The organism is Rhizobium sp. LC145, from assembly GCF_001005825.1.
Classification (GTDB): domain Bacteria; phylum Pseudomonadota; class Alphaproteobacteria; order Rhizobiales; family Rhizobiaceae; genus Neorhizobium.
The window spans coordinates 113,609-228,951 of record NZ_LBHV01000002.1 but is presented as its reverse complement, the minus strand read 5'-3'; the positions used below and the strand labels follow the sequence as shown (position 1 = coordinate 228,951).

General features: G+C 59.5%; 100 protein-coding genes (2 of these 100 running past the window's edge). 45 read left to right on the top strand and 55 right to left on the bottom strand.

The window, feature by feature from the left end; translation table 11 throughout:
- Nucleotides 1-520, bottom strand: the 5' portion of a protein-coding gene (locus YH62_RS05810; RefSeq protein ID WP_046793237.1) for an ABC transporter permease. The gene continues 395 nt to the left of window position 1, outside the view; 520 of the gene's 915 nt are visible here — the first part of the coding sequence; the start codon lies at nt 518-520; its stop codon lies beyond the left edge, outside the window.
- Nucleotides 521-577: 57 nt separating this feature from the next.
- Nucleotides 578-2,092 carry an ABC transporter substrate-binding protein gene (locus tag YH62_RS05805; RefSeq protein WP_046793236.1) on the bottom strand — a complete coding sequence of 505 codons (1,515 nt, stop codon included), beginning with the start codon at nt 2,090-2,092 and terminating at the stop codon, nt 578-580.
- Between the two features lie 474 nt (nt 2,093-2,566).
- Here YH62_RS05805 and YH62_RS05800 point away from each other — a divergent pair, with 474 nt between their 5' ends.
- The gene (locus YH62_RS05800) at nt 2,567-3,730 is read left to right on the top strand and encodes an exo-alpha-sialidase (protein WP_046793235.1); all 1,164 of its coding nucleotides are present in this window, start codon (nt 2,567-2,569) and stop codon (nt 3,728-3,730) included.
- A gap of 85 nt (nt 3,731-3,815) precedes the next feature.
- Here YH62_RS05800 and YH62_RS05795 read toward each other — a convergent pair whose 3' ends face one another.
- Entirely contained in the window at nt 3,816-6,212 is a 2,397-nt protein-coding gene (locus tag YH62_RS05795) for a DNA translocase FtsK (protein ID WP_082118258.1), read from the bottom strand.
- Between the two features lie 524 nt (nt 6,213-6,736).
- Between YH62_RS05795 and YH62_RS05790 the strand changes: the two genes are divergently transcribed.
- From YH62_RS05790 to YH62_RS05765, 6 genes are read left to right on the top strand one after another with little or no spacing between them, the layout of a single operon-like run.
- Nucleotides 6,737-7,573: an ABC transporter permease subunit gene (locus YH62_RS05790; RefSeq protein ID WP_046793233.1), complete on the top strand. Its 837-nt coding sequence runs from the start codon at nt 6,737-6,739 to the stop codon at nt 7,571-7,573.
- Complete coding sequence (locus YH62_RS05785) at nt 7,573-8,319, top strand: ABC transporter ATP-binding protein (RefSeq protein ID WP_082118257.1); 747 nt, start codon at nt 7,573-7,575, stop codon at nt 8,317-8,319. Before YH62_RS05790 ends, YH62_RS05785 begins: the two co-directional genes overlap by 1 nt.
- Nucleotides 8,320-8,356: 37 nt before the next feature.
- Nucleotides 8,357-9,361, top strand: a complete 1,005-nt coding sequence (locus YH62_RS05780; RefSeq protein WP_046793232.1) for an NrtA/SsuA/CpmA family ABC transporter substrate-binding protein — start codon at nt 8,357-8,359, stop codon at nt 9,359-9,361.
- A gap of 13 nt (nt 9,362-9,374) precedes the next feature.
- Nucleotides 9,375-10,727 carry an NtaA/DmoA family FMN-dependent monooxygenase gene (locus YH62_RS05775; protein WP_046793231.1) on the top strand — a complete coding sequence of 451 codons (1,353 nt, stop codon included), beginning with the start codon at nt 9,375-9,377 and terminating at the stop codon, nt 10,725-10,727.
- Between the two features lie 21 nt (nt 10,728-10,748).
- Complete coding sequence (locus tag YH62_RS05770; RefSeq protein WP_046793230.1) at nt 10,749-11,990, top strand: acyl-CoA dehydrogenase family protein; 1,242 nt, start codon at nt 10,749-10,751, stop codon at nt 11,988-11,990.
- Nucleotides 11,991-12,027: 37 nt separating this feature from the next.
- Nucleotides 12,028-13,647, top strand: a complete 1,620-nt coding sequence (locus YH62_RS05765; protein ID WP_046793229.1) for a rhodanese homology domain-containing protein — start codon at nt 12,028-12,030, stop codon at nt 13,645-13,647.
- A 38-nt stretch (nt 13,648-13,685) separates the two neighbouring features.
- Here the strand turns inward: YH62_RS05765 and YH62_RS05760 are convergent, their stop codons facing one another.
- The 6 genes from YH62_RS05760 to YH62_RS05735 all read right to left on the bottom strand — a co-directional run bounded on the left by YH62_RS05760 (nt 13,686) and on the right by YH62_RS05735 (nt 19,441).
- Nucleotides 13,686-14,726 (bottom strand): ABC transporter ATP-binding protein, encoded by a 1,041-nt coding sequence (locus tag YH62_RS05760; RefSeq protein ID WP_046793228.1) that lies wholly within the window; start codon nt 14,724-14,726, stop codon nt 13,686-13,688.
- A 13-nt stretch (nt 14,727-14,739) separates the two neighbouring features.
- On the bottom strand, nt 14,740-15,582 hold the full coding sequence (locus YH62_RS05755) for a carbohydrate ABC transporter permease (RefSeq protein ID WP_046793227.1): 843 nt from the start codon (nt 15,580-15,582) through the stop codon (nt 14,740-14,742).
- On the bottom strand, nt 15,579-16,502 hold the full coding sequence (locus YH62_RS05750; RefSeq protein WP_046793226.1) for a sugar ABC transporter permease: 924 nt from the start codon (nt 16,500-16,502) through the stop codon (nt 15,579-15,581). The genes YH62_RS05755 and YH62_RS05750 overlap by 4 nt, the downstream gene beginning before the upstream one ends.
- Before the next feature lie 11 nt (nt 16,503-16,513).
- Entirely contained in the window at nt 16,514-17,761 is a 1,248-nt protein-coding gene (locus YH62_RS05745; protein ID WP_046793225.1) for a sugar ABC transporter substrate-binding protein, read from the bottom strand.
- A 136-nt stretch (nt 17,762-17,897) separates the two neighbouring features.
- Complete coding sequence (locus tag YH62_RS05740; protein ID WP_046793224.1) at nt 17,898-18,689, bottom strand: SDR family oxidoreductase; 792 nt, start codon at nt 18,687-18,689, stop codon at nt 17,898-17,900.
- A complete protein-coding gene (locus YH62_RS05735) occupies nt 18,686-19,441 on the bottom strand; it encodes a FadR/GntR family transcriptional regulator (RefSeq protein ID WP_046793223.1) in 756 nt (251 codons plus the stop codon). Before YH62_RS05735 ends, YH62_RS05740 begins: the two co-directional genes overlap by 4 nt.
- Nucleotides 19,442-19,582: 141 nt before the next feature.
- On the opposite strand from YH62_RS05735, the gene YH62_RS05730 reads away from it, so the two are divergent.
- Genes YH62_RS05730 through YH62_RS05720 form a run of 3 tightly spaced genes read left to right on the top strand, consistent with a single transcriptional unit; the run spans nt 19,583 to nt 21,988 of the window.
- A complete protein-coding gene (locus YH62_RS05730; RefSeq protein WP_046793222.1) occupies nt 19,583-20,728 on the top strand; it encodes a mandelate racemase/muconate lactonizing enzyme family protein in 1,146 nt (381 codons plus the stop codon).
- Between the two features lie 58 nt (nt 20,729-20,786).
- Nucleotides 20,787-21,653, top strand: a complete 867-nt coding sequence (locus YH62_RS05725) for a DUF6772 family protein (protein WP_046793686.1) — start codon at nt 20,787-20,789, stop codon at nt 21,651-21,653.
- Entirely contained in the window at nt 21,653-21,988 is a 336-nt protein-coding gene (locus YH62_RS05720) for a hypothetical protein (RefSeq protein ID WP_046793221.1), read from the top strand. The genes YH62_RS05725 and YH62_RS05720 overlap by 1 nt, the downstream gene beginning before the upstream one ends.
- Nucleotides 21,989-22,067: 79 nt before the next feature.
- Here the strand turns inward: YH62_RS05720 and YH62_RS05715 are convergent, their stop codons facing one another.
- From YH62_RS05715 to YH62_RS05695, 5 genes are all read right to left on the bottom strand, one after another.
- Nucleotides 22,068-22,466, bottom strand: coding sequence for a type II toxin-antitoxin system VapC family toxin (locus YH62_RS05715; RefSeq protein ID WP_046793220.1), 399 nt, complete (start codon nt 22,464-22,466; stop codon nt 22,068-22,070).
- Nucleotides 22,463-22,714 (bottom strand): AbrB/MazE/SpoVT family DNA-binding domain-containing protein, encoded by a 252-nt coding sequence (locus tag YH62_RS05710; RefSeq protein ID WP_046793219.1) that lies wholly within the window; start codon nt 22,712-22,714, stop codon nt 22,463-22,465. Before YH62_RS05710 ends, YH62_RS05715 begins: the two co-directional genes overlap by 4 nt.
- A 95-nt stretch (nt 22,715-22,809) precedes the next feature.
- Nucleotides 22,810-24,204, bottom strand: coding sequence for an FAD-dependent oxidoreductase (locus YH62_RS05705; RefSeq protein WP_046793218.1), 1,395 nt, complete (start codon nt 24,202-24,204; stop codon nt 22,810-22,812).
- A gap of 14 nt (nt 24,205-24,218) precedes the next feature.
- A complete protein-coding gene (locus YH62_RS05700) occupies nt 24,219-25,004 on the bottom strand; it encodes an SDR family oxidoreductase (protein WP_082118256.1) in 786 nt (261 codons plus the stop codon).
- A gap of 251 nt (nt 25,005-25,255) precedes the next feature.
- A complete protein-coding gene (locus tag YH62_RS05695) occupies nt 25,256-25,840 on the bottom strand; it encodes a TetR/AcrR family transcriptional regulator (protein ID WP_046793217.1) in 585 nt (194 codons plus the stop codon).
- A 157-nt stretch (nt 25,841-25,997) separates the two neighbouring features.
- Between YH62_RS05695 and YH62_RS05690 the strand changes: the two genes are divergently transcribed.
- The 5 genes from YH62_RS05690 (at nt 25,998) to YH62_RS05670 (ending at nt 31,242) form a co-directional block, all read left to right on the top strand.
- Nucleotides 25,998-26,753 carry an SDR family oxidoreductase gene (locus tag YH62_RS05690; RefSeq protein WP_046793216.1) on the top strand — a complete coding sequence of 252 codons (756 nt, stop codon included), beginning with the start codon at nt 25,998-26,000 and terminating at the stop codon, nt 26,751-26,753.
- Nucleotides 26,754-26,827: 74 nt separating this feature from the next.
- Nucleotides 26,828-27,460, top strand: a complete 633-nt coding sequence (locus tag YH62_RS05685; RefSeq protein ID WP_046793215.1) for a GntR family transcriptional regulator — start codon at nt 26,828-26,830, stop codon at nt 27,458-27,460.
- The gene (locus YH62_RS05680) at nt 27,457-27,915 is read left to right on the top strand and encodes an OsmC family protein (RefSeq protein WP_046793214.1); all 459 of its coding nucleotides are present in this window, start codon (nt 27,457-27,459) and stop codon (nt 27,913-27,915) included. The genes YH62_RS05685 and YH62_RS05680 overlap by 4 nt, the downstream gene beginning before the upstream one ends.
- A 193-nt stretch (nt 27,916-28,108) precedes the next feature.
- Nucleotides 28,109-30,175, top strand: coding sequence for an ATP-dependent helicase (locus YH62_RS05675; protein ID WP_046793213.1), 2,067 nt, complete (start codon nt 28,109-28,111; stop codon nt 30,173-30,175).
- A gap of 428 nt (nt 30,176-30,603) precedes the next feature.
- Nucleotides 30,604-31,242: a class I SAM-dependent methyltransferase gene (locus tag YH62_RS05670; protein ID WP_046793212.1), complete on the top strand. Its 639-nt coding sequence runs from the start codon at nt 30,604-30,606 to the stop codon at nt 31,240-31,242.
- A gap of 81 nt (nt 31,243-31,323) precedes the next feature.
- Here YH62_RS05670 and YH62_RS05665 read toward each other — a convergent pair whose 3' ends face one another.
- The 5 genes from YH62_RS05665 to YH62_RS05650 form a co-directional block, all read right to left on the bottom strand.
- The gene (locus YH62_RS05665; protein WP_046793211.1) at nt 31,324-31,620 is read right to left on the bottom strand and encodes a hypothetical protein; all 297 of its coding nucleotides are present in this window, start codon (nt 31,618-31,620) and stop codon (nt 31,324-31,326) included.
- A 48-nt stretch (nt 31,621-31,668) separates the two neighbouring features.
- Nucleotides 31,669-31,893 (bottom strand): hypothetical protein, encoded by a 225-nt coding sequence (locus tag YH62_RS05660; RefSeq protein WP_046793210.1) that lies wholly within the window; start codon nt 31,891-31,893, stop codon nt 31,669-31,671.
- Nucleotides 31,894-32,020: 127 nt separating this feature from the next.
- Nucleotides 32,021-32,230 (bottom strand): cold-shock protein, encoded by a 210-nt coding sequence (locus tag YH62_RS05655; RefSeq protein WP_046793684.1) that lies wholly within the window; start codon nt 32,228-32,230, stop codon nt 32,021-32,023.
- Between the two features lie 401 nt (nt 32,231-32,631).
- Complete coding sequence (locus YH62_RS29385) at nt 32,632-33,039, bottom strand: hypothetical protein (protein WP_082118255.1); 408 nt, start codon at nt 33,037-33,039, stop codon at nt 32,632-32,634.
- 459 nt (nt 33,040-33,498) lie between these two features.
- Entirely contained in the window at nt 33,499-34,998 is a 1,500-nt protein-coding gene (locus tag YH62_RS05650; RefSeq protein WP_082118254.1) for a PLP-dependent aminotransferase family protein, read from the bottom strand.
- Between the two features lie 163 nt (nt 34,999-35,161).
- Between YH62_RS05650 and YH62_RS05645 the strand changes: the two genes are divergently transcribed.
- Complete coding sequence (locus YH62_RS05645) at nt 35,162-36,229, top strand: D-alanine--D-alanine ligase family protein (protein WP_046793209.1); 1,068 nt, start codon at nt 35,162-35,164, stop codon at nt 36,227-36,229.
- A gap of 6 nt (nt 36,230-36,235) precedes the next feature.
- Here the strand turns inward: YH62_RS05645 and gcvA are convergent, their stop codons facing one another.
- Nucleotides 36,236-37,138 (bottom strand): transcriptional regulator GcvA, encoded by a 903-nt coding sequence (gene gcvA, locus YH62_RS05640; RefSeq protein WP_046793208.1) that lies wholly within the window; start codon nt 37,136-37,138, stop codon nt 36,236-36,238.
- Between the two features lie 138 nt (nt 37,139-37,276).
- Between gcvA and YH62_RS05635 the strand changes: the two genes are divergently transcribed.
- Both YH62_RS05635 and YH62_RS05630 read left to right on the top strand, forming a co-directional pair.
- Nucleotides 37,277-37,897 carry a glutathione S-transferase family protein gene (locus YH62_RS05635; RefSeq protein ID WP_046793207.1) on the top strand — a complete coding sequence of 207 codons (621 nt, stop codon included), beginning with the start codon at nt 37,277-37,279 and terminating at the stop codon, nt 37,895-37,897.
- 12 nt (nt 37,898-37,909) lie between these two features.
- On the top strand, nt 37,910-38,953 hold the full coding sequence (locus YH62_RS05630; protein WP_046793206.1) for an LLM class oxidoreductase: 1,044 nt from the start codon (nt 37,910-37,912) through the stop codon (nt 38,951-38,953).
- Nucleotides 38,954-38,973: 20 nt separating this feature from the next.
- Here the strand turns inward: YH62_RS05630 and YH62_RS05625 are convergent, their stop codons facing one another.
- Nucleotides 38,974-39,672 carry a pentapeptide repeat-containing protein gene (locus YH62_RS05625; RefSeq protein ID WP_046793205.1) on the bottom strand — a complete coding sequence of 233 codons (699 nt, stop codon included), beginning with the start codon at nt 39,670-39,672 and terminating at the stop codon, nt 38,974-38,976.
- A gap of 178 nt (nt 39,673-39,850) precedes the next feature.
- Here YH62_RS05625 and YH62_RS05620 point away from each other — a divergent pair, with 178 nt between their 5' ends.
- Nucleotides 39,851-40,846 (top strand): substrate-binding domain-containing protein, encoded by a 996-nt coding sequence (locus YH62_RS05620; RefSeq protein ID WP_046793682.1) that lies wholly within the window; start codon nt 39,851-39,853, stop codon nt 40,844-40,846.
- A 60-nt stretch (nt 40,847-40,906) separates the two neighbouring features.
- On the opposite strand, the gene YH62_RS05615 is transcribed toward YH62_RS05620, so the two are convergent.
- From YH62_RS05615 to YH62_RS05565, 11 genes are all read right to left on the bottom strand, one after another.
- Nucleotides 40,907-42,172 (bottom strand): ABC transporter substrate-binding protein, encoded by a 1,266-nt coding sequence (locus YH62_RS05615; RefSeq protein WP_046793204.1) that lies wholly within the window; start codon nt 42,170-42,172, stop codon nt 40,907-40,909.
- 40 nt (nt 42,173-42,212) lie between these two features.
- Nucleotides 42,213-43,049 carry a carbohydrate ABC transporter permease gene (locus tag YH62_RS05610; protein ID WP_046793203.1) on the bottom strand — a complete coding sequence of 279 codons (837 nt, stop codon included), beginning with the start codon at nt 43,047-43,049 and terminating at the stop codon, nt 42,213-42,215.
- Nucleotides 43,046-43,978, bottom strand: coding sequence for a sugar ABC transporter permease (locus YH62_RS05605; protein WP_046793202.1), 933 nt, complete (start codon nt 43,976-43,978; stop codon nt 43,046-43,048). Before YH62_RS05605 ends, YH62_RS05610 begins: the two co-directional genes overlap by 4 nt.
- Nucleotides 43,971-45,125 carry an ABC transporter ATP-binding protein gene (locus tag YH62_RS05600; RefSeq protein WP_046793201.1) on the bottom strand — a complete coding sequence of 385 codons (1,155 nt, stop codon included), beginning with the start codon at nt 45,123-45,125 and terminating at the stop codon, nt 43,971-43,973. The genes YH62_RS05605 and YH62_RS05600 overlap by 8 nt, the downstream gene beginning before the upstream one ends.
- Nucleotides 45,122-45,949 (bottom strand): metallophosphoesterase, encoded by an 828-nt coding sequence (locus YH62_RS05595; RefSeq protein ID WP_046793200.1) that lies wholly within the window; start codon nt 45,947-45,949, stop codon nt 45,122-45,124. The genes YH62_RS05600 and YH62_RS05595 overlap by 4 nt, the downstream gene beginning before the upstream one ends.
- Nucleotides 45,950-46,387: 438 nt before the next feature.
- A complete protein-coding gene (locus tag YH62_RS05590) occupies nt 46,388-47,926 on the bottom strand; it encodes a hypothetical protein (RefSeq protein ID WP_137326736.1) in 1,539 nt (512 codons plus the stop codon).
- A 189-nt stretch (nt 47,927-48,115) separates the two neighbouring features.
- Complete coding sequence (locus YH62_RS05585) at nt 48,116-49,312, bottom strand: HlyD family type I secretion periplasmic adaptor subunit (RefSeq protein WP_046793199.1); 1,197 nt, start codon at nt 49,310-49,312, stop codon at nt 48,116-48,118.
- Nucleotides 49,313-49,322: 10 nt separating this feature from the next.
- Nucleotides 49,323-51,563: a type I secretion system permease/ATPase gene (locus tag YH62_RS05580; RefSeq protein WP_046793198.1), complete on the bottom strand. Its 2,241-nt coding sequence runs from the start codon at nt 51,561-51,563 to the stop codon at nt 49,323-49,325.
- A gap of 85 nt (nt 51,564-51,648) precedes the next feature.
- Nucleotides 51,649-54,210, bottom strand: a complete 2,562-nt coding sequence (locus YH62_RS30735) for an Ig-like domain-containing protein (protein WP_046793197.1) — start codon at nt 54,208-54,210, stop codon at nt 51,649-51,651.
- Between the two features lie 26 nt (nt 54,211-54,236).
- Entirely contained in the window at nt 54,237-55,454 is a 1,218-nt protein-coding gene (locus tag YH62_RS30730) for a hypothetical protein (RefSeq protein ID WP_046793196.1), read from the bottom strand.
- Nucleotides 55,455-56,367: 913 nt separating this feature from the next.
- Entirely contained in the window at nt 56,368-57,756 is a 1,389-nt protein-coding gene (locus YH62_RS05565) for a TolC family outer membrane protein (protein WP_245282048.1), read from the bottom strand.
- Between the two features lie 340 nt (nt 57,757-58,096).
- On the opposite strand from YH62_RS05565, the gene murF reads away from it, so the two are divergent.
- The gene (murF, locus tag YH62_RS29380; protein ID WP_082118253.1) at nt 58,097-59,614 is read left to right on the top strand and encodes a UDP-N-acetylmuramoyl-tripeptide--D-alanyl-D-alanine ligase; all 1,518 of its coding nucleotides are present in this window, start codon (nt 58,097-58,099) and stop codon (nt 59,612-59,614) included.
- Nucleotides 59,614-60,696 carry a prolyl oligopeptidase family serine peptidase gene (locus tag YH62_RS05555; RefSeq protein ID WP_046793195.1) on the top strand — a complete coding sequence of 361 codons (1,083 nt, stop codon included), beginning with the start codon at nt 59,614-59,616 and terminating at the stop codon, nt 60,694-60,696. The genes murF and YH62_RS05555 overlap by 1 nt, the downstream gene beginning before the upstream one ends.
- A gap of 39 nt (nt 60,697-60,735) precedes the next feature.
- Here YH62_RS05555 and YH62_RS05550 read toward each other — a convergent pair whose 3' ends face one another.
- From YH62_RS05550 to YH62_RS05515, 8 genes are all read right to left on the bottom strand, one after another.
- Nucleotides 60,736-61,917, bottom strand: coding sequence for a mandelate racemase/muconate lactonizing enzyme family protein (locus YH62_RS05550; protein WP_046793194.1), 1,182 nt, complete (start codon nt 61,915-61,917; stop codon nt 60,736-60,738).
- A gap of 10 nt (nt 61,918-61,927) precedes the next feature.
- Nucleotides 61,928-62,839: a dihydrodipicolinate synthase family protein gene (locus YH62_RS05545; protein WP_046793193.1), complete on the bottom strand. Its 912-nt coding sequence runs from the start codon at nt 62,837-62,839 to the stop codon at nt 61,928-61,930.
- Entirely contained in the window at nt 62,836-63,672 is an 837-nt protein-coding gene (locus YH62_RS05540; RefSeq protein ID WP_046793192.1) for a carbohydrate ABC transporter permease, read from the bottom strand. Before YH62_RS05540 ends, YH62_RS05545 begins: the two co-directional genes overlap by 4 nt.
- 1 nt (nt 63,673) lies before the next feature.
- Nucleotides 63,674-64,603, bottom strand: a complete 930-nt coding sequence (locus YH62_RS05535; protein WP_082118252.1) for a sugar ABC transporter permease — start codon at nt 64,601-64,603, stop codon at nt 63,674-63,676.
- Nucleotides 64,604-64,680: 77 nt separating this feature from the next.
- Nucleotides 64,681-65,958: an extracellular solute-binding protein gene (locus YH62_RS05530; protein ID WP_046793191.1), complete on the bottom strand. Its 1,278-nt coding sequence runs from the start codon at nt 65,956-65,958 to the stop codon at nt 64,681-64,683.
- 81 nt (nt 65,959-66,039) lie between these two features.
- Entirely contained in the window at nt 66,040-66,846 is an 807-nt protein-coding gene (locus tag YH62_RS05525; RefSeq protein WP_046793190.1) for an SDR family oxidoreductase, read from the bottom strand.
- Nucleotides 66,846-67,940, bottom strand: coding sequence for a sn-glycerol-3-phosphate ABC transporter ATP-binding protein UgpC (gene ugpC, locus YH62_RS05520; protein ID WP_046793189.1), 1,095 nt, complete (start codon nt 67,938-67,940; stop codon nt 66,846-66,848). Before ugpC ends, YH62_RS05525 begins: the two co-directional genes overlap by 1 nt.
- A 21-nt stretch (nt 67,941-67,961) precedes the next feature.
- Nucleotides 67,962-69,686 carry an SMP-30/gluconolactonase/LRE family protein gene (locus tag YH62_RS05515; RefSeq protein WP_046793188.1) on the bottom strand — a complete coding sequence of 575 codons (1,725 nt, stop codon included), beginning with the start codon at nt 69,684-69,686 and terminating at the stop codon, nt 67,962-67,964.
- Between the two features lie 141 nt (nt 69,687-69,827).
- Here YH62_RS05515 and YH62_RS30040 point away from each other — a divergent pair, with 141 nt between their 5' ends.
- Both YH62_RS30040 and YH62_RS05505 read left to right on the top strand, forming a co-directional pair.
- Entirely contained in the window at nt 69,828-70,979 is a 1,152-nt protein-coding gene (locus tag YH62_RS30040; RefSeq protein ID WP_046793187.1) for a mandelate racemase/muconate lactonizing enzyme family protein, read from the top strand.
- A gap of 14 nt (nt 70,980-70,993) precedes the next feature.
- Nucleotides 70,994-71,908 (top strand): 2-dehydro-3-deoxygalactonokinase, encoded by a 915-nt coding sequence (locus YH62_RS05505; protein ID WP_052760345.1) that lies wholly within the window; start codon nt 70,994-70,996, stop codon nt 71,906-71,908.
- Nucleotides 71,909-72,490: 582 nt separating this feature from the next.
- Here YH62_RS05505 and YH62_RS05495 read toward each other — a convergent pair.
- Nucleotides 72,491-73,195 carry an alpha/beta hydrolase gene (locus YH62_RS05495; RefSeq protein ID WP_046793185.1) on the bottom strand — a complete coding sequence of 235 codons (705 nt, stop codon included), beginning with the start codon at nt 73,193-73,195 and terminating at the stop codon, nt 72,491-72,493.
- Nucleotides 73,196-73,392: 197 nt separating this feature from the next.
- On the opposite strand from YH62_RS05495, the gene YH62_RS05490 reads away from it, so the two are divergent.
- The 3 genes from YH62_RS05490 to YH62_RS05480 are packed head-to-tail and all read left to right on the top strand — an operon-like array spanning nt 73,393 to nt 78,325.
- On the top strand, nt 73,393-73,947 hold the full coding sequence (locus YH62_RS05490; protein ID WP_046793184.1) for a TetR/AcrR family transcriptional regulator: 555 nt from the start codon (nt 73,393-73,395) through the stop codon (nt 73,945-73,947).
- 25 nt (nt 73,948-73,972) lie between these two features.
- Nucleotides 73,973-75,166, top strand: a complete 1,194-nt coding sequence (locus YH62_RS05485; RefSeq protein ID WP_046793183.1) for an efflux RND transporter periplasmic adaptor subunit — start codon at nt 73,973-73,975, stop codon at nt 75,164-75,166.
- A gap of 6 nt (nt 75,167-75,172) precedes the next feature.
- A complete protein-coding gene (locus YH62_RS05480; RefSeq protein WP_046793182.1) occupies nt 75,173-78,325 on the top strand; it encodes an efflux RND transporter permease subunit in 3,153 nt (1,050 codons plus the stop codon).
- A 72-nt stretch (nt 78,326-78,397) separates the two neighbouring features.
- On the opposite strand, the gene YH62_RS05475 is transcribed toward YH62_RS05480, so the two are convergent.
- Nucleotides 78,398-79,069 (bottom strand): ankyrin repeat domain-containing protein, encoded by a 672-nt coding sequence (locus YH62_RS05475; protein ID WP_046793181.1) that lies wholly within the window; start codon nt 79,067-79,069, stop codon nt 78,398-78,400.
- Nucleotides 79,070-79,422: 353 nt separating this feature from the next.
- Here YH62_RS05475 and YH62_RS05470 point away from each other — a divergent pair, with 353 nt between their 5' ends.
- Nucleotides 79,423-80,739 (top strand): solute carrier family 23 protein, encoded by a 1,317-nt coding sequence (locus tag YH62_RS05470; protein WP_046793180.1) that lies wholly within the window; start codon nt 79,423-79,425, stop codon nt 80,737-80,739.
- Between the two features lie 76 nt (nt 80,740-80,815).
- On the opposite strand, the gene YH62_RS05465 is transcribed toward YH62_RS05470, so the two are convergent.
- Nucleotides 80,816-81,700: a TylF/MycF/NovP-related O-methyltransferase gene (locus YH62_RS05465; RefSeq protein ID WP_137326735.1), complete on the bottom strand. Its 885-nt coding sequence runs from the start codon at nt 81,698-81,700 to the stop codon at nt 80,816-80,818.
- Between the two features lie 267 nt (nt 81,701-81,967).
- Here YH62_RS05465 and YH62_RS05460 point away from each other — a divergent pair, with 267 nt between their 5' ends.
- Complete coding sequence (locus YH62_RS05460; RefSeq protein WP_052760372.1) at nt 81,968-82,648, top strand: L,D-transpeptidase; 681 nt, start codon at nt 81,968-81,970, stop codon at nt 82,646-82,648.
- 126 nt (nt 82,649-82,774) lie between these two features.
- Nucleotides 82,775-83,098: a DUF6665 family protein gene (locus YH62_RS05455; RefSeq protein ID WP_046793177.1), complete on the top strand. Its 324-nt coding sequence runs from the start codon at nt 82,775-82,777 to the stop codon at nt 83,096-83,098.
- Nucleotides 83,099-83,111: 13 nt separating this feature from the next.
- Here the strand turns inward: YH62_RS05455 and YH62_RS05450 are convergent, their stop codons facing one another.
- Nucleotides 83,112-84,131, bottom strand: a complete 1,020-nt coding sequence (locus YH62_RS05450; protein ID WP_046793676.1) for a LacI family DNA-binding transcriptional regulator — start codon at nt 84,129-84,131, stop codon at nt 83,112-83,114.
- 291 nt (nt 84,132-84,422) lie between these two features.
- On the opposite strand from YH62_RS05450, the gene YH62_RS05445 reads away from it, so the two are divergent.
- The 8 genes from YH62_RS05445 (at nt 84,423) to YH62_RS05415 (ending at nt 93,127) form a co-directional block, all read left to right on the top strand.
- The gene (locus YH62_RS05445) at nt 84,423-85,469 is read left to right on the top strand and encodes a sugar ABC transporter substrate-binding protein (protein ID WP_046793176.1); all 1,047 of its coding nucleotides are present in this window, start codon (nt 84,423-84,425) and stop codon (nt 85,467-85,469) included.
- 63 nt (nt 85,470-85,532) lie between these two features.
- Nucleotides 85,533-86,357, top strand: a complete 825-nt coding sequence (locus YH62_RS05440) for an ATP-binding cassette domain-containing protein (protein ID WP_046793175.1) — start codon at nt 85,533-85,535, stop codon at nt 86,355-86,357.
- Nucleotides 86,350-87,618 carry an ABC transporter permease gene (locus YH62_RS05435; RefSeq protein ID WP_046793174.1) on the top strand — a complete coding sequence of 423 codons (1,269 nt, stop codon included), beginning with the start codon at nt 86,350-86,352 and terminating at the stop codon, nt 87,616-87,618. Before YH62_RS05440 ends, YH62_RS05435 begins: the two co-directional genes overlap by 8 nt.
- Nucleotides 87,619-87,647: 29 nt before the next feature.
- Nucleotides 87,648-88,376: an SDR family oxidoreductase gene (locus YH62_RS05430; RefSeq protein WP_046793173.1), complete on the top strand. Its 729-nt coding sequence runs from the start codon at nt 87,648-87,650 to the stop codon at nt 88,374-88,376.
- A gap of 57 nt (nt 88,377-88,433) precedes the next feature.
- Entirely contained in the window at nt 88,434-90,071 is a 1,638-nt protein-coding gene (locus YH62_RS05425; RefSeq protein ID WP_046793172.1) for an FGGY-family carbohydrate kinase, read from the top strand.
- Nucleotides 90,072-90,205: 134 nt separating this feature from the next.
- A complete protein-coding gene (locus YH62_RS05420) occupies nt 90,206-91,138 on the top strand; it encodes a DUF4422 domain-containing protein (protein ID WP_052760344.1) in 933 nt (310 codons plus the stop codon).
- Nucleotides 91,139-91,362: 224 nt separating this feature from the next.
- Nucleotides 91,363-91,659, top strand: coding sequence for a hypothetical protein (locus YH62_RS30035; protein ID WP_137326733.1), 297 nt, complete (start codon nt 91,363-91,365; stop codon nt 91,657-91,659).
- A gap of 97 nt (nt 91,660-91,756) precedes the next feature.
- Nucleotides 91,757-93,127 (top strand): acyltransferase, encoded by a 1,371-nt coding sequence (locus tag YH62_RS05415; RefSeq protein ID WP_046793171.1) that lies wholly within the window; start codon nt 91,757-91,759, stop codon nt 93,125-93,127.
- 209 nt (nt 93,128-93,336) lie between these two features.
- Here the strand turns inward: YH62_RS05415 and YH62_RS05410 are convergent, their stop codons facing one another.
- The 4 genes from YH62_RS05410 to glf form a co-directional block, all read right to left on the bottom strand.
- Nucleotides 93,337-95,505 (bottom strand): glycosyltransferase, encoded by a 2,169-nt coding sequence (locus YH62_RS05410; RefSeq protein WP_170986329.1) that lies wholly within the window; start codon nt 95,503-95,505, stop codon nt 93,337-93,339.
- Between the two features lie 273 nt (nt 95,506-95,778).
- Nucleotides 95,779-96,753, bottom strand: a complete 975-nt coding sequence (locus YH62_RS29065) for a hypothetical protein (RefSeq protein WP_052760343.1) — start codon at nt 96,751-96,753, stop codon at nt 95,779-95,781.
- 4 nt (nt 96,754-96,757) lie between these two features.
- Nucleotides 96,758-97,513 (bottom strand): glycosyltransferase family 25 protein, encoded by a 756-nt coding sequence (locus YH62_RS05400; RefSeq protein WP_046793169.1) that lies wholly within the window; start codon nt 97,511-97,513, stop codon nt 96,758-96,760.
- A gap of 31 nt (nt 97,514-97,544) precedes the next feature.
- On the bottom strand, nt 97,545-98,696 hold the full coding sequence (glf, locus tag YH62_RS05395) for a UDP-galactopyranose mutase (RefSeq protein ID WP_046793168.1): 1,152 nt from the start codon (nt 98,694-98,696) through the stop codon (nt 97,545-97,547).
- A gap of 481 nt (nt 98,697-99,177) precedes the next feature.
- Here glf and YH62_RS05390 point away from each other — a divergent pair, with 481 nt between their 5' ends.
- On the top strand, nt 99,178-100,968 hold the full coding sequence (locus YH62_RS05390; protein ID WP_046793167.1) for an ABC transporter ATP-binding protein: 1,791 nt from the start codon (nt 99,178-99,180) through the stop codon (nt 100,966-100,968).
- An 87-nt stretch (nt 100,969-101,055) separates the two neighbouring features.
- Here the strand turns inward: YH62_RS05390 and YH62_RS05385 are convergent, their stop codons facing one another.
- From YH62_RS05385 to ltnD, 6 genes are all read right to left on the bottom strand, one after another.
- A complete protein-coding gene (locus tag YH62_RS05385; RefSeq protein WP_046793166.1) occupies nt 101,056-102,639 on the bottom strand; it encodes a polysaccharide pyruvyl transferase family protein in 1,584 nt (527 codons plus the stop codon).
- A 289-nt stretch (nt 102,640-102,928) separates the two neighbouring features.
- Nucleotides 102,929-103,705, bottom strand: coding sequence for an SDR family oxidoreductase (locus YH62_RS05380; RefSeq protein WP_046793165.1), 777 nt, complete (start codon nt 103,703-103,705; stop codon nt 102,929-102,931).
- A gap of 98 nt (nt 103,706-103,803) precedes the next feature.
- Complete coding sequence (locus YH62_RS05375; protein WP_046793164.1) at nt 103,804-104,568, bottom strand: TIM barrel protein; 765 nt, start codon at nt 104,566-104,568, stop codon at nt 103,804-103,806.
- A 2-nt stretch (nt 104,569-104,570) separates the two neighbouring features.
- Nucleotides 104,571-105,221, bottom strand: coding sequence for a 3-oxo-tetronate 4-phosphate decarboxylase (gene otnC, locus YH62_RS05370; RefSeq protein WP_046793163.1), 651 nt, complete (start codon nt 105,219-105,221; stop codon nt 104,571-104,573).
- Nucleotides 105,218-106,492: a 3-oxo-tetronate kinase gene (gene otnK, locus YH62_RS05365; RefSeq protein ID WP_046793162.1), complete on the bottom strand. Its 1,275-nt coding sequence runs from the start codon at nt 106,490-106,492 to the stop codon at nt 105,218-105,220. Before otnK ends, otnC begins: the two co-directional genes overlap by 4 nt.
- Before the next feature lie 5 nt (nt 106,493-106,497).
- Nucleotides 106,498-107,406, bottom strand: a complete 909-nt coding sequence (ltnD, locus tag YH62_RS05360) for an L-threonate dehydrogenase (RefSeq protein ID WP_082118246.1) — start codon at nt 107,404-107,406, stop codon at nt 106,498-106,500.
- A gap of 169 nt (nt 107,407-107,575) precedes the next feature.
- On the opposite strand from ltnD, the gene YH62_RS05355 reads away from it, so the two are divergent.
- Nucleotides 107,576-108,580, top strand: a complete 1,005-nt coding sequence (locus YH62_RS05355; RefSeq protein ID WP_046793160.1) for a LacI family DNA-binding transcriptional regulator — start codon at nt 107,576-107,578, stop codon at nt 108,578-108,580.
- Nucleotides 108,581-108,617: 37 nt separating this feature from the next.
- On the opposite strand, the gene YH62_RS05350 is transcribed toward YH62_RS05355, so the two are convergent.
- The gene (locus YH62_RS05350; RefSeq protein WP_082118245.1) at nt 108,618-109,331 is read right to left on the bottom strand and encodes a GntR family transcriptional regulator; all 714 of its coding nucleotides are present in this window, start codon (nt 109,329-109,331) and stop codon (nt 108,618-108,620) included.
- 155 nt (nt 109,332-109,486) lie between these two features.
- On the opposite strand from YH62_RS05350, the gene YH62_RS05345 reads away from it, so the two are divergent.
- The 6 genes from YH62_RS05345 to YH62_RS05320 form a co-directional block, all read left to right on the top strand.
- Nucleotides 109,487-110,467: a 4-hydroxythreonine-4-phosphate dehydrogenase PdxA gene (locus YH62_RS05345; protein WP_046793159.1), complete on the top strand. Its 981-nt coding sequence runs from the start codon at nt 109,487-109,489 to the stop codon at nt 110,465-110,467.
- 57 nt (nt 110,468-110,524) lie between these two features.
- A complete protein-coding gene (locus tag YH62_RS05340) occupies nt 110,525-111,508 on the top strand; it encodes a tripartite tricarboxylate transporter substrate binding protein (RefSeq protein ID WP_046793158.1) in 984 nt (327 codons plus the stop codon).
- Between the two features lie 24 nt (nt 111,509-111,532).
- Nucleotides 111,533-112,030 carry a tripartite tricarboxylate transporter TctB family protein gene (locus YH62_RS05335; protein WP_046793157.1) on the top strand — a complete coding sequence of 166 codons (498 nt, stop codon included), beginning with the start codon at nt 111,533-111,535 and terminating at the stop codon, nt 112,028-112,030.
- A gap of 52 nt (nt 112,031-112,082) precedes the next feature.
- Nucleotides 112,083-113,609, top strand: a complete 1,527-nt coding sequence (locus tag YH62_RS05330) for a tripartite tricarboxylate transporter permease (RefSeq protein ID WP_046793156.1) — start codon at nt 112,083-112,085, stop codon at nt 113,607-113,609.
- Nucleotides 113,610-113,621: 12 nt separating this feature from the next.
- Entirely contained in the window at nt 113,622-115,010 is a 1,389-nt protein-coding gene (locus YH62_RS05325; protein WP_046793155.1) for a flagellar basal body P-ring biosynthesis protein FlgA, read from the top strand.
- A 157-nt stretch (nt 115,011-115,167) separates the two neighbouring features.
- Nucleotides 115,168-115,343, top strand: the 5' portion of a protein-coding gene (locus YH62_RS05320; protein WP_046793154.1) for a DUF930 domain-containing protein. It continues 250 nt past the right edge of the window; 176 of the gene's 426 nt are visible here — the first part of the coding sequence; its start codon is at nt 115,168-115,170; the stop codon falls past the right edge of the window.

Here is a 115,343-nt window from a genome sequence, read left to right as displayed (position 1 = left end):
GTATCCAATGCCACACGGTTCCTGTGCCAGAGGTCGGTAGCCAGGCGAAATTGACGGCGAAAACGACGATGGCGACGATCGCCACCCAGAAGTCCGGAGCGGACGCCCCGATCAGAGAGACCACGGATGCGAAGCGGTCAAATATGCCGCCAGGCCGGAAAGCGGCAAGTGACCCGATCACGATCGCGGCGATGGAGACGAGCGCAATGGTGATGGCGGCGAGCTGGAAGGTCCAGGCAAAGCCTTCGAAAACAACATCTATCGCCGGGCGGGCCTGGCGTAGAGACTGACCGAAATCGAGATGGAGGAGATCCCAGACATAGCGGCCGAATTGCACGATCAGCGGATCGTTCAGACCGTGCAGGCGCCGGAAATTGTCGAGCATTTCCTGCGTCGCCTCTCTCGGCAGGAATAGGGCCGCGGGATCGCCCGTCAGTCGCGACAGGAAGAACACCATTACGACCAATGCGGCGAGCGAAAAGAAGCTCGAGAGAACCCGGCCGAGAATGAGTTTTCGCATTGCCTTCTCCTCATGCAGAAGGAAGGCGCAGCGGACCGCCGCGCCTTCCGTTTACGCTTATTTGAAGCCGACCTGGGACAGCTGCAGCTGGCTGTTGGTCGCGATCGTCGGCTTGAAGGCCACGCGCGGGTTGACGCGGGCGAAGCTGACCTGATTGAAGAGCAGCACGTCCGCGACCACATCGTTGTTGAGATAGGCGAACAACTCGGACCACTTTTTGGCGCGGTCTTCGCCGGTCGCAGCCGTCGCCTCCTCGATCATCTGGTCGACCTTCGGATCGGAGAAGCCCGACTGCGGCCCGTTGCTGTGATACTTGAAGAACATCGAGAAGACCGGGTCGCCGCGGGCATTGTCGTGCTGCGCGGCAACGAGCTGCGCGGTGCGGTCTTCGGCGAAGGGCTTGCCGTAGATGTCTTCGAACTCGGCCACCTCATACATCTGCAGATCGACATTGAGGCCGACATCGGTGAGCATGCTCTGGATTGCTTCCATCACTTCGAGCACATTCGGGAAGAGATTGCTGCGGCCGATCAGCGTGATCTTGGAATCGACGGCGATACCATCGGCCTTCGCCTCGGCTACCAGCGCCTTGGCCTTCTCAGGATCGAAGGGCCAGGGTTTGATGTCCTTGTTGAAGCCCAGCGTCGTTGGCGGCACCATGGCGGTGGCGAGCGTGGTCTCGGCCGGGACCAGCGTGCCGACGAAGGCCTGCCGGTCGATCGCCAGGTTCAGGGCTTCGCGGATGCGCTTGTCCTGAAGGGGCGGCTTGCCCTGATCGATGCGCATGTAGAAGACTTCCGAATTGGGATAGGCCTGATCGGTCTCCGCATTGGTGGCGTCGGTTACCGAAATGCTCGGCGCGATGTCGGCCTCACCCGTCTGCACCATGGCTGCCGCGACAGCCGGATCGGTGCGGAAGACGTAGGTGGCTTTCTCCACCTGGGGCGCATCACCCCAATAATCGCCGCGACGCTCGAGCACAATGTTCTGGCCGACATTCCACGCGGTCATCTTGTAGGGGCCGGTGCCGATCGGGTCACGGACGAATTCCACCGGCGTGTCGGATGGTACGATCGTCACGATCGACATCAAAAGGGGAAGGATCGCCTGTTTCGGCTCGGCGGTGATATCGATCGTGGAAGGATCGACCACGGTCGCGGTGATCTTGGTCGAGCCGAAATAGCGAGGTGTCTCGCAGCTCAGATCCTTGCTCATGGCGCGGTCGATCGAATGCTTTACATCCTCCGCGTCGAAATCCGAGCCATTGGAGAACTTGACGTTCTTGCGCAGATGGAAGCGCCAGGTGTTGTCGTTCTGCTGATCCCAGCTTTCCGCCAGCCGCGGCATCAGCCCCTTGTCGCCGACGACATCGAATTCCGTCAGGGTTTCATTGATGTTCTGCAGCAGCACGCGCCCGATATTCGAGCGGGTGGACATGCACGGCTCCATGAGGTCGACGCCCTCGCCGAGAACGATGGTGACGTCCCTGGAGGCGTTTTGCGCCGATGCCGGCATGGCTAGGTGAACGGCACTCAGGAGAGCGGCGCCCAATAACATGAGACTGCGTTTCATAGTGATCCTCCCTGATCACGGCGGGTTAACACCAAAGCTTTCGCCGGAAAACCTGTCGATCAGGCCACCGGCAAGATATGCGCGTCATCGTCGATCATCGCCACTGCGGCGAGCGCGATTATTCTTATGGACGATGGCTTCCTCCGCGGCTGCCGCGGCTTGACACCCTGTAAAGATGTGGACTGCCGTCACCCGGTGCTCTTGCGAGAAATTTGTGCCGGCAGGCCGGTTTGCCGCTGAACCTCCATTTTCCAATGCGCCAAGATTGACGTTTTTCTTGCCAACATGTCAACTGGTAACATGAAATCGTCATTCATCAAGCACTACCCGGTGACAGATTTTGGATTTTCATCCATGTTTTCCAATAGATTAAAAGTAGTAGGCGTCGACATAGACATGAAATTCCAACTTGACAACATTTTGGATAATGCAGATGTTCCCCATCATAGCGTCCGATTTGAGGAGGAGAGAACGATGTCCCCGGAGGAAATCGAGGGTCGGATGAACGGGGTGATTACCGATCTTGGCGGCGGGCGCTCTGAGGCTTTCCTTCCCTCCCCGGCAATTCAAAATCATGCCGCCTTCCTGGCATGGCTGCCGGACGGCAGCCTCGGCTGTGCATGGTTCGGGGGAACGCTCGAGGGCAAATCCGATATTTCGATCCACGTCACTCGGCTGATCCCCGGCAGCGACCGCTGGACTGCTCCATCGCAAGTGACGGATGATCCCGCGCGCTCGGAGCAGAACCCGGTGCTCTGGGTGGATGATGATGGCGGGCTCGTCCTCTTCCATACCTCGCAGGTTTCGGGAAACCAGGAGGGGAGCGAGGTCAAGTCTCGCCCGCTGCGTCTTGCCAGCGAAAGCGTGACATCCGGCAGCTCGAAAACTCTGCCACTGCCGCGCGGCACCTTCATTCGCGCGCCGATCGCACGCCGAGGCGACGGCGCGCTTCTCCTGCCGCTCTTCCTGTGCAAGGCGAAGCACGGAGCCAAGTGGAACGGCAGCCACGACACGGCGGCCTTGGCGATCAGCGACGACAAGGGCATCACCTGGCGCGTCGTTCACGTGCCGCAGTCCCTCGGCTGCGTGCACATGACAATCGTGCCCCTTGGTGGCTCGAAAATGGCAGCCTTCTTCCGCCGGCGGCAAGCCGATTTCGTCTATCGAACAACGAGCGAGGATGGCGGCGAAACCTGGAGCGTGCCGGAAGCGACGGATGTTCCCAACAACAATTCCTCCATCAATGCCATTCGCCTGCGGGATGGTCGGATTGCGCTCCTCTGCAACCCAATCTCCACCGCCTATTCCAAAGACCGGCGCGCATCCCTTTATGACGAACTCGGTGAGGAGGACGACCGGCCCGATTCTGACGGCGGGATCGAGCCCATCTGGGGCGTGCCGCGCGCACCGCTGACGCTCTGCTTCTCATCGGACGACGGAAGAACTTTTCCCGTCCGCAAGCTGGTGGAAGAGGGCCCCGGCACGTGCCTTTCGAACAACTCGGTGGACGGCCAGAATAAGGAGCTTTCCTATCCGGTGCTTCTGGAGGATCAGGACGGCACGTTGCACCTTGCCTTCACCTTCCATCGCCGAGCCATCAAATATGTCCGGCTGGCGCCCGACTGGCTGAAGGCCTGATGGAGCGGCCGCTCATTCCTTGACTGCCAACGGGCGAGATGGACAGAGCGGCAGCTTTATCTTCACAGTCGGCGCGTCTGCCCCATCATTCGGTATCGTCCGGAACGGCCATGCCCGGTCCCCTGATGATCTCGCGCTTGCCGACATGGTTGGCCGGACCGACCAGGCCTTCCTGCTCCATCCGCTCGACCAGGGAGGCGGCTTTGTTATAGCCGATCGACAAGCGACGCTGGATATAGGAGGTGGAGCATTTGCGATCCTTCATGACGATCTTGACCGCCCGCTCGTAAAGCTCGTCGCCATCCTCGCCGGCAATCGCGCCCTTGTCGAAGACGGCCTCTTGAACCGCGCCCTCCTCGTCGCCCTCGCCTTCGTCCTCGGTCACCGTACCGAGATAGTCGGGTTGTCCTTGCGTCTTGAGATGGCGGACGACCTGTTCCACTTCCGCATCGGAGACGAAGGGTCCGTGGACGCGGGAAATCCGTCCGCCGCCGGCCATGTGCAGCATGTCGCCCTGGCCAAGGAGATGTTCCGCGCCCTGTTCGCCGAGAATGGTGCGGCTGTCGATCTTGGAGGTCACCTGGAAGGAAATGCGGGTGGGGAAGTTCGCCTTGATGGTGCCGGTGATGACATCGACCGACGGACGCTGGGTCGCCATGATGAGATGGATGCCGGCGGCGCGCGCCATCTGCGCCAGCCGCTGGATCGCGCCTTCGATATCCTTGCCGGCCACCATCATGAGATCGGCCATTTCGTCGACGATCACCACGATATAGGGCATCGGCGAAAGATCGAGTTCCTGCTCCTCGTAGACGATTTCACCTGTTGTGCGGTCGAAGCCCGACTGGACGCTAACGGTGATGACCTCGCCCTTTTCCCGCGCCTGCGCCGCTCGTTGATTGTAACCGTCGATATTGCGGACGCCGAGGCGGGACATCTTGCGATAGCGGTCCTCCATCTCGCGTACGGCCCATTTCAGCGCCAACACGGCTTTTCTCGGATCGGTGACGACGGGCGTCAAAAGATGCGGAATGCCGTCATAGACGGAAAGCTCGAGCATTTTGGGATCAATCATGATCAGCCGGCATTCTTCCGGGCGCAACCGGTAAAGGAGCGACAGGATCATGGTGTTGATCGCAACCGACTTGCCCGAACCGGTCGTGCCCGCGACGAGCAGATGTGGCATTTTGGCAAGTTCGGCGATCACCGGCTCGCCGCCGATCGTCTTGCCAAGGCAGAGCGCGAGGCGATGCTTCGTCTCCCAATAGTCCTCGCATTCGATGAGTTCGCGGAAATAGACCGTCTCACGAGTTGCGTTCGGGAGCTCAATGCCGATGACGTTACGGCCTGGTACCACGGCAACACGCGCCGAGAGCGCCGACATCGAACGGGCGATGTCGTCTGCCAGGCCGATGACCCGGGAGGATTTTACTCCCGGAGCCGGTTCGAACTCGTAGAGGGTGACGACGGGACCGGGGCGGACGTCTATGATTTCGCCACGGACGCCGAAATCCTCCAATATGCTTTCGAGGAGACCGGCGCTCTGTTGCAGCGCATCTGGCTGCATGGCCTGGCCGCGGTCTCCCACCGGCTGCTGAAGCAGGGAAATCGGCGGGAATTCATATTCCGCGACCACGGGAACCCGAGGCCGGGGTCGCGGCAGTTCCGTCGCCGTAGTGGTCTCCAGGGTGGGGCAAACGGTTTGCATGGCCGGCGCCGGCTCACGCACAGCAGACAGGACTGCCGGCGCCGATGGCTGGACAGGTGCAGGCCGGAATGAAGGCATCGGCTGGATGCTTCTGGATCTTGTCGCCACCGCGGTGGGCCGAGCGCTTTGCGCGACTTCGCGATAAAGGGCCGTCACCGAGTTGACGGAGGAATCGAGCAGGCGTCGAGGCGCCTCATGTGCCGGGGCGGGGGCTTTCTCGACAGCAGCAGTCGCCTCCTCGACCTCGATATCGAAGGGCATGACCTCCCAGAAGGCATGGTCCGAGATTGCCAATTCCGGACGTGTCATTACAGCCGGCTCAACCTGATCGATGGTGATGGCTTCGCTGGCCAATTCGCTGCTCTCCTCTACGATCTCTACCCGCTCCTCGACTACCGCTTGCCGCATGACGGAGGCAATTTGTTCCAGCTCGGCAATCACGCCGGCGGGAGGCTGTTCATTGGCTGCGTACCGGCCAGACGCGGAGGTCAGATAAACGTCCGACGACATCTCGATGAAGCGTTGTTCTGCGGGGGCTTCAACCTGCTCGCCACCATGTTTTGCGCGAGTCAGCGCGCTTTCTGGCGTGCGGGTGAATCTTACGTTTGGCGCAAGCGTAAAGGCGGACTGCCAAGGCGCCTCCTCGATGCTCACCTGATTGGGATCGACCGACGGCGGGCGTGGGAAATACACCTCCGGCGCCGTCTCCTCTTCACCATCGTCAGGCTGAGACGAACCAGAACTCTTTTGAAAATTGCTACGGGAGAACTGCATGGGGGACCGACGAAATACGAGACAGGTGGGTGCATCAATGAGGTAAAAAATAAAGGTTAACGGCACCTTTCCAGACGCACGCAAATCGGCCGTCGGCAGCCTGAGTTGAGTGAGAAAACTGCTTAAGCACGATGCTTACCTCATTTCATGAATGCTTCTCTCCCGGTGACCTGAAGCAACCCCCGGCATTGCGCCGCGCCGCCGATGGCTGTCTATGCCATGATGCTGGGAACCGTATCTGAACCGATGCAATTCTATCCCGCAACGATACCGTCGGCTCTAGTCGAGTGAAGAGGCTGTCGGAGCGAGAAAACCGCACCGCTCGAATCCGGTGAACGGCCGGCTGCCGGCGATGACGGCCGAACGACCTGCAATTCCGCTTCCGTGGAAAATTGTTCCCCAGCGGCCCCAATAGCACGCATCAAACTTTTCCAACTGAACGCGAAGTTCAGAACGGCCTATCATCCAAATCTCTACTAAATCGATAGTGTTTATGGCTAATACTCCAATCAAGGGACGGGGATATGGCTGAAATCAGTTCGCCTCTGCAGGATTTTTCCGCCGATAGCCGCTCCGGCTTCGCAATCAGGAAAGCGACATTGTATTCGGTGCTGTCCTGGTTGGCGCCGCTTCTGCTTCTGTGCCTTTGGGAAGCCGCATCACAGCTTGGGTTGATCGCATCGCAGGTGATGCCTGCTCCAAGCCGGGTTGCCGAAACCGGCTGGCAGCTTGCGATAACAGGAGAACTGTTCGTTCACCTCGGGGCGTCGTTGCTGCGGGCCACAGCGGGTTTCGCGATTGGCGGCAGCATCGGGTTCGCGTTGGGCGTCGCGGTTGGGTTTTCGCCGCTCGCGCATGCCCTTCTCGACCGTTCAATCCAGATGATCCGTGCCATACCCTTTCTGGCGATGCTCCCCCTGGTCATCGTCTGGTTCGGCGTCGATGAAGGCGGCAAGATTTTTCTCGTGTCGCTCGCCGTTCTCTTCCCGATCTACATCAACACGGTTCTGGGCGTACGACAGATCGATCCGAAACTGATGGAACTGGCGAAAGTCACCGGTATGAACTGGCCGGCGATTGTCAGACGGATCATTCTTCCGGGCGCCATGCCCTCCATTTTGACCGGTGTCCGTTATGCGCTGGCGCATGCCTGGCTAGCCCTGGTGATTGCCGAAACGCTGGCGACCACCAAGGGAATTGGCTTCCTGGCAATGGACGCGCGTGAGTTCCTACAAACCGACGTGATCCTTCTGACGATCATCATCTACTCGGTCATCGGCGTCGGTGCGGATGCGCTCGCGCGCCTGCTCGAAACCAGGTTGCTTGGCTGGCATCCGAATTTCGCAAAGGGAGCACGCTGATGAACAAGCTCGTCAACATTGCCAAGTCGATTGCCATCAACGCACCGGCAGAGAGCGATCCGTTTCTCAACGTGCCGCTGGCCGTTTCCGTTTCCGGGTTGGAGCGGCGCTATGGTGAGCGTCTGGTCATCAAGTCCCTGGATATCACAATACGAAAGGGAGAGTTCGTCGCCCTTCTTGGCGAAAGCGGTTGCGGGAAGACCACTCTGTTGCGCGCCCTTGCCGGCCTCGATGCCCCGGATGCGGGGCGCATCGAAGCACCCGGCCGACCGGCGGTGGTTTTCCAAGAGCATCGCCTGCTCCCCTGGGCCTCGGTCTGGGAGAACGTCGCGCTCGGCAACGAAAAGGCGATCGGCAAAGACGGCGCCTCACGCGCGCTTGGGGAAGTCGGGCTTGCCGGGCGGGAAGACGACTGGCCGCGCAATCTGTCCGGCGGACAGGCGCAGCGCGTCGCGCTTGCTCGGGCTTTGGTACGCGATCCGAAACTGCTCCTGCTTGATGAACCGTTTGCCGCGCTCGATGCGCTGACCCGCATCAAGATGCATGTGCTTGTCCGCGAACTGGTCTCCCGGCATCGCCCGGGCGTACTGATCGTGACCCATGATGTGGATGAGGCTGTCGTCCTCGCCGACCGCATTCTTGTCATGCGTTCCGGACAGATCGCTGCCTCCTACCGGCCCGCCGAGCATGCTCCGGGCGAACTGAGGCCGCTGCTCCTCGACGAATTGGGCGTGACAACGCACTGACCCTTCCTTCAACCAAATCCAAACCCAGGATATCTCCATGACCAAATACCAACCGAACCGCCGCGCCCTCTTGCAGGCGGGTGGCCTGCTTTTGGCTGGCGCCGCGGCATCGAAGTTGACACCCGCGCTCGCCGAAGAACCGAAGAAGCTGACGCGCAATACAGATATCGTGCGTCTTGGCTGGGGCCGCGGCGGTATTCCCCTCATTTCCAAGCAGCGCGGCGTCCTCGAGAAAGAGCTTGCGGACAAGGGGATCAAGGTCGAATGGGTCGGTCCCTTCCCGAACCATGCGCCTTCGCTGCAGGCCGTGGTCGGCGGCAGCGCCGACTTCGGCTTCTGGGGATCGACGACGCCCGCGCTTGCCGCCATGCTGGCCGGCTCGCCACTCGTCTTCAATGCCTTCAATGTCTATTCGCCGCGTTCGACGGCGGTGATCGTGAAGAAAACAAGCGGCATCGATACCGTCGCGGATCTGGTCGGAAAGAAGGTCGCCGTCAACAAAGCTGGCCTCGGCGAGTTTCTTGTCGTCGCCGCATTGGAAAAGAACGGCATCGACACCAGCAAGGTCGAATTCGTCTATCTCAATCCTCCGGACGCAGCCCCCGCTTTTGCCCAGGGGAAGGTGGATGCCTGGTCGATGTGGTCGCCCGGAGTCGACATCTCCCGCTTCGAGAACGATGCCAAGGACATCTTCAACGAGGGCACCGATCTCGATTTCCTGATCGACTACAGCTCCCTCGTGTCCACCCGCACGTTCTCGGAGGAGAACTCGGAATTGGTGCGCGCCGTCCTCGACGCCTACTACAAGGAAGGCGAGTGGCAGTCACAGAATGCCGCCGAATCCGAACGGATCGCGCAGGCGGAAGGCAAGTATGCCAATGAGGTGCGCGATTACCTCGCCGGTCTGAAGCGGATCAACAAATTCTACGAGCCGAAAGACGCCGAGTTCATCGCCCAGTTCCAGCGCGCCGCGGATTGGCTCGCCGACCGCAAGATCATCAAGTCGCATCTGAAGGTCGCCGACTATAGCGTCCAGGTATAAGGAAGGAATGTAGATGTCACGGCAACATATCCGTCTCGGCGTGAACGTCCTGGCTTCCGGCCGGCACGATGCTGCCTGGAAGACATTCGAAGACAAGCGTCATCTTTCGACCGACATCGATCATTTCACCGCGATTGCGAAATCGGCAGAACGCGGGTTGATGGACGCGATCTTTCTGGCCGACAATCCGGGCGGCCTGGTCAGCGAAGCCTATACCCGTCCGTGGCGGGCGCTCGATCCGGCGGTTCTCGTCGCCAATCTGGCAGCACATACCGAACATGTCGGGCTCGTCTGCACCACGACGACGCTCTTCGGCCATCCATATACCATCGCCCGACAGATCGCCTCGATCGACCATGTGAGCCGCGGCCGCGCGGCCTGGAACATCATCACCTCCCAAAATCCCCCCGCCCTCGACGCCTATGGAGCGGAAAAAGGCTGGGACCAGGCGGAGCGTTACAAACGCGCCGAGGAATTCGTCCAGATCGTCACCGCCTTCTGGGACAGCCTGCCCGAGGAAGCCTTGGTCGGCGACCCGGATAGCACGGTTTATCTCGACCCGTCGCGGCTGCGCCGGCTGGACTTCAAGGGGACGCATTTCTCCGCTCGGGGCGCTTCTTCCGTACCGGAAACGCCGCAAGGCCGGCCGGTGATTTTCCAAGCTGGCCAATCCTCCGACAGCCGCGCCTTCGGAGCGCGCTATGCCGATGCGCTCTTCACCGGCCAGCGGATCATCGAAGGCGCGCGCGCCTTCTATTCCGAGGTGAAGACACTGGCGAAAAGCTTCGGACGCGACCCCGATCATCTGCTTGTCATGCCTGGACTGTTTCCGGTCCTTGCCTCGACCGAGGAGGAGGCGAAGCGCCACAAGCGCAGCCTGGACGACCGTCTCGATTCCATCGCGCTCCGCGAAGAGCTGGCGCGGCATATGGCCGTCGATGTGTCGCTTCTTTCCGATCTCGATGCGCCAATCCCCTTCGCCGAAAGCGAGGCGAACGAATCCCTGGTGCCGATCGCCTCGCGCTGGCATCGCGCGGAAATGTTAAAGGAAGCACGTCAGAACGGCTGGAACATCCGGGAACTGCTGTTCTCGAACATCACCGGCGGCCATCGCGTCTTCGTCGGCACACCAGAAGGCTTTGCTCAGGACATGCTTCACTGGATCGACACGAAGGGTGCGGACGGCTTCAATCTGAACATCGACGTGCAGCCCACCGGCCTCGACCTGATCGCCGACGAGGTCATCCCGGTCTTGCAGAAGCTCGGCCGTTATCGCAGCGCCTATGAAGGCCGGACTCTTCGCGACAATCTCGGCCTGCCGCGTTTCGATGCCAAGGCGCGGAACGGGCTTGCGGCCGCGGTCTGAGCGTTCAAGGAATTGTACTGAATGTCTGATATCAGCAAATTCGGAGGGGCCTCCCTCCGGCTCGTTTCACCTTACGCATCATCGCTCGGCCTCGCACCCGCGATCGAGCATATCGCAAAGACGGCGGTCGAGCGGGAAGTGGATCGCCGCCTTCCCCACGAAGAGATCGCCGAACTGAAGGCGCTCGGCATTGGATCTCTGCGCCTGCCGAAAGATGCCGGCGGTGCTGGAGCTTCGCTGTCTGAGCTGTTTTCCGTCGCGCGCGATCTGGCCGCAGCCGATTCCAACATCGCGCACGCCTTCCGCAACCATCTCTGGCAAGTCGAAGCAGCCTTGCGCCAGCCGGGGCATCCGTTTCATGCCCATGTGCTGGCGCTTGCCGCCGAGGGCAAGACGGTCGGGTTGAGCTTTGCCGACAGCGATGCCACCGCCGCCGGGGCGCTGTCGTCGAAGGTCCTGTCGCGGATCGAATGGGATGATGCCCTGCAGGCCTATCGCGGCTCCGGGCGGAAGGTCTATGCGACCGGCAATCTCTACAACGACGCCTTCGTCGGCCTTGCCGTCGAAAGCCGCGAGAACGCGGCGGTGCAATATGTTCTCTATCGCGGAGATGGTGTCGACGGAGACGACGACTGGGGCGGCTTCGGCCAGAAGCTGACCGGCTCCGGCACCGCGAAATTCAATGCGGCGACCATTCCGGCCAAGCAGGTCTATCCTCAAGACCCGCCGCCGCGTGAAGGCGCAGCACCCTGGCGCTTCACCTTCCATCAGGTCTATCTCACCAATTGCATTGCCGGCGTGGCGCGACGGATTGCACTGGATGCGGTGGATGTGCTTCGCACGCGCGGCCGCAATTTCTATCACGGCGAGGCAGACCATCCCGCCGACGAACCTGTTCTACAGGCGCATCTTGGGCGGATCAGAGCCTATGCAGCCTCGATCGAGGCGACGATCGACCGGACGATCGCCAGTCTCCAGCATGCATGGGACAGCCATGGAACAGCAGCGGAATACGATGCCGTTCTGGCTGCGTCCTTGTCGGCTGCGGAAGCGAAGGTCGTCATCGACGATCTTGCACCCCAGATTGCCGGCTGGCTGATCGACCTAGGCTCCGGCTCGGTCGTATCGCAAAAGGGGGCGCTCGACAGGCATTGGCGCAATATCAAGGTCATCGCCTCGCATAATCCCCGGCTCTACAAGGAACGTCTGCTCGGCCAGAATCTCCTGAGCGGGCGCCTGCCGCCGACGGGCGCATTCTTCTGATGTGCCATCTCATCTCTTTCGTACCGGAGCGCATGCAATGAACCAAATATTGTCTTCGCCCGCCGCCGCCTCCCCGGCTTTCCCGACGCTTTCTCCGGCTCAGGTCCGCGCCGAGTTGCTGGCAAGGCGGGAAATCCTGCTCGCCGATTTGAGGGAAGAGGACCCCTTTGCCAAAGGCCACCCGCTCTGGGCCGCGAACTTCCCGTTCGGAAAACTCGAGCTCGACGTTCCTCGACGCATTCCCCGCCGCGACGTTCTGATCGTGCTCTACGGCAAGGACGAATATCGCGATCTTGCGCCGCTTGCCGCGCTCAAACTCGCCGGCTGGAGATACAGCAACGTCCATCTGCTCGAAGGTGGCCTCGCCGCTTGGGAAGAAGCGGGCTATGAAACTTTTATCGATGTCAACGTGCCGTCGAAATCCTTCGGAGAACTCGTCGAAGCGCACCGCCACACACCTTTGCTACCGGCCGAGGAAGTGCGGCGCCTGATCGTTTCCGAAACGCCTCCCGTCATTCTGGACGCGCGTCGCTTCGACGAGTTCAACACGATGAGTATTCCGACAGGTACGTCGGTGCCGGGAGCCGAACTTGTGCTTCGGGTGCGCGACCTTGCCCCCGACCCGAACACAACCGTGATCGTCAACTGCGCGGGACGGACACGCTCGATTATCGGGACACAATCCTTGATCAATGCGGGTATCCCGAATCCGGTTGCTGGCCTGCGTAACGGCACGATCGGTTGGACGCTTGCAGGTTTGACATTGGATCGGGGGGCAACGCGCCAATTTCCTGAAGCCTCGCCCCACGCACGCACGCTGGCACGGGCAGATGCCCGCGCAGTGGCGGAGCGCGCCGGCGTCCGCCGCATTTCGTTGCAAGAGGCGGAGGGTTTGGCAAGCCCGGATCGCACCGTCTACCGCATCGACGTGCGACCTTCCGAGGAATATCAGCGTGGTCACTTGCCCGGGTTCGTGAACGTTCCTGGCGGACAGCTTGTGCAGGAAACCGACCATACCGCTCCGGTTCGCGGCGCGCTTATTCTGCTTTCGGATGATGACGGCACCCGCGCCGACATGACGGCATCATGGCTTTCGCAAATGGGTTGGGAGACATATGTCATCACCCCCGTTGACGACAGCGAGTGTAGCGAGCGCGACGATGATCGGGCGAATACCATTCCAGCCCCATCCGCAGCCACCGTTTCACCGGATGCCCTTCGAAAATGGCTGGCCGACGGAGACACGCTCGTCATCGATGTCGGCAGTTCGGCAAACTATGTCAAAGGTCACATTCCTGGCGCCTGGTGGGCTCTGCGCGCGCAGATCGAACATGCGCTCAAAGCCATCGGGGCCGCCGAGCGAATTGTGGTCACTTGCGCCTCCGGCACATTGGCCAAATTCGCGGCTGCCGACATCCAGGCACTCACCTCCTCCGAGGTATACGTCCTCGAGGGCGGCACCGGCAGATGGTTGGCCAAGGGATTACCGGTGATAGAGGGCGAGGAACGCTTGGCATCTCCTCGCATCGATAGATATCGCCGTCCTTACGAGGGCACGGACGCGCCGCGTCAAGCCATGGAGGACTATCTCGAATGGGAATATGGCCTCGTGGCGCAACTTGATCGCGATGGCACGCATTTCTTCCGTGTCATATAGCCATGAGCCAAGTCCCGGAAATCGGCGCGAACTGCGGTTCAATGGGGCAAGGCTCTGATGGCTTGAGCCTGCCCGTCGAAGAAATGGATGTTCGATGCCTCCGCCGAAAGACCGATCTCGCCGCCGACGGCGGGGACCTCCCCCTCATCATGCAGGACCAGGCAAATCCGGTTATCGGGCAGCAGGACATGCAGCAGCGTCACCGCGCCCGTATATTCGCAGAGACTCACAGTCCCGCGCAGAACGCCATCTCGCGGTTCCACCACCGTCAGATGTTCCGGCCGGATACCGAGCGTTTCGGCTGATTGCGGAGCCGCCAGACCGGCACACAGCAACGGCGCATCGGCGGCAGGCAGGATGTTCATCTTGGGGCTGCCGATGAACTGCGCGACGAAGACATTCGACGGCCGTTCATAAAGCTCCCGCGGGGAACCCACCTGCTCTATCCGCCCGTCGCGCAGCACCACGATCTTGTCGGCAAGCGTCATTGCCTCGATCTGGTCATGCGTCACATAGATCATGGTGGTGGAAAGACGCTTGTGCAGGGCGGCGATCTCGGAACGCATATGCACGCGCAGTTCGGCATCGAGGTTCGACAGCGGCTCGTCGAACAGGAAGACATCCGGGTTTCCGACGATAGCACGGCCAATCGCGACACGCTGGCGCTGGCCGCCCGACAATTCGCGGGGGTAGCGGTCGAGCAACGGTTCCAGTTTCAGGGTCGCGGCCGCTTCGTTCACCCGCCGCTGGCGCTCCTGCGCAGGCACTTTCCGCACCTTTAGCCCGAAGCCCATATTCTCTTTCACCGTCAGATGCGGATAAAGCGCATAGGACTGGAACACCATCGCCACCCCGCGTTGCGAGGGTTGCACCTCGTTCACCACCCGGTCGCCGATCTTCAACTCGCCATCGCTGATATGTTCCAATCCGGAGATGAGGCGAAGCAGCGTGGACTTGCCGCATCCCGACGGGCCGACGAACACCACGAACTCACCCTCGTCGATCGAAAGGTCCACGCCGCGAATGACCTCGACCGAGCCGAACCGCTTTTCGATGCCTTTGAGCAATACACTCGTCATAAGCTGAAATTCCTCATCCTTTCACGCCGGATAGCGCAAAGCTTTCGATGATCTGCCGCTGAGCGATCAGGTAGACGATCAGGATCGGCACCACGGCGAGACTGGTTGCCGCAAGCTGGAGGTTCCAGAGCGGCAGACCATAACTGTCGTTGAAGTTGGAAAGCGCCAGCGGCAGCGTGAACATTTCAAGCGAGCTCACGAAGATCAGCGGCTCCAGGAACAGGTTCCATGAATGCAGGAAGGTGATGATGGCCACCGCCGCCAGCGCCGGGCGCGACATCGGCAGCGCGATCTTCCACCACACGCCGAAACGGGTAAGGCCATCCATCTTGCCGGCCTCCTCCAGCTCCTTCGGAAGCGCCAGGAAATACTGGCGCATCAGGAAGGTCGCCATCACGCCCTGAGGCCCGAAGGTCGGCAGCAGGATGAGCGGCCAGTGCGTATCCACCAGGCCGAACCACCGCATCAGGAAGAAGTTGGGGATGATCGTCACCTCCTCCGGCACCATCAGCGCCGAGATGAGGAACAACATCAGCAGAGCAGCACCCGCAAAGCGCATCCGCGCCAGCGCGTAACCCGCCAGCGACGAGATGACGAGCGTCAGCCCGGTAACGAGAATGGCGATGTAGAGCGAGTTGAAGTACTGTCGCGCGAACGGCTGGTAGGTGAAGACCTCGACGAAGTTTTCCCATCGCCAGACGCGTGGGATCAGCGACGGAGCGCCGAAGATTTCGGTCACGCTCTTGAACCCGGCCGAAACCATCCAGATGAAGGGAAAGATGAAGGGGATCGCCGCAATCAGGAGAGCGATCGTCCAGCAGGCACGGTATAGAATTCGGGTCTGGCGCAGGCTCATTCCATTCCCTTTCGTCTCAGCGCGACCTGCACCAGCGTCAGCACCATGACGATCGCGAACATGATCATCGCAAGCGTCGAGGCATAGCCGACATTGAAGAACTTGAAGCCTTGCTGATAGATGTAGAAGGCGAGCACCAGAGTGCCGTTTTCAGGTCCGCCGCCGGTCATCTGGTAAATGTGATCGAAGACCTTGAAGGAGCCGATCGTGGTGATCACCATGATCACGAGGGTCGCCGGTGCCAATAGCGGCCAGGTTATCATGCTGAATATCTGCCGGCGCGACGCGCCTTCGAGGCGGGCAGCCTCCTCGTAGTCGCGCGGGATCGCCTGCAGCGCGGCGATGTAAAGGATCATGTTGAGACCGACCATCTTGATCACGCGGGTGATGATGACAGCCGCCATGGCCCAGTTCGGCTCGCGTAGCCAGTTGGGGCCGGAAATCCCGACAAGTGCCAGCACCTGGTTGATGAAGCCGCCCTCGCCCTGCAGCATGAACTTCCAGACGATGGCCCAGGCGATCGCCGAGGTGACGACCGGGGCGAAGAACACCGTGCGGAAGAACACGACGCCCCGAAAGGGTCGTGAGAGCGCAAGCGCAAGCGTGAGCGCAAGCGCCATGTTGAGCGGCACGAGGCCGAGTGCGAAGATGACCGAATTGCGCACCACATGCCAGAAATCGGGGTTTTCCAGCAGCGCATTCTCGAAGTTGGCAAGACCTACGAAGGTGGCCTGCTGGGTCAACAGGTTCCATTCGGTGAGCGAATAGTAGGCCACCGCCAACAGCGGGCCGAGGAAGAAGATGATGAAGCCGATGACGGTCGGGCTGACGAACAGCCACGCCTCCATCATCTCCCTCGCCTTCAGCGTCAGGCGGGACTTCTGCCCGCCGCGCCTGGTGATATGAATGCTATCGGTCATATTCGACCCAATCAGAGCAGCGGCTGGATGGCCGAGCAGATACCCTTGATGGCCTGATCGACATCTGCGTCCGCCTTCCACAGGGCATCCACCCTGGGGGCCATTGCCGCCAGGAGCTGCGGAGCCTTCTCATGGGCCGGATGCACACGGCCATTGGCAATCGCGGCCGCCACGTTCTTCATCATCTCCGGCGGCACGAGCTTGTTGCCGCTGATGAAGGCATCGGCTTCGAGCACGCTCTTGCGGGCCGGCGGGAAGAATTGCGCCATGGTCGCGACATTTTCCTTGTTGGTCATGTGCGCGACGAATTCGGCGGCGATCTCCTTGTTCTTGCCCTGGTCGAACACGACCAGCCCGGCCTGGCCGATAACGGGCGATTCTCCGCCCGGACCGCCCGGTAGTGGCGCGATACCCCAGTTGAAGCCCGCCTCGGCCATCTTGGAGGCACGCGATATCTGGTTCACCGTCATGGCGGAATTGCCAGAGAAATAATCGCCCTGCTCTCCGGGCGGGACGATGGACTTATCCTTGAAGACCATGTCGTGGAGCTGCTTGATCGCCGCGACGGCTTCCGGCTTGTCGAACCCGCATTCCTCGTTCGACCAGATGTCGCCGCCATAGGCGCGGATCGGCGGCAGGAGTGCATGGGTCATCCGCGAGGCATACCCCTCCCCGTCCTTGAACTCGAAACCCCATTTGCCGGGATTGGCTTCCGTCAGCTTCTTGGCGACCTGCTGGAACTTCGTCATGTTCCACTCGCCCTTGGCGGCAAGCGCCAGTGGGTCCTCCAGACCTGCTTTGTCGAACATGTCCTTGTTATAGTAGATCATGAAGGGCGAGGTGGAGAACGGGATGCCATAAACCGTTTCTCCCTTCTGCCAGAGGCCCATTGCCGGCTGCGAGAAGTCGGCGAAATCATAGCCCTCCGCGGCCTTCAGCGTCGGGCCGAGATCCATCAACAAATTGGCGTTCTCGAAGGCGGGAGCGGCATCCTCCATCATCCAGGCAATGTCGGGCGGATTGCCGCCTGCCACCTGGAAGGTCAGCTTCTGCGTATAATCATTCACCGGCACGGTCTCGAACTTCACGTTCACGTCCGGATGCCTGGCCTTGAAGCTCTCGGCAATGCCGTTCAGCATTTTCAGATGCGCCTCGCTGCCCGTCCAGACGGTCATGCGCAGGTCGGTCGCGAGAGCGGACGTCGTCGTCATCAACAACGTCAAAGCGGATGCTACGATACCTGTTAGTGCGGCCCTCATGGTTTCCTCCCCTTTTGGTCGCTGGTCTTCGGCCTTTACCGAATGAATGCCGCGGCATTCGCTCGGTAAAGCGTAGTCAATTGCAGAGATCCCGGAGGGCACTCTGCGTCTCGTTTTCAGGCCCTCCCGACGCCGCTCACTCGGCAGCTTGCGGAAGAGCGCCGGGCGCATCCCCGATCGACCATCCTCCGTCGACCGGAATGTTTGCGCCCGTGATGTAGCCCGCGGCATCGCTGCACAGAAAGACGAAGGCGCCGACGAGATCCTCGGGCCTGCCCTGCCTGCCGACGGGTATCTTGGCGACGACTGCCCTGCGGAAGGCGGGGTCTTCGTAGCGCACCGCATTGGCCTCGATTTCGATGGCGCCCGGCGAGACAACGTTCATCGTCACGCCGCGATGTCCGACCTCCCGGGCAATGCCTTGCATGGCCGTCAACTGGGCGGCCTTCAACGAGGCATAGACCACCGTCTCGGCACGGGGGCGCGTCGCCATGATGCTGCCGGTTGCCACCACCCGGCCCCAGCCGCGCTCCATCATCGGCGGCACGAACCGATTTGTCAGCGTGAGGAGTGTGGCGAAGTTGGAGGCGACATGCTTGTCGATATGTGCATCGTTCACCTCTCGCCAAGGCAGGCGATGTTCGATCGCGGCATTGGCGATCAGTATGTCTATCCGCCCGCACTGCTCGATCACGGCATCGGCGAAAGCCTGCGTCGCCGCGCTGTCGGTGAAATCGGCTTCGAAAACCGGAACATTTCCGCCGATCGTGCGAGCCACATCCCTTGCGCCGCTCTCATTGCCGAAATGGTGTATCGCCACGTCCGCGCCGTGTTCGGCAAGGCCGAGCGCGACCGCCCGGCCGATGCCGGAACTGGCGCCGGTCACCAGCGTGCGCCGTCCCTGCAAGGAGAAGCGCGGCATGGTCATGGCCGGCCACCCAATTTGTCCGCAACCTCGAGCGAGGCGATGTCGGCCGCGACGAAGTGGGCGCGGATCTTCTGTTCGGCGAGATCGGCATCTCCGGCCGCTACCGCATCGTAGATCGCCTGGTGCCGCGCGATCGTGGCACGCCAGTCGGCGTCACTGCGATTGGCGCGGCGCGAAAACAGCTCTGATACCTCGCGCTGCACGGAGCGCATGCCCTCCATCTGCACGCGGATCATGAAGTTGCCTGTCGCCATGGCGAGCCCGAGATGAAACAGGATATCGGCTGCCGTGAAACCCGCAGGCTCGTGCAGCGAGGCCGCCATATCGGCCAGGGCCTGCTGCATGGTTTCCAAGCCTTGGCTATCGCGGCGCTCGGCGGCAAGCCGTGCGATGCCCGTTTCGATGACGAGGCGCATCTCGTTGGCTTCCTGGAGGCGCTTGAGGCTCGAGCGCACGGCATAGCCATAGATCTTGTCCATCGGGTCGCCGCTCAGCGCCTTGGCGCGGGCAACCTTGCCCTGCTGCGTGAAGATCAGGCCGGCGGCTGTCAACTGACGCAAGGCTTCGCGCGCAATCGGCTTCGAGACCCCGAATTCCCTGGCGATCTCCCCTTCTGGCGGCAAGGGCTCGCCGGGCGAGATGCGGCCATCGAACAGCGCCGCGGCAATCGCGTCGGAAACCCCGTCCGCAAGCCGCGAAGGGCTGGCAGGCTTGTCGGTGAATACAGGTTTCCTGTCGGAGTTGTCGGTCATCTCATTCCTCATATAGCAAACCCTATCATGCAGTTTTCAACTTAGCAACTAGGTTTATCAGTTGCCAAGATAACATCCTGTCGGTAGAAGTATCAGACAAGCCGGCCAACGGCGAGCAAAACATGGAGCATAAAAAGCCCGATGGACCCCGCACAGACATCACCCGGCGAAGCCATCCGCATCACCGACGTGATTGCCCATCCACTGAGCCAGACGCTTCCGAAACCAACGGTCACCTCGTGGGGCTCCTATACGAAAGTGTCCATCGTCCTCGTGGAAGTTCGCACCGATGCGGGCCTGATCGGCGTCGGCGAGACGCTGGCGCGCTTTTCTCCGAAAGCCTATGCCGATCTGATCGAGACATCTCTCAAACCCCGGCTCGTCGGCCAGGACGCACGCAATATCGGGGCATTGTGGCAGTCCATGCGTCGGTCGCTCTCGGGACGCGCCGGCGGCATGTTGATAGAAGCCATCGCGGGTGTGGACATCGCGCTCTGGGACATCATGGGTAAGGCGGCCGGACTGCCGATCTCCAAGCTTCTCGGCGGCACGGGCCGCGAACGGATCGACGTCTATGCCGCGGCAGTGAACTGGGTGGATGACACGGAGGCCGACCGGGAGCTGGAGCGCTATATCGGCGAGGGCTTCCCACGCATCAAGGTGAAGATGTCCAACCCGGTGAAGGAGGCCTGCCGCCGCATCGAGCGGCTGCGCGATCGAGCCGGCGACGATATCGCACTCTGCGTCGACGCCAACTGGGCGTATAATCTGGACCAGGCGATCGAAGTCGGCCGGGCGCTGTCGGCCAACGGCTATTTCTGGTTCGAGGAGCCGCTCGCCCCCGAAAACGAGCAGGGCTACGAGGAGCTGCGCAAGCGCTGCGATGTGCCGCTTGCGGGGGGCGAAAGCAATTTCACCGCCGATCAGGCCCAGCGCCTCGTCGCCAACCGTACCCTTTCCATTCTTCAGCCGGACGTGGCGCGTGCCGGCGGCATAACCGAAACCCGCCGCATGGCCGATTACGCCGCCCTGCACGACGTCGGCTATGCCCCACATATCGGCATGTCCGGCATCGTCTGCGAAACGGCGAGCGTGCATCTGGCGGCGGCGCTGCCCAACTTCAAGGTCATGGAATGCGAATGCGACCTCAGCCCCTTCAAGCGCGAGCTTGCCGACCTGGCGCCGGGTTGCCTTCGACAGAAGGACGGCACCCTCGATGTGCCGACAGGCCCGGGGCTCGGCATCGAAATCGATTGGGATGCCGTGAAGCGGCTCCGCATTCAGTGAGGTCCACGAGAAGATGACGACTTTAGCCACGCCAATCACCGCCGATGTCACCGAAGCCATGCGCCTTGCCATGCTGCGCGCCGACCCGGCGCTCAGCCGCTTCGATCCGCTTCCGCGAATCTTATCCTTCGACGATTTCTCGCGCGGTCATTGCGGCTGGTCGCAGCTTGTCGGCAATTACGAGGACAGTCTCGATTCCATGCTCCCGGGTTATGCCCAGCACTCCAGCGCCATGCTCTCGACCCTCGGACATTGGGAAGCGGGCTCGCATGGCGGCATGGATTCCTCCTATGCGCTGAAGATCGCCACCAAGCCGCGGCCAGGGGCTCAGAACGTCGCCATCAAGCGACATACGTTTCGCAAACGCGGGCCTATCCGTTTCGAACTCTTCTTCACCTTCAAGCCGGAAGCGACGGAACTGAAGCTTTCCGAAACGGATGTCCGCTCGGTCGGCTTCCTGTTCGATCTGCAATGCGGAGACCGGGATGGAGATGGCGAACGGGTCATGCCGCATCTGCGTTTCCTGAATGCGCTCGAGGGCAAGCACCTGCAAAAGTGGCAATACAAGCGCGAGACGACGCATTTCACCTCGATCGGCAGCGAGGACAAGACCGTCAGCCATTACCATCTCTCTCCCGACGGCTGGCTGGATCTGCCGAACGGCGATCAACGGCTCTGCTATAACGAGATCCCCACCAAGGTGAATTGGAGCTATTTGCGCTTCGATTTCGACCTCGCTTCGATGAAGGCGACCGGGCTGCAATGCAACGACCGCAGCTTCGATTTGTCGGGCTTCGATTCCATCCGCATCCCAGCGATGAAGAACCTGTGGTGTATGCTCAACTTCTGCCTGTTCGCAGAAACGGACGTTGCCAAGCGCGCCTTCCTCTACGTCGATTCCATTTGCATATCGGGGGATTTCTGATGCTGCCCGAGAACATCACCGCCATCGTCGCCCGCAATGAGCGCTGGAGCGGTGACGCCGCAAGCGAGCCTTACGAGGCCGGCTGGGCACGCGAAGCCGTTTTCTTCGTCCGGGCCCTGAAGGACCCCATCGGAGCCGTCCCGAAAGCCTGGGTGGAGATTTCGCCGGACGGCATGCATTGGGTGCCGGAAGGTACCGAATTCGTCATGCCGGGGGAGCTGGACGGGATCGCGGCAGCGCGTGTCCGGCATTTCGGCAACTGGCTGCGTGTTGCCACGCGCTTCGAAGAAGGGTCCGAATGCACCGTTCTGGTGACTGTGCATTTGAAAGCCTGATGCACGCAATCGATCGGAAACGGGCATGAGGCCGGACCGACGGTACAGAAATGTGTCGGCATCACTACCTTTCAGGCTCTCAGGAAAGGAGTTGCGCCGCTTCGCCTTGCTGGGAAAGCAACCTTACGGCTTTCCGGTCGAGTGAGACGAAAGTTTCGCCACCTAGCCATGTCCCTTCGTGGGCCATGATACCGTCGGCGAAATCGCCGCCGGCTTCCAGCATTGCAAGCCCGACCTCGACGGCTGGCCGGTTCATGACGACATTCCCGGTATCGAGCAATGCGCGAATGGCGGAGGCGATTAGCTCGTCGTCGAAGCTGTAAACTCGGCGCAGCACCCATACGAATTCGCATAGACACGGCAAGGAAACTGCGATCAACGAGGCTTGCTTCAGAATCTGGTCCACGCTGCTGGCTTGCTTGGGATCGTCTCGCACGACGCCCCGAACAAGGACGTTGGTATCGACGGTGACTTTCACTCTTCGCCCGCCCAGCCGGCGGCGGCGGCTTTGTTCATTTCCTCAATCGTAGCGACTTTCTTGGTTTTGCCAGCAAGCAGGCCGAGGAAATTGTCTATAGTTCCGGTCGGTCGAGCTGCCCGCAATCGAAGCTCACCGCCGGGCAACTTTTCAAAGTCGATCCGCTCTCCCGGCTTGATGCCGAGGTGTTGCAGCAAGTCCCGCTTGAGGGTGACCTGGCCTTTCACAGTAACTGCCAACGGTGCCATAGCAGCCTCCACGTTCTATTCCCGCAACAAGGTAATGTAAAACTTCATTACCGTCAATGCTGAATAGAGTCTCGCAGGCTAGAGTATCGCTTTAATCAACCGAGATAAGCCCCCTGCACGAGCAATTCCCGCCGCAGGTCCTCATATTGGATGTAGCGCGGGCTTGCACGATTGCCGACCGAGAGCGCGGCCGCCACGCCCGCCGCCTGCCCCAGTGCGAAACAGGGCGGCATGACGCGGATGGCGCTCAAGGCCTCGTGGGTGGCCGAAACGGCCCGGCCGGAGACCAGCAGGCCGTCATGGATGCGCGGCAGCATCACACGATATGGTATCTGATAGACATTCGCGGTCTGCGGGGCTTCGCCACCGGTGCCGCCGCCGGAGCCTGCAGGATCGTGGATATCGAGCGGATAGCCGCACAGCGCTACAGCATCCTCGAACGACCGTCCCGAACGCAGGTCGTCCAGCGTCAGCTCGTAGTCGCCGTCGATGCGGCGGGTCTCCCGCACACCGATCTGGGTCGCCGTGTCACGCAATTCGACATTCTCGAAGCCCGGCAGGTTGTTGCGGAAGAAATCAATGAGCGCCATGGTCTGCTCGCGGCCTTCGACTTCCGCCAGCGACAGCTCCCGCGCATCCGCCCCGTTGCGGCGAAGCACGCGGCCCGTATTGATGCGCCAGACACCTGGCTCCATGGTCTTGTAGAGGCCGATACCGCGGCGCGGCGCGGGAAACCGGCCTTCGGCGGTCGCCCTGGCGACGATCGAGGAGAAGGGACGGAAATCCTCCGGATGGGAGCGGACATAGTCTTCCACCACCCGATCATCGACGTTCTGAACCCGGAAGAACAGCGTCTGCGGTTGGGCAAGGCCGTCGCTGTCGCGTCCCTGCCGGGTATGGACCCCGGCATAATGGGCGACATCGCCATCCGCCGAGCAATCGACCACCACCTTGGCCCGGGCCACCCTCAGCCCGCCCTTGCCGGCGCAAACGACACCCGTCACCCGCGGCATGTCGATATCGGCGCCATCGACGATCGCATCGACGACCATGGTATGCAGAAGCAATTCCACGCCGGCCTCGATGCACATGCGCTGCGCCACGACCTTGGCGGCTTCCGGCTCGAAGGGCGTGACCTTGTCGTGGCCATAGACGATGAAGCCGCAATAGGCCGAGCCCGCCGGAATCGTGCTCGGGTGAAGGGCGCCGCCGATCGCCATCATCCGCTGGACGAATTCCTCGTAGATGCCGCGGATGAGTTGCTGGCCGCCATCCAGCGAATAGGAGGTCATGCAGGGACCGACGAGGCCGGCCGTCAGGTTGCCTCCGAGAAAACCATACCTCTCGACAAGACGGACCCGCACACCAAGGCGTGCGGCTGCTACCGCGGCAGAAAGTCCGGATGGCCCTCCACCGACAACAAGGACGTCCACATCATCGATTTCGGGGATATCGGCCGCATAGGCGTAACGCCGCACCGTCTGCTCCATGTCCTCGTTCTCCCCTAGCGGAACATTGATCCGCCATCGACGTCGAGCGCCGAGCCATAGGTGAAGCTCGCCGCATCGGAGCACAGGAACAGGATGGCCGCGGCCATGTCTTCCGGACGCCCCATGCGCCGCATGGGCAGATTGGCGGCGATGCGCTCCTTCAGCGCCGGATCGATATGCGAATGCATCGGTGAATCCGTCGGGCCGGGATTGAGCGCATTGATCCGGATATTCTTGCCCGCCAGTTCGCGCGCCACGGATTTGACGAGCGAAAGCGTCGCGGCCTTGGACGCCGCGTAAGGCGTGTCGGCGATCAATCCGCCGCCCCCATGGACACCCGCGTCGGAGGCGACGCAGACGATCCTGCCTCCTGCGGGATTGTCGAGCATACGTTTGACGGCGGCCTGTACGGTGAAGAAGGTGCCGAGCAGATTGACGTCGAGAACGCGGCGCCAATGGGCCCAGTCCTGTTCGAAGATGCGTTTGGCGGTGATGATGGCCGCACAGGTCACGACGTTGTCGAGCCGGTCGAGATTGGCGTCACAGTAATCGAACGCTCTTGTGATGCTTTCCGGATCGCCGACATCAACCGGTACGGCGTGGATCTTGGCGCCCATCTTGCGCAGCTCGGTGCCATAACGCTCCAGGCCCGCCTCATCTCGATCGGCCATGACCACCTCTGCTCCCTTGGCCGCAAAGGCGCGAGCGGTTTCCAGCCCCATCCCGCTCGCGGCACCGGTGATGAGAACGGATCGGCCGGCGAAGCAGTCGTCGGCAAAGGTCGAATAGGTCTGAGGCATTATCGACGGTCCTTGGTTGAAGCGGTTCCCGGAGGCTCGGGGCAAACGAAACATGCGCTGTCTCACGGCAGCCATCACACAAGGAAACTTAGCTACTATGTTATGTAGTTGTAAAGATCGAAATCGTCGCTGAACTGTTTTAGAGACAGGATAAGAGCTTCGCTCGCCGGACGGAGATACCCGACAGGACGCTGACCGCGACGATACCGGCGCGTGTCTCAGTTCAAGATGATTTTCCGGAAAGCGCGGAACTAGCCGGCAGGCCAGGTGGAAAGCGCCTGCTCGGCAACGGCCTCCAGCATGTCGCGGCTGAAGCCGGCTTTCGCCTGAACCGCCATGCCGTGAAGGACAGCCATCAGGAAGGCCGCAAGAGCGTCAGGTCTGGCCATCTCCGGCAGGTCGCCCGCCGCCTTTGCCCGTTCGAAGCGCTCACGCAGTTGCGCCTCGGCGGTCGCGCGAGCGTCTATCAAAGCCTGCCGCACCGGCTCCGCTTCATCCGATCCCGCCAGGACCCCATTAATGCCGAGACATCCCGTATGATCCGGATAACGCGTATTGAGATCGATCGCACTAAATAGAATGCGCGTCGCGACCTCGCGGGCTGTCGGAAGCTGAAGCGCCTTGGGAAGGTAGTCCAGGTATCGCTCGTAGTAGCGATCGAGCGCTCGGCGGAACATCGCTTCCTTGTTGCCGAATGCCGAATAGAGGGCGGGTCTTTCCACACCGGCTGCCTCGGTCAGATCCGCGTAGGAGGCCCCCTCGTACCCCTTGCGCCAGAAAACGCACAACACGGCGTCCAGCGCTTTCTCCACGTCGAATTCGCGATGGCGTCCCATCAGTTCAGCTCGGCCACATTTCCATAATGACTGTTATTAAACTGCTTGACAGCTTCCGTCAATATTTCATACCAATCGTTATCGTAACACTCGTTACAAAAATTATGCACAGTCGCTTTCGAAATCAGGCGACACCAGAGATGATGGAAGGATTTTCATGTCGAACACATTGAAGGGCAAGGTCGCCCTCATTACCGGCGGCTCGCGCGGGCTTGGCGCCGCGGTGGCGGAGGCGTTTGCCCACCAGGGGGCGGACGTTGCGATCAGCTACGTCGCCTCGGCCGAAAAAGCCGAAGCGATTGTGGAGAAGCTGGAGGCCAAGGGCGTGCGCGCCATCGCGATCCGGAGCGATCAGGCCGATATGACCGCGGCCAAGCCGCTGGTCGATAAGGTAGTGGCGCACTTCGGCAAGCTCGACATACTCGTCAACAATGCAGCGATCGCCGTGCAAGGCAAGACGGTCGACGACCCCGATCTCGACACGGTCAATCTCGATCGCCAGTGGCAGATCAACGTCATGGGCGCGGTGGCGACCACGCGCGCGGCAGCGCCGGTGTTGTCGGATGGCGGCCGGATCATCTTCATCGGCTCCGGTCTCGGCAGCCGTGTCCCGTTCCCGGGCGTGGCGGACTATGCGGGCACCAAGGCGGCAATTGCCGGGTATGCGAAAGGTGTACAGCGTGACCTTGGTCCGCGCGGCATCACGGTAACGGTGGTGCAGCCGGGCATTATGCCGACTGACATGGCATCGGCGGTAGCCGACAAGTTGCCCGAGGCGATCATGGATCTTCACGCAATTCGCCGGATCGCGACGCTGGAAGAGGTTGCGGGGACCGTTTGCTTCCTCGCAGGCCCAGACGCCGGCTATATCGGTGGCGGCGTCATCGACGTTGCCGGCGGCTTCCAGATCTGAGTGCCGAAGGTCAAAGCTCGAACAGGCGCGATCCACGCCTGACCCGCAAGGAGGAAGCATACTAATTTGGATCCATGGATCCAAAGGCGATTTTCAGCGAGCTGCAAGATGAGATTGAGTCGGGTGAACTAGCACCAGGCTCAATTCTCAAGCAGGAGGTGATCGCCGACCGCTTCGGGGTGAGCCGGCAGCCAGTCAGACAGGCCTTGGAGCGGTTACTTGGGAGTGGTTTGGTCGTACGGCGTCGCGATCGAAGCCTGGCGGTAGCAATTCTCTCGCAACGGGAAGCGACTGAACTCTCCGAACTTCGGGCTATTGTGGAGATCGCCGCCTTGGAGCAGTCGCTCCCGTTGCTCTCGTCAGCGGTCTTGCGGACGGCTGAAAGGCTCAACGACGAGCTCATCGCAGAATACGACCCGGTGCGCATACTGGAACTTGACCAGCAGTTTCATCTCACGCTGTACAGCGGATGCAAGAATACTCGGCTGCTTAAAACCATAACAACGCTGCGACGAGAATCGCGGCGGTCGACGCTTCACCAAAAGCGTGGCGCCAAAGAGCGCACTGACTTTTTCGTGGAGCACTCGGCAATCATTGCTGCTTGCGCGAAGCAGGATCTCCACACTGCCGCGCAACGGCTTCGCCGTCATCTCACACGAACGACAGCAAGACTTCTTTCCATGCCGGCAGAGGATGATCTGACATGAAAGTCAGCGTCGAGATACATTGGGAGCGAGAAGGAGCGGTCTTCATCGATAAGCGCTACAGCCGTGCGCATACTTGGCGCTTTGACGGCGGCCAGATCGTGCCGGCGTCGGCTTCGCCGCATATCGTGCCACTTCCTTATTCCGTGGAAGGCAACGTCGATCCGGAGGAGGCCTACATCGCAGCGATTTCCAGCTGCCACATGCTGACTTTTCTCTCGCTCGCGGCACCCAAGGGAATCGGCATCGAGAGCTATATCGACAAGGCGATCGGCGTGATGGAGAAGGTCGACGGAAAATTGGTCATCAGCCGCGTCGATCTTGATCCGACCATCGTCTACGCCGGGGAACAGCCGACCGCCGCGATGCAAGCGGAACTGCATCACTCGGCGCATGAAGAGTGCTTCATTGCCAATTCCGTCAAGACGGAAGTCCGGGTCGTTGGCTTCGGCCAATGACATTGGCCGGATGCCCTCATCTGGCGTCTGGCTGTCCCCTGAACCCTCGAATACGTGTCGCAGCCGCACTCCCGCAGGAATCATCAGCTTGGTCTGAGATCGCTTTTCATCAAGGAAGAAGCTCGCTATGTTCCACTTTTGTTCAGCGGCGCTGAATAGCGGATCAGCGTCCAAGAAAGCCACGTGAGACCGAATGACTACGGCATATCTCGAGAAGCTCAATGATCGCCAGAGGCAGGCGGTCGAACATGGGATTGGCCTGCCGGAAAGCGGGATCGGCGGTCCGCTTTTGATCATCGCAGGCGCCGGCTCGGGAAAGACAAACACCCTTGCACATCGGGTCGCCCACCTCATCGTCAATGGAGCCGACCCGCGTCGCATCCTGCTGATGACCTTCTCTCGCCGGGCCGCCGCGGAGATGAGCCGCCGAGTGCAAAGGATTTGCCGACAGGTCCTCGGTGACACGTCGGCGATCATGACAGACGCGCTAACCTGGGCGGGCACGTTCCACGGGGTAGGTGCGAAGCTGCTACGGATCTATGCCGAGCAGATCGGCCTGAACGTCGACTTCAGTATCCATGACCGTGAGGACTCTGCTGACCTGATGAATCTTGTCCGGCACGAGCTTGGGCTCTCGAAAACGGAAAGCCGCTTCCCGACGAAAAGCACCTGCCTCGCCATCTACTCGCGCGTCGTAAATTCGGAAAGTTCCGTCATGGACGTGCTCAAGTCTTCATATCCTTGGGCGGTCAATTGGGAGCTGCAGCTCAAGGAACTGTTTGCAGGATATGTCGAGGCGAAGCAGGCGCAAAACGTCCTCGACTACGACGACCTCCTGCTCTACTGGGCGCAGATGGTGTCCGAACCCGATCTTGCCGACGATGTTGGCAATCGCTTCGACCACGTCCTCGTCGACGAATATCAGGATACGAACCGCCTTCAGGCGTCTATCCTGTTCTCGCTCAAACCCGGCGGGCGAGGTCTCACTGTCGTCGGCGACGACGCCCAGTCGATCTACTCGTTCAGAGCAGCAACCATTCGCAATATCCTCGACTTCCCGAACGAGTTCTCTCCCCAGCCGGCAGACGTGATTACTCTGGAAAGGAATTACCGCTCGACGCAGCCCATTCTGGCGGCCGCGAACGGCGTCATCGACCTCGCACGAGAGCGATTCACGAAGAATCTCTGGTCGGATCGGCAGTCGGAGCAGCGGCCTCTTCTGGTGACCGTGAAGGACGAGGCTGATCAGGCCGGCTATATCGTCGAGCAGGTGCTTGCAAACCGCGAGATCGGCATTCCGCTGAAGAGCCAGGCCGTGCTGTTCCGTTCCTCCAGCCATAGTGGAAATCTCGAAATAGAACTCACACGGCGCAACATCCCCTTCGTCAAATTCGGCGGCCTGAAATTCCTCGATTCCGCCCACGTCAAGGATTTGTTGGCCGTGCTGCGTTTCGCCCAGAACCCACGCGACCGTGTGGCAGGCTTTCGCCTTCTGCAGATGCTCCCAGGCGTCGGCCCTCAGACGGCAGGGAAGATTCTCGACACGATCGCCGCTGACCCGGAACCACTGCAGTCGCTTGCGGAAATTCCCCCACCGCCGAAGAGCGGCGACTGGCCTGCTCTCGTGACGCTGCTGTCAGCCCTGCGCAAAGTGGAGGCGGGATGGCCGGGAGAGATAGCGCTCGCGCGAACCTGGTACGAACCGCATCTCGAGCGGGTCCATGAAGATGCAGATACGCGCAAGGCAGACCTGCTGCAGCTTGAACAGATAGCAAGCGGCTATGCCAATCGCGAACGCTTCCTGACCGAGTTGACGCTGGATCCACCGGACGCCACCAGCGATCAGGCTGGGGTGCCGCTGTTGGACGAGGATTATCTGATCCTGTCGACCATTCATTCCGCCAAGGGGCAGGAATGGCGGTCGGTGTTCATGCTGAATGTAGTGGATGGATGCATCCCGTCGGATCTTGCGGTCGGAACGACGGCGGAAATCGAGGAAGAGCGTCGTCTCCTCTACGTCGGGATGACCCGCGCGCGCGACAGCCTCACACTTCTGACGCCGCAGCGATTTTTCATCGGGGGACAGAATTCGCAAGGCGACCGTCACGTCTATGCCTCAAGGACCCGTTTCATCCCCGCGACACTGCTGCAGTTCTTCGAGGCGACCACCTGGCCGCAGATCAGTGCATCGGCCGGAGAACGGAGCGCGCGTCAGGTCAGGCTGGATGTCGGCGCCCGAATGCGCGCAATGTGGAAGTGATGGCTGACGCTGATCTCGGGCGGGCTGTGTGCTTGCAGCGCGTAACGCTATCCTCCCTCTCCCGAGCCGACCGTACTGTATCGGACCAGTTCGCTTTCGAGCTGTAGGAAAGTTGGTGCGGCGGCGACCCGTAAACCGCTCTCATGCTCTATTTTGGATCACTCGCTAACAGCTGGCTTGCTACCGACGGTGGAAACTATCCGCAGGAAGGCGCCGATGGGACCATTCAAGCGGCGCAACATTCAAGACGGAAGAGCCAGGCTGATCCACCTAAGCGAATCAAGCCCATTCGTGATCTCCGCTTCAAGAATCTTCTGCAGGCGCGGTGAAGTGGCGCCCGATGAACGTTCACGCCCGCCCGAGCTTAGCGTATGATTTCGAGAAATTCTTGCTCTGACCCTCAGTAAGTTTGTCACGAGGCACCGATCATGAACATAGCCAGCGATGTCCGTTTCTGGGACCGGAGTTCACGCAAGTATGCCCAGGGTGCGATCACGGATCAGGCCGGGTATGAGCGCACGTTGGACCGGACCCGTGCGCTGCTGGGATCAAACGGCCGTGTTTTGGAGCTGGGCTGCGGAACAGGGACGACGGCGCTTCGACTGGCAGGCGATGTACAAAGCTATCTTGCGACGGACATTTCCGCTGGAATGATCGCGATTGCCGAAGAGAAGCGCGCCGCGGGCCCCTTCCCCAAGCTTGCCTTCCGCACTGCGACCGCAGAAGCGCTTATGTCTGAAACGGGTCGGTTTGATGCAATTCTGGGCTTCAACTACATCCATCTGGTCCGCGATCTGCCCGGCACGCTACGCTGCATCCATGCCTTGCTTGCACCTAATGGCTTGTTCATTTCCAAGACGCCCTGCATCGGAGATATGAACCCGCTCATCCGGTTTGTCTTGCTGCCCGCGATGCGCGTGATCGGTAAAGCACCCTATGCCGGCGTCTTCGGGGCGGCGGACCTCGGCCAGCATATATGTACCGCAGGCTTCGACATTCTTGCCACTGAGAACCACGCAACGAAGGGTAACGAACCACGGCCCTACATCGTGGCTCGCAAGAGGTAAATGTGGGCGGCCGAGGCTGGACCGTCGCACGTGAGAGTAAATTCGTCCTACTAAAGGTGGTCGTGGCACATCAACAGAGACTTATGTCGTCCGCGGCCGAGGGTCAGATTGCTCGAAGGTGAAGGAGGTCAGGAGGTTCGTGACAATGTTGGTCGCCTTCTCCTTCACCAGAGTTTCTGTCCATTCATCCGTTCCTCTCAGCCTGAGGTCGCTGTAGATGCTGTCAACCGCACCCTCTTCGAGGCGCTTGATATGTGTCGTGAAGGCGACTTCACTATGAGATTGATAGAGGTCACGGACGACCATGCGAAGGATTTCCTGCATTGCGATCTGCCATGCCGTCGTGCTTGCCTGAAGTTCGAGCGTATCGTCTGCCATGGGATGTCCTGCATTGGTGGATTATCTAGGTGCATGGTGAAGCTGGCATCACGCCTGTTTTGCCCGCCTCGTAATGAGAGCTGAGGTTGCTCTCGCACGGTCATCCGACTCTTTTGCCAGCCGGGCTTCCCGCAACCGAGCCGTCTTCGCATCGCGAGCCTGCGTTACGAAATCTTGCTCTTCCACTGCCTGGTCTCTGGCAAAGAACTGGCTCTGTACCTTGCTGAAGGCGCTTTCCGCCTGTTGACGAGTCTTACTGAACATCTGTGTCATGGATTCCCTTTCTCGGGCTCGGCCGTTCTGTCGGCCAAAAAAAACCGGGCATCACGCCCGGCTTTGGTTGGTTCATGCCCTCGACAGTGCCAGTACATCCGTGGTCAAAGGAGAGCAGGTACCGATATTAGGCAGCCTGGAGATTGCAGGCCGACATCTTGCCCGACTTGCTGTCGCGCTCCAGCTCGTAGCTGAGCTTTTGACCTTCGACGATTTCGCGCATGCCTGCACGCTCGACAGCCGAGATGTGGACAAACGCGTCAGCGCCACCGTTGTCAGGCTCGATGAAGCCGAAGCCCTTGGTGGAATTAAACCATTTAACTGTGCCAGTGGTCACGATGAACCCTTTCGTAGCATTAGTGATCGACCACAATGTCGGTGACATCGTGGATGGTGATAGCGATGTTTTTAAAGGAAAGGTTCGTTCAGGCGCGGTGCCAATCGCGCGGTAACCAAAGCTCAGCAAGAAAAAGATCGATAAACGTTAGATAGTAGTTGGCAGTCATAATGTCAACCAGTAGTTTCGGCGCATGATCCGACATCTACGCCTTTACCCGGACCGCGCGCCCTGCGCGTTATTCCAGCGGGACAAGGACTGTTGGCTGTTCGCCCTCGCATGTCTGCTTTTGGGCCGATAGGCGCGATGACGCAAAGCGCCAATTGCGGCCATGAATTGAACCGGCAATGTGCATGTCCCAAATTGGTTAGGCGGTCAATTTGCATCTGCCGATGCGCACTCTAGCGGATGCGTGGAACTACTGGATTTTCAAGAAAGCGGTGTCGGAAAGTTCTCGCCACAACCACACCTAATCCAAACCCGGATATCAATCTTGCCAGCAAAAGATCAGGCAATGAATAGGACACCAGCCAATAAAAGGTGCCAAATGCCAATAGCGATGCCGCGACAAGGTAAAGTTGGCGGTCCGTAGCTAGTCGACCAAAAGCCACAAAGTGAAAGCCAGTGACACTCCCCACCAAGCATGGCAAAAACTGACCGAGAGTTATCGTCGGCTTCATCGTAAACGTATCCAACAGGCAAAAGATGGATGCCAATAATCCGGTACCCAATAGCTGCAACACGGCAGCTCCAACGAGTCGTGTTCCGCCGGAATACTTCGGTTTCGAATAACGAAAATAGGTGACCAAGGCGTTCTCCTTTGAAGTGCGGCGCCGTCGATGGGCTGCGACCGCCTTGAAATTCGTACGACCTCAACCAAAGTTGAGGTCAAGGGGAGAGACAATGGCGCGAGAGTAACCGTTGGATAGATAGCGGCAGAATGGGTGGACACCCCGTGTTAGTTCGCTTCGGACCGAAACGCGTCGTTCACTCAAAGAAATTCCCACGCCCTCACCTTCAGCGTTTCGACAAACGAAGCTCAGAACAAACCTCGCAACAACAGCACTCAAGCCGAGAGGGCTAAAGTTTAGGGACATTGTTACGGCCGAAGCAGTCGTCGCTTGAGATTTTTCCATTTACCGTCGCGATGATCGGCGGACATTCTTGCACTCCAGCCCCGGCTCTGGAATGGATGGCCATAGCTCTCAACGCCTGGCTTACGCGGCGGGCACTGAAGCCCGACCAAGCGATAGCACAGGGTCCAAAGCCTAGCCGTCCACGAACGCTTTGCGTCTGAAAACTTCCGCAAGAAGCCATGTTCCCTGATCCGCTTCCTGTTCCGAAAGCGCCGAAAACCCAAGCAGCAGCCTCGACGTATCGGTGGAAGCCACGTTCATCCGCGAAAGCGGCATGACGACGACGCCCTTCTTCAGAGCCGCGGAGGAAACGGCAGTGTCATTGCGCCAGGTTCCGGTGCTTTTGACCGTGAGATTGATCCCCTGATCCGGCAGCAGCACATGGACATGTTCGGCCATGCGTTCGGTCAGGAAACCCGTCAGCATATCGCGCGAGGCGCGAAGTCGTTCTCGCAGACGGCGGAGATGCGCAGGAAAATAGCCCTCCTCGAGGAAATCCGCGATCACGCGCTGCTGAAAGGTCGGGGGGCAGCGGTCGACCGCCGGACGCACCGCCCTGAACGCACCGACCAGATCGGCGGGAACCACCAGATAGCCGATCCTGAGGCTTGGCAGCAGGGCCTTGCTGAACGTGCCGGTGTAGAGAACCCGATTGGCCTTATCGAGGCCATGGAGCGAAGCGATCGGATGTCCCTGGTATCGAAATTCGCTGTCATAGTCGTCCTCGACGATCCAGCAGTCGTTTTCCTCCGCATAGGCGAGGAGGCCGAGCCTTCGCGAAAGCGAAAGGACCGACCCAACCGGATATTGATTGGAGGGCGTCACGTAGAAGACCGAGGGCGGCGGAATAGCACCGACCAGTAGTCTTTCCGTGTCAAGCCCATCCCGATCGACGGGAAGACCGACGACGTTGATACCGTTCAGCGCCAGGCATTGCCTGGCAGGCGGATAGCACGGGTCTTCGACGATGGCCGTATCGCCTGGCGTCATCAGCACGCGAAAGGCAAGGTCGAGCGCCTGCTGCGTTCCTGCCGTTATAAAAACCTGATCGGGCGTACAGCGCACGCCGCGCGAGACAGCAAGATGCGCGCCGATGGCAGCCCGCAATGCGTTTTCGCCCTGGATGTCTCCATAGCCTTCGAAGGCGTAATTCACGTGGCGCGCCGCAATGCGGTTCAAGAGCCGAGCCGTTCGTTCGTCATGGGCGATACGCCCGGTGACGAACGGCAAAGCCTTCTGCGGCTCAAGGCTTGGGCCGCGGGTGAGGATCGCCGTTGCCGCGGCCGACACGGTGCGGCGGATCGGACACACGCCCTCCCCGCCCGGCTGGTCGATGCGCGCGACGCTTTCGGGAATGGATGGGGCGATATAGGTCCCGGACCCATGGCGGGCGACGGCAAAACCCTCCGCGATCAGGATTTCATAGGCTTCCGCAATGACGCCGCGCGAAATCTTCCACTCTGCCGACGCAAGACGGGTTGAGGGCAGGCGCTGCCCGGCTGTGAGCCGCTTCTCCGCCACGGCGTTTCTAAGCAAGAGGTAAAGTTGCCTTGGCAAGGGCGCTGCGGACGAAGGGTCGATCGCGGGCTGAAATCCCGCAGACGGCTCTTCGCGTCTTCTCTTCAGTATCACGTGCAGTTCCCAAGTGGCTCAAGCGTCTCGGATAAAGTGGCTCTGTTATACTCCCAAAAACTGCCCTTAGAATGAGCCACTTGCAAGCGCCAATGACGAAGAAGATATCGATCATCAGAAGCTTTGATGTGCCTTCCGCTCGACTTTCCTTCAGGAGATTTTCATGAACCCATCCATGACAAGGCTGCGCATCGCCGTGCTTTTCGGCGGCCGTTCCAGCGAGCACGACGTTTCCGTCATGTCGGGCACCAACGTGATGCGGGCGTTCGATCCACAGAAATATGACGCACTGCCCGTGTTTGTCACCCGTGAGGGGCGATGGCTGCAAAGCCGCTTCGGCAACGGGGACCTCGAGCGGCCCGCGACCGGCATCGAAATCTGCCTCGTGCCGGGCGGGCGCGGTCGTTTCCTGATGATCGGACCTGACGGAAAGACTGCCGAAGGCGGCAGGATCGACATTCTCTTTCCGGTTCTTCATGGTCTGCACGGGGAGGACGGCGCGGTGCAGGGCCTTTGCGAGGTGGCGCGCGTGCCTTTGGCTGGCTGCGGCATCCTCGGATCGGCGACAGCACTCGACAAGGATATCGCCAAACAGCTTTTAAAGGCCGCCGGGCTGCCGGTCGCCCGCTCGGTGACGATCCATCAGGAAGTGTCGCCCGTCCTGGAAGAACTCGAAGGCGAGCTTGGCCTGCCACTGTTCATCAAGCCCGCCCGGCAGGGCTCGTCGGTCGGCGTCAGAAAGGTCTCCGGCAGCCAGGAATTCGCGCCGGCGCTCGCCGAGGCATTCGAGCATGATCGCAAACTGCTCGCCGAAGAATTCATCGCCGGACGCGAGATCGAATGCAGCGTGCTGGAAGATACGAAGGGCGGTCTCTTCGTTTCGCGTCCGGGCGAGATCGTGCCGGCCGAAAGCCACGGCTTCTACAGCTATGACGCCAAGTATATCGACGAAGCCGGAGCGGCGCTGAAAGTACCGGCGGAGCTTTCCCCGGAGGTCGAAGGAAGGATGCGCGAAATGGCGGCCCGCGCCTTCCGCGCACTCGGCTGCGACGGCATGGCACGCGTCGATTTCTTCCTGATGGGAGACATGCGTCTCGTTGTCAACGAAGTGAACACCATCCCCGGCTTCACCGATATCAGCATGTATTCAAAGGCGATGGCCGCAAGCGGCGTCGGCTATTCGGAAATCATCGATCGGCTGGTGGAACACGGGATGGCGAGAGCTGCGTGAAAAAGCTCACACAAACCTGGTTGGCTCTGCCGTCGCTTCCGTCTTCAGCCACGAGAGGAAAGCGTCGATTGGTTTGAGTTGAGAGCCTTCCGGTAACGCCACCGCGTAGTATGCAAAATCGGTCGGCCAAGTGATGTTGAGCGCCAGCGCAAGTCGACCTGCTTCAATCTCCTCCGTCGCGTATATGTCACGCACCAGGGCCAGACCCTGACCGGCAATAGCGGAGCGGATCAGTAGCAGATCGTCATCGAACGATGGCCCGCGATCGGCCCTTGGATCATTTGGGAGACCTAATGCACTGAACCAGAGCCGCCAGTCCGCCCGGTCGGAATCCTGCAAGAGCGGCCAGTTCAGGCAATCGGCTGGCATGCGAATTTTTGGGCCGGAGGCCAGCAAGGCAGGCGAGGCAACCGGCAGAAAGACCGGAGCCATAAGGCGCTCGGTCCTGAGGCCTGGATAGTGCCCAAGCCCATGGCGGATGGCGATATCAACCCTATCGCGGCGCAGGTCGACCAAGGCGGAACTTGCCTCGACCCGCACCTCAACATCTGGATGGTTTGCGGTGAAGCGCCCGAGACGCGGAACCAGCCACGAGGCCGCGAAAGAAGGCACCGTACTGATCGTCAACGTTGGCCGAGCGCGTGCAGCCTGCAGCCGTTCCATGCTGCGGCTGATCTGGTCGAAGGCTGCTACCAGCGCGGGGTATGCCTCGGCGCCAGCTGCGGTCAGATCGACCCCATAGCGGGTGCGCGTGAAGAGCGGAATGCCGACGCGCTCCTCCAGAAGACGAATCTGCTGGCTAACGGCACCCGGTGTTACCCCCATCGCTTCGGCCGCGCGCTTTACGCTGCGGTGACGGCCCGTCTCGGCAAAGGCACGCAGTGCCAGAAGGGGTAGAACAGGGTTCATAATTTAGAATTCCTAATGTCTTTGACGAGATCGTATCGTTTCAGAACGACATACTGTCCATATATTAGTGAAGTCATCCCGGCCTCAAAAGATGAGCCTGGCTTAATTCAGAGGATGACCAATGATTCCGGCACTAGCATGCTGACGCTTTACACCGATGCCTCACCCAATGGTTTCAAGGCCACGATCGCGCTGGAGGAACTCGGCCTGCCATGGCGCCTCGTCCATGTCCGTATCGACAAGGGCGAACACCGCGCGCCGGAGTTTCTGGCGCTGAACCCGCATGGACGTGTTCCGGTGCTGTCGGATGACGAGACTGGCGCCGTCCTGTTCGAATCCGCGGCGATTCTGCTTTATCTCGCGGAGATGAGCGGCAGACTTCTACCCGATGGCCTTGCCCGTTGGGAAGCGATCAAATGGCTGCAGTTCCATGCCGCCAGTATGGGCCCGATCTTGGGGCAGCGAGTGCATTTCGAGATTTTCGCAGATGAGAAGATTGCCCCGGCCATCGACCGTTATCGCCGCCTGAGTGAGGAGGCTTTCGCCACATTGGACGTCCGACTGGGCGAGCACGAATGGCTTGCGGGTAACGACTATTCCATCGCCGACATAGCGACCTTCGGCTGGACCCATATCACGGAGATCTGTGGTTTTTCCCTCGCCCATCACCGCCATCTGTCGCGCTGGCACTCGCAGATGGCGGCCCGGCCTGCCGTGCAGCGCGGCATCATCCTGCCTGAACCCGCGACGGCCCCTTGAAAGGACAATTCAATGCAAATTGCTCATCACCCGCAGGGCGTGATCCCAGGCGGCGCTTCCGCTGACGCTTTCGTCGTCCATCCTGGCTATCGTCGCATGTTCGCACCGGACCGGCTAACCCTTGGCATCTTCCTTCCTCTGCGGTTCTGGCAAGGAGACATGGCGGTATTGCAGTCACAGGGGGATCTCGTTGCAAAGATCGATCAGCTCGGCTTTGCCGCCGTCTGGCTGCGCGATGTGCCGCTCTTCGATCCGGGCTTTGGCGACGCTGGGCAGGTGTTCGACCCTTTCACCTATATGGCCTGGCTGGCTGCCCGGACCTCTCATGTCGCGCTGGCGACGGGAAGCGCGGTGTTTTCGCTCCGCCATCCGATCGATCTGGCGAAAATGGCCACCACCATCGATCACCTCTCGGGCGGGAGATTGATCATGGGTATTGCCTCGGGTGACCGTCCGGTGGAGTTTCCCGCCTACGGCATCGACTTCGACAGCCGTGCGGCCCGATTTGCGGAGGCCGTTTATTGGTTCCGCCAACTGGTCGGCCAGGGTACGCCCGCATTGCGGGGACATCTCGGCACGCTGCAAGGCGCGGATATGTTCCCGAAAGCCGTGACGGGTCGCATCCCGCTCATCGTGACCGGATCGAGCCGCCAGCCTCCGGACTGGATCGCCGCCCATGCCGACGGCTGGCTGACCTATCCACAGGCCGCTCACAACTCGGAGGGACCGAAGCGCCTGGCGCAAAACATTCACGCCTGGCGAGCGCGCATACCCGATCGTGGTTTCCGCCCGCATATGACCAACGAATGGCTGGATCTGGTCGAGGATGCGGATTTTCCCCGCACGCCTCTGCGCGGGGGGTTCGTACTACGCACGGGACGCAAGGGATTGATCGATCTCCTGGGCGAGTGGCGGGAGGCTGGCGTGAACCACGCCGCGCTCGGCATCCAGTTCGCTGAGCGCCCAGCGGCGGAAATCATCCAGGAACTGGCCGAGGACGTTTTGCCGCTTTTCCCCTCCCATGATGGTCCGGCGCCTTTGGCGGCACGATGGTGAGCAGGCGGGAGAAATCATCCTTACGCCACCTTGAGACCCAACTGTCCGACCAGTTCGGCAGCCTGCGCTTTTGATATTACGGCTCCTTTGAAAGATTTGACATCGGTAAGCTTGATGCCGCCGATGTCGGCGCCCCTGAGGTCGGCATCTTCGAAGCGGCAATCCACGAGATTGGCGTCGCGCAGCGAGCAGCCGGCAAAAACCGTTTCCCGAAAATCGCAAGCATGGAGATCGGCATCGCTGAAATCGACCTGATTTAGCAGGGACTTACGGAATGACAGCTTTGGAAGTTTCGCGAGCGAAAGCATCACCTCCTCCAGCTTCAAGCCGAGGTTTTTCACATCTGACAAGTCCGCGCCGGTCATTTTGCATCGCAGAAGCTTGGCGTGGGCCAGCGACGAGCGGCGGAAGCTGGCGTTGTTGAAGTCACCTCCGTCAATGATAGCCTCGGTCAGGTCCGCACCATTAAAACTTGCGAAAGCTCCCCTGCATCCCACAAATCGCGACTCTTCAAGTGCGCTGCCGTCGAACTCGGCGCGGATCAATCTGCACCGCTCGAAATGCCATCGCGTGAGGTGAAGCCGGGCAAGATCTTCGCCCTCCATTACGCAGTTGGTCAGCTTGAGACGCCGGCCGGCATCGGCATGGCGCTCGATCTCCAGCCGGCTCAGTTCCTCGTTCTCCAGGATGACATCGAAATCATCATCTATGGCATCCATCGGCTGCTCCCCGCTCGATCCTGATTTGCAACGTTGTATCACGACCGGCCGCAATTGGACCTCTGGCGTGGTCCTTTTCCCGATGGGACCGGATCGCTATAAGACGCCGGTGGGCCAGGACGAAATATCTTGCGCTTGCTAATGGCCACCAGGGGTGAGGGTCTACCGGATGCGTGCGATCGCCACGCTTGAAGACGTCGCCAGTCGCGCAGGCTGCTCCATCAGCACGGCAAGCCGTGTTCTCAACGGCACGGGTCCGGTGAGCGAGGACATGGAGCGGCGTGTCCGTCGCGCCGCGGCCGAGATCGGCTATGGCGCTTCCGGCAGCAGGACGACGAGCGGCAAACGCGGACGGCCGGTCGTCGGTGTTCTGGTGCCGAGCATAACGAACCCGGTTTTTTCCGCTTCAGTTGGGGGCATCCAGCATCGGATGCAGGCAGCCGGCCATGGCGTGCTCATCGCACTTTCCAACTACGAGCCCGACGAGGAACTGGCCGCCGTTGCGACGCTTCTGGCGCAGCGCCCGATCGGCCTTATTCTGACGCTCTGTGGCACCGGGGACAGCGAGGTGCTGAAGAAGGAGCTGCCGCCGACCGTGCTCCTCAACAATCTACCGATGGGCCGCTTTTCCGCCGCCGTCACTGTCGACAATTTCGCCGCCGGTCATGAGATCACGCGCTTCATCCTGTCAAAAGGACATAGCCGGATTCTCTTCGTTTCCGGGCACTTCACGTCTTCCGATCGCGCCTTGTTGCGCTACAAGGGATATTGCCGGGCGATGAAGGAAAACGGCATCGCTCCCCTCGATGCCGTGCAGATCGCCTTTGTGGACGGCTACGACAATCTCGACCTCATCGATGCCGTCGAACATTTCAAGCCGACCGCCATTATCGGCTCCAATGATCTGATGGCGCTCGGCGTGATCGGCGCGCTCAGACGGCAGGGGATGTCCGTACCGGATGACATGTCGGTCGCCGGCTTCGACGGGATTTCCATTGGCCGGCTGATCGACCGGCCCCTTACCACCATCGAAATGCCAGATGCCAGCATGGGAACGGCTGCCGCTTCCTTGCTCCTCGACATTGCCGCCAGCGCGCCGGCCAGACATCTGCGCCTCGATCATCGGCTGTTTGCCGGAGAGACCGTGCGCGATATCCGGCAGGCTGGCGGTTAGATCAAAAGCAAAAAGGGGCGCCGGCAAGCGCCCCTTCCAGCAAGTCGTCTGGAAGACGGCTTAGCTGCGCGGCAGAAGCCTTTTCACTTCCTTGGCAGCATCATCCAGTGCTTCCTCGCCCGTCGCCTGCTGTTCGACGACGCGCGACAGGTTTTCAACGATCGTCTGGGTAACCTTCACGCCGTTGGAGCCGGGGAAGGAATACCAGGGGATCATGCGGTCCATCTGTGAAAGGCCGGCAACGAAAAGGGGGTTTTCGTTGTAGAAATCGCCGAGGTATTCCGCAGATTTCGCGGCCAGCTCATTGTTCGGCACATAGCCCGTGCCGGGAACCACGACGGAGGCGCCATAAGGACCGGCGGCGAATTTGGCGAACGTCCAGGCGGCCTTCTGCTTCTCTGCGTCGCGGGTGAGGATGACGACGGCATTGCCGCCGGTCGGCAGCTTACCATTTGCCGCATCGATCAGCGGGATCTTGGAGGTGCGCAGATCGAACTTGTCTCCGACGCTCTTGATCGTGTTGCGCAGCGCGCCGGTGGTCTGGAAGGCAAAGCCGACCTTGCCCGCGACAAAAGCCTGTTCGCCAGCCTGCTTGGTGAAGACCGGCAACGCTCCCGACTTCACCATGTTTTCCAGCACCGCTACCGCCTTCTTACCGTGTTCGTCATTGAAGGCCACGGTCTTCTCGTCCGGGCTCAGCATGGTGCCGCCGGCGCCGAACAGGAGGGCCGAGAACATCCAGTCGTCGCCCTGCCAGCGAAAGTCGATACCTTCCACGCCATCGCCGAGCGCCTTGATCTTGGTGGCAAGCTCGATGACCTCATCCCAGGTCTTCGGTGGATTTTCCGGATCGCCGCCCGCTTTGCGCACCAGATCGGCATTATAGTACATGATCGGATTGGAGGTCGCGAAAGCAAGGCCCACCTGCTTGCCGTTGACCTGGGCCAGCTTCAGGATGTTATCGGAAAAACCCTGCTCGGCCATGTTGCCGTCGGCGGCGATGAAAGGCGCGAGATCGACCGGAATGTCGCGCTCGTTAACCATGCGCAGGCGGTTCAATCCGATGAAGGTGATATCCGGCATTTCCGCCGTGCCGGCCTGGCGCATGATCGTCTGGATGCCTTCCTCATAGGTCGCGGAAGGATTGGCGAACTGGATCTTGATGTCCGGATTTTCCTCCATGAACTTCTTGGAGATGTTGTCCATCACATCCTTGAAGAAGCCCGGCATCGGGTAGTGCACGGTCAGGGTGGTTTCGGCATGGGCCGGAAGCGTGATCGCTGCCGAAACTGCCGCTGCGGCAAGAGCGTGTCTGATGAATTTCATGGCACGGTTTCCTGTGTTGACGATGGTGAAGAAAAACCGGTCAGCCTTTGAGACCGGTCATGGTGATGCCCTCGATGAAGCGTTTCTGTGCGGCGAGAAATGCGAGCACCAGGGGAAGGGTGATGATGAGGGTTGCGGCCATCAGCGCGCCGTAATCGTCTCCGGCCTCGGCAGCGCGAAAATAGAGCAGGCCGAGCGGCGGGGGTGCGTAGTTCTGGTTGGTGACGACGATCAGCGGCCAGAACAGGTCGTTCCAATGCGCCACGACGGAGAAGATCGCAAAGGCGGTGATGGCGGGCCAGGCGTTCGGCACGATCACCCGCGCGACGATGCCGGCCTCCGACATACCGTCCAGCCTTGCCGCGTGGATCAGATCGTCCGGCATGGCGCGGAAGAACTGCAAGAACAGGAAGATCGCGAAGACGGAGATCGAGAACGGAGCAACGAGCGCCGTGTAGCTGTTCAATATCGCCAGCCGGTCGAAGGCGACATAAAGGGGTAAGGCGGTGGCGTGGATCGGAACCAGCAACCCGAGCATCACCAGGCCCATCATGGCCTTTGCCGCGCGAAACTTCAGCTTGGCGGTGGCATAGGCGCAAGGGATGGCGACCACGACCTGGATGACGAGGATGAGCCCGCACACGATCAGCCCGTTCAGGAGCAGCGTCGGCATGGATACCCGCGTCAGGGCCTTCATGACATTGGCGCCGTAGCTCCAGGTTTCGGGGACGAGCGACAGCGAGGAAGAGAATATCTCGCTCTGCGACTTGCCAGCCGTGGAGATCATGAAGATGTAGGGCGCGGCGAAGACGAGAGCGCCGAGGGAAAGCAGACCGAAACGGATGATGCGGCCGATCGAAAGACGCGACTGGTTCATGAGTAATGCACCTGGCGGTCGAGGACACGGTATTGGAGGAACATCAGCGCCACGAGAATGGCGAGGAAGACCACCGTCATGGCAGAGGCGTAGCCAACGCGCAGATAGACGAAGCCCTCCTGGTAGATGGTGAAGAGCAGCACTTCGGAAGCCTTGTTGGGCCCGCCCTCTGTCAGTGTCTTCACCGTCTCGAACACCTTGACGGAATTTATGATGCTAATGACGACGACGAAGAGCGTGGTCGGCCCGAGCATCGGCCACGTGACGAGGCGAAACCGATCGAAGGCCGAACGGGCGCCATCCACCTCCGCCGCGGCATAGAGCTCGCGGGGAATGGCGGTGAGACCCGCGAGAAACAGCACCATATTGAAGCCGACCGACTGCCAGATGCCGACAATGGCCAGGCTCAACAATACGGTGCTGGATGAGCCGAGCCAGTTCGGCCCTTGGATGCCGAAGAGCGCGAGCGCCATGTTGACCGGCCCGATGCTCGGATGCAGCATATATTGCCAGACGGTCGCCATAGCGACGAGAAGCGATGCGACGGGCAGGAAATAGATCGTGCGGAAGAAAGCTCGCCCTTTCGTCTCGCTCTCGATCAGCATGGCGATGCCGAGCCCGATCAGGATCGAAAACGGCGTGACGATCGCGGCATAGGCCAAGGTATTCCACAGCGATATGCGAAACGTCCGGTCGGAAAACAGTTCCGCGTAGTTTTCGAAGCCCACGAAACGGAAGTCGTCATATCCCAGTTCGAAATCGGTAAAGCCGAGAACAAGGACCGCGACGACCGGCAGGATGATGAAGAGCGTCATCAGAACGAGCGCTGGCGCGGCGAGCAGCCAGGCGATGCGGGCTTCGCGCGTGGCCGCCTTGCACTGCGCCACTTCCGCCGATGTGAAATGCAGGTCCGCCGTCGCGTCAGCCATGGGATCGCTCCGGAATAAGCGCCACTTCCGCCTGCACGGCCAATCGCCTGCCATCTCCGTCAAAAACCATGGCCTTTTCAGGCTGCATGGCGAGATGGACCGGCTGGCCGGCGCCAATCCCTTTCGCTTCGGAAGGCGTCAACTTCATCACGACTGTCTCGCCGATCGCGTTGAGCCGCGCGAAAGCGGTCACTTCGGAACCCAGGAATTCCAGGCGCTGCACCCTAGCCGGAAGGCCGGATGTCTCCACCAACCCGACGAATTCCGGGCGGATGCCGATCGTCACCTCGGCTCCAGTGGCCAGCTCAGGTGAACACAGCGCAATTGGGCCGAATTGCACGCGACCTCCGGCACCGACCTTCGCCGGCAGCAGATTGATGCGGGGCTGGCCAATGAAACGGGCTACCTCGATGTGAGCGGGATCGTCGTAGATCGCCTGCGGTGTGGCAAGCTGCAGCAGCTGGCCGCCGATCATGACCGCAACGCGGCTTGCCATGGAGAGTGCTTCAGACTGGTCGTGCGTGACGTAGAGTGCCGGCACGCCGGATTTCCGGTGCAGTTCCACGATCTCGCCACGGGCATGGACGCGAAGGTTGGCGTCGAGGTTCGAGAGCGGCTCGTCCATCAGGAACAGACCGGGGTGACGCACCATGGCCCTCGCAAGCGCGACGCGCTGACGCTGACCGCCCGACATCTGTCCCGGCTTGCGGTCGAGGAGGTGATTGATCTTGAGGGAGGCGGCCATCGCCTCAACCTCCCGGCGGATGCCGGCGCGGATCTGTTTCTGCCCAGGAAGGAAAGAGCCGATGAACGGCATGCGCTGCCATGTCGTCAGCCGGCGCATAGCAAGCGGAACGGCGATGTTCGCGGCCGCCGTCAGATGCGGATAAAGCGCGTAGGATTGAAACACCATGGCCACGTTGCGGTCGGCTGCTCTCAGCGACGAGAGATCGCGTCCGCCAAGCGTGATCGTACCGCCATCGGCATGCTCCAGGCCGGCGACGATGCGAAGGAGCGTGCTCTTGCCGCAGCCCGACGGGCCGACCAGCGCGATGAATTCCCCGGGATCGGCCTCAAGGCTGACACCCTTGAGGATTGCGTTGCCGCCAAAGGACTTGGTGATGCCGTCGAGGGAAAGAACACTCATTCGGCGGCCACCTTCTTTGCAGCCTGCGGATAGACCTCCTCCACGACATCATCGAGCAGGTATGGGATCAGCCCTGGAACGGAGACCAGCCGGCTTTCCACCTTCTCGCCGAGCTCGTGAACGGCGGCACCGACGAGTCGCTCGCCCGGCATGACCCGCTCCAGATCTCCCAGGATGAAAGAGGCGGGCGGCGCCCACACGAGGGAGAGAGCCTCATGGTTGCCCGCCCAGCTCCAATGCAGGTGACCGCTCGCGAAAAGCATCACTTCGTTCTGGCGCATAAGATCGAAGAAGTGCCTCCGCAGCGCCTGCGGCACACCCCAATAGCCAGTCTCGCCCTCCAGCGGATCGTCCACGAAAAGGGGCTTATGTGCGAAGATCGCGACGCGGCGCTGTTCGCGGGAGGCAAGCGCCTCCTCAAACCAGGTCATCTGCGCCGCATCCTCTTCGTCATTAAGACCGACAAGCAGGCTGTTGAGTCCGATCAAGCGCCATTCTGCGCGGTCCTCGAACCAGCGATCGGGGCCGACAAGGCGGCGCCAGCGGTCAAGGCGATCCGTGGTTACGGGCTGCGTCGGCGCGCAGAAATGTCCGACATCGTGATTGCCCGGCACAAGCAATACCGGGACGGAGAGCTGGCGGATCAGATCGGCCGCAAAGATGATATCTTCCTCGTATCCGGCACCATCGACTGAAAGATCACCGGTATGGATGACCAGATCAGGCTTCTGGTCTTCGATCCATTGCCGGAGCGGTTCCCAGTTGCCATTGAAATGAGGTTTCAGGGCGCTGAAATGGGTATCGGTGATCTGAATGATCTTCACGGTTCTGCTCCGCAGGTCTGGTCCTGGCTGCGGCACGATCGCGATGGAGACCGGCAGCCGTTCTGGCGCCGTCTTTAGGAGAGGTCGGTGTCAGTGATGTGAAATCGCTTTTCAGCGAATTTTCAATTTTGTCATGAAATCGAGGCGAAAAGATCAGTGCTGTCGCCGGGAACGGGCGTTGGCGCCCAATCATGTTCGGCAGCCAAGCCCCTCAATTTTGAGGATAGCTCCGATAACACTTAAGCAGCAGTATATGGCTGCCGTTCCCCCAAACCCCAATCTCGACGGTAGAGAGGTCCATACCCTGCTTGGCAGCCTGGCGCGGGCCTCTCTCTTTTTGATGGCTGGTCTTTCTGACAGGTCATGCGGTTGCTGGCCGATGCCTAAGCTCAATAAACCGCAGGCGGAGCATTCGAGATCACTCGGGCTAGGGCGTTGTCAGGCCACAGTTGCCAAACGCTGCGGACCACTCTCTTCTCCTCCTCCCAATCGCCGCAAAATCTGCTTCTCGAGATATGCTTTGTAGGCAATCAGGCCTGAAAGATAATGTTCAACATCGTCTATGCGAACACGAAACGCATGATGCCGTATGAAGAACGAGCCCAATATGCGCTCCGGATTTCGCATAAACATCGCATATTCCGGCCAAAAATGGCCGTTGAGCAGGTGGTGGACGCGTTTGTCCAAGGCCTTTTCAAATTTCTTCAGATCAACAAGCCCGAGCAGATGACGAAGTCCGGGAAGTGAGTTCAAGCGCGTCAGCGTTTGCGATGTCGCCATCATCAACTCCAGCAGCGTTGGAAAGGTGGTAATGCGTGTTGCTACGAAATCCAGATAGTCGGCCACATTGTCTATCGCGAAACGGAAATACTCTTCGCGCGGCCGATATCGTGTCAGTTCATTGACGCAATATCCCAGCCAATGATCGTGATGTCGTGCATAATTGTTCGCGATAAAGTGCCCAAATGCCATTTCGACGGAATCAAGCCATTTTTGATCACCGGTGAGCTCATAGAGCCGCATCAGAGCAAAAGCCGCCTCTCCCTCGTAGTAAATGGTCCGATATTGCTCACGGGTTTCAAGTGTGGGAAACATGAGCACATGACGAAACGCACCGCTTTTGCGATCCTGCATGAAGCAAATGCCTTCCGCGAGTCTGGCCATCAAGGCGGCATTCGCCTCGGTTCCAAACACCTGAGCATGTTTGGCAAGTGCCAGCAGTGCAACCGCATTGCCACCTAGCTTGATTTCAAGGTTGCGCTCCGTAAGGAAGGCCGCTGGCGTGCCATCTGCCAGATCGACCTGCTTGATGAAGTCGTGCGTCATCTTTTTAAGGGACCGCTCGATCGCGCACCGAAGCTCCTCATCTTGTGTGAGTTCATAAGCTTCGATCATCGCGTAGGTCGTGCTGGCGTGTCGCAGCGTATTGTAGGCGTTGATCTGTCGGTCGAAGCAAGGGTGATAGCCGTAGACGAAAAGTCCGTCTGGGCAAACCTGCCTGGTCAGATAGCGCGATGCGTCGGAAATCAGCGAGGAAAGCAAAGGTATTCCGGCCTCGCCCACCACTCGACGGCCCGCCTTAAGACCCGTAGGATGCAGAGGAAAAATGTCGTCGCCATCCAGAAACAGGCCGGCGCCGGAAAACAGGTAAATCGGCTGGCTGCTGCAAAAATCCGGTTCCGGCAGTCCCGGAAATCGTGACCTGAAGTAGATCAGAAAATTCTTCTCATTCAAGGTTGCGGTGTCAATTCCTTTGCCACCATAGAGCATGGCGTTGGCATTTAATTCCTGCTCCAGGAAGGCACAGGAGAAACCCTCATCAAGTGCCAAACCGAGGCGGAAATAGTTGCGTTTTGTTGACGAGAGTAGCTCTCGAAGCCCAGCCCAGTTAACCTTGTGAACCTCGCCCGGCCAGTCCACCCGCAACCACCGCAAAGGGCGATCAAGTTTCAAAGCCAACTCACGGATAGCCGCCATTCCCTTCTGCCAGCTGGACTCGAAGGATGAGCCGGTTGCCGTTATTACCTGCGCCCTGGCCCTACCGTCTGAACACGAGAAGAAAAGGACGACGGGGGGGTGCGGGGATGCAAGAGGCTTAAAACTCACCTTTGCCTGTCTGCGCATCTCATTCAAATGTGTGGAGGAAAACATTGCCACGGACATCTCTCAACGTTCTCTCATTGCTTCGCGTGCTTTGTTGAACGGCTTGATCAGATAGTCGAGCACGCTCTTCTCGCCAGTATGTATATCGACTGTTGCAATCATGCCCGGGGCAATGGGAAACCGCTGGCCCGCTTGGTTGAGCAGGGCGTCGCTCTCGGTTTCGACGAACACCCGGTAATAATAGATTTCCGGATCGATTTCGTCCTGGATCGTATCTGGCGAGATGGTGGTGACCTTGCCTTGCAATGCCCCATAGATGGAGTAGTCGTACGCCGTGATCTTGACTGTGGCCCGTTGGCCGGGATGGATGAACGCGATGTCGCGCGGCGAAATCCGTGCCTCGATCAGCAGCTGATCTCCGAGCGGAATGATGTCCATGAGCTTCCCGTTGGGCGGCACTACTCCGCCAATGGTGGAAACCTCAATATTTTTAACAATGCCGCGCACAGGAGATCGCAGGGTCATGCGCGCCAAACTGTCTGCCTGTCCACTAATGACAGATCGCAGCGAGGCGACCTCCGCATTGGCCTTTGCGAGTTCTTCGCGCGCCGAAACGACGTATTGCGTACTGGTCTCGACCTTCTTCAATTCGAGTTCCGCAAGTTCTCGCTTCAACCGGATGATCTCTACGGCGCTTGCAGCTCCGATTTTTGAGAGCCCCTGATTCACTGCAAGCTCTTCACGCACGAGCGCGGCCGATTCATCAATCCAGGACAGCGTTTCAGTAAGGTTGCGCTTGCGCGCTTCGAATAACTGGGTCTCGCTGGTGATCAGGTCGGAATAGGCGGCGAGCTCCTCAGGGAACGTCAGCGGCTGTTGATTGACCTCCGCGGTAAGGCGCGAGGCGCTTGCCAGAGCGGCTCGATATTTTGCGGCAGATTCGCCCACGTCCGACTCTGTCATCGTGGGATCAAGCTGTGCCAAGATCTGCCCGGCTTCGACGATCTGGTTTTCCCGCACATGCAAGATCGACAGGATGCCACCTTCAAGCGACTGTACCACCTGTTCTTTGCGGATCGGGACCACCCGTCCCGAACCTGTGGAGACTTCGTCAAGTATCGCAAAATAGGCCCAAAGCAGTCCGGTTGATATGCATAAAGCAAAAAGCGCGACAACGCGCTTGGCACGGGAAAGCCGAACGTCGTCATCGCCGCCGTAGTGCCAGGTTTCGAGTTTGTCATTATCGGCAAAAATAGTCATTACGGCACCTTCACATCTCTAACACGGAAGCACCGTGGCGGCTCGACTGGACGAGGTCCGAGGTCGGGCGCGCCGCAGCTGTGCGGTTTGACGCAGAAGGACCGGTTGTACGCGGCTGTGCCTTCAGCTTGAGGAGAGCTTCGGCCTTGCTCGTGTTCATGATAATGCGACCAGCATCCAGTGCGACCACCCGCTCTGCTATATCCAGCATGCGCATGCGGTGGGTCGCGACCACGACCGTCTTGCCTTTGCTCCATGTCCTGAAGCGTTCGATGAAGAGGCGCTCGGTCACTTCATCCATGGAGGCGGTGGGCTCATCCAGGAGCACAACGTTCGGATCACGGATAATGAGCCGTGAAAGAAGCAAGGATTGCTGCTGGCCACCCGACAATCCTCGTCCGCCTTCCTGGATGACATGATCGAGTCCTCTCGGGAATAGACGGATGAAACCGTCCGCCCCAGTGATCGAAAGAGCATCTAGCAGCGCCGACTGCGGAGCGTTTTGCGCTCCAAGCATCACGTTTTCGCGGATGGTGCCGTAGAAGAGCCGCGATTGCTGCGACACGAGACCGACGTCACGCCTAAGATCCAGGGGATCGATATGGGCGAGAGCCAGATTGTCGATCAAAGCCTCTCCGGTAGCAGGCTCGATCATACCGGATAAAGCCAGGAGAAATGTCGACTTGCCGGCGCCATTTCCACCGAGCAGCGCGACCTTGTCACCGGCATTCATCATGAAATTCTCCAAAACGAGGGCCGGACGTCCGGAGAATTGCCCGTAGTAAAAGGATGCTGATTTGAAATGATAGCTGCCCGAAAGGCCGCTGACATTGATTTTCGTTTCGCTGTCAGGATGATCGAGCGGCAGCTCCATGATGCTGGTGAGGCCCTTCAGTCCGATCTTGGCATGCTGATACCGGCTCAGCACCTGTGTAAGCTGCGCCATCGGAGCCATCATCCTAGACCCAAGGATCGAGCAGGCAACGAGTGAGCCGGTGGTCATGTCTCCAGCCATGACAATCGGCGCGCCGCAGAAGACGATAACCGCGAAAACTCCTGTCTGCACCAGATGCGCCCAGCTGGACAAAGTATTGGTCAACGAGCGGAGCCGCAGCTGGGAATCGGCGTTCGCGGCGTTAAAGGTATTCCACCGTTGCTGGAATAGGTTTTCCGCCTGGAGGACCTTGATGTCCTCCATTCCCTGAACCGCTTCAACAAGCATCGCGTTGCGTAGCGCGGATTCGCGCATGGCCTCCCCGGCAATCTTGCGCAGCCGTCTTTGGGCAAGCAGGCCCGGCGTCACCAGCAGTATCAGCGCAACGGCCGGGATCACGGCCAAGATACCGCCGATATACCAAAACATCGCCAGGAAGATCAAAAAGAACGGCAGGTCGGCAATCGCGGCAACCGTGGTAGAGGTCAACAGCTCTCGGACCTGCTCCAGATCGCGCAACTGTGAAATGAACGTTCCCGTCGCTACCGGGCGGTGTTGGTTCTTGACGCGCAATGCATGCCCGAAGACGCGATCAGAGATCTTTATGTCGGCGCGCTTACCCACGACGTCGATGATGGCGGCCCGCACGCGCCGGATCATGAAATCAAACCCTAAGGCAAGCATGACGCCGCTAAACAGGACAGACAATGTCGTCATGGACTGCGCCGGCACGGCCCGATCATAGACCTGCATGGAGAAGATGACGCCAGCCAGCGACAGGGTGTTTGCGATGAATGTCGCCAGCAGCACATAACCATAGGGACGAAGGTCCTTGAGCGCGAGCTCGTGAAACCAGCTTCCACTCCTTGCCGGGACCTGCTCGACACGCTTATCGGCGCTCTGCCGCGCATCGCGCCCGATAAGAAGATAGGCGATGCGATCGCTCAGGTCCTGCAGCGATAGCACCGTCCAGTGCCCATTGTCTCCGCCAAATATGAGCTTTACCTGATCGCCCTCGAGGGAAACTGCGAGCCCGACAGAACCGTCGCGCAGCTGAAGCAGCATGGGTAGCCGGCGCGCGCTAATGCCTGCTGCCACAGGCTCGATCGCTCGCACCTCAATTCCGAACCGCCGCGCCAGGCGCTCGATACGCTGGACAGGCGGGACATCTTCTTGCGCAATCGCGAAGTAGCTGGCGGCGAACTTCGAGTGCGGAATCCCCAGTCGTTCTGCAAGATGTCCGAGGACCTCGACCCAGGCTTCGCCCGGAATGAGGTCGGTGGCCGTAATCTCAGAGCCAGTCAAGGAATGAATCATTCTTCCTTCCCTTGCCATTTTCGCGGATCCGGAGGATCCGGATCCGCATGGAACGGTGCTGCCAAAGATGGTTCGGCAACGGCGATCAGACGACTGGCAAGTCTAGTCGTTCATCCTCGCGAATGATGGGTTCGAACGGATCGACGGGGTTAATTTCCGCAATCTCCGTCACCTCGGGGGTGCTTGGAAGGGGAACTGTCTCGGTCGATTGCGGGGTTGTGTCGGCTTCCTCCTTAAGGGCTGAGAGATCGACGTCCTCAGCACCCCTCTCGATAAGACCGTTAAGCGTGAGAAGCGCCGCGCTGGATGGGCTTTCGGCTACTTCGGCCTCTTGTGAGGTGTCGGCCTGGGCGCTCAGATCGGCGACTGGCACGGTTTCATCGCCATCGGTGCCAGCCAACACGTCTTCCGAGAACGTCTCCATCATCACACCAGCCCCCGGCACTCCGGGATGATCAAGGGTGATGGTCAGGCTAGCAGTCTCGCTTGATCCGTCAGGCGCAGTAATCGTGTATTCAAACACATCCTCGTCACCGGTGGAGCCAACGAATGGTGAGTTAGCCACGTAGCTGTAGGAGCCATCGGGATGGATGGTGAGAACACCGTGGTCGCCCGGAATGTCGAGACCAGCCGTGGTCACTGCTATTCCGTTCACTTGGGAAATTACAGTGCCGTCGGGAGCCGTATCATCAGTGATGACATTGCCTTCCGCGGACCCGCTCACGTTGCGATAGTCGGTCACAACATCGGAGGTGGTTGTCACGCTCACGGCCGCAAGCGCAGACAAATCCAGCAATCCGCCAGGATTGGCCAGCACAAGGTAATAGGTGCCGCCGCCGGAAAATTCAGGCAGAGTGAGTTCTGCCCCGTCCCAGCTCGACAGCAAGCCGAGGACGCCGGGATCATATTCGAGCCAGTTCGTCACCTCATGAACCAACGTAGCTTGAGTCTCGCCATCGGCCACCCGGTAGACGAGCAGATCATAGTCATTATCGCCGACGAGACTCAACGATGCCAGAGCATCGCCACCCCCTTCGATACTGATTTGCCGAGTTGTATTTTCGGCGACTGTGAAGCTCAGCGGGCTTTGCCCGGCAAGCAGCGATACGTCGATGGTGTCTCCCAGAACCCCTAGATTGAGGACCGTGCTGACCGATCCGGACTCAGCCGGCTGGATGTCCGTGGTCGGGGTGACCGTGAGGTTCACGGCCGCCGCATCATCCGCTGGTTCCAAATCGAAAACAGTTACCGATCCGAGTGAAACAGTCGCTCCGACATTGCCTGTCACGTCGCTTTGCCGCACTTGAACGCTGCCGTCAGCGTAACTGCCGGATGGCAATTCGAAGCTGTTGCCGGTACCAGCTTGCCACGTGCCACCACCGTCGAGGCTGTATTCCCACACCGCGCCTTCTTCCAGACCGCTGACGGTGACGGTGCCGTCGCTGGTCAGGCCATCGCCAATGCTGCCCGTATCGACCTGAAGTACCGCAGTTGGAGCGGCTGGGGGTGTAAGATCCACGGTAATCGGGCCAAGGGGGGTAGCCGGGCCCTCGTTGCCGGCGGCGTCAATTTGGCGGACCTGCACATCGGCATCGGCATATGCGCCCTCCGCCAATTCGAAGCCGTTGCCTGCGCCGGTGAGCCAGGTCACACCGCCATCAATACTGTACTGCCAGCTCGCGCCCGCTTCCAGGCCATCGACCGTGACGGTGCCGTCGGCCGTGAGGCCGTCGCCCGCAGCGCCAGTATCGTTCTGGAGTGAAGCGGTCAAAGCCGTCGGTGGTGTGGTATCAACGATTATCGGCCCGAGCGAAACCGCCTCTCCGACGTTGCCCGCGGCATCTGTCTGGCGCACCCGCACGTCCGGGTAGCTGCCTGGCTCAAGTTCGAAACCAGTGCCGGTGCCGGTTGTCCAGCTGACTCCGCCGTCGGTGCTATACTCCCAGGTTGCTCCCGTTTCGAGGCCGCTAATCGCCACCGTTCCGTTGCTTGTGACGCCATCTCCTTCGGCTCCGGTGTCGTTTTGAAGAGAGACGGTCGGAGCAGCCGGAGGCGTTGTGTCACCCACGCCCTCGATCGAAATTGTTAGCGTGGCGGTGTCGGTTCCCAATCTATAGGTGAAGACATCTTGCTGCCCCGCAACGCTTGGGTCATCGAAGGGTTCGTAGACGTATGAACCATCCGGGTTGATGGTCAGATTGCCGTACTCTCCCTCCAGAGTGATGCCGCCAGCCGGTACGGTGACGAAGTTTCCGGAGGTGTCCTGAATCTCCAGCACTTCCCCTTCAACGGTGTCGTTGACGAGAACATTCCCTTCGACCGCTACACCGTCGGCGAGCACGGTCGTGTCGTTCAACGTAGCATCGAGCTCAACGGTGGGAGCGACAGAGAGAAGACCGCCACCGCTGTAGGTGAGCCGATATTGCCCCGATGTCAGGTCCGCGGCGGTAATGCGTGCGCTTTCGCCGGAAAGACCGATCAGGTCGAGAATGCCACCCTGGGAGGTGTCAGCCACAAAATCCCATTGACCTGTTTCTTCGTTCCAGATCTCCAGTGTCGCCTCCGCCACATCGAGCAGGCTAAGGGCACTGGTGACCGATACGTCGAAGGTGGCGTCCGTGGTCGTATTCTCGGGCACGTCGAACACGTAGCTGTGCGACCATCCGCCAACCGTTAAGAGTGCGGTGTCGGAGGCGAAATCTGTTCTCTGGCTGGCGACGGAGCTGAGCTCAACCTCCGCGGAAGCAGTATCATCAACAGCATCCGCATCCGCATCAGCGTCCGCATCGGCGTCCGCGTCGGCATCCGCATCGGCGTCAGCGTCGGCATCCGCATCGGCGTCAGCGTCAGCATCCGCATCCGCATCGGCGTCAGCGTCTGCATCAGCGTCGGCATCGGCATCGGCATCTGCGTCCGCATCGGCGTCTGCATCGGCGTCCGCATCGGCGTCAGCGTCCGCGTCGGCATCCGCATCGGCGTCAGCGTCGGCATCCGCATCGGCGTCAGCGTCGGCATCCGCATCGGCGTCAGCGTCAGCATCGGCATCAGCGTCGGCATCCGCATCTGCATCAGCATCAGCATCGGCATCAGCGTCGGCGTCTGCATCCGCATCGGCGTCAGCATCTGCATCTGCGTCCGCATCAGCATCGGCATCGGCATCAGCGTCTGCGTCGGCATCTGCGTCCGCATCCGCATCGGCGTCCGCGTCGGCATCGGCATCGGCATCAGCATCGGCATCCGCATCAGCGTCGGCATCCGCATCAGCATCTGCATCGGCGTCTGCATCCGCGTCAGCATCTGCATCTGCATCAGCGTCCGCATCAGCATCGGCGTCAGCGTCTGCGTCGGCATCCGCATCAGCGTCGGCGTCAGCATCTGCATCAGCATCTGCGTCCGCATCGGCATCAGCGTCGGCATCCGCATCAGCATCTGCGTCGGCGTCTGCATCCGCGTCAGCGTCGGCGTCAGCGTCTGCGTCTGCGTCGGCATCCGCATCAGCATCTGCGTCGGCGTCGGCATCCGCATCGGCGTCAGCATCCGCATCCGCATCAGCGTCGGCATCCGCATCCGCATCTGCATCAGCGTCAGCATCCGCATCAGCATCGGCGTCAGCGTCTGCGTCGGCATCCGCATCAGCGTCGGCGTCAGCATCTGCATCAGCGTCAGCATCTGCATCTGCATCAGCGTCGGCATCCGCATCGGCATCGGCATCAGCATCTGCATCAGCGTCGGCATCCGCATCGGCATCGGCATCAGCATCTGCGTCCGCGTCGGCATCAGCATCGGCATCAGCGTCCGCATCCGCATCGGCGTCTGCATCGGCGTCAGCATCCGCATCAGCGTCTGCGTCTGCGTCGGCATCCGCATCCGCGTCAGCATCGCCATCATCATCGTCGGACCCGCCGCCGGCCGCCAATGCGGCTCCACCTCCCGCAAGCAACAGCGGCAACGCAATGCCTAGTATCGAGCCACTCCCACTCCCGCCAGCAGCACCCACAAGCTGGTCACCCGAGCCAGCCGGCGCAAACTCAAAGTCAGCCAATGCATCCGTGTATTCACCAACCCACACATTACCGGACGAGTCCTCAAGGATCAGTTCGCTCCGCTGGTCGCCTTCACCCGTGTAAAAACCGCGGATCCAAAGCTCGTCACCATTTCTGAGCTGTAGCACCAGATCCTGACCGGAGCGGTTGAAGGAGGCGATATCGCCAGGGGACAATGAAAGCTTTATGGTGCTGGGGTTTGATATGAAGATCCGATCTTCTGCTACAGTAACCGTTTCGCCGCTTACCTTGTCCGAGACAACTGCTACCATCGGGATGCTCCTCGCGTGATCGATGCCGTATCATTCGGCCCATTCAAGCGACGCTGTCGCGCAACGGTGTGCACGAGGCGACGCCTCGAAGCACTCTTCACCGCAACATCGCGGTGCAACCGCCGCTTGCCATCTCATTGGCAACTACGTCGCCTTGGTCCCTCTGGAAAGTCTGCCGCAATGGCCTCGTAATTCAACCCAAGGTCGATCGCTGCTTCACGACAACATTAAAGAGCGATGAAATCGGCAGGGCATATCCTAGGTGAAGCGTATCAACCCGCGACACCAAAATCCCAGTGTGGACCAAAGAGGTCACCGCCACATGATCGAAGGGGTGCAGAACGTCTCAAATTGCGCCATCACGTGATCCGCAAAAAAATCAGATCGGCGCAATCCGCGCCGATCTTGGTCTTCCTTAAAATCGCCTGCGTAATTTGGCGTTGGACGGACCATAACCCTTCATTGGTTGGGACGTAGCTATTTACAGTTTCAACGCGCGGTTTGCGCCTTCGCCGTCTGCGGAACAAGCCCGAACATTTCCCTCAACTGACCGGCCGCAAAGGCGCACTCGACACTCAGCTTATAAAGGTCAAAGCGCGTGTTGATCTCGTCGAGACGTGCCGAATGAAGCTCCTGGTCCGCATTGAGAACGTCGAGCAGAGTTCGAGTCCCAAGGTCGAGGAACTGCTTCTGATAGAGATCCCTGGTTTCCCGCATATTCGACTGCCTGGAACCAAGAGAATTCAAAAGAGCGCTTAGGCTGCTTACCTGTGCAACAGATTCGGCCCACGTCTTTTGAATGTCGAACTTAGCTGCCGCGACTGCCGCCTCCGAAGCCTCGGCTGCATACTGGGCGGCGTTCTGGCGCGCCTTAAAAGCTCCCCCGTTATAGAGGTCTCCTTTGACTTTTATCCCGACAACGTAGTCCGGGTCATCATCGCTCCCCCAAACGTTGAAATTCCCGGAAGCCTCCAGGGCAATGGTCGGCAACATTTCGGCTCGTGCAAGCTTTACCCTCGCCTCCGCTTCGGTCTTGCGGGATTTCGCGGCAAGGACTGCGGGCACGGTTTCCCATGCCGGCTGCTGCCCTGAACAGGCGCGCTCCAGCTTGGGAGGAAATGATGAACGAAGCTGAACGGGACCATTCGTTCCCAAAAGCGCATTCAGCGTGCTCTCCCATCTTTGCTTTTGTGCCGAAATCTCTAATTCTGTGGCTTGCGCAGCCTGGATGCGAGCTTGCGCCTGCAATTTGTCTGATCGTGTGCTTGCCCCACTATCAGTTCTGGCATCGACCAATCGGCCAATCGCCTGCACGTCATCGATCTGTTCCTTTGCAACTCCGGCAAGTTTTTCGTTGCGCATAATCTCCACGGCGGCAAGCGCGGTTTCCCGGATGATATCGTCGACGGCGGCGAGGAACTCAGCCCTGCGGACATCATGCACGGCCGATTCTGCCTGGACCCGACCGGACACCTTGCCGAAGTCATAGAGCATTTGGGTGGCGGAAATGTTGAACTTGGGACCCCAATCCCGGCTCGCTCCACTTTCGAGACCCAGATCCAATCCTGCACCGACGGACGGAAGATAGCCCGACTTGGCCTCCGCAATGACTTCATCCTGCTCCTTGATACGCCCAGCCGCCTCTTGAACTGCAGGGTGCCGGTTCACCGCGCGATGCACCATTGCCTCGACATCAGAGAGATGTTTGGCGGACGTTACCGAGGCCGCGGAGGGGGCATCCTTCGGCCTGATCAGGTTTGATGCGACCGCCTGTTCTTTTTGGACCGGTTTCTGCTTTGATGTTTGAGTGCAGGAGGATTGCAGTAGTGCAGCAGTAGCGATGAGGCCGAGGATAAAGGGACGAAGGGTTAAACGCATCTGGGCTCCATGAACCGGAGAGCAAATCTGCAACCGGCCCACGCGACACCAATGGCTGGCAGGAAAAATCCTAAACACCTGTATGTTGCACTATAGGTGATTCGTTAATTTCCGCAAAAGCTTAGCATGGGACATCAAACGAGATATCTACCGGCATCACACCCCAACGGTTGAATGATCGATTGAGGGCTGTCGAGCGCCAGCCGGGACATGTGTTAACGTCTCATTAGTAGATTGCCACACTCATCGTGTCCGGAGCGTGCCTCGAAATGGACTTCGGTGAAGCTCACCCTAGAATAATATCAAAACGCCGAGCAATGCTCATGAGACCGGAGGTTCGATGAAGAAAAACCTTCCAGGCATGGATGCTGGGGAAATGGCTGCCCCGAAATTCAAAACTTTTCATGGTGAGCGGACTATTTCTGACGCCCACTGGACGGCCGAAGAGGTGGTGGAGGCAACCAAAGGCACGTGGTTGGCAGCGCCGCCGGCGGGCTGGTCTGCAAGCGGGCTGTGCATCCATGCGTCAACAATGAGACATGGCCATCTTGCCGTTCTTCGCCCTCCGGGGGACGCAGGAAGAGGCATTCCACTGCATACTCTTGTTGGATTGAAGCCGCCGCCTGCGGCGGTGATTGCCGCACAGATCCCAGATCAAGGCTTGCCAGATTTGCCGGTGCTGCAGGTCCGCGACACCGATGAAGCTATTCTGGGGATGGGCCGACATGCACGTGATCAGATGACCAGCACCGTGCTGGCGGTTACCGGAAGCGCAGGCAAGACAACGACAGTCGCGATGTTGGCTCACGTTTTATCTATCTGGGAAGACACGCCAAGCTCTTCCCATAGCGCAAACTTGCCTCACGGGGTGGCCTGGAACCTGGCTTCGATGCCTAGGCAAACCCGCTTTGTCGTATTGGAGCTGGCAATTGGACGCATGGGACAAAGCTCAAGACTGGCGCGTCCGCATCTGTCGCTGGTCACCAACATCTTGCCCGCTCATCTGGGAGAGAACAGCACCTTGAAAGACATCGCGCTGACCAAAAGCGCGATATTTTCCGGGATGGCTCCAGGCGGCGTTGCCGTTCTCAATCGGGATATGCTGGAATGGGAGACGGTTCATTCGGCCGCGGTGGCAAGAAACCAGAAGGTCGTTCATTACGGGACCACACGGGAAAGCGCTTTTCAGCTGCTCGAATACGATACGGCTGATCAACGTGCGCTGGCATCTATCGCCGGAAAGAAGATCGAATATCGGATGGCGGCCGCGGGCAAGCACATGGCCTTGAACGGCCTTGCCGTGCTTGCAGCCGTGAGTGCGCTCGGGCTGCCCATCGAACCGGCGGTGAAGCAGCTGGAATGCTTCTCTCCTCTTCCTGGCCGCGGCGAGGAGTTTGAGATCGTTCTCGCCGGACGACGCGTAGCCGTCATTGACGATGCATACAATGCCAATCCCGGCTCGATGGCCGCTGCACTGGAAAATCTGGCCTCACGGATCACACAGGGGCGCAAGATTGCGGTTCTCGGCGAGATGGCTGAACTCGGTCCAGGCGCACCCAAATACCATTCAGACCTCGCCCTGCTTGTCAAACGGCTCGACATCGACCGTTTTTACTGCATCGGAAAATTATACGAAGACTTCTTTCATGCCCTTCCCTCACACCGCCAAGGCTATTTAACCACATCGCTCGATGACCTTCGCATGAAACTCACCAGTGGCGTGAGCTGCGGAGATACTCTTCTGTTCAAAGGTTCCCACAGCACCGAGATGCACAAACTGGTTGCCTCCTTGAAGCAGGACGCAAACCGAACACGGGACGAGACCGGTGAAACTCCTGTTCGGTGCCGGCAAATCTGATGCGCGGCGTAAGGAACGCGTTAAAGCTATTTATCAACTATTGCTGGCGACTGCTGCGCTGGCAGGTGATCAAGTATTTGTTCCTATTTTTCGGCATCCCGAGCCCGGCGAGTATAACCCTGGCCGATCAGCCCCGGCTCGGCCCGTTTGAGCAGTCAGCACCGAAGCAGCTTTCCGTACCAGTTGGAAGCGAGCCCTTTGACGCGGAAGAGGTACTGTATGGAGCGGTGAGCTCGCCAGACCAATGCGCGCAAGTTCCCGATGGCATGTGGATCGAAGTGGATGGCAAAGGCGAGTGTATCAGATATTACGGACACGGCTTTTCATCGAATGGTACCCCCCTGGTTCTTGTGTATTTCAGCGGCGATGTCATGCTGCGTACCCCTAAGGGGGAGCGATATGTGGGCTCCTCTTATGCCGACCGCTCTCCGGCGGTCATCACAGACGAGATGGCCCAGTGGTCGACAGAAGCCGGTACGCCAACCATCTTCCTGGCGCGTCCGGGGATTTACGGATCTTCAGGAGACCACAATCAGCGGCGCCATAGCCGCGAAATCGATCTCATGAATGCAGCGATGGACCGTCTCAAGGAAAGATATGGTGTATCTTCCTTTGTCCTGACAGGCCACTCTGCCGGCGGCCAGATTGTCGCCGCACTTCTCAACAAACGCGCCGATCTTCACGCGGCTGTCATGTCCTCACCGCTTGCCTCGGTAAAGCAGGTAGCGGCATTTTGGGAGAACCGGCGGGATATTCCGGGCCGCTTTCTCTATGATGTCGAGGCCTTTTACGATCCCGTAGAGGAAATTGATCGGATCAAAACCGAGCCGTCGCCGCGCATATATGTCATTTCCGATCCGGAGGATCGGACCGTACCTTTCTACAGCCAACTCTATTACGTGCGGCGGTTGCGTGCCTCCGGTCTCAAGCCCCAACACATCTATGCACAGGCTGCCGATCCCGCCCACCATCTGCTTGCGGAGCACGCAAAGCGTGCGGCTACTCTTATCGCGCGGGACCAGCCCGATGCCGTCGTCCGGCGAGCGCTCGTCGAATTGGATCTACTAAGCCTCAGTAAGTAGGCAAGATCCGTTTTCCTTAAACAACCGCTGTCCTTGCGGCTAGCGGCGAATGGCAAACTTGAACACCTCTTCCTTCGGCTCGACCCCCAGGCCCGCGCCGGTCGGGACGACATAGGTCCCCTCGCCCGAAGCCATGTCGCCCTTGGTATAGGTGAGGTTCCGGTCGAAGATCGAATGCTGGTACTCGTGGTAAGGCACGTTCTGCAGCGCGGACGCGGCTTGGAGGCTCGCCGCCATGAAGATGCCGACGCTGATCGAGGCATGCGGCATGATGTTCATGTGAAAGGCTTGCGCCATCTGACCGATACGGATGAACTCGGTAATGCCTGTGTGGCCCATTTCCGGCTGGACGATGCTCATGGCGCGCGCCTCGAAACGCGGACGGTATTCGTAGGTTGTGCGTAATTCCTCGCCGAGCGCTAAGGGCACACCGATGCCGGCCGCCACCCGCGCCTGGCCCTCGAGGTTCTCCGGCTGCACCGGCGCTTCCGCGAAATAGAGATTATAGGGTTCGAGCCGCCGGATGATGCGGACCGCCTCGCCTGCCTCGAACTTCCAGTGCAGGTCGACCATCAAGTCGATATCCGGGCCGACGGCCTCCCGCAACGCCGCCATCTCCTTGACGATATCCTCCTCGGACACGACAGCTGCGAACTTGATGCCCTTGTAGCCTTTGCCGACCCAATAGGCGGCAAGATCGCAGCGCTCTTTCAATGTCGCCTTCGGCAGACCCGAAACATAGGCGCGGATCGTGTCATGCCGCCGCCCGCCGAGGAGCGTCGAGACAGGCACGCCGAGATTCTTGCCGGCGAGATCCCAAAGCGCAATATCGACGCCTGCCAGCGCATCGAGGTAATAGCCGCCGAAGAAGCCACGCACCCGCATCAGGTCGTAAAGATCCTCGTGGATGACCGCTGCATCGCCCGGATCGCGGCCGATGATGACCGGACCGAGTACATCATCGATAATCGCTTTGGTGGCCTCGGGAGCCACGATGCCGTAGCACTCACCCCAGCCGATTTTGCCGCTCTCGCCGGTTGCTTTGATCAACAGTGTCATGTCGGTCGAGGGATAGATGGTACGGTTGCCCTTGCGGATCAGGTAGCCGCGCTCGTTGATCGCCTCTCCTTCCTTGAGCGGTCCGAGATAGGGCACCTCGCGCGGAATGGAGATGATGAAGGTCTCCACCGAGACGATCGCATCGACGACGTTTTTGGGCATGGGTCCCGGCTCAGTTCGGCTTGTGATTGGTATAAGGCAAATCGGCCTCCGCCAGAAGCAGTGCCAGCTCCTTGCGGTCGCCCTCGTCGAACTTCGGGCCTTTGCCGCGTACGAATGTGTTTTTGATGACGCCTCGGCGGCGCAGAACTTCCTTGGTCATATGCATGCGGAAAATCGCCTGGAAGTTCAGAAGCGGGAGCGAAACGTTGTAGAGCCTGCGCGTGGTGGCGGCATCGCCTTTCTGCCAGGCATGGATCATCTGGGCATGAATATCGGCAAGCTCGGCAGCCGGCATGGTACCGGCTGCGCCGCGCGCCAGTTCGTCGGTGACGTAGCGCCCCCCGGCGCCGCCGAAGATCGCCTCGACCGAACCGTTGGCGGCTGCCTTGATACGGGTCAGGTGCTGACCGCAAGGAGCCGTCTCCTCCTTAACGTAGCGGATTTCCGGCACAGCATTGGCAACCGCCGCCACCTCCTCCGGGGTCAACCCAGCACCGATCGGCTTCGGCTGATTCTGCAGCATGATCGGTACGCCGGCATTGGCGGCGACTTGCCGGAAATAGTCCGTCTGCGCGGCAATGTCGTTGCCGAGCGACAAGGGTGCCATCACCATGGCTGCCCCTGCCCCGATCTCCGCTGCCTGCGCCACGTGCTTTGCCGCCGCCTTCGGGTCCGGATCGCTGGCGCCGAGGATGATCGGAATGCGCCCGCCGACCCGTTCAGCCAATAGTTCGACTTGCCGTCTGCGCTCCTCAGGTGTCAGCGTATCCACCTCGCTTGCCACACCCGGATAGACGACGCCGTCCACCTTGCTCTCCAGCGCAAAGTCTATGATCGACAGGAAATCGGCCTCATCGATCGAGCCATCGTCGCGGAAGGGCGTGGGGAGAACGGGAAAAGCTCCGGCTAGGGTTCTGGTCATTTAACAGCTCCGGCAGTGACGCCCTGAATGAAGTAACGTTGGAGAAACATGAAGGCCGCAACGATCGGCGCGGAGACGAGCAGAGAAGCCGCCATCGCGCCGCCCCAGTCGGCATTGAGTTCGTTGAGATAGGTCAAGAGAAGTCCCGGCCCGATCGTGCGTTTTTCGTCCGAGACGATGACGGTCATCGAATAGAGAAGATCATTCCAGGACCACATGAAGGAATAGAGGAACACGGTGACGATCGGCGGGATGGAGATCGGGATGACGATCGTGTGGAAGATCCGGAAATCCGAAGCGCCATCGGCACGCGCGGCATCGATCAACTCGTCCGGAACCTGACTGAAATAGCTGTAGAGCATGTAGGTCGCGACCGGCAGCGCGAAAACGATATAGCTGAGGATCAGCCCCAGACGCGTATCCAGGAGGCCGACTTCCGTCATCAACGGATAGAGGCTGATCAGGAGCAGGCCGAAGGGAAACATCTGCGCGGACAGCATGAACAGCATGACTGGCTGGCGTCCGAAGTAGCGATATTTGGCGAAGCTGAAGCCGGCATAGAGGGCCAGGATCGTGTTCAGCAGCGCGCTCGACCCGGAGGTGATCAGGCTGTTGGTGAGATAGGTCAGAAGCTTGCTCTCCGAAATCGCCGTCCAGTAATTCTTGAGCGTGATCTCATGCGGGTAGAGCGTCGGCACCACGCGGTAGAGTTCGGCATTGTCCTTCAGGGAGGACGTGATCATCCAGTAGAGCGGGAAGAACATATAGAAGCCGATCAGGCACATCGTTCCGAAGAAGACGACCTTGGCGGTACGGCTGGAAAGATCGAACATCTCAGCGCCCCTTTACCAGCATTCGGAGATAGAAGTAGGCGGGTGGCAGAAGCGTTGCGACCCAAAGCACGCCGATTGCCGAGGCCATGCCGATATCCCATTGTTCGAAGGCGCGGCGATAAACCTCGATCGAGAGGACGGAGGTTGCCCGAACCGGGCCGCCACCCGTCAGCGCGAAGATCGTATCGAAATCCTGCAGACCGCCGATGACCCCCAGTACGACCACGACCAGCAGGACCGGACGAAGATGCGGAATGATATGATCGCGCAGAATGGCGAAGTTGCCGGCGCCATCCACACGCGCGGCATCGATCTGCTCCCTGTCGAGGTTCTGCAAGCCCGCCAGGAAAAAGGCCATGAACAGCGGGATCGAGCGCCAGATGCGGGTTAGCACGACCGCTGCTAGCGCGCCATTGGGCGTGGAAAGCCAGGCCTGCGGCACGTCGATCAGGTTCATTTCCAGAAGCAGGGCGTTGAGAACGCCATAGCGGCTGTTGAAGATCCAGCCCCAGATGAAGGCGCTGACGGTGCTCGGCACCACCCAGGGCAAAAGCGAAAGCGATCGGATCGCGCCGCGTCCGCGAAAAGGTTGATTGAGGATCAGGGCCCAGCCGAGACCGAGCACCACCGTGCCGGCTGTGGCGCAGCCGACATAGATCACCGTGACGATGAAGCTGTCGAGCACTTCGGGGCTCGACATGATGGTGCGGAAATTATCGAACCCAATGAAAGTCGGTTCGAAATTCTGCAGCGTATATTCGAACAGCGACAGGCCGAGCGCCTGCGCGAAGGGATATACGATAACGATCGAGAAGGCGGCCAGTGCCGGCAGCAGCATCAGCATGCCGACACGGCGTTCAACGCCTTTCAGCCCGCCTCGGCGTGTCAGGGGAGACACCCGGAAGCCGCCTGTCATCTCTAAATTCGTCATGGGATCGGTCGCCTGCCAAGTTGGAAATTCAATTGTCCGACGCCGCGGTTGGGGCGCGGCATCGGATAAGCTCCGGCTTACTGGCTGTAGCCCGCCTTGCTCATGACCGCCGCCATCCGCTTGCCCATGGAGGCGATGGCGTCGTCAGCCGATTTCTGGTCGAGAAGTGCCGCCTGTACCTCTTCGCCGAGGATCTGGGTAAGCTCGGCGCCGTCCGGCCAGATGCCGACCTCGTTCATGACTGGAGACTTGTTGAACTTCGCCCAGTCGCTCAGGTAGGCATCGTCGGCAATGCCGGGAGCCTTGCGGGCATCGACAGTACCAGGCAACGCGCTCTGCTCGACCGGGAACTGCGTCTGCACGGCATTGTCGGCCAGATAGGCGACGAACTGCATATTGGCATCATCCTTGTTCGCCGGATCGCTCTGGGCGAACGAGATGATCATATGGCCCCACTGGATCGACTTGGGTTCGTCGCCGGCATTTTGAACCGGCACGCCCATCGGCTGCACATTCTTGTCGAAATCCTTGCCCTGGCCGGAGAAGCTGCGCAGGAAGGCACGCGACTGCGGCGCGTCGATATAGAAGGCAGCCGCGTTCTGGCCCATCAGGCGACGGGCGTCCGGACGATCGATTTCCGGCGCGGAAAGGCGATCCTTCATCAGGCCGACCATGAAGGCGAGCGCCTTGCGGCCCGCATCCGAGTCGACGACGACCTTGCCCTTGGCATCGATGATATGGCCGCCGAAGGTCCAGTTCCAGATCATGAAGTCGAGCAGAATGGAATTCGGGTTTTTGGTTGCCATCGCATAGGGAACGGAATTAGGAACCTTGTCTCGCACGGCAGCGAGAGCGGTCTGGAATTCCTCGATCGTTGCCGGAACCTTCTCGATGCCGGCGTTCTTGAGGACGCCCGTATTGGCGACCATGCCGATCGAACCGGACATCAACGGCAGCGCAAGCTGCTTGCCATCCAATTGACCCATGGCAAGCGCATCGGGCGCATAGGTCTTGGCCAGATATTCCTTGCCGAACACCTCGTTGTAATCGACCAGACCCGGCAGATTGCTGAAGGTCGGCAACCAGCGCTCGGAAATCTGCACGACGTCCGGCAGCGTCTTGGAGCGGGCGCGCAGGAAGAGATTCTTCTGCATGTCGCCCCAGGCGGAGCCGATCGGCTCCACCGATAATTTGGTCTTTTCCGTGAAACCCTTGAGGATTTTCTCAACGGAAGGCTTTGCCGATTCCTCGGCATAGCTATAGCCCATGAAGCTGGTATCGGCCGCGTGGGCTGCGCCAGAGATGGCGACACCCAAGATTACCGTGGCGCGGAGCAGTTTGCGAATTGCGTTCATTCCTTCCTCCCAATGAAAGACGATGAAACTCTGTTTCAACCTCCAAAAAATCGCAGGGCGAGTGCTGACACCCGTCCGATCCTAAACCACTCCTCCATCGACGATGAACGTCTGAGCCGTGATGAGACGGGAATCGTCTGCCGCCAGAAACAGCGCCATGCGGGCAATATCGGGCGGCAGCAGGTGTTCCTTGAGGCACTGGACCTCGAGGTATTCGGAAAATTTTCCCTGGTAGACGCGTTTGGCGCGCTCCACCTGTCGCTCGGTCAGCACCCAGCCGGGCGCGATGGAATTGACGCGGATGTTGCGCTCGCCAAGCTCGCGGGCCAGCGACTTGGTCATGCCCATGACGGCCGATTTCGCGGTCGTGTAGAAGATCAGGCCCGCCGCCCCGCGCATCCAGGAGATCGAGCCCATGTTGATGATCGACCCGCCGCCGGCCTCCGCCATGTCGCCGGCAACCGCCTGGGCTGCGAAGAATTGGTGGCGCAGGTTGGTCTGGAACCGTTCGTCCCAATATTCCGGCGTCACCTCTTCCAGTGGCCTGCGGTCGTCATTGCCGGCGTTGTTGACCAAAATGCGGACCGGACCGACCTCGGATCGAAGTGCCGCAATGCCAGCTCGCAGCGCATCGATGTCGCGGAGATCGGCGGCGCGGTGAAATGGCCAGTTGCCAGTCTTTTTCCCGACCGTTTCGGCCGTCGCGTCAGCCACGTTTGAGTGGAGTTCGAGAAAGCCGACCTTGCAACCCTGCGCGCAGAAATGCTCGACCAGCGATGCTCCGATGCCCGACCCGCCGCCGGTGATCAGCACGCCCTTGCCCTTGAGGCTCGGATAGTGCGCCGCCTCGACATGTACTTTCTCGACGAGTTCCGGGTGGACGGTCATCAGGCTGCCTCCAGCGCCACCGGACGCGCGGACGCAATGGACTGTCCATCGGCCGAGAAGACATGAAGCATGGCAGGATCGACATGCACCCCGATCGGTTCGTTGCGCTTGACGGCGCGGTCGCCGGAAAGCCGCACGACGAACATCTCCTCGGAACCATCGAGCGCCACATAGGCATAGGTATCGCTGCCGAGATGTTCGGTGATCGTTACCGTGCCGGCCAGCGAGTCCGCAGCGCCGCGATTGACGAGTTCCACATGTTCCGGCCGGATGCCTATTTCAGCCGGCGCGGAGGAGAGGTTGCGCGGCAGGCGCACTTCACCACCCGGCACCGCGAAGGCACCTTCGCCTTTCCTTGCCCCGAGTTTCAGGAAATTCATCTTCGGGCTGCCGATGAAGCCCGCCACGAAGCGGTTGACGGGCTTGTTATAGAGGTCGAGTGGCGAGCCTACCTGCTCGACGCGGCCGGCATTCAGCACGACGATCTTGTCGGCCAGTGTCATGGCCTCGATCTGGTCGTGGGTGACGTAGATCATCGTCGTGCCGAGGGTTTCCTTCATCCGGGCGATCTCGATACGCATCTCGACCCTGAGTGCCGCGTCGAGGTTGGAGAGCGGTTCATCGAACAGGAAGATACGCGGTTCGCGCACGATGGCGCGGCCGATCGCGACGCGTTGGCGCTGACCGCCGGAAAGCTGGCGCGGCTTACGCTCCAGATAGGTATCGATGCGCAGCTTCTTGGCCGCCTTGTTGACCCGCTCGGCGATCTCCTGCTTCGGCGTGCCAGCAAGCCTCAACGCATAGCCCATGTTTTCCGCCACAGTCATATGCGGATAAAGCGCATAGGACTGAAAGACCATGGCGATGCCGCGCTTGGCGGGCGGCACGTCGTTTACCAGTTCGCCGTCGATCGCCATCTGGCCGGACGTAATTTCGTCCAGGCCGCAGATGAGCCGCAGCAGCGTGGATTTCCCGCAGCCCGACGGGCCGACAAAGGCGACGAATTCGCCATCCTCCACCATCAGGTCGATACCCTTGAGCACATCGACGGAGCCGAAGGACTTGCGGATATTTTTCAGTTCAAGCTTGGCCATAGCTTCTCCTCCCGGTCCCTATCAACCCGCAAACATCTGCGCGAGCTGGCCCTTGATGCCGGTATCGATGGCAAACACGCTGCCGGAAAGCGGCGCCTCGGCGAGCTGGGCGGCCGAAAGCCGGATGCGGGCGGATGTAACGAACAGGGTCTGCATGTCGGCTCCACCGAAGACACAGCTCGTCGGGCGCGGCACCGGCAGGTGCACGACACGCTCCACCTTCCCTTCAGGATCGTAGCGGGTGACGCACCAGCCGTCCCAATGGGCGACCCAGACGAAGCCTTCGGCATCGACCGTCAGACCGTCCGGCTTGCCTTCCTCCTCCGGCACCACAATGAAGGGGCGCCGGTTGGCGATCTCGCCGCTTTCGAGATCGAAATCATAGGCATAGACCGTCTGCTTGGCGGTATCGGTAAAATAGAAGGTCCGGTCGTCCGGGCTCCAGCCGAGACCGTTCGACACATGGAAGCCGCGATCCATTTCACGGGCGCGTCCATCCGGATCGAGCCGCCAGAGCCGACCCTGGTCCGGCGAGGTATCGATCGCGAGCGTTCCGGCCCAGAGCCTTCCGCGACGATCGCACTTGCCGTCGTTGAACCGGTTGCCGGGGCGATCCGCTTCCGGCCGGGCGATGGTGGTGATTTCGCCGGTCGCCAGATCGAGCCCGCGGATCTCGCCATGCATGGCAGCCACGAAGCCGCCACGGTTTCTGGGAACCACAAAGCCTATGAGTTCCGGCACCTGCATGGAGCTATAGGTACCTTTGACCGGATCACCCGTGTGCACAGCCGGCGCCAGGATATCGACAAAATAGAGTTTCCCGTGTTCCGGCGACCAGTGCGGCCCTTCGCCCAAAAAGGCGCTTGCGGGAATGACGCAGCGAACGTCCGTACGATCCGGGCCCAACGGACGCGGTTTGACGGCAAGCGACATGGCGAATTCTCCAAAATTGCCGGATGTGCGGCGCGCCGCCTCGATCACATCGCGGCCGAAAGCATGCAAGCGATCCACCGGCAAGCGGAAGGAAGGGCCGATGATACCGATCGCCCCGATCGGCTCTCCGCGATGATTGAGAACCGGCGCGGCGACCGAGGAAATACCGATATGCTGTTCGTCGATCGAAACGGCGTAGCCGCGGGCTTTGGTCAGGTCGAGCTGCCGGGTCAGTTCGTCGACATTGACAATGGTGTTGGGCGTCAGGCGCTCAAGCTCGATGCCGTCGAGCAGCGCACGGCGCTTTTCGAGCGGCAGGTGAGCGAGGATCGCCTTGCCGAGCCCGCTTGCATGAGGCACGGCCCGCGAGCCGACGCCATTGTTGAGGCGAAGGGGTTGGGGAACCTCGCGCTGGTCTATGTAGAGCACGCTGTTGCCGTCGAGCACGCCGAGACGGATCGCTTCGCCAGTCAAATCCCGCAGCCGTTCGAGTTCCGGCTCGGCCGCGCCGCGCAGGTCGAAATTGTCCCAGACCTTGTGAGCCCATTGGAACAGCCGCGGCGCCAACCGGTAGACTTGATCGCGGCTATCGAAGGCGAGCAGCCGTTCATCCAGGAGCGCCTGAAGCAGGCGATGCAGGGTGCCCTTGGGAAGCTGCGTCTGGTCCAGGAGTTCGGTGAACCGCAGCCCCCGCGGCTCGGCCGCAACCGCATCGACGATCTGGATCCCGCGCGTCAGCGCCTGGACGCCCGGCACGCCATGCGTGTCGTTCGCAATGTCCTTTTCGACTGCCTCGAATTGCACCTTGGCCATGACCTCTCCCAGACGGCGATTTTTCTGCCGCTCCCACAGCATGCCGTCCCGCTCTTGCCAAGAGACATATCTTGGAACTAAGTTCCATGTCAACAGCAAAGCCATGACGGATGCTTTGTCCAGCGTGAGGGAGGAGATATCTTGCGTATTATAAAGGTGGACCATTGGCTGGTTCGCATACCCTTTACGGAAGACATTCTATGGGGTTCCGGCCGGCGGATCGGCACGACCCGGTTGGTCTGCAGGATTGAGACGGATGGAGGCATTGTCGGCTGGGGCGAGACGATTTCGCTGATCGCCAACGTGCCGGCCGTGTTTGCCGATATCGTCGCGCCGCTGGCGATTGGTTATCGGATCGCGGATGCCGAACGCTTCCACCGGCATGTGCTGGGCGCCGGTTTCTATCATCACAAGCGGGCGGCCGTGATGGCGATCTGTGCTCTCGAAATGGCGATGTGGGATGCGCTCGGCAAGCAAGCCGGCCTGCCGCTTTATGCCATGTGGGGCGGACGCTGGCGAAAAGACGTGGAGGCAGCAGCCTATCTCTTTACCAACGATCCGCACGGCCTGTCGGAGCGGCTGAAGCGCTTCCTCGATATTGGCTATACCACGTTCAAGGTGAAGATCGGCTTCGATGAGCGGAGCGACATCACCTTGGCCGACGCTTCCCGCAAGGCGATCGGCGACCATCCACTACGGCTTGATGTCAACGGAGCCTGGACCCCGGCGACCGCCAAGCGGCAGCTCGATAAGCTGAAGCCCTTCGATCCGGCCTATGTGGAGCAGCCGCTTGAACTGGACGACCTCGCCGGCCACGCCGCCCTGGTCGCCAGGTCTTCCGTGCCGATCGCGCTGGACGAAAGCGCCTACACGCTTTCCGATGTCGGCAACATCATTCGTGCCAATGCGGCGGATGTCGTGCTCCTCGATCCGCACGAGGCCGGCGGGCTCTGGCAGACGATCAAGGCTGCGGCGATCTGCGAAGCGGTCGGCATGCCCGTCACGCTGCATTCGGGCGCGGAACTGGCGCTTTCGCAATCGGCCTATATCCATCTCGCCGCATCCCTTCCCAACATGTCCATCGCCATCGATACCGAGCGCGCCTATCTCGGCGGCGATATTTCCCCCGATCCTCCGGTTTTGAAGGAGGGGCGCTTCCAGGTGCCGGAAGGACCAGGGCTCGGCGTCGACGTGGATATCGAACAGCTCGAAAAATACCGCGTCGCCGGCATTGCCGGAGCCTATCTCGACAGCGAACGCAGGGACTGGTTCCCAGTCAAGCCGGCATATTGATGCGAGGAAATCCCATGTATATTGCCATTGAGTGGACCTCCGCCGCCTTCCGCGCGCTCCTGATGGACGATGACAAGGTGCTTGAAGAGCGCCGAAGCGATCGCGGCACGGTGAGTGTTCCCGACCGCGCTTTCGAGGCGATCCTTCGTGAGGAACTCGGCGACTGGGCAGGCAAGGCCGAACGGATCTTGCTTTCAGGCATGATCACCAGTCGCAACGGCTGGATCGAGAGCCCCTTTGTCCCGACACCAGCCGGCCCCTCGGATCTCCCGGAAAACGCCGTGCGCCATAACATCGCCGGCCTGCCGCCCTTGCTTTTCCTTCCGGGAATAGCGCAGACGCAGCCGCTGCCCGATGTCATGCGCGGCGAGGAGATGTCGCTCTTCGGGCTCGCCGAAGCCGATGGCCTGTTCGTGCTGCCGGGCCCGCATGCGAAATGGGTGAGAATGAAGGATGGCCGTATCACCGGCATCACCACCTATATGTCGGGCGAAATCCTCAACCTCCTGAAAAGGGATTCGCTCGTTTCCCGGCTCATACCCCTAGCCTATGAGGAACAGCCGCAAGCCTTCCGCCGCGGCGTTCTTACAGCATATAACGAAGGCGCCCTGCCCGGGCGCATTCTCGCGCGCATCTTCTCGGCCCGCAGTCTCGTCCTGTTTGGTCTATTGAAGGCGTCGGAGATTTCGGACTATCTGAGCGGACTGATGATCGGCGCGGAAATATTCGAGGCCTTGCATGCTCAAGAAGAGCAGCGGATTTACATCACCGGTCATTCGCCACTTGCGCATAGATATGCAACCGCGCTCGGCCTCTTCGGAAAGCAGGGGCGGGTTTTGATGCCTGATCTTGCTGCAGGTTTCAGAAAAGTGGCGGCCAGCCGCAGCGACTCTTCCACGTCATCCGTGACGAAGAGGATCGCAGACTGATACCGGCTATAAAGTCCGGCGAAGCGCAGCGCCACCCGTCCGCACATCTGTGTCTCGAAAATCGCGGGAAGATTGCAACGAGAGAAACGCTCGCAAATATTGCATGTGAGGTGTTCGAATGCGTTCCGTCGGAGTCATCAGGCGAGATGAGAAGTGGGTCGTACAAGTAAACGATGATCAGCAATTCGATGAGCGCGAGTTTGCCATTGAGTCGAATGCCATCGCTTGGGCTGCGGGACATAGGAAGCGATTAGGTTTACCAGCCGAGCAGGCTAAGCAGACCCACGAGGGCTCTATGCGCTGCTGACGGTGCTGAAGCGGAAACCGGAGCAAGGGCGCTCGCTCTGCTCTGCAGATTAATCTGGCGCCATTTGGCAATTGGGACCAAGCCACTTGCAGACGTATTATCGAGTTCGTTGTCCATGTCTGAAGCGCTGCAAACCGGATAGCGATCGTCATCACGTCGACCCACGCTGAGAGACCTATATTGACGAACAGGGGGTGTCGTGATCAGGCGGCGATTGCCCTTGCTGCCTTAGCGAGAGCTTCATCACACAATTCGCGAAGGCATCCGAGCCTCACTCACCCTGTTCCCAACAGGCTTTGCCGGTCGAGCCATCTGCCGATCGTCGAGGCCAGGCTTTCAGGCGCTTCAAGCGGGATCATATGCCCAGTGTTCTCTATAACTTCGAAGGCCGAACCTTTGATGCCGTGGTGAATTTCCAGGGACTCGTCGTGAGACCTGAGCTTGTCCTGATCTCCGGCGATCACCAGGGTCGGGCAGCGAATGGCACTCAGCTCGCTCCGCTCATCGTTGCGATCGAGAAGGGATTGCCGGCGGAACACCTCGCCTCCCAACCGCTGCCCCATTGCCTGAATACGCATAATGAGATCTGTCCGTCTCGTATTGTCCGGGTGGAGTGAGGAGGCAACGGCTGCAGCGCTCAGCCCTCGGAATGCGGCCGCATTCGCCTGTGCCTCGATCGCTGCCTTGCGCTTGGCCTGCACCTCGCTATCGCCGCGCGCTGAGGTGGCGATGAGGATCAAGGCGCTGACGCGATCTGGAGCCTGCCGGACGATCTCCCGTGCGACATAGCCCCCCATCGAGAAACCGACGAGCACGAAAGCTGGCGGCGCATCGGCAAGCGCGCGCTCGGCCATCTCGACCAGCGTACCGTCTCTTGTGAGGTCGGCATGGCTGATCGGACCGAAACGAACGAGTAGCGGTTCCATGTCCCGCCAAAGATCAGCGTCGAGCATGAAGCCGGGAACAAGAACCATCGCCATTTCAAATGCCTTTCCAGTCTCGTCCACCCTGCGGAGCCGAAACCAACTGCCATCCCTGGCCATCTCCGGTCAACGCCTTCAATCAGGAGAAACATGCGTCCACGATGTGCAGCCCCGCTCTTCACAGTAGCAAAAAACTCTTGCAAAAAAGAACGAACGTTCATATTTTAATGCGAGTTGCTTTTCGGGAAATCACCTTGACCAGAGTTCGCAAGATCACCGCTGACGATATTCTCGACGCCGCCGAACGTGTCGTCGTCAAGCTTGGGGCGGCGGGGCTTTCGATCGATGCTGTCGCCAAGGAAGCCGGCGTGAGCAAATCAAGGGTCGTCTACGATCACAAGAGCAAGAGCGCCCTCCTTGAGGCGCTTATCGACCGGCACGTTCAATCCGACCTGGCCCATATCGAAGCTTGCGTGGAAGAGAGCGCGCACACGCCTCATCCGCAGCTCTTCGGCCGGATCGCCTCGGCGGAGAGCGCTTTCGACGAGACGGACCGCGCCGTTGCGATGGCGCTCAGCGCCTCGATGTCCAGCGAGGAAGGTCTCCAGACGATCATGCGGGATTGGGTTGCGAGGGACCTCGCCGCGATGGCCTCAGGTGCGCGCCCGAGGGCAGCACTGATGTCGTATCTGGCCCTGTCCGGCTTCTACTGTACCGAGTTGTTCGGCTTTCACAGCTGGCCCGAAGCCGAACGCCAGGAAATCCTCGACGGCATTCGCAAGATCTACACCTCCTTCCCAGAAACCTGATCCACCTCTCCCTTAGGACAACACCATGTTTTGCATTACCGGACAGCCGCGCAGCAAAGCGTTGCTGGCAGCAACTCTCGCCCTTTCCCTCATCTCCGCTCCGGCTGTGGCTCAGTGGGGCGAGATGCCGCCGCCCGTTGTCGGCGTCTTCGAGCTCAAGGCCCATCCCGTGCCGGTCGTCAACGAGCTGCCGGGAAGGATCGCGGCTACCCGGATTTCCGAGGTCCGGGCAAGGGTTTCCGGCATTCTCCAAGAGCGGGTCTTCGAACAGGGCGCGCTCGTCAAGGAAGGCGATGTCCTCTACCGCATAGATCCTCGCCTGTTCAGGGTCCGGGTCGCCAGCGCGCAGGCCTCCCTGCAGCGCGCCAAGGCGACGCAGGCAAACGCCCGGCAGCAGTTGGAGCGCCAGCGGACGCTCAAGGAACGCAATGTCGCGACCGGAATCGAGTTCGACACGGCGGCCGTCGCTCTCGCGCAGGCAGATGCCGATGTCGCGCTCGCAGAGGCTGCCCTGGATGAGGCCAAGATCAATCTCGATTACACGGAAGTGCGCGCACCGATCACCGGTGTCATCGGCGGGGCACTTGTCACCGAGGGTGCGCTGGTCACCGCCGACGGCACGTCCAATCTCGCGCTGATCCAGCAGGTCGATCCCGTCTATGCCGACTTCACCCAATCGGCGCAGCAACTTCTGGACCTCAAGCGGGCAGTCTCATCCGGCAAGCTCGCCAGCACAGTGCCGGGCGAGGCACGCGTCGAACTCGTCTTCGACGATGGCTCCGTCTACCAGGAACCAGGTCGGCTGCTGTTTGCCAGCGCCAACGTTGACCCCAATACCGGACAAGTAACCTTGCGAGCCGAATTTCCGAACAGGAACGGTGAGCTTCTTCCGGGCATGTATGTGCGTGTGCGGATCGAGCAGGCAGTTCGCCAGGATGCTATCACGGTCCCACAGCGCGCCGTCGTGCGAAACGAGACGGGACAAGCGCAGGTCTATGTCCTGGGAGAAGGAGACACGGCGGAGATCCGCAATGTGACGCTCGGCCAATCGCTTGGTTCCGAATGGATCGTCGAGTCGGGCTTGAACAGCGGCGAGAAGATCGTCGCGGACGGGGTCCAGAAGGTGCAGCCGGGAAGCAAGGTTGTACCGGAGCCCTGGCAGCCTTCGAACTCTCCAGACAGCAACATGGAAGCCGTTTCCGGCCAGGCCTCGGAGTAACATCACATGGCACAAATGTTCATCCGCAGGCCGATCCTGGCCTGGGTTTTCGCGCTGTTCATTTCGATTGCCGGAGTGATTGCGATCCCGTTCCTGCCGATCGCGCAATACCCGAAGGTCGCGCCACCCCAGCTCACCATCTCGACGTCCTATCCAGGCGCTTCGCCGCAGGAGATCTACCAGGGGGTCACCCGCCAGATCGAGGAGGAGCTGAACGGCGTCGAGGGGCTCATGTATTTCGAGTCCACATCGGACAATTCCGGTTCGGTCAGCATCAACGCGACCTTCCGGGCCGGCACGAATATCGACCAGGCTTCGGTGGACGTACAGAACGCGATCCGTCGCGTCGAGGCCCGCCTGCCGGCAACCGTGCGCACCCAGGGCATTAACGTCGAAGAGGCCAGTTCCGGCTTTCTCATGATCGTGTCGCTGACCTCGACCGATGGCAGCCGCGACGAGGTGGCGCTCGGTGACTATATCAACCGCAACATCATCGGCGAGATTCGACGGCTCGACGGTGTCGGTCGGGCGCAGGTCTTTGCGAGCCAGCGGGCGCTGCGCGTCTGGATCGATCCCGACAAGATGGTCGGTCTCAACCTGACGTCGGAAGACATCAGCGCTGCGATCTCCGCCCAGAACGCCCAGGTGGCCGCCGGCCAGATCGGCGCCAGACCCAATCCCGTCTCACAGGATCTCACCGCCACCGTGCTCGTCCAGGGTCAGCTGACCACCGTCGAGCAGTTCGGAGATATCATCCTTCGCGCCAACCCGGACGGCTCCACTGTGCGGCTAAGGGATGTCGCCCGGATTGAGGAAGGTTCGGAATCCTACAATTTCACCACGCGTCTGAACGGGCAGCCGAGCGCGGCCATCGCCATCCAGCTCTCCTCCACGGGCAATGCCGTCGCCGTGTCGGAAGCGGTGCAGACCAAGATGGAGGAGCTGAAGAGGTTCTTCCCCTCCGGTGTGGAATATTCCGTCCCCTATGACACGAGCCCGTTCGTTTCAGCATCCATTGAGAAGGTCATACACACGCTGATCGAGGCAGTCGTCCTCGTCTTCGTGGTGATGTTCATCTTCCTACAGAACTTCCGCTATACGGTGATCCCGACCCTTGTGGTTCCCGTCGCGCTCTTAGGCACATGTGCCGTCATGTATGCGACCGGCTTCTCGATCAACGTGCTCACCATGTTCGCCATGGTGCTGGCGATCGGCATTCTCGTGGATGACGCGATCGTCGTCGTGGAGAATGTCGAACGCATCATGGCCGAGGAGGGCCTGTCTCCGAAGGCCGCCACGAAGAAGGCGATGGGCCAGATCACGGGCGCGATCCTCGGCATCACGCTCGTGCTCTCATGCGTCTTCATCCCGATGGCGTTTTTCCCCGGCTCGACCGGCATCATCTATCGGCAGTTCTCGCTGACGATGGTCGCCTCGATCCTGTTCTCGGCCTTCCTTGCCCTGTCTTTGACGCCTGCGCTGTGTGCGACCTTCCTGAAGCCCATCAAGCATGGCCATCACGAGAAGAAGGGTATCGGCGGCTGGTTCAACCGCAGTTTCGACCGGCTGACGTCAGGCTACTCGAAGTCGGTCACAGGCATGGCGCGCCGGGCGGGACGGATGATGGTCGTCTATCTCGCGCTCGTCGTCGGCCTCGGCTATCTTTTCGTGAGCCTTCCGTCCGCCTTCGTGCCCGACGAGGACCAGGGCTTCCTGATCGTCGATATTCAGGGACCGCCGGAAGCAAGCGCAAACCGCACGATCGAATCCATCAAGCAGATCGAGGCGATCTTCAAGGCGGAGCCCGCCGTCGAAAACGTCGTGGCCATCCAAGGCTTCAGCTTCTCGGGCAACGGTGCGAACGCCGCTCTCGCTTTCGTGACGCTGAAGGATTGGGCCGAACGCGGCGAAGGAAACTCAGTCCAGGAGATCGCCGACCGGACCAATATGAAGCTTTTCGGTCTGAAGGATGCTACCACCTTCGCGCTGTCCCCTCCCCCGATCGAGGGTTTCGGAACGACTGGCGGCTTTTCGTTCCGTCTTCAGGACCGTGGCGGCCAGGGCCAGGCGGCGCTCGCCAAGGCGGCGGCGGAACTGATGGCAAAGGCCGGACAGAGCCAGGTGGTGACGGGACTTCGCATCGAGGGCATGCCCGATGCGGCGCAGGTCCTGCTGGTCATTGACCGCGAGAAGGCCAACACTTTCGGCATCTCGTTTTCCGACATTAACAATGCGATCACCGCCAATCTCGGCTCGTCTTACATCAACGACTATCCGAATGCCGGACGCATGCAGCGCGTCATCGTGCAGGCGGATGATCGCGCCCGCCTGCAAATCGAGGACGTCCTGAAGATCAACGTGCGCAACGCCAATGGTGGCATGGTCCCCCTCTCCTCCTTTGCAATCGCCCAATGGCAGAAGGGTGCACCGCAGATCGTCGGCTACAACGGCTATCCGACCATCCGCATCGCCGGCGCGCCAGCTCCGGGCCAGTCTTCCGGTGCGGCGATCGCGGAAATGGAAAGACTTGCGTCCGAGCTGCCGGAAGGCTTCGGATTCGAGTGGTCCGGCCAATCGCTGGAGGAAATCACCTCGGGCAACCAGGCGCCGTTCCTGTTCGGCCTCAGCATCCTGTTCATCTTCCTGCTGCTTGCCGGTCTCTATGAAAGCTGGTCGATCCCGCTTTCCGTGATGCTGGTGGTGCCGCTCGGGGTCATAGGATCGGTCCTTGCCGTCATGCTGCGCGACATGCCGAACGACATCTACTTCAAGGTGGGTCTGATCGCGATCATTGGCCTCTCGGCGAAGAATGCGATCTTGATCGTGGAGTTCGCAAAGGACTACTACGCTGATGGCAAATCGCTTCTGGAATCGGCCGTGGATGCGGCCAGGGTCCGCTTCCGGCCGATCATCATGACCTCGCTCGCGTTCACGCTCGGTGTCGTTCCGCTGGCGATCGCGACAGGTCCGAGCGCCGCGAGCCAGAACGCCATCGGCACTGGCGTTCTCGGTGGAATGATCTCCGCTACCGTTCTGGCTATCTTCTTCGTCCCGGCCTTCTTCGTATTCGTCCTCAAGGTGATGCGAACGAAGCGCCCGGTCGAAGATGAGGATGCGGAAACTGCCGCCGTTTCCGCATCGACGGCCGCCCATCCTTAGCCAGGATGGGCGGCTACGTCCGCTTCTTATCGTCTGTCACTCATCTCATCGGAAGCGTTCGATAATTGATTGCTATCGCGCGCGTCCGGCGAGAAGGGTCTCTTCGATTTCTCGATAGCCTCGCTGATGTGCATGCTGCAGCGGCGTGACGCCATCATTGTCGGCAAGATTGACGTTCGCGCCGGCCTCAACCAAAAGCTCCACGATCTGCTGATGGCGCTTGCCGCCATCGCCCAGGATAATCGCCTCGAGCAGAGCGGTCCAGCCGAGATTGTTGACATGATCGACGTCGACCCCGGCGGCGATCAGCCTGCGCACCGTTTCAACATGGCCACGCTCGGCCGCGGGGATCAGCGCCGTACCGCCATAGCGATTGGTGCTTTTCAGGTCGGCACCATGTGCAAGGGTCATTTCGAGGATTTCAAGATGCCCCCGCGCTCCTGAATAAAGGTAGGGGCTGTCATTGATGTCGTCCTTCGCGTTCACGTCGGCCCCGGCATCGATAAGGGCTTTCGCGGCACCGATCTTGTTGCCATGCGTGGCCACGAGCAGCGCCGTCCGGCCATTCTCGTCTCGCGCATCGATATCCGCTCCTTTCGAAAGCAGTTGCCTAATGGAGCCAACATCGTCGTTAGCTGCTGCCGCGTGCAGTTCGGTACCTTTCAAGTTTTCACTCCAAGCTGACATTGGGCTGGTGGTCAGCGCCACGAGGAGCAGGGCAATACGGGCAAAGGTGTTTCGCATTGAGGACGCAAACCTCCCTGAAAAATACGGCACCGTGTTGTTGCCGTTCCGTCTCCACCGATATGGCAGTTCTCACGCTCGGTTAAATGAACTGTCTTTGATCCACAGGGGCAGGAACGCCGAAGAAAACCTAGGGCAGCATATTCTGACCGTCGAGTGTTGTGGGAAAGCCATCCGGCCTCATGACAGCGGCGATCGATATCAGTATCGAAGGTTTGGCGCGCCGGTACCGCGAATCGACTCCTGTCGAGATCGGATAACAGGGCGACCGATAATTCCAGTTCACGCCTTCGGCCCAGCTCGAGAAAATTCCTCGATGCCGTTTGGCGGGATCGAACTTTGCGAGGCGAGCGATGCGCGAAGCAGGCGGCTATTTTCCCCGTTGGCGGCTGAAGACGGAAGGGCGCATCCTGCCCGAAGAGCGATTGCCCGCGGGGCAGACAATGGTGCTGGGGTTCCAGCATGTCGTCGCCATGTTCGGCTCCACAGTGCTCGCCCCGATCCTCATGGGGTTCGATCCAAATGTCTCTATCCTCTTTTCCGGCCTTTCGACGCTGATCTTCTTCGTCGCCGTCGGCGGGCGCGTGCCGAGCTATCTCGGCTCCTCCTTCGCCTTCATTGGCCCGGTTCTCGCCGCGACGGCTGCAACGGCCGGGGCACCCAATCCGAACATTGCGCTTGCGCTCGGTGGCATCATTGCGGCCGGGGCTCTTTATGCGCTGATCGGCGTCATCGTCATGGCCGCCGGCCATCGCTGGATCGAGCGGCTGATGCCGCCGGTCCTTACCGGTGCAATCGTCGCTGCGATCGGGCTCGTACTTGCGCCGATTGCCATTTCCAGCGCCTCGGGAACCGGCCCAACAAATCCGGAGGGCGACCAGCTCTCGCGCTGGATCGCTATCCTGACCTTCGCCGCCGTCGGTCTGGTGGCGGTCTATGCGCCCGGCATGGCGCGGCGCCTGCCAATCCTTATCGGCGGCGCGCTTGCCTATCTTGCCTATCTCGTGCTTGCAAATGGTTTCGGCCTTGGTACGCCGATTGACTTTTCTGGCGTCGCGGCAGCTGCCTGGTTCGGCTGGCCGCGGTTCACAGCGCCGATCTTTTCTGCTTCCGCGATCACGCTGATCGCTCCAGTCGTGGTTATCCTGGTTGCGGAAAACCTCGGGCATATCAAGGCGATCGGCGCGATGACGGGGCGCAATCTCGACCCCTATCTCGGCCGCGCCTTCATCGGCGACGGTGTAGCGACCATGTTTTCGGGCGCCTTTGGCGGCGCAGGCATGACGACCTATGCTGAAAACATGGGAGTGATGGCGGTCACCCGCATCTTCTCGACGCTCGTCTTCCTGGTTGCGGCCGCGGTCGCGATCCTTCTCGGCTTCTCCCCGAAATTCGGTGCGCTCATCCAGACCATCCCGGGGCCGGTTATCGGCGGGCTTTCGATCGTCGTCTTCGGCCTCATCGCAGCGACCGCGGGCCGAATCTGGGTCGAGAACAAGGTCGACTTCGCCGAGCCACGCAATCTCATCACGGTCGGCGTCGCGCTCGTACTCGGTGCCGGCAACTTCAAGCTCGATATTGCAGGCTTTACACTTGACGGTATTGGTACGGCGACAATCGGCGCGATCAGCCTCTATCATGCGCTCGGCTGGGCGAAGCGGCACGACTGAGCGGACTAAGGAACCTAGCCTGCAGAAGGTGGCGCGCTCAGTGTTTCGAACGCGCATCTACGCTGATGCGGCAACTTTAAAATCGTTCTTTCCCTTTATGCCAAACCCTGATGTAAAAGTGATCCCAAATTCCGAAAAACAAAAACTCAAACTCAAGCTCTGGCACTTTGGGAGCCCACTCGAAGAAAGCGCGAGTCTCTCCATGCCGTGGATCATAGCTCCAATCATCAAAGACTAGATACGAACCGTGAGACAATCTCGTAGCAAGATATTCGAGGCACTGAACCGTCGGCTCGTAAATGTCACAATCAATTCGGGCGTATGATATTGATTTAATCCCCTGCGCCGCCTCCTGTCCAAGGCTCTCCGAAAACCAGCCGGGAACTAATTTAATGTTTTCGCGCTCTTTTACCTTCAGTCTATTGGAAACTTCCTCAAATCCGGCAGAGAACATGCCTTTTTTCCAATATGGGTCATCATGATCAGCGCTAGGTTCTGAGAGCCCCTCAAAAGAGTCAAAGCCCCATAATGTTCGATCTAGTTTGGCATTCTCCATCGCTTGATAAAGGCGCTCCATCCACCCACCGGTAAATATGCCGAATTCGACAACATCGCCTTCAACTCGATGATCTCGAATAGTTGTAATATATTTTTTAACTAAATCGACTTCCGCTGCAAAAATACCTTCACTTATTTTACCAAAAAGGTCAGAATCCGTTGGTATACTTGTGACCGCCTTAATTGATCCATCAATAGGCATAAGCGCCTTTCCGAACACACTTTTAGTCTGATTTAGGTAATCGGCAATGAGGGATAAACGGATTAAATTCTCGTTTTCCGAAATTAAAGCCTCAATCTCACTTCGCAATCTTTCATTTTCACTTCTATAATTAGCAACAGTATCCTTTCGAAATACTGTGTACCCAAACGTATTAAATAGCGACTGTATCTTCTGATTCACTGAAATCCCCTCCCACTAAATATGTTAGGCAGAGACTAAGCCGATAAGTCGGAACTTGCAAATACAGACCTCTGATTCGTTCTCCCGGACGTCTCCGTTCACTGTTCTCCACTAGATACTATCACGATTTGGTGAGCGTCCGTGAATTGCTAGTCTTCCTATTTCACGGCTATCAGCGGCCCAATCTCGACGAATGGCTACAACGAGACCTGTCCAGCCGTAAGGGGGCAGAGGCCATGGTCGATGTCAAACGATCGGATACCTGCCTTGCCAAACCTCACACGCCGCGCCCTCTTGATTTCAACGCCTTTTGTCCTGTCTGGCTGCGTCGGCGCCGGGCGCGAGACCGTTTCGGTCAAGCCGGTGATACCGGCGGAATATATCGCCATGTATTCGGCGATTGAAGGCGAGCCCTTCCCGGTCAAGGCCGCCGACCTGACGCGCGTCGATCCGCAATTCTATCGTCGCGAGGTGGATTATCCCACCTTGGAGCCGACAGGCACGATCGTAGTCGACACGGCTGCCCGCTATCTCTACCTCGTCGGTGAAAACGGGCGGGCGCTGCGCTATGGGATAGGCGTCGGCAAGGCCGGTCTGGAGTTTGAGGGCGAAGGTATCGTGCAGTACAAGCGCGAATGGCCGCGCTGGACGCCAACGCAATCAATGATCGCCCGCGAGCCGGAGCGCTACGGCCCGCTCGCTGGAGGCATGGAGCCGGGCGTGCTCAATCCGCTCGGGCCGCGAGCGCTCTACCTGTTCAAGAACGGGGTGGACACGCTTTACCGCATCCATGGAACGACGGAGGACTGGACGATCGGCAAAGCGGTCTCCAGCGGTTGCATCCGCCTTCTGAACCAGGACATTATCGACCTCTATCGCCGCGTGCCGCCCCGGACCCGTGTCGTCGTTCTGCAAGGGCCGTCCCCGATGCCGCCAGCAGCGGCGTGAGACACTGAAAGCCCAGTCTAGGAGAGTCCCCTACTCAGGGGTGGTCGTTTGCTCATCGGATATGAAGTAGCGTGACGCCGGAGCCAATTCCGGTCATAATTGAACCGATCGCAAGGGAGGCCTGCCATGAGTTTCAGACTGCCACGCTCCCTCTCGCAGCAATCGGGTTCCAGCTTCAACGCGCTTGGATACGAGCTCGCCTCCGTGCGGGCTGATGCTCTGGGCCGCCACGGGCGAAAAGTTGAGGTAGAGCTCGCGAATTTGCGAAACTGGAGTAAAGACGCTCCTAGTCATAAGGACCGCGAAACGCTGGTCGAGAACGCATCCGAAGCCGTCTGGGCATTTTTCATCCAGAGGGAAATTTGCGGTCTTCGCAACACGCGCGAGGTTGCCGATCGCTACGGGATACCCAACGAGGTGCTGGCGAGGTTGGGCGCCATTCGCAAGTGAAGCGGCAACCGCCTCATGCCATGCTTTCCGCGATGGGCATGATCTCGATCAAATGCCGGTCCGAGATGCCATTGTCAATGATGTCGAAGATCGCGTCGAGCATTTTCGGCACGTCCTGGCGCACCATTTCTATGTTTTCGCCAAGCAACGCCACGAAAGGGTCGAAGTCGAAGCAGCCGATCTGCGGTTTCCGTTCGCCATAATGGTCCGAACGGCGGATCCACCGGATGACGCCTTCAAGAGAAATGGTCGAGTTCACGAACATTCCATGCGGCAGTTCCCCGATCCCTTCGGCGAGCGCCTTCAGGCTCTGTTCCGCCTTTTCTGGCGCATAGCCGCAGGCCAGAATGAGGTTTTCGTCCGGCGTGATGCCGATCTCATGATGCGCCGCCCTGAAACCCCTTATGCGTTCCGAAGTATTGTGATCGGTCCCACGACCGCCGACGAACATGAGAGGCGCCTTGCGCGCCAGTTCCTTCTCGCAATTATCCAACACCCGGCGGGTGAGTTCCAGCGCTCCCTGGAAATTGTCGGATATGACGGACGGAGAATGCGTGCCCGGCAGATCGAGATTGACTGTTCTGACCCCTGCAGCGGCGCAAAGATCGGTAATGCGGTCCGGATCGGTGGCGCCCGTGGCGATCACGTAATCGACTTGGTAGGAAATCATGGCCCGGGCGGCTTCCATCTCTAGGTCGGGATCTCGGCGCGTGCAGGTGATGATTGGAAACAAGCCGCGCTCGCGCGCCATGGCCTCGAAACGCTCGACAATCGATCCGAAGTAGCGGTTGTCGTACTTCGGAACGATCATTCCAATGATGCTTGACCGCTCGCGGCGAAGCACGCTCGCCTGCATGTTCGGCGCGTAGCCCTGCTCATCGGCAATGCGGATGATCTTTTCCGCAAGCTGGCTGCTGATCCGACGTTTCTTCCAGTTGCCGTTCAAAACCGCACTCACGGCACTGGCGGAAGTGCCAGCCAGTTCAGCCAGATCGTAAATCGTTTTTCTCTTGGCCAGACTTACGCGTTTCACGAGTCGCATTCTCCTTCTCAAGCGTCACCTTGACACCAATGAAGAGAAGTGGCAATTGTTGCTTCATCGATTGAGCAAGCCCGCTTAATCGATGAAGCAGACGGCCCGAAAGAGCTGACCCAGGGAGAACATCGCAGGATGCACTTCAAAGAATCGCGGCACCGTCCGCGGTCCACGGATGCCCGCGATGAGAGGAGCAGGAGGACGGTCCCGCATGGATTCCAGCTTCCTGGATGGACCGGCTCCCGAGGCTTCGGGTGGGTAGCTTCACATCACTCATGGAGGAGACCGATGAGAACATTGAACCTGTTGCTGGCATCCGCCGCAATGACCGTAACCCTTGGCACCGTAGCCGCAGCCCAGGAAGCCGCTACCGTCGCCTTCCTGATGCCCGACCAGGCTTCGACGCGTTACGAGGAACACGACTATCCCGGCTTCAAGGCCGAGATGACAAAACTCTGCCCGGACTGCACCGTCATCTATCAGAATGCCAATGCTGACGTGGCGCTTCAGCAGCAGCAGTTTAATTCCGTCATCGCCCAGGGCGCCAAGGTGATTGTCCTCGATCCCGTCGATTCTGCCGCGGCCGCCGCTCTGGTGGAAATAGCCCAGTCCCAGGAGGTCAAGGTCATCGCCTATGACCGGCCAATCCCCGACAAGCCCGCCAACTATTACGTTTCCTTCGACAACGAGGCCATCGGCCGCTCCATAGCCCAGTCACTCGTCGACCACCTCAAGGCCGAGGGCGTTCCCGATGGCGCGGGCGTTCTCCAGATCAACGGCTCGCCGACGGATGCCGCAGCCGGCCTCATCCGTGACGGCATCGATTCCGCACTCGACGCCTCTTCCTACAAGACGCTTGCGGAGTTCGACACGCCGGACTGGGCGCCGCCGAAGGCACAGGAATGGGCAGCCGGCCAGATCACCCGTTTCGGCGACCAGATCAAGGGCGTCGTGGCCGCCAATGACGGCACGGCGGGCGGTGCGATCGCGGCCTTCAAGGCAGCCGGCGTCAATCCGGTCCCCCCGGTTACGGGCAACGACGCCACGATCGCGGCGCTGCAGCTCGTCATCGCCGGTGAGCAGTACAACACCATTTCGAAACCCTCCGAGATCGTGGCCGCCGCTGCGGCCAATGCCGCGGTGAAGCTTCTCAAGGGCGAGACGCCGGAGGCGACGCATACGCTCTACGAAACGCCGTCGCAGCTCTTCGTGCCGGCCGTCGTGACCGCTAAGAACATCAAGGCTGAGGTCTTCGACAAGGGCATCAACAAGCCCGAAGAGGTTTGCACCGGAGAATACGTTGAAGCCTGCCGTAAACTCGGCATCATCAACTGATCTCTCATATCCAGGCATCCGGCAGGACAGCCGGATGCCGCCCTTAGTCGAAAGGCCTCCGGCATGGCAGAGAATATCAACGGCACTTCCGAGGCAGGCGCGCCGGTCCTGCGCCTGCGCGGCATCTCCAAGAACTTCGGAGCCGTCTCGGCCCTCACCGACATCGACTTGGATGTCCACGCGGGCGAAGTCGTGGCACTTGTCGGAGACAACGGCGCCGGCAAGTCGACGCTCATAAAGGTGCTTGCCGGCGTGCATCAGCCGACATCGGGGACGGTCGAATTTCGCGGGCAGAACGTCACACTCGACAGCCCCGGCAGGGCGCTCGATCTCGGCATCGCCACGGTCTTCCAGGATCTTGCGCTCTGCGAGAACCTGGATGTCGTGGCCAACCTCTTCCTTGGGCATGAAATGTCTCCATGGCGCCTGGACGAGGTCGCCATGGAAGTGCGCGCCTGGACGCTACTTCGCGAGCTCGCCGCACGCATCCCTTCCGTACGCGAACCGGTCGCCTCGCTCTCGGGAGGGCAGCGTCAGACAGTCGCGATCGCCCGCTCGCTCCTGCTCGATCCCAAGCTCATCATGCTTGACGAGCCGACCGCCGCCCTCGGCGTCGCCCAGACAGCGGAGGTCCTGAACCTGATCGAACGCGTCCGCGACCGCGGATTGGGCGTCATCATCATCAGCCACAACATGGAGGACGTCCGGGCGGTTGCCGATCGTGTCGTCGTCCTGCGGCTCGGGCGCAACAACGGCGTCTTTTCGCCGGAAGCGTCCAATCAGGAACTCGTCGCCGCGATCACCGGCGCGACGGAAAACGCTGTCTCACGCCGCCTGGAACGAAAGTCCGGCCTCCACAGCCAGCAGAGCGAGATACCGCATGAGTGAGAATGCTTCGAAGACCGCGCCGCAGGGGCGGCAAATGATGGCGCTGGACCGGCAGGATGAGCGCCTACGCCACGACCAGGGACTGGCCGCCGCCGTCAAGGGCTTCATCGACCGCATAAAATCGGGCGATCTCGGAATGCTGCCGGTCGCCGTCGGCCTGGTGGTGATCTCCATCGTCTTCAGCGCCTTGAACCCGATCTTTCTTGCGCCGAACAACCTCGTGAACCTCCTGTTCGATTGTGCGACGGTGGGCGTGATCTCGCTCGGCATCGTCTGCGTGCTGATGCTCGGCGAGATCGATTTGTCGGTAGGATCCATGAGCGGGCTCTCCTCCGCCATGATCGGCGTCCTCTGGGTCCATTCCGGTTGGCCGCTCGGCCTTGCGATCGGGGCGGCCCTGCTTACCGGCGTCGCGATCGGCGTTCTCTATGCGGCGCTCTATAACCGCCTCGGAATGCCGAGCTTCATCTCCACGCTGGCCGGGCTTCTCGCGCTGCTTGGCATGCAGCTCTACATCCTCGGCCCGACCGGTTCGATCAACCTGCCCTATGCCTCGCCGCTCGTCCGCTTTGGCCAGATCCTGATCATGCCTGACTGGCTCTCCCATACGCTGGCAGCAGTCCCGGGCATCGTAATGGTCATCGCCGGCATCGGCGCGGTACGGCGGCGCACGGCGGCAAATCTTTCCGCCCAGCCGATCCGCACGCTGGTTCTGAAAGCACTCGTTCTGACCGCCATCCTTGAATTTGCGGTCTTCTATCTCAATCTCGGCCGCGGCGTGCCATGGATGTTCGCCCTCTTCGTCGGCCTCGTGGTCGTCGTGAACTATGCCCTCACCCGTACGCAATGGGGCCGGTCCATGTTTGCCGTCGGCGGCAATCGCGAAGCGGCCCGCCGCTCGGGCATCAATGTGCGGCGCATTTATCTGAGCGCCTTCGTGCTCTGCTCGACGCTCGCCACGCTTGGCGGCATCCTGTCGGCGTCGCGTCTTGCCTCCTCCAGCCAGCAGGCCGGCACGGGCGACGTCAACCTGAACGCCATCGCAGCTGCCGTGATCGGCGGGACCAGCCTCTTCGGCGGCCGCGGCAGCGCCTATTCGGCACTGCTCGGCATCATCGTCATCCAGGCGATCTCCAACGGGCTGACGCTGCTCAATCTCAGCTCGTCGCTCCGTTACATGATCACCGGAGGAGTGCTGGCGATTGCCGTCATCGTGGATTCGCTCGCTCGCAGGTCCCGCGTCAGTCACGGACGCGCCTGATTTTTAAAATCCCATCAGGAGTTTCTCAAATGGCCGATCTCATGAAAGGCAAGATTGCAGCTATCACTGGAGCGGCGTCAGGCATCGGTCTCGAATGCGCCCGTATTCTTCTCTCCGAAGGTGCCAAGGTGGTGCTCATCGACCGCGCCGAGGACCGCCTGAAGCAGCTATGCGCGGAGATGGGGTCGAATGCCCTTCCGCTGGTAGTGGACCTGCTTCAGCCAGCCGAAGTCTCCGGCATGCTGCCGCGCATCCTCGAACTCGTCGGCGATCTGCATATTTTCCACGCCAATGCGGGCGCATATGTCGGCGGTCCGGTTGCCGAAGGCGATCCCGATGCCTGGGACCGGATGCTCAACCTCAATATCAATGCGGCCTTCCGCTCGGTGCATGCCGTCATGCCGCATATGATCGAAAGAAAAACCGGGGACATCCTCTTCACGAGCTCGATCGCGGGCGTCGTTCCGGTCGTTTGGGAGCCTATCTATACCGCATCGAAATTCGCCGTGCAGGCCTTCGTGCACAGCACGCGACGCCAGCTCGCGCCGCACGGCGTGCGCGTCGGCGCGGTCCTGCCCGGACCCGTCGTGACGGCGCTGCTGGATGATTGGCCCAAAGCAAAGATGGAGGAAGCGCTCGCCAATGGCAGCCTCATGCAGCCACGGGAAGTTGCAGAAGCGGTTCTCTTCATGGTCTCGCGCCCGCGTAGCATCACCATTAGGGATTTGGTGATCCTGCCGAATAGCGTGGATCTTTGATCTTTTTCCGGTGGGGCCATGAGCCCGCCGGACCTTTCCACAGACAGCGAGAACGTGATGTTGAAGAATTCATCCGCACCGACCAACGCAAAATATATCATCGGCGTGGATGTCGGTACGGGCAGCGCCAGGGCGGGCATTTTCGATCTCACGGGCCGCATGCTCGGATCGGCGAAGCGCGACATTTCCCTCTTCCGCGAAACCGGCTCCATCGTAGAACAGTCCAGCACCGAAATCTGGGCTGCCGTCTGCGCGGCCGTGCGCGAAGCGGTTACTCGCTCGGGCGCCGCACCGAACGAGGTGGCGGGCATCGGTTTCGACGCAACGTGTTCCCTCGTCGTCTTGGGAGAGGGCGGCCGTCCCCTTCCCGTCGGCCCCTCTGAAAACCCGGAACGCGACATCATCGTCTGGATGGATCACCGCGCCGTCGAACAAGCAGAACGGATCAACGCGACCAATCATCCCGTATTACGCTATGTCGGGGGGCGGATTTCACCTGAGATGGAAACCCCGAAGCTTCTCTGGCTACGGGAGAACCGTACACATGTGTTTGATGCAGCTTGGCAATTCTTTGATCTCGCGGATTTCCTGACTTGGCGCGCAACGGGGGACCTTGCGCGCTCCACCTGCACGGTCACTTGCAAATGGACCTATCTCAGCCACGAGCGGCGCTGGGACCCGAATTATTTCCATAAGATCGGCCTCGGCGTGTTGGCGGACGAGGATTTCACGCGCATCGGCCAGCGGATTCTCGAGCCGGGTACACCGGTCGGATCTGGCCTGACCGACCAGGCGGCGGGAGAGCTTGGGTTACCGGTCGGCATGCCCGTTTCGATCGGCATGATCGATGCTCATGCGGGAGGGATCGGTACCGCGGGCGCGGATGGCAAGCCTGACCGGAATCTTGCCTATGTGTTCGGCACGTCCTCCTGCACCATGACCAGCACGTACGAGCCGGTGTTTGTGCCGGGTGTCTGGGGGCCTTATTTCTCGGCCATGATTCCCGGCATGTGGCTCAGCGAAGGTGGCCAATCCGCCGCCGGTGCGGCGATCGAACAGTTGCTGTCCTTCCACCCCGCTACAAATGAGGCTCAGGCTCTCGCGCAATCCAGAGGGCTCTCACTTCCGGTTCTCCTCGCGCAGCTTGCCGAAAAGAAGATCACCTCTCCTTCCGATGTGGTGACGCTGGCCGATGGACTGCATGTGGTTCCGGAATTCCTCGGCAACCGTGCGCCTTTCGCCGATCCCCACGCCCGCGCGATTATCTCGGGGCTCGGCATGGAGCAAGACGTCGATAGCCTCGTATCGCTCTATATCGCGGGACTCTGCGGCATCGGCTACGGATTGAGGCAGATCCTCGACGCCCAGGAAGCCGCCGGCGCCCCAACGGAGCAGATTGTCATCAGCGGCGGGGCCGGGCAGCTCGATCTCGTCCGCCAGCTTCTTGCTGACGCGACGGGCAAGCCGGTTGTCGCCACCCGCTCCGATGAGCCGGTTCTTCTCGGCTCCGCAATTCTCGGGAGTGTTGCAGCCGGCATGTTTCCCGATATTCGGAAAGCCATGACCAACTTATCCGGCGTCAACCGCATCTATATGCCCTCCGGCAATGAAACCCGCGCGACCCATGCTCGAAGATTCGATACCTTTGCACGGCTGCAGGCAATTGCCCGAGATTGGAACCCTCATCTCATTTGAGAATGATGCTCACCAAGACGCTACTCCTGCCGAGGGGACGGAGTATTTCGCTCCGTAACATCGCTATTGACATATGTATATAATCTCCTGCAGTGAGCGTTGAATCTAGACCATAAACCTACGGAGCAATCCCGATGATAACGAGCATTTATGTTGCGGAGCATAAGGAGTGCGCGCAGCTTAAGGGCAACAGTTTCATACCGATTCACGTCGGCCGCCGAGGGAAAGCTCCCACGTTCTGCGAGCTTGGCGATGACACGGGTGACAATATCTCGGGGAAGAATGATTCATTTTGCGAATTAACTGCATTGTACTGGATTTGGAAGAACACCAAAGACCAAGATTATGTCGGACTTTTTCACTATAGAAGGCACCTGAGATTCTCAACGAATGAAGCTTATGAAGATCAATGGGGATTAGTTCAGTACGAGCGCATAGATGATCGATACATTGAGGACAATAATCTTACCGACTCGGGGGTTTCTTACTTCATCAACGACTTCGACATCATTCTTCCCAAGCTTTGGGATGTGCGGAATGCTGGCTCAATATCACTTGAAGATCACTATCGTAAGGCCCCACATCAACACATCTCTGACTACGAAACTGCGCTTCAGATCATTAGAGAAAAATACCCCGACTATGGGAAATTCATAGACACAATTAACAGGACATCGGCGGGATACTTCACCAACATGTTTGTTATGAGAAGAGAAATATATAATAAATATTGCGAATGGCTGTTTGACGTTCTATTCGAACTTGAGAAAAGAATAGACATCTCTAGTTACTCAACCCAAGAGAGGCGTATTTTTGGCTTTATATCTGAGTGGCTTTTCAATATTTTCATCAGTAAGCTGCTCGCCGATCAGCCTGAATTGAAAGTTAAAGAAGCCCAGCGAACGTTTGTCATAAGCACCACACCAGCAACTCCCTCCACCGCCCCAGAGGCTCATAAACAACTAGATTTTTTGGATGCTCTTCACTCACTGAAGCACGCCCCTCGGGATATAATAAGATACGCCAGAAGAAAGATACGGAGCATATCTCCTGGAGACACGTCATAATTGAGGGATTGACCTGCTGAGACGATAATAGGCGCGCTTAACGCCCACCAATATACGAGAGACTCCTTCTAGCGTCGTGACCTGAGACCCTGATCTACCTCTCTCATTGAAGGAATCATTCCCAATTGGCAATCTCTATCACTCGCGCCTGCTGCACACGCATTGCCTTCTCCCGGCCCGGGTGCTGCGATGAAGGTTAAGCATCTGGCCTGAGGCGTCCTTATGTGTACGCGGCGCTCAACACGAGTTCTGCCTTATTGACGTTGAACTATCGGCGCGAACGCAAACGTCTTCGCAGGGCGGCGACGCCAGCAGCAAAGTTGGCTGAGACGGCCATTGCGCTTAGCCACATCGTGATGCGGGGTATTACCGCATTGATTACCATACGGGCATACGTACTGAGCGTCCGCCCAGTCGGCGGGTCGCAAGAGTCCGAAGATTATTGCTATAGCCGCTCCGATAAATGGCATCCAATGGCTTTGCTGATCATCGCCGTCTTCCGCAACCATCAGCTTTTGTGAATTTCAATAACGTAACGTTGCTCGTAGAGATGAGAAATTTTTCTTTTGCTTGAGCAATTTGCCCTCAAGCTCGTCGAGCGAAAAGCGGTTAAAAGGGATGAAGGCGACCGTCCCAAGCCTCACGACGACAGAAGATCTGCGACGGGTGAACGCCACCCGATGGGCGATCGCCGGCGCGCTCGCGCCAGACTCCAGCGCCTTGATTTCATCCGAGCGACGCCTACGAAGTTACTGCGGCGCACCTCAAATCGCTCGGGACAGCCTAGATTATATGGGTGTTTCTAGCAGTCTTCGTTTTAAAGGCGTAGGAGTTGATCAGGATTCCCTCATCCCCTATAACGTTTGCGTTGATGGGGGATGTATGGTCCAGAGAATACTTTATCTCGATGGCTTTCGAGGTCTTCTCGCCGCCAGCGTAATGATGGCTCACATAGTTGGCGGCGTGACGGGGTGGGACAAGGATATGTTGTTTGTCGGCGGTTATCTTGCCGTTGATATCTTCTTTATCCTTTCCGGTTTCGTCCTCACTGGGGCACTCGTCGCAAACAGCTACCGACTCTGGACATTTTTCTGGATGCGGTTCTGGCGACTTTGGCCGCTGCATATTGTAACCATCCTTATTTGCGTCGCAGTGTATGAGTTCAACCGCTACATGGGGCAATATGCGCCGGCTGGCGCCATATATGATCCGGTATTGCTTCTGAAAAACGTAGCATTCATGATGACAATGGGGATTATGGAATTTCCGGTCATCAACCCTCCATCTTGGTCAATCGGAATAGAGTTCTGGGGTTCAGCCCTGATACTTCCGTTGCTCGTACGCCTAGATCCACGCCTTCTCTTATCCCTTTCTGGAGCCAGCTACCTGTTTGTGGCTTACTTCAGCGGCGGACTGGCTAATGCGGGGGAGGTATTTCCCTTCGTAAGTCTGGGCTTCGTGAGAGGCATTGCCGGCATGGCGCTCGGTATGGCGCTCTGTAAGAATCAGCCGCGACTGAACCGCTGGCTGGAAAGCCTGCACGTGCAGTGGCAGCTTGCGCTGGTAAGCCTGTGTTTTGCCTTCATTGCATCGGGGATACTCTGGCAGAAACACGGCTTGCTGAACTTCGCGGTGATTGTCGCTGTGATCCCCATTATGGGGGTTGGGGCATTTCGGAGGCTTGAAGGTATCAACTCCTTCCTGTCGTCAAAACCGCTGGTGCTCCTGGGGGATATAAGTTTTTCGCTCTACCTAATTCACACTCCCGTTTTGGTGCTTCTCCGTATTCCATATGTTGCTGACAACATCGGCGAGGTGAACGCCGCGATTGTTTTGACCGCCGTTTGCATAATGTCCGCCACCGCATTGCACTTCGGATTCGGGAAGCCGGTTGAGGGCGCGGTGAAAAGATATCGCAAGAGCGCCGCGTCAGGAGCGCCAATCCTTACGTCCCTCTCCGGAGCAATAGGACAGCGACAAGGGGCGTAAACCGATCTAGAGCAGATCCTGTTCAACCCGGCATATCAAGTCGCAGAGGGCATCTATCTTTCGCTGCCCAGCTCCACAACATCGCTTTCAGTTTGTGTGCTCTGATCCCCGGAAACCGGAAGGAAATTGGATCTCAGACAGGGGTGTCGATGGAGCCGTTCATGAGTGAAACCGCCATCTCGACATACCTCAATTTGCCGTAGTATGCATTATTTGCGCCCTTTATCCGCAAATCGCATCAACCGCTTCGCGAGCGAGCGAGCAAGGCGGTGAGGTAACTTGTAGTCACCTGCAGGGGAAGCTAGCTCCGGGAGGAACCCCTGTGAAGGTTGGCCCAGGAGGTGATAATTCCAGTTGCTCCCGTTCGCGTTTAGGAACAGCACAACCTCCGGCGCATTCTTCTCAAAGAGCGAGACACGCTTCCTGACAATACTTGCGTAGTTTTTCTCCCAAGCGGATCGTCCACTCGAAAAGATAGAGCCAGCGCGTTGGCGATAATTGAACAGCGCCTCAGGAAGCATGACTCCAAAACAGCCGCCTTCCAGCATACCAAGCATACCATCCCAATTATCTAAGTACATCTTCAAATCTGGATCATGCTCACCATGTTTCTGGTACAACTCCGTTCGGTATACCAGAGATTGGCAATTAGTGTTATTTATAACGATATTTGGCATAGGTTCAGCATTATAAGTAACCCAATGGCGGGTTATATTGCTGTTTATATCGCTGATGTCATTACACCAGCTTCCAACGAAGCCAACGTTATCGTAGCGATCAAGAACTTTGATCGCCTTTTCATAGTAAGTGGGCTCTACGGTATCATCCGCGTTCAGAAGAGCCACAAATTCTGTATCAACCTGAGCTACGCCAAAATTCCGAGCCACGGCCACCCCGCTGTTCGGTGTATCAAGCACGCGGATTCTGTCTCGCCCCCGGTAATCTCCGAGTTTCTGAATAGAGCTACGATCGGAGGAGCCATCGTTGACGAGAATGATTTCCGTTGCAGCCGAACTTCTAAGGACTGACTGAATGGTCTCCTCTACGTAGTGGCCCATGTTGTAGTAAGGGATTACCACCGTCAATCGAGCTCCTGAGGCCGTCGCCGGAGGTCTGACCATCGTCCGCAGCCCCCCCCGCGACTGATCCGCGTCAACAAACGGGAATTTTTCCCGGACGCTCTTTCCCTTGGCTAAGGATTCAATAAGTCGATCGCGGGCGCAGAAGTAGCTTTCAGGCGAGAATATTGAAAGATCAAAGGCTTCAAGAATTTGGCGCGCCTCGTCGATATGGAGGATCTTTTCAATTACACTAGGTGAATCTTCAAAATCGACTACTATTTTTTCTCCTAGCTCATCAGAGATAACTTCCGAAACACCATTGTCTTTCGTGATCAAGCACGGCAGCCCCGCCGACAAGCATTCGATCACTGTATATGGAAAATTATCCCTGGGCGAAGGATGCAACTGACAAGCCCATTGGGCACGCTTCTCTTGCAGTTCATCTTCGCCCAGAGTTCCTAAGTAAATTACCCTTCCGCTCTGAAACAACTCTTTATGCGACTTTTGGAAAACTTCGTAATCAGGCGTTATATGACCACAAAGTTCAAAAACTATGGGTAAATTCTGACGATCAGCTTCCTCTGCCAGAGAAATTACTTGGGGCAAGCCTTTCCAATTCACCATTCGTGAGGCCATACCAACCGTAAGACTTCGCTGCGCTTGCGCAGCTATTGATGCTTTGGGTGACGGAAGATAGGGGTTCACAGAACGAAAGCGAATAGTATCAGTCGCAAAAAATCCTTTTTGCTCAAGGAGGCTGTCCATCATCCCGGAAAGGGTAATGACGGCGTCCGCAGCCTTAAAACACCATTTTTCAGCTCTAAACGTCCACCAGTTCGGTAGTGCATAGTGAGGGATACCAATCCACTCCTCGATAACGCTGATAGGAGTGTGGGCACAAAGGAGCAAGGGAACGCCTTGTAGACGCTCATCCCCTACCAGCTTCTTCTGGAATAGGAAGTAGCCGGTAGCAAAGCCGTCGGGGAACTCGATCGCTTTCGGCGGTCCAGCATTGGAAATTTCTTCCAAGATCGCCTCGGCAAAGCTCAGCGACAAATGCATCCAGTAGCCGAGAGCATCCTTCGCAGGAGTCTCGATCATGGGAACGTCGATGATTGTCGTGTTCCCATCGGCACGACGAGAAGCAACACCGTTTGCAGCATTTTGAAAAATACGAATGGCCCGGTCGACAGTTTCGGCCGCGCGTTTCACCTGACGCACGTACGTTCCAAGTCCACCACCTCGACTCTCCAGTCGTTCGAAACTTACGTACCAAATTTCATCGGCTGATGATGGACGACGCATATTAAGCGACATCAAGGCTTCCTTTAAACGAAACATAACGCATATAAGCAAGATTCAAACAGTGAGCTGCCAAGCGTGGCGGCGATATGCTCCTTTGGCTGTCACCGGACCTCATAGCCAAGCCTTTAATTGCACGGCACGAATCATCGTTAACATCATTAACATTTTTGATAAGAAACATAATCTCGCGAGAGGTTCATACATCGCCAACTAGACAAGCGCAAAGCCACCTCCTGCGTTGTTCCCGTACCGCACCGCAATGCCGCAAACCTAGATGATATTGGCTTAATTTTTCATAGGGGAGTTAGGCGGGGCGATTCTGTAGCACTGCAGCATCGCCTCTCCGCCGTGATTGCCATCTTCCAACAGCCCCAAATCTAAATGTTTGATATGCTGGCGCTTGAGGACCTGCAGCGTTTTCTTAAGTGCAAGACGCGAGTCGCGGAAGCTTCCAAGATCGGAGAGCCAGGAGCGGAACATCGTCCAGCCCATAGCAACCTGCCGGTCGATGCTCTTGCCGTCGATTGTAATACCAGCATAGGCGAGCGGTACGACCCGTCCTTTATTAAGACCAACACGGGCCCTAAGCACTCCCTCTTCATCCTGCGCTCTGGACCCGGCCGAGTTGATGGCACCCTTCAGCTGGCTGCCGATCGGCCGGGTGTGATGGACGGCGATATCATCGAGGATGGCGGCGCGAAACGGTCCGCTTTCCGGCCAGCGGCACCAGATGTAGTCAAGACCGAAACCGCTCATGGTACCTTCAAAATAGGGCAGCGCCCGCTTGAGAAGCGCGCGGTTGAGGCAGGGCACCATGATCTCCACATGATTGACATAACGCAGCCGGAAGGCACGGCACTGGCTGAAGATGAAATGAGAGAAATAGCTGTCTCGCGTTAATGCAGGCTGGCAAACGGCCAACTCGTAGTTCCGCGCAAGATCAAACATACGATCAATCGTCTCGCCGTCCGTTGCGATATCGTCATCCGGTAGCCAAACATAGTCATAGCGGTCGAGTTCCGGCAGTGTGGTCAGCGTATTGAAGAGCCCATCCCATTTTCCGCCTCTGATCAGAACAGCGCGGACACCCGGTTCGGCTTTATGCCTGGCGTAAGCCGCCTCGGAAAAGTAGCTGACGACGAGATCGAAGGTCCGCGCCTCGTAAGAGCGGTTCAACCAGCGAGGGTGCAGCGAACGTTCGCCGGCGCGAACTACGACAAGGTTCGGCCTCGGCGGAAGGTTTAACGATACTTCCTGCATCAGACTATCGGGCTTTGCGTTTCAATTGGGCGATTTCGTAAGGACCAGCAGTCCGTATGCCCCAGCGGAATGCAGCCTGATAGCTGAGATTGCGCCAAAATCTGGTCAAGGTGGAAGGTTTGTTCTCAGCGCGCGCGTTCTCAAGACTGCTGACATTGTGCTGGCGCTCACGAATGAGTGCCTTCTCAGTCACCAGAATCGGCACGCGATGTTCCCAATGGCATTTCAGGTCGATATCGACCGGGCGAAAGAAACGCTTTCTCCGTTCCAACAGTATAGCCGCGGGGCCGGCGCCGATGATATAGCCGGTAGTGCGGGGAGGGAGAAGGCTGTTCGTCACTAGCCAAGTATCACCAATCTGCTGAAGCCTTCTGGAGCGGCGGGGCGCATTCCCATCGAGCTTCACGATGACATTCGAGAGATCATAACCCGCGATCTCGTTCAGAAACGTGACCGGATCGCGCGTGAACTCGAAATCGTCCTCCAGGATCAATGTCGCCTTGGCGCCTGATTCGACGAGATGGCTCCACATCTGCAGATGCCCCAGATAGCAACTAATCTCGCCGGCCGACAATGGCCGCTTGAAGGCCCGAGCATTCGTCGCGGCATCATAGCGGCAGCCGAATATTTCTTGGGGGAGCCGCTCCCCGTCCAAGGCGTCGAAGAACTCAAACTTCATCCCGTAGCGACCGAGCTCCGCCCGCGACGCCCGTCGACGGCCGTCAGCCGAGGGTAAGCTCAATACGAGAACATTCAACATGCCCGGTCTCCGCTCCGACCCTAGCATTATGTCATATAGGCGAATGGACAAAAGTTGGCATTTTTATGCCTTGTTCCTTTTTTGACAGATAAAGTCGGGCCGTGTCGAGCGCTTCACGTATTGTCACGTCCATGTCGAGATACCGGTATGTGCCCAGGCGCCCGACAAAGGTTACTCTAGATTCCCGTTCCGCCCGCGCGGCATAGTCGGCAAGAAGCGCCTTCTCCTTGACCATCCGAATTGGGTAATAGGGCACGTCATCGGGTTCGCAGCTCCGCGAAAATTCACGATAGCATACGGATTTGGCCTGCTCTTCCCAGGGCGAGAAATGCTTGTGCTCGGTGATTCGCGTGTAAGGTACCGAGAAATCGCCATAATTCATCACCGCACATCCCTGATAGTCACCCTCATAGGTAAAGCGCTCGAAATCGAGCGTGCGGTAACCGAGCCGGCCAAGCTCGTAAGCGAAATAACCGTCCAGCGGACCGGAATAGAAGACATGGGCGAAATCCACCGCCTGGCTGCGGTCAAAGTGAACGCCGAGCTTTACCGTGATGTTTGGGTGGTCCAGAATGCGTTCCACCATTCGAGTATAGCCGTTTTCCGGCATCCCCTGAAACTTGTGGAAGAAATAGTTGTCGTCATAGTTGAAGCGGACGGGAAGCCGCTTCAGGATTGAGGCTGGCAGTTCGGTAGGCGAACAGCCCCATTGCTTCTGCGTATAACCCTTGAAAAAGGCTTCGTAAAGGTCCTTACCGACAAACCGGAGGGCCTGCTCCTCAAAGGTCTGTGGATCGGTAATGGATTTGTCGGCCTGCGCTTCGATGAAGGCGCGCGCCTCCTCCGGTCGGAAGGTCTTGCCGAAGAACTGATTGATCGTGTGCAGGTTCACGGGCAGCGAATAAACTTGACCTCCGCTTGTCGTCTTTACTCGATTCTTGAACGGCATGAAGGTCTCGAAACCATTCACATAGCTCCAGACCTCGGCGTCATCGGTGTGGAAGATATGCGGTCCGTAGACATGGACCATGACGCCCGTCTCATCATCGCGCTCGGTATGACAGTTTCCTGCGATATGGTTGCGGGTATCGACGATCTCGACTTCATGACCAGCTTGCGCGAGCTCGCGCCCGATCACCGCGCCTGAGAGCCCCGCCCCTACCATGAGAAATTTCTCAGCCATCCGTTTCCCTTGCGTTCATTCCGGCACCATTATGCAAAAAAATACCTGGATCGGGTTGCCAATCCAGGGTTAGCGAACGTTATCAATGCATATTTTAACGCGGCAATATACTCTGCGTGGTCCATTAGCAAGTGCTGACGTTTTCAATTGACACCACTGCAAGAGATTGGCAGGGGGCCGGCATATCGGTGTATGGTTGAGATGATGTGGCGGGATGGTGGTCGCTTTGGGAAGAGGAAGCAACATCGCGTTTGTTGCATATGGCGGCGGAGAGCGCTAAGTACGCAACAAATTTGCCGGGCCTTGATCATTCCTCGGCCTGACGCATGAGACAGGCAGGGGTTGGATTTTCTCGATAGGCAGCGTTTTGGGGGAGGCGGCGAGAAGATTGCGAGCCACGGCGGACAAACGCCCGTTGCGGCTCGGATTTAGCAACGGTCGACGCATCCGGGTTCGGAAGCAAGAGCAAGAAGGTATTTAAATGCTCCGAAAACGCTTATCAGCATTCGATAGAGGTCTATTGCTGCGCTTGCTTCGAGAGAATTTCAAGAAGCATGCGTTCTGGTATGCGATCGCCACCGTGGCGATGCTCGTCACCGCTGCCATGACGTCGCTCAGCGCCTGGATCATGCGCGACATCGTCAACGAAATGGTGGTCTCGCGTGACATCGGAAGGGTCATGAATATCGCGATCGCCGTCGCGGTGATCTTCATCGTCAAAGGCATAGCCACCTTCATTCAGGGCTACTATCTTGGCCAAGCCGGCAACAGCATCGTCGCCGAACAGCAACGCCGCATCTATGACCATCTGCTTCGGCAAGGCGTTTCGTTCTTCCAGAACATGCCGGCCTCCGAGCTTCTCGTGCGTGTGACGCACAATGCCCAGGCCGCGCGTGCCGTCATAGATACGATCGTCACGTCCTTTGTGCGCGACCTCTTTTCGTTGCTCGGCCTAATAGCGGTAATGTTCTACCAGCAACCCATCCTCTCGCTGGTTTCGCTCGTCATCGGTCCAATAGCGATAATCGGTGTAACGCTGCTTTTGAAGCGTGTGCGCAGGATCATGGAGCTCGAACTCGCCTCGCTCGGGCAGATCGTCCAGATCGTCCAGGAAACCGTCATCGGCATTCGCGTTATCAAGACCTTCTCGCTCGAGAAGAAAATGGCGGTTTCGATGAACAAGGCGGTTTCGGATGTTGAGAAGCGCGCCAACAGCATTGTACGGCTGGAATCGGCGACGAGCCCGATCATGGAGACACTTTCGGGTCTTGCGATCGCCGGCGTTATCGCGCTAAGCGGAGTCTTGGTACTCGAGCATGGCGGGACACCTGGCGAGCTGATGTCGTTCATCACCGCGCTGTTACTCGCCTACGAGCCGGCAAAGCGCTTGGCGCGCATGCGAATCGGCATCGAGGCCGGCTTGACCGGCGTTCGCATGATGTTCGAGGTTCTCGATCATCCGATCACTCTGCGTCAGGCTGAGGATGCGGTCACCCTTCCACCGGGTAAGGGCAAGATCGATTTTAAAGCGGTCCGCTTCGCCTATTCCGGCGATCACGCCATCCTACATGATATCGACCTCAATTTCCCCTCAGGCAAAATGACCGCGCTGGTCGGTCCCTCGGGCAGCGGTAAATCGACCATCATCAACCTCATTCTCAGGCTCTACGACCCGACCCATGGTTCGGTTGAAATTGACGGGGTTGACATTCGTGGCGTGACATTTGCTTCTCTGCGCGAGCGCATGTCCTATGTCGGACAGGATACGTTCCTTTTCGCGGGCACAATCATGCACAATATCGCGCTCGGAAAGCCTGGCGCGACGGAGGCCGAAATCATAGAGGCCGCAAAGGCGGCGAATGCGCACGACTTCATCACGACGCTTCCCAAAGGCTATGACACCAATGTCGGCGACAACGGCGGTAATCTTTCGGGCGGTCAGAAGCAGCGCATCGCGATCGCACGAGCCATGCTGCGCGACAGCCAGATCCTCATCCTCGACGAAGCGACGAGCGCCCTCGATTCGGAAACAGAGGCTCTCGTCAGCGATGCCTTGCAGAAATTGACGACGGGGCGCACGACGATCGTTATAGCGCATCGCCTGTCGACAATTGCGAAGGCCGATAAGATCATCGTGCTGGATGAGGGCCGTGTCGCGGAAGAAGGTACTCAGCGAGAACTGCTTGCTAAGGGCGGTCTCTATCACCGCTTATACAACTATCAGTTTCTTTCAGACGAGGTAGAAGTGGAAAAACTCGCCGCGCTGAACTGATATTATCATTGTGCCTAGCCGCTAACAAAACGGATAAATTATTCAACGACGCCCTCGGTAGTAACGCCACTTTATCATTGTCCGGTGCTAGACTCTGGGAGAACCCAGCTTGCGAAGGGGCGCGGTCCAGCGCCAGGATCTACTCTTCTCCACGAGAAGAAGCCTATCCTTCAATGCGGCGCCCTCGGCACGCGCGCGCTCAAGCTCTGCCCGCACCTGTTCGAGTTCCGTATGCGTCTTTTCAAGCTCCGCATGAGCCTGTTCGATCTCCGCATGAGCCTGACCAAGCTCCGTGCGAACTTGACCGAGTTCCGCTTGCGTCTGTTCGCGTTCGAGATGGTTCTTGTCTATCGTTTCCTGCAAAGCGCGTTCGCGCTCTCCCGCTTGGGCCTCCCGCTCGCGTGCCGTCTCCCTCTCCTTCTCCAGTGAATGGAGAAGCCCCTCCCAGGTGCCGGCGATATCGATGGGGAAGGTATCCCTGCCTGCATTGCGATCGAGGATGCGCGCGGCGACATCGCGCTTGCGTTCGATGAAACCGTTCTTCGCCTCCCCACGGAATGAAGGCTCGTCCTGCTGCCAGAGGCTTTCCACCACGGCGGGCAAACCGGAAACCTCCTCCTCTCCGCCCAGCACCGGCCAGTTGCTTCCCATCTCGCGCACGGCCTTGTGCTTGGTGTCGTAGTAGGGGATGGAGGTGAGAGCGACGCCCTTGATACCGGATAGCGCACAGAAGAAATGCGGGTGATAGCGCGACGTGATCACCAGGCCCTCCGGGCTGGCGGGGAAGCCTTTCTCCAGCAGGGAAAAGGGAGGGATCGTCTCGATTGCAAAGCCGGACGCATCGAGGCTTTCAACCAGGCCGGCGGGCGGCCCTTCCACATCGCCCTGCATGGCGATCGCAAAGACGATTTTCCTTATTCCCCGCTCCTCCAAGATCCTCAGGAGGTCATCGCTGAAAATGCCGGAAGCAGCTGTATCGCCGGGAAACAGGTCGTTCTGGATACAGATGGTGAGGGTCGGCTCGTCCAGCAGCCGCAGCGGATAGGAAATCACGCCATTCGCCAGATGAAGAAGAGCATCGTCTCCCGAACAGGAGAAGCGGCCTTCATCCAGACCGGCGAAAAGTTCATAAGATTCCGGGTCCCGCACGTCCACATGATCGAATGTCGACAGCAGCCCGCGTAATCCCCCGAGGTTTTTGGGGTTGACCGGCGTCAGACCGAGCCCGGATGCAAAAAGGCCGGCGCCCGTCTTCCAGGCAAGCATCCTCGCGAAGAAGAGTATCGCGTAATTGGCGGGCCAGAGCTCGTTGAAATACCCTCCCCCGATGATGTGGATGGCATCCGGCCTGAGGCCCTCCAGAGCCTTCAACCTGACGGCCAGATCCTTGGCGACGTCTTCCCGCTTCAGCTCGCTCTCGATATGCGCCCAGATCGACGTTTTCTCGTCACCCGCCCCCATGGATGCGGAAAGCATCCACAGGCTCTCCTCATGGCGGAGCACCGTGGCCACGCCTTTGGCGTATTGGGTGAGGTTTTGAAGCCCGTAGCCGTCGCAGAAGATTTCAGCCGCGGGATCTTTCTCCCGGATCGTTCGCACCCATGCGGAGAAGATGGCTTCGTCACCGAAGTTGGGACCACCCAATGCGCCGATCAGTAAATGGCGGGTCATGATACGTCCTAAACAAACTCGATTCTTGCAGCACTATGGCGCAATGACGTCGAACACAACTCCCCGGGCGTTTTTTCTCCCACCGCTGAATCACTATCCCGCTGTGGATCACTAACTAAACGAAGAGAGAATACGGCTGCGCTGCGGTGTAGCTACCGTTGCATGCAAGCGCGGAGTATTGGGAGTATCGAACCGGCTGCCGGCACTGCTTAGAGCAAGCCATTCTCCCATCTAGGAACGCAGAGGTCACTGCGTAGATATCTGGGAGGAACTTTGCGATTTTTCTCCATCACCCCCGCCCCACGAGCGGCATCTTGGTCGCCATCACCGTCATCGTCAGCACGTTGGCGCTGAGTGGCAGGTGGGCCATGTAGACTACCGCATCGGCCACATGAGAAGCATCGATCGTCGGCTCGGCTGCATAACTCCCGTTCGCCTGGAGGATGTTGGTCGAGATCGCCCGCGTCATGTCCGTCGAGGCATTTCCGATGTCGATCTGACCGCAAGCGATATCGAATTCCCGTCCATCGAGCGCCGTCGACTTGGTCAGCCCGGTAATCGCGTGCTTGGTCGCCGTATAGGGAGCCGTGTTCGGCCGCGGCGTGGTGGCCGAGACGGAGCCGTTGTTGATGATGCGGCCGCCGCGTGGGCTCTGGCTCTTCATCAGCCGGAATGCCTGCTGGGTACAGAGGAAGGCCCCGGTGAGATTCGCACCGAGGATGGCGTTCCAATGCTCGAAGGAGAGTTCCTCCATCGGCACCGACGGCACGTTGATGCCGGCATTGTTGACGAGGAGATCGAGCCGCCCGTATTTGTCGGAAATCACGTCGAATAGCGCACACACAGAAGCCGGATCGCCGACATCGGCTGAGACTGCCAGGAATTCCGCCCCGGTTTCCTCCGCCAGTTCAGCCGCGGCCCTTTCCAGTACATCCACTCGCCGTCCGGAAACGACGACGGCGTACCCGGCCGAGCCGAGCGCCCTGCTGATCGCGCGGCCGACACCCGTTCCCCCGCCGGTCACCAGCGCTATCTTGCCCCTTCCGTTCGAAGAAGTCTCACTCATTCAGTCCCTCCCAAATTCCTCTTCGATACCAGCTGCCGGCGACCTTCTTGCTGCACTCGTGGTCAGCGAGTTGTCACGCCAGCCGATGCATGCCTCTTTCATCGATAAGCCGTCAGCCAGCCGAGCCCCGCCTCCGTGGTGGTCGCCGGCCGATATTCCGCTCCAATCGGCTGATTGTATCCCTGCTCTTTCAGAAAGCGCAGAATGTGCCGGTAATCGACCTCGCCATGATCCGGCTCGCCACGATCGGGAACCGCGGCGACCTGGATGTGCCCGATGGAAGAGAGACAGGTTTGCAGACGGCGGGTCAAGTCGCCCTGATTGATCTGCATATGATAGCAATCGAACATCAGCCTGATGTTCGCAGCCCCTACAGCGGAGATGATCTCCAGCGCCTGCTCCGCGGTTTGGAGGAAATAACCAGGCGCATCGCGGTGGTTGAGCGGTTCTACCAACACACCGAGACCTGCGCGGCCGGCGAGATCGCAGGCATGCCGCAGGTTGGCGATGAAAGTGGAACGGGCATCCTCCCCAGCCGCCCTTCCCGCCATCACATGGACGTTGAGCGTGCCTGTCGCGGCGGCATAGCCAATCGCCTGCTCGATTGCCCGGCGCGCCTCGACCTCCCGCCCCGGCACAGCGGCCAGCCCGTTGTCGCCGGCTGCTACATTGCCCCGGATGGTATTGAGGCCGAGCATGGTGAGGCCCGCCTCCTCAAGCGCACCCCGCACCGCCTCAGCCGGGACGTCGTAAGGATAGTGGCATTCGACGGCATCAAAGCCGGCCCGCTTTGCGGCCCGGATCGCATCGGGAAGCGAAAGTTCCTGCCAAAGGAAACCGAGATTGGCGGAGAAACGCAGCATGCTCAATCCCACTCCACGTCATAGGTCCGGACGATATCGGCAATCTGGGTCGCGCTGAGAAGCGAGGGGCTGGCGCCTCTCGTCAGCATCGCCAGCTTTGCCGTCTCTTCGAGTTCCTCGATGGCATAGACCGCCGCCTCGAGGTCTTTGGCCGCGACGACCGGTCCGTGGGCCGCAAGCATCACGGCACTTCGCTTGCCGGCGAGCCCTCGGATCGCATCGCCCATGGCGGGATCGCCCGGCATGTAATAGGGCAGCAGCTTCACCTTGCCGAGTTTCATGATGGAATAGGCCGTCAGGGGTGGAAGCATGTTGTCGACATCGATCCCGGGCAGGAGCGAGAGCGCCACGGAATGGCAGCAGTGGAGATGCACCACGGCGCCTGTTTTTTCCGGCCTGGTTTCATAGAAAGCGGCGTGAAGTGGCATTTCCTTGGTCGGCTTGTCACCGCCGACCAGACGCCCGTCCCGGTCGAAGCAGGAAAGCCGGGCGGGGTCGAGCCGACCGAAAGAACTCCCCGTCGGGGTCACCAGCAGCCGGCCGTCACTGAGGCGCGCGGAGATATTGCCGGAAGAACCGGCTGTCAGACCCCGGTCATAAAGTGATTTCGCCATGAGGCAGATTTCTTCCCTGAGGCGGGCTTCCTCGCTCATGCTCCCTCCAGAAGTTCGAACGCTTTCTCAAAGAAACGCTCGTTCCCAAAATTGCCGGACTTCAGGGCAAGCGCCACGCGCTCGCCTTCTACGTCGGCAAAGGTCCAGGGAACACCCGGTGCAATCTCCGGCCCGATCACCAGCCGTGTAATGCCGAGCGCCTGCGTAATCGCACCGGAGGTCTCGCCGCCAGCGGCGACGAACCGGCGAATGCCGAGCCGGAAAGCTTCCCGCGCCAGCTCCGCCAGCGCCTGTTCCACCACCTGGCTTGCCTTTTCGAGCCCGAGCTTTTCCTGGGCCTGACGCACTTCGGCGGGTTCGGCGGTGGCGAAGATCAGCTTTGGGGCATCGGGAGATTGCCGCTGCAACCACTCGCGCGCTACCCCCACACCGTCTCTCGCAAGGGCGATCGGATCGAGCCGGAGGCTGGCGCTCCATTGCGCATAATGGGCGACCTGCCTGCGCGTCATAGCCGAACAGCTGCCTGACAGGACAAGCTGCCCGCCCATGGGAGCGGTCACGGCTGGCGCGGTGGCCGATGATGCAATGATGCCCTGCTCTACATAAAAGCGCGGAAGTTGGCCGGCGAAGGCACTGCCGCCCGTCAGGAGTGGCATCTCCGCCGTGGCGGCCGTGATCGACCGGAGATCGTCGTCGCAAACAGCATCGACGATCACATGGTGCACGCCCTCCTCGGCAAGGCTCCGCAGCCTGGCTTTCAACGCCTCCGGGCCTTGAGAAACCACTTGCCGGTTGGCAAGACCGACCTTGCCCCGCACTTGGAAGCCAAGAAGACGCGGCAGGCTGGAGTCGCGCATGGGGGTCAGCGGATGATCTTTCATCGGGCTTTCGGAGAGAAGCTGCTCTCCGACGAAGAGATGGCCCATGAATACGCTACGGCCATTTTCCGGAAACGCCGGGCAATAGATCGTCTGCTCAGCGTTGAGCTCCGACATCAGCATTTCCGCGACCGGTCCGATATTGCCCTCGGCCGTGCTGTCGAAAGTTGAACAGTACTTCCAGAAGAACCGCGTCGCGCCGGCCCCTTTTAGCCACAAGAAGGCCTGGCGGGCTTGCTCAACCGCTTCCCGTACCGGTGCCGTCCGGCTCTTCAGCGCGATGACTTCAAAAGTCGTCGCATCGGAGTTGTTCTGCTCTTCGGACGGCACGCCGATGCGCAGCGATACCGGTAAGCCGCTGCGCGCCAAAAGCGCCGCAAGATCCGTTGCACCTGTAAAGTCGTCCGCTATGCAGCCAAGCACGATGCCCATGGCGCTCAACCCTCCATGCCCGGCAGGACGGCACCGCTTTTGCGCGCCAGGACTTTCGCGACGGCGGCATCATCCTCCAGTCCGAGCCCCTCTTCGGCAGCCTCCAGGAAAAGCTGCATCGCCGCGGTGGCGAGCGGCGCCACAGCACCCGCCTTCTGCGCCTCGCTCGTCACGATGCCGAGATCCTTGACAAATATGTTCACGGCCGAGCGCGGGGTATAGTCGCCGGTGACAATATGCTCGCCCCGATTTTCGAACATCCACGAGGAACCAGCGGAAACCCGCAGCACGTCGTAGAGGGTTTTGAGATCGATCCCGTTCTTTGCTGCGAGCGTCATGGCTTCGGCGGTTGCGGCGATATGCACCCCGGCCAGAAGCTGGTTGATCATCTTGATCTGGGAGCCAGGACCAACATGATCTCCTAGACGAAAAACCTTGGCGGACACGGCATCCAACGCGGCAGACGCCCGCGAAAACGCCTCGTCCGAACCCGATGCCATGACTGTGATCTCGCCCGACAGCGCTCGCTGGTGCCCACCGGAAACGGGCGCATCGATGACCAGCATGCCCGCGGCCTCCAATTTCTCCGCAATGGCTATGGAAGCGCTCGGCGCCATGGTAGCGCAGAGGAGGAAGACTGTCGCGGGTCGCGCACCCTCGATCGCCCCGTTGGAGCCGAAAAGCACCTCCTCGACCTGTTTGCTGTTAACGACATAGACGAAGACCACATCAGCGGCCTCTGCGGCTGCCGCGGGCGTGGCGCAGGCACGGCCGCCCGCCTGTGCAAAGCGCTCCAGCACATCGGCACGCACATCGCAACCGCTTACAGCAAAGCCCGACCTGAGCAGGGAAAGCGCAGCACCCCAGCCCATCGATCCCAAGCCTATGACGGCTGCTCGCCTCACATCCCTCACGGAGCTTCCTTTCCGCTTAAACCGCCATTGTTACCGATACCGGTATCGATACCATCGACCGTTTTACCGGTGGATGTCAATAGCGCGCCATTTCCCTTTGACCGCAAAACGTCCTATGACAGGGAGCCGCGCTTGCAGAAATCAGCGGCAATCGGGGGATCCAAACGGGATGCGCAAACCCACTCTTGAAGAAGTCGCCGCCGAAGCCGGGGTCAGCAAGATGACGGCATCCCGGGCGCTTCGTGGGGCCAGCGATGTCTCCAAAGTAACCCGTGCGAAGGTTCTGAATGCTGCCGAGCGCCTCAGCTATGTCGGAAACCGCCTGGCACTTTCGCTTTCCTCTCAGCGGACCAATCTGGTCGCTGTCGTCGTACCCAGCATGTCGAACATCGTATTTCCCGAAGTTCTTGCGGGCATTTCGGCTGCACTGGAAGGGTCCGGGATGCAGGCTGTTTTCGGCATATCCGACTACGACCCAGTGAAAGAGCACGCAATCATCCGAGACATGCTCTCCTGGCAACCCTCCGCTATCATCGTCACCGGCCTCGACCAGCCGGAAGAGACCGTCAGGATACTCCAGAGTGCCGCGATACCGGTGATCCAGATCATGGATCTCGACGGCACGCCCGTCGATTTCAACGTCGGGCTCTCGCACGGCAAGGCCGGAGAGGACATGGCACGGGCGCTGCTCGCTGCTGGCCGTAAACGGTTCGGCTATATCGGAAGCGCGCTTGACAGGGATTTGCGCGCGGGCAAGCGCAAGGCGGGCTTCGAACGCGTCTTGCGCGAAAATGGCCTCGGTTTCGTCGAACAGCAACAGGACGACGCTTTCTCTTCAATCGCGCTTGGTAAGCGGCTGACAACCACCATGTTGGCAACTGCCCCTGATCTCGACTGCATCTACTATTCCAATGACGACATGGCGACCGGCGGCCTCTTCGCCTGCATGGAACTCGGCATTGCAACTCCCGCGAACATCCTGATCGCCGGCTTCAACGGGCTGGACCTCGCCCAGGCGCTACCTGTCAGGATTGCTACCTCCAGATCACCCCGCCGCATTATTGGCGAGACCGCAGGAAGGCTGGCGCGAGAGGCGGTGACCGACGAAACCTCCTCTCTTCAGAAAGTGTTTTCCTTCGTTCCGGAGATCACGGGCGTGCTGCATCTACAATAGAAGGTTATAACCTAGCGCGCGAAATTGGTTCGCCCGTTCAGACAGCGTCCCGCACCCGTAGCCAGGCGTTATGCAGGTGCTTGCCAATGATCGCGACGAGCGTCTCCACATCGCGCTTTTCCAGTGCCGCGACGATGTCCTCGTGCTCTGCCATGGCTGCTGCCCACCGCTCCGGTCCCTCGTGACCAATGAAGCGGATTCGTTTCAGCCGAGCCTGCAGTGTGGCATGAAAAGCCGACAAATGCGGATTGTCGGCCAACGCGACCAGGGACGTATGGATCTGCTGGTTGAGCCTATAATATTCCATCCGCTCGCCGGCTTCGTAGTGCGCCCTCATGCGGTCGTGGAGCTCGCGCACACGGCGGATCTCATCATCGCTCGCCACCTCGCAGGCAAGACGCGCCGCCAGCTCTTCCATCGCGCGTATCAGCACGAGCATGTCGTGCACATCCTTGCGGGTGAACTGGCGGACCACTGCACCGCGGCCCGGGATCAATTCCACCAGACCTTCGCTTGCGAGCGACTTCAATGCTTCGCGCAACGGAGTGCGCGACACGCCGAGCGATTCGCCGAGCTGGATTTCGTAAAGCCGCTCCCCTGGCTGCAGCTCGCCCTCGATAATCATATCCCGCAGCCGACTGACGATCTCCTGGTGGAGCGACTGCCGTTCGATAATTCCGCGTCCAACTGTTCTTTCGGCCGTACCATCCACAGGGTGATCCTCGGTTTGCGTGTGCTTTGTCCAAATCATCTTACGCCATCAGAAGGGGTCTTCACAATGCACGCATAATCCTGTATACAGAATACAGAATGCGCTCTGGAGGGCGCAACGCTAGGGAGGCAGACATAGTGAATGCACTTGGTATCGAAGCGCGGGCTGGAGGACGTCCGACACTGGCTTTGGCGATGGGCGATCCGGCGGGAATCAGCCCGGAACTGACGGCCCGCGTACTGGCCCTCCCCGAACTTCGTGACGTTTGCCACTTCATTGTCGTCGGCGACGCACGCATTCTACGGAAAGGTGCCGATGTAGCAGGCGTCGATCTCGATCTTCAGGTCGTATCCCGCGACAGCATTCCCGACCATCCGGTAGGCAGGCATGTTTTCGTCGATCTTGGGCATCTCGATCCGGTCGACGTGACGCTCTCCGAGGCCACGCTTGTAGGCGGCCAGTTCGCCGTCGAAAATTTTCGCTTCGCCTTGCAACTCGCCCATCAAGGACGCGCCGAGGGCGTCTGCTTCACACCCTTCAACAAGAAAGCGATGCGTTACGCCTATCCCGGCTACGACGATGAGATCCGCTTCGTCTCAGATGTGCTCGGCTATCCCGGTAAGATGCGTGAATTCAATGTGCTTGAGCGCATATGGAACGCACGCGTAACCTCGCATATCCCGCTTTCCGCGGTGGCTTCCCACCTTTCGCAGGACGCCATTATTGCCGAGTTGAAGCTGACTGCGGATTGCCTGCGGCAGGCAGGTTTCGATCGACCACGCATTGCTGTTGCGGGTCTCAATCCGCATGCTGGCGACGGCGGCAGCTTCGGCATGGAGGAAATCGAAATCATCGAGCCGGCGGTCAAGGCTGCTCAAGCTCTCGGCATGGATGTGGACGGCCCCTTCCCGGCAGATACGGTGTTTTTGCGCGGCCTCAAGGAAGGTTTTCAGGCTGTCCTGACCATGTACCACGATCAGGGCCAGATCGCGATGAAGATGATGGGCTTCGACAAGGGCGTGACCATGATCGGCGGGCTACCATTCCCGCTGTGCACGCCCGCACATGGGACTGCTTACGACATCGCCGGACGCGGCATCGCCGATGTCGGGGCCGCGCGCGAGGCGGTGCTTCTTGCCGCAAGAATGGCTGAGCGGAGACGCGTCCCCGCTTGAGTAAAAAGTAATCTCGGAGGCGCTGGAGGGCGCCGATGTTGAAAGGGAGGAATTGACATGCTGAAATATCTCTCCGCCGTCACACTGGCGGTCGCGGTTGCCACGCCGGCCCTGGCTTTCGAACCCAAGAGGCCTGTGGAGTTCGTGGTCACTTCGGGCCCTGGAGGCGGCACTGACACCTTTGCGCGAACAATCCAGTCGATCATCACCAAGCATGAATTGATGGACGCCTCGATCGTCGTGACCAACAAGGGCGGCGGCAGCGGCGCGGAAGGTTTCGTCTACGCAGCCGGCTACAAAGGCGACCCCCACAAGCTCACCTTCGGCACCAACAACGAATATCTGCTTCCGAGCGTGGCGGCCGTTCCCTATAAGGCGGAAGACCTCACGCCGGTCGCCGCCATGGCACTCGACGAGTTCCTGATCTGGGTCAACGGCAAATCTGATTTCGACGATGCCGCATCCTTCGTGAAGGCCGCAAAGGAAAAGCCGGGCGCCATCCAGTTCGGCGGCAGCCAGTCGAAGGATACCGACCAGATCCTCGTCTCGTCTCTGGCTGAAGCGGTCGGAGCCGAGTTCCGCTACATTCCTTTCAAGAGCGGCGGCGAGGCCACGACCCAACTTGCGGGCGGCCATATCGATGCCAACGTCAACAATCCGAACGAAAACCGCGGCCAATGGCAGGCCGGCATGGTCAAGCCGCTCTGCGTCTTCCGGCCGGACCGTTTCCCGCAGAGCGACCCCGTCCACGACGGCAAGGGCTGGCACGATATCCCGACCTGCAAGGAAGCCGGCATCGCGCTTGAAAACTATCGCATGCCGCGTACCGTATGGCTGGCTGCCGGTGTCGAGGAAGATGTCATCGCCTTCTACCGTGACGTGCTGAAGAAAGTCACCGAGACGCCCGAATGGCAGGAATATCTCACCAAGACGTCCCTGACCGGACAGTTCATGGTGGGCGAGGAATTCCAGTCCTACATCGAGAAGGACAAAGCGAGCGTCTCCAAGGTGCTCGAGCGCGAAGGCTGGCTCATCAGGTAACCATCCAAGTTGGAGGAGCTTGCCATGGCTGAAGACAGCAAAAGGCATCTCAGCCGCCGGACAATGGAGATCGCCACCGCGATCGCCACGGCGGCGGCGGGCGGAGCGGTCTGCTACGGCGCCGCCGAGATCGGGACAGGCTGGACCGAAACCGGACCGGCGCCTGGCTACTTTCCCTTCTATATCGGGCTTCTCATCATCCTGGGAAGCCTGGCGAACCTGATACGAGCGTTCGTTAAGGATTGGAGCGGGGAGATTTTCCTGGATAGCGAGCGCGCCCGGCCGGTTCTGGCCTTTGCCCTGCCTCTCGTCGGCTTCATGGTCGGCGCCCTTCTGCTCGGTCTCTACGTCGCGACGCTGCTTTACGTTTCGACCGCGATGATCTGGCAGGGCCGCTATCGCTGGTGGATCGCCACCCTTACCGGTGCGGCGGTCACCGCTGCCTTTTATTGCGTCTTCGAGATCGCGTTCCAGGTGCCGCTGCTGAAAGGTCCGATAGAAGACTGGCTCGGCATCTACTAGGCGGGCGGGCCGCCGCAGGGCGGCCTGTCGATATCGTTTGGGAGGAAGTTTCATGGAGAATTTCGGCCATCTGCTCGATGGTTTCGCCACTGTCATCAGCGGCTATCATCTGGCCATCATGGTGGTGGGTGTGATGCTCGGCATTCTCGTCGGGGTATTGCCCGGGCTCGGTGCACCGAATGGCGTGTCGCTCCTCTTGCCGCTCACCTTCGCCATGGACCCGATCTCGGCGATCATCCTGCTCTCCTGCATGTATTGGGGCGCGCTTTTCGGTGGCTCGACGACATCGATCCTCTTCAACATTCCGGGCGAACCGTCCTCCGTCGCCACCACTTTCGACGGATACCCCATGGCTCGCAGCGGTCAGGCGACGCGCGCACTCACCCTGGCCTTCATGTCGGCCGGCATCGGCGCGATCGCCGGCGTGATCATGATTACGCTGCTTTCCGGCTGGGTCGCGCGCTTTGCGCTGCAGTTCTCATCACCCGAATTCTTTGCGGTCTATTTCCTGGCCTTTGCCAGCTTTATCGGCATGGGTGCCAACGCGCCCGCCAAGACGCTCGTCTCCATGATGCTCGGCTTTGCGCTCGCAACCGTCGGGATGGACACGATCTCCGGCGGCCTTCGCCTCACCTTCGGGGTTCCCGACCTCATCAAGGGCGTGTCCTTCCTGGTGGCGGTCATGGGTCTGTTCGGCATCGGCGAACTCCTGCTGACCACCGAGGAGGGTCTCCGCTTCGAAGGCATCAAGGCCCGTATCCGCCCACTCGACGTACTGCGTACAATGGCTGAAATTCCCCGGCACGCCATCGCGATCGGCCGATCCATACTGATCGGAATCTGGATGGGCATCACGCCGGCAGGCCCGACGGCTGCCTCCTTCATGGCCTACGGCATGACCCGCCGCTTCGCCCGCAATCCCGAGATGTTCGGCAAGGGTGATCCACGCGGCATCGTCAGTCCGGAAACCGCGGACCATTCGGCCGGCACTTCCGCGCTACTGCCTATGCTGGCCCTCGGCGTTCCAGGTTCGGCCACCGCGGCGGTGATGATGGGCGGACTGATGATCTGGGGGCTAACGCCGGGACCGATGCTCTTCATCGATCGTCCGGATTTCGTCTGGGGCCTCATCGCCTCAATGTATCTCGGCAATGTCGTTGCCGTCCTGCTCGTGCTCAGCACCGTGCCGCTCTATGCCGCCATTCTGCGCGTGCCCTTCGCCATCATCGGACCGATCATCGTCGCCGTCATCTTCTCCGGCGCCTATCAGATCGCCAATTCCACATTCGATATGTGGCTGGTGCTGATCTTCGGCGTCGTCGGCTACGTGTTCAAGAAGCTGGAATATCCGATCGCGCCGCTGGTGCTTGCCATGGTGCTTGGCGACAAGGCCGAGGACGCGTTCCGCCAATCCATGCTGATGTCGAACGGCTCTCTCACGATCTTCTGGTCGAACTCGCTCGTCGCCAGCATCATGGGCCTCGGCATCCTTATGCTCGGCTGGCCGCTGATCGGGAAAGTGATGGGTTTTCGCAACCTGATCCGACGCGGCCGTCAAAACCCTTCCAACGCAAGCTGAGAACGAGTTCCGATGTATCGTCACGCTCTTTATCCCGCCTCCGGCAAAGCATCCGTCTGTCTGGTCGGCACGGGTGCCTTCGGCCGCAGCCTGCTTGCCCACCGCGTTCCGCGCCTGGATATCCGGATCGCCGTTGACATGGATCCGACCCGGGCGGCAGCTGCGCTTCGTGCGGCAGGTATTCCAGACGCTCGCATTTCAATCTGTGAAAATGCCGAAAAGGCTGCGCGGGCTTTTGCCGACGGTCGCACTATCGCGGCGGGCGATCTCGCCCATGTCATTGACCTGCCTTTCGACCTGCTCGTGGAGGCAACCGGCGATCCGGAGGCAGGCGCCCGCCACACCGACATGGCCGTCTCGAACGGCCGCCATGTCGCGCTGGTCAGCAAGGAGGTCGACAGTGTGGTGGGACCGGGCCTCGCCCACATTGCCGCCGAACGCGGGGTGGTCGTCACACCCGTGGACGGAGACCAACCGAGCCTTCTGATCGATCTTGTTACCTGGGCGGAATTGCTAGGATTTGAGATTGTCGCGGCTGGTAAGGCAAGTGAATACGACTTCGTCTTCGACCCGGCCACGGCGACCTTGACGAGCAACGGCGAAACCATCTCGGTTCCGGAGTTTTCGCATCTCCTGGATCTCGGCAATGCCGATATCGAAACCCTGATAGCCGCCCGCGCCAGGGCGGCGGCCGCACTGCCGCAACGAGCCGTTCCCGATCTCTGCGAAATGGGCGTGGTCAGCCATTCCATCGATCTTTTTCCCGACCGGCCGGATTTCCATTGCCCGATCGCGCGCATCACAGAGGTCCCGACGATCTTTTCCACGCGCGACGAAGGCGGCATTCTCGGCGGTGACCGACGCCTCGACGTCTTCCACTGCCTGCGTTTACCGGGTGAAGTGAGCTTCGCCGGCGGCGTCTTCGTCGTCGTGCGTTGCCGCGATGCCGAAAGCTGGAAGATGCTGGCCGAGAAGGGACACATCCTGAGCCGTACCGGCGACACCGCGATGATCTATCTTCCGCGCCACCTTCTTGGCCTCGAGGCGGCGACCAGCATCCTCGACGCAGTCTTGCTCAAACGGTCGAGCGGCGCGCCGGACCCTAAACCTCGTCTCGACCTCATCGCAGTTGCTGAAACGGATCTGCCGGCCGGCACTTTGCTTTCCGCAACCGGTCATCATCATGCGATAGAGAATGTCGGATCGGCACTTATTCCCGCAGCCCCGCTTGCTGCCGACGCACCGGCACCGTTCTATCTCGTAGCTAATCGCAAACTTGCAAAGCCGGTGCGCGAGGGCGAGGCAATAGCGCTCAGCCATCTCGAGCTCGATCCAAACTCGCATCTCTTGAGACTGCGCAAGCAGCAGGATGCGATCTTTTTAACGTTTTCACTAGGCTGAGATAATCGCAAAAATTGAAAGTCGCGATTGGCTGATCTATGGTTTTGTCGTGCCGTTCTGTGAACAGCTGCTCCATCGGGTGCCAGTGCCTGGGCTGGTTAACCTGTCGAAAAACAAGACAGTCTACATAGGCGGCTCAACGGAAGGAGACCAGCCGATGCAAAAAGCCAAATCAATCTTCGGTGGAGCACTGCTGCTTGGATCTGCCTTGATCCTGACACCAGCAAAGGCCGCAGGTGAATTGTCGCAAGCCCAGCAGGCGATGATCGCTTCCCAAATCAAGGAACTCAAAGCACCCGAGGAGCGTGCAGTTGCTGCCGGTTGGTCCGACGC

Coding starts and splice junctions, on each gene's coding strand:
- YH62_RS05675 (WP_046793213.1), top strand. CDS start 28,109: ATGACTACGGCATATCTCGAGAAGCTCAATGATCGCCAGAGGCAGGCG.
- ugpC (WP_046793189.1), bottom strand. CDS start 67,940: ATGGCCAAGCTTGAACTGAAAAATATCCGCAAGTCCTTCGGCTCCGTC.
- YH62_RS05390 (WP_046793167.1), top strand. CDS start 99,178: ATGCTCCGAAAACGCTTATCAGCATTCGATAGAGGTCTATTGCTGCGC.
- YH62_RS05710 (WP_046793219.1), bottom strand. CDS start 22,714: ATGGCACCGTTGGCAGTTACTGTGAAAGGCCAGGTCACCCTCAAGCGG.
- YH62_RS05410 (WP_170986329.1), bottom strand. CDS start 95,505: ATGTCGCTTAATATGCGTCGTCCATCATCAGCCGATGAAATTTGGTAC.
- YH62_RS05340 (WP_046793158.1), top strand. CDS start 110,525: ATGCTGAAATATCTCTCCGCCGTCACACTGGCGGTCGCGGTTGCCACG.
- YH62_RS05495 (WP_046793185.1), bottom strand. CDS start 73,195: ATGGCGATGGTTCTTGTTCCCGGCTTCATGCTCGACGCTGATCTTTGG.
- otnC (WP_046793163.1), bottom strand. CDS start 105,221: ATGAGCGAGGAAGCCCGCCTCAGGGAAGAAATCTGCCTCATGGCGAAA.
- YH62_RS05660 (WP_046793210.1), bottom strand. CDS start 31,893: ATGACACAGATGTTCAGTAAGACTCGTCAACAGGCGGAAAGCGCCTTC.
- YH62_RS05700 (WP_082118256.1), bottom strand. CDS start 25,004: ATGCCTCAGACCTATTCGACCTTTGCCGACGACTGCTTCGCCGGCCGA.
- YH62_RS05670 (WP_046793212.1), top strand. CDS start 30,604: ATGAACATAGCCAGCGATGTCCGTTTCTGGGACCGGAGTTCACGCAAG.
- YH62_RS05470 (WP_046793180.1), top strand. CDS start 79,423: ATGCGCGAAGCAGGCGGCTATTTTCCCCGTTGGCGGCTGAAGACGGAA.
- YH62_RS05335 (WP_046793157.1), top strand. CDS start 111,533: ATGGCTGAAGACAGCAAAAGGCATCTCAGCCGCCGGACAATGGAGATC.
- YH62_RS05705 (WP_046793218.1), bottom strand. CDS start 24,204: ATGGAGCAGACGGTGCGGCGTTACGCCTATGCGGCCGATATCCCCGAA.
- YH62_RS05785 (WP_082118257.1), top strand. CDS start 7,573: ATGAACAAGCTCGTCAACATTGCCAAGTCGATTGCCATCAACGCACCG.
- YH62_RS05475 (WP_046793181.1), bottom strand. CDS start 79,069: ATGCGAAACACCTTTGCCCGTATTGCCCTGCTCCTCGTGGCGCTGACC.
- YH62_RS05590 (WP_137326736.1), bottom strand. CDS start 47,926: ATGGCGGCTATCCGTGAGTTGGCTTTGAAACTTGATCGCCCTTTGCGG.
- YH62_RS05375 (WP_046793164.1), bottom strand. CDS start 104,568: ATGCTGCGTTTCTCCGCCAATCTCGGTTTCCTTTGGCAGGAACTTTCG.
- YH62_RS05380 (WP_046793165.1), bottom strand. CDS start 103,705: ATGAGTGAGACTTCTTCGAACGGAAGGGGCAAGATAGCGCTGGTGACC.
- YH62_RS05750 (WP_046793226.1), bottom strand. CDS start 16,502: ATGACCGATAGCATTCATATCACCAGGCGCGGCGGGCAGAAGTCCCGC.
- YH62_RS05555 (WP_046793195.1), top strand. CDS start 59,614: ATGCGCGGCGTAAGGAACGCGTTAAAGCTATTTATCAACTATTGCTGG.
- YH62_RS05440 (WP_046793175.1), top strand. CDS start 85,533: ATGGCAGAGAATATCAACGGCACTTCCGAGGCAGGCGCGCCGGTCCTG.
- YH62_RS05400 (WP_046793169.1), bottom strand. CDS start 97,513: ATGTTGAATGTTCTCGTATTGAGCTTACCCTCGGCTGACGGCCGTCGA.
- YH62_RS05725 (WP_046793686.1), top strand. CDS start 20,787: ATGCGCCTTGCCATGCTGCGCGCCGACCCGGCGCTCAGCCGCTTCGAT.
- YH62_RS05775 (WP_046793231.1), top strand. CDS start 9,375: ATGTCACGGCAACATATCCGTCTCGGCGTGAACGTCCTGGCTTCCGGC.
- YH62_RS05690 (WP_046793216.1), top strand. CDS start 25,998: ATGTCGAACACATTGAAGGGCAAGGTCGCCCTCATTACCGGCGGCTCG.
- YH62_RS05795 (WP_082118258.1), bottom strand. CDS start 6,212: ATGCAGTTCTCCCGTAGCAATTTTCAAAAGAGTTCTGGTTCGTCTCAG.
- YH62_RS05730 (WP_046793222.1), top strand. CDS start 19,583: ATGGACCCCGCACAGACATCACCCGGCGAAGCCATCCGCATCACCGAC.
- YH62_RS05625 (WP_046793205.1), bottom strand. CDS start 39,672: ATGGATGCCATAGATGATGATTTCGATGTCATCCTGGAGAACGAGGAA.
- YH62_RS05680 (WP_046793214.1), top strand. CDS start 27,457: ATGAAAGTCAGCGTCGAGATACATTGGGAGCGAGAAGGAGCGGTCTTC.
- YH62_RS05550 (WP_046793194.1), bottom strand. CDS start 61,917: ATGCCCAAAAACGTCGTCGATGCGATCGTCTCGGTGGAGACCTTCATC.
- YH62_RS29065 (WP_052760343.1), bottom strand. CDS start 96,753: ATGCAGGAAGTATCGTTAAACCTTCCGCCGAGGCCGAACCTTGTCGTA.
- YH62_RS05770 (WP_046793230.1), top strand. CDS start 10,749: ATGTCTGATATCAGCAAATTCGGAGGGGCCTCCCTCCGGCTCGTTTCA.
- YH62_RS05615 (WP_046793204.1), bottom strand. CDS start 42,172: ATGAAATTCATCAGACACGCTCTTGCCGCAGCGGCAGTTTCGGCAGCG.
- murF (WP_082118253.1), top strand. CDS start 58,097: ATGAAGAAAAACCTTCCAGGCATGGATGCTGGGGAAATGGCTGCCCCG.
- YH62_RS05325 (WP_046793155.1), top strand. CDS start 113,622: ATGTATCGTCACGCTCTTTATCCCGCCTCCGGCAAAGCATCCGTCTGT.
- YH62_RS05630 (WP_046793206.1), top strand. CDS start 37,910: ATGCAAATTGCTCATCACCCGCAGGGCGTGATCCCAGGCGGCGCTTCC.
- YH62_RS05355 (WP_046793160.1), top strand. CDS start 107,576: ATGCGCAAACCCACTCTTGAAGAAGTCGCCGCCGAAGCCGGGGTCAGC.
- YH62_RS05415 (WP_046793171.1), top strand. CDS start 91,757: ATGAAGGCGACCGTCCCAAGCCTCACGACGACAGAAGATCTGCGACGG.
- YH62_RS05780 (WP_046793232.1), top strand. CDS start 8,357: ATGACCAAATACCAACCGAACCGCCGCGCCCTCTTGCAGGCGGGTGGC.
- YH62_RS05610 (WP_046793203.1), bottom strand. CDS start 43,049: ATGAACCAGTCGCGTCTTTCGATCGGCCGCATCATCCGTTTCGGTCTG.
- YH62_RS05425 (WP_046793172.1), top strand. CDS start 88,434: ATGTTGAAGAATTCATCCGCACCGACCAACGCAAAATATATCATCGGC.
- YH62_RS05685 (WP_046793215.1), top strand. CDS start 26,828: ATGGATCCAAAGGCGATTTTCAGCGAGCTGCAAGATGAGATTGAGTCG.
- YH62_RS05485 (WP_046793183.1), top strand. CDS start 73,973: ATGTTTTGCATTACCGGACAGCCGCGCAGCAAAGCGTTGCTGGCAGCA.
- YH62_RS05635 (WP_046793207.1), top strand. CDS start 37,277: ATGCTGACGCTTTACACCGATGCCTCACCCAATGGTTTCAAGGCCACG.
- YH62_RS05745 (WP_046793225.1), bottom strand. CDS start 17,761: ATGAGGGCCGCACTAACAGGTATCGTAGCATCCGCTTTGACGTTGTTG.
- YH62_RS05790 (WP_046793233.1), top strand. CDS start 6,737: ATGGCTGAAATCAGTTCGCCTCTGCAGGATTTTTCCGCCGATAGCCGC.
- glf (WP_046793168.1), bottom strand. CDS start 98,696: ATGGCTGAGAAATTTCTCATGGTAGGGGCGGGGCTCTCAGGCGCGGTG.
- YH62_RS05345 (WP_046793159.1), top strand. CDS start 109,487: ATGGGCGATCCGGCGGGAATCAGCCCGGAACTGACGGCCCGCGTACTG.
- YH62_RS05420 (WP_052760344.1), top strand. CDS start 90,206: ATGATAACGAGCATTTATGTTGCGGAGCATAAGGAGTGCGCGCAGCTT.
- YH62_RS05565 (WP_245282048.1), bottom strand. CDS start 57,756: ATGCGTTTAACCCTTCGTCCCTTTATCCTCGGCCTCATCGCTACTGCT.
- YH62_RS05435 (WP_046793174.1), top strand. CDS start 86,350: ATGAGTGAGAATGCTTCGAAGACCGCGCCGCAGGGGCGGCAAATGATG.
- YH62_RS05540 (WP_046793192.1), bottom strand. CDS start 63,672: ATGTTCGATCTTTCCAGCCGTACCGCCAAGGTCGTCTTCTTCGGAACG.
- YH62_RS05430 (WP_046793173.1), top strand. CDS start 87,648: ATGGCCGATCTCATGAAAGGCAAGATTGCAGCTATCACTGGAGCGGCG.
- otnK (WP_046793162.1), bottom strand. CDS start 106,492: ATGGGCATCGTGCTTGGCTGCATAGCGGACGACTTTACAGGTGCAACG.
- YH62_RS05505 (WP_052760345.1), top strand. CDS start 70,994: ATGTATATTGCCATTGAGTGGACCTCCGCCGCCTTCCGCGCGCTCCTG.
- YH62_RS05545 (WP_046793193.1), bottom strand. CDS start 62,839: ATGACCAGAACCCTAGCCGGAGCTTTTCCCGTTCTCCCCACGCCCTTC.
- YH62_RS05755 (WP_046793227.1), bottom strand. CDS start 15,582: ATGAGCCTGCGCCAGACCCGAATTCTATACCGTGCCTGCTGGACGATC.
- YH62_RS05665 (WP_046793211.1), bottom strand. CDS start 31,620: ATGGCAGACGATACGCTCGAACTTCAGGCAAGCACGACGGCATGGCAG.
- YH62_RS05645 (WP_046793209.1), top strand. CDS start 35,162: ATGAACCCATCCATGACAAGGCTGCGCATCGCCGTGCTTTTCGGCGGC.
- YH62_RS05760 (WP_046793228.1), bottom strand. CDS start 14,726: ATGACGAGTGTATTGCTCAAAGGCATCGAAAAGCGGTTCGGCTCGGTC.
- YH62_RS05720 (WP_046793221.1), top strand. CDS start 21,653: ATGCTGCCCGAGAACATCACCGCCATCGTCGCCCGCAATGAGCGCTGG.
- YH62_RS30730 (WP_046793196.1), bottom strand. CDS start 55,454: ATGATGATGGCGATGCTGACGCGGATGCGGATGCCGACGCAGACGCAG.
- YH62_RS05535 (WP_082118252.1), bottom strand. CDS start 64,603: ATGACGAATTTAGAGATGACAGGCGGCTTCCGGGTGTCTCCCCTGACA.
- YH62_RS05330 (WP_046793156.1), top strand. CDS start 112,083: ATGGAGAATTTCGGCCATCTGCTCGATGGTTTCGCCACTGTCATCAGC.
- YH62_RS05765 (WP_046793229.1), top strand. CDS start 12,028: ATGAACCAAATATTGTCTTCGCCCGCCGCCGCCTCCCCGGCTTTCCCG.
- YH62_RS05525 (WP_046793190.1), bottom strand. CDS start 66,846: ATGACCGTCCACCCGGAACTCGTCGAGAAAGTACATGTCGAGGCGGCG.
- YH62_RS05605 (WP_046793202.1), bottom strand. CDS start 43,978: ATGGCTGACGCGACGGCGGACCTGCATTTCACATCGGCGGAAGTGGCG.
- YH62_RS05800 (WP_046793235.1), top strand. CDS start 2,567: ATGTCCCCGGAGGAAATCGAGGGTCGGATGAACGGGGTGATTACCGAT.
- YH62_RS05735 (WP_046793223.1), bottom strand. CDS start 19,441: ATGACCGACAACTCCGACAGGAAACCTGTATTCACCGACAAGCCTGCC.
- YH62_RS05695 (WP_046793217.1), bottom strand. CDS start 25,840: ATGGGACGCCATCGCGAATTCGACGTGGAGAAAGCGCTGGACGCCGTG.
- YH62_RS05455 (WP_046793177.1), top strand. CDS start 82,775: ATGAGTTTCAGACTGCCACGCTCCCTCTCGCAGCAATCGGGTTCCAGC.
- YH62_RS05585 (WP_046793199.1), bottom strand. CDS start 49,312: ATGACTATTTTTGCCGATAATGACAAACTCGAAACCTGGCACTACGGC.
- YH62_RS05350 (WP_082118245.1), bottom strand. CDS start 109,331: ATGATTTGGACAAAGCACACGCAAACCGAGGATCACCCTGTGGATGGT.
- YH62_RS05740 (WP_046793224.1), bottom strand. CDS start 18,689: ATGACCATGCCGCGCTTCTCCTTGCAGGGACGGCGCACGCTGGTGACC.
- YH62_RS05580 (WP_046793198.1), bottom strand. CDS start 51,563: ATGATTCATTCCTTGACTGGCTCTGAGATTACGGCCACCGACCTCATT.
- gcvA (WP_046793208.1), bottom strand. CDS start 37,138: ATGAACCCTGTTCTACCCCTTCTGGCACTGCGTGCCTTTGCCGAGACG.
- YH62_RS05805 (WP_046793236.1), bottom strand. CDS start 2,092: ATGAAACGCAGTCTCATGTTATTGGGCGCCGCTCTCCTGAGTGCCGTT.
- YH62_RS05480 (WP_046793182.1), top strand. CDS start 75,173: ATGGCACAAATGTTCATCCGCAGGCCGATCCTGGCCTGGGTTTTCGCG.
- YH62_RS05600 (WP_046793201.1), bottom strand. CDS start 45,125: ATGAGTGTTCTTTCCCTCGACGGCATCACCAAGTCCTTTGGCGGCAAC.
- YH62_RS05515 (WP_046793188.1), bottom strand. CDS start 69,686: ATGGCCAAGGTGCAATTCGAGGCAGTCGAAAAGGACATTGCGAACGAC.
- YH62_RS05385 (WP_046793166.1), bottom strand. CDS start 102,639: ATGACCCGCCATTTACTGATCGGCGCATTGGGTGGTCCCAACTTCGGT.
- YH62_RS05530 (WP_046793191.1), bottom strand. CDS start 65,958: ATGAACGCAATTCGCAAACTGCTCCGCGCCACGGTAATCTTGGGTGTC.
- YH62_RS05445 (WP_046793176.1), top strand. CDS start 84,423: ATGAGAACATTGAACCTGTTGCTGGCATCCGCCGCAATGACCGTAACC.